Raw genomic sequence first — 113852 nt, 5'->3', positions numbered from 1 at the left:
CGAACTGCCCCTCGCGCTGCCCCTGATCATGACCGGGCTCCGGCTCGCGCTCATCCAGGTCGTCGCGACGGCCACCATCGCCGCGTACGTCTCCTTCGGCGGGCTCGGCCGGTACGTCTTCGACGGGCTCGCCCAGCGCGACCTCGTGCAGGTACTCGGCGGCGCCGTGCTCGTGGCGGTCGTCGCCGTCGTCCTCGATCTCGCGCTCTCCGCACTCCAGCGCGTCCTTTTCCGCCACCGCCCCGCCACGCAGGCCCAGGCCTAGGAGCACGCACCATGAACCGCAGAAATCTCCTCGGCGGCCTCTTCGCCGCCGCGACCGTTCCCGCGCTCGCCTCCTGCAGCGGCGGCATCACCTCGCTCGACGGCGGGGGGTCCGGCGGCGGGGGCGGCGGCTCCAGCGAGGGCGGCGTCACCATCGGCACCGCCAACTTCACCGAGAACCAGGTCCTGGGACATCTCTACGCCGCGGCCCTCGAAGCGGCCGGGGTGAAGACCACGGTCCGCCCCAACCTGGGCACCCGCGAGATCCTCATCCCCGCGCTCAAGGGCGGCGACATCGATCTGCTGCCCGAGTACCAGGGCGCGCTGCTGCACTACCTCGACGAGAAGGCCACGGCCACGGAGGAGGGCACGATGCAGAACGCGCTCGCGATGCTCCTGCCGCGCGGCCTGCAGATCCTGCCGTACGGCGAGGCGGAGAACGCCGACGCCTTCGCCGTCACCCGGGAGACCGCCGAGAAGTACGGCCTCAAGTCCCTGGCCGACCTCGCCCGGCACAACGGCAGGCTGGTCATCGGCGCGGCCCCCGAGGTCAAGAAGCGCACGGTGGGCTCGGTGGGCCTCAAGGACGTGTACGGCGTGGAGTTCAAGGAGTTCAAGTCCCTCGACTCCTCGGGCCCGTTGGTCAAGGGAGCCCTGAAGAAGGGCGATGTGGACGTGGCGAACCTCTTCACCACCGACACCGACATCGCCGCCGAGGGCTGGGTCGTCCTCACCGACCCCAAGAACCTGATCCCCGGCCAGCACGTCGTCCCGCTCATCGCCGACCGCAAGGCCGACTCGACGGTCCGCAAGGCGCTCGCCCGCCTCGGGGCCGTGCTGACGACGAAGGACCTCACCGAGCTCAACCGCCTGGTGGACAAGGACCGCGAGGACCCCGAGGACGTCGCGTACGACTGGGCGGCGAAGCACGGCATCAAGAAGTAGCCGCACCCGGACCGGGGCGACCCGGACCGGGCGGCAGCACGACCCCACCGAGAGAGGCAGGAGCCGAGTCATGGCAGCCGAGGAACTGGTGGAGCGCCGCTCCATCGACATCGTCCCGGACGACGAACGGCACGGGACGGCGTTCAGTCAGTTCACCCTCTGGCTCGGCGCCAACCTCCAGATCACCGCGGTGGTCACGGGCGCGCTCGCCGTCGTCTCCGGGGGCGACGTGGTGTGGTCGGTCGTCGGCCTGCTGCTGGGCAATCTGCTCGGCGGGGCCGTCATGGCCCTGCACTCCGCGCAGGGCCCGAAGCTGGGCCTGCCCCAGATGATCCAGTCCCGGGCCCAGTTCGGGGTGAAGGGCGCGGTCGTCCCGCTCCTGCTGGTCATCCTGATGTACGTGGGATTCTTCGCGAGCGGCAGCGTCCTGGCCGGCCAGGCGACCGCCCGGCTGATGCACACGAACGACACCGCCGGCATCGTCGTCTTCGCGGTCGTCACGGCCCTCATGGCGGCGATCGGCTACCGCGTGATCCATGTCCTGGGACGGGTGGCGAGCGTGGTCTGCGCGCTGGCCTTCGTCTATCTGGGCATCCGCCTGCTGGACCGCGTGGACCTCTCCGCGCTGCTCGGCGACGCGCACTTCGACCTGCCGATGTTCCTGCTGGCGGTGTCGCTCTCGGCGTCCTGGCAGCTCGCCTTCGGGCCGTACGTCGCGGACTACTCGCGCTATCTGCCGCGTACGACGTCGGGGCGGTCCACGTTCTGGTGGACGCTGTCCGGGTCGGCCATCGGCTCGCAGTGGTCGATGACCTTCGGGGTGCTCGTGGCGGCGACCGCCGGGGAGGCGTTCCTCGCGAACCAGGTCGGATACGTGGTCGGCCTCGGCGGCGCGGGGCTGATCGCGTCGTTCCTGTACTTCGTGATCGCGCTGGGCAAGCTGACCATCAATGTGCTCAACACCTACGGCGGCTTCATGTCGATGGTGACGAGCATCAGCGGATTCCGCGGGCAGCGGACCCTGTCGCCGCGCGGCCGGGCCGCGTACATCGGGCTCATCATGGTGGCGGGGACGGTGCTGGCGCTGCTCGGCAAGGACAGCTTCCTGACGTCGTTCAAGGACTTCCTGCTGTTCCTGCTGACGTTCTTCACCCCGTGGTCGGCGATCAACCTGGTCGACTACTACCTGATCTCGCGGGAGCGGTACGACATCCCCGCGCTCTTCGACCCCGAAGGCCGCTACGGCGCCTGGCGCTGGGATGCCCTCACCGTCTACGCCATCGGCGTCCTCGCCCAACTGCCTTTCCTCGTCACGCACTTCTACACGGGCCCGCTGGCGGATCCGCTGGGCGGCGCGGACATCTCCTGGATCGTGGGCCTCCTGGTCCCGGCGGTCCTGTACGGGCTGCTGGCCCGCCGGGACACCCGGCACATTCCCCGGGAGACGCTGTACGCCCCCGCGGCACCGCGCGAGCACTGACCCGGGCGGTCACCTCCGGGGGCCGACCGCAGCGTAGGCGGCGGTGCCGACGGCCAGCAGCACGGCGGCGGTCCAGGCCGCGGGAACGGCGTCGGGCGGGGCCAGCAGCCAGCCGCGGACGCCGCCGGGGTCGGGCGGCGCGAAGAGGGTGACGGCCGGCCAGCCGACGACCGGCGCCCAGGCGTACGCCGCACCGAGCAGGACGGCCCCGAGCGCCACGAGACCGGCCAGCCCGGCCGCGTCCCGGAGCAGGAAGGCCGCCGTCACCGGCACCCCCACGACCGACTGCACCGCCAGCAGCACGAGCGCGACGGCGGCGGCGATCAGCAGCACGTGCGCCGCCCTGAGCGGGGCCCAGCGGATCGCCGCCGTCCGGTCGAGGGAGGCGTCCTGGCCGCCGAGTCCGGGGGCCGCCGCCGCCACCGCGGAGGCTGCGGCCAGGACGGTCAGCCGCGGGTCGGCGGCGCCGTCGCCCGCCGCGGCCGCTCCGAACAGCGCCGCCGACGCGAGGAGCGCTCCGGTCGTGGCCGGAACCCGGCGCGAGCGCGCGTACAGCACGAGCCCGTTCGTCACCGCGCTCCCCCGGCCAGTTCCTCGGCCCAGGTGAACTCGCAGCCCAGGGCGGCCCTGCGCACCTCGACGGCCCGGTCCCGCTGCTGCCGCGGGGTCAGCGCGGAGAACTCCTTCCAGGCCTTCCGCATCGAGGTGCGGTAGGCCTCGGGATCGTACGAGTCGACCTCGATCGGCCGGAACGATCCGAGCGCCCAGCTCGCCAGCACGCTCTGCACCACGAGGACCCCGTCGCCGCCGAACTCCCGTGAGCTGACGGCCCGGCAGCTCGGCGCCAGTCCCTCCCCGACCAGCCGGCGCAGCAGTTGGTCGCCCGTCGCCCCGCCGATCTGCGGGTCCTCGAAGTTCACGAGCACCCGGGCGGGGGCGAGCCCGCGGTCCTCGCCGACGGCGCGGAGCTCGGTCTCCTCCCGCAGCTGCCGGGGGGCCGCCTCGCCGAGCGCGGTGCTCAGGACCTCCAGCGCCCGCTTGCCGGACGGGGCGAGGGCGTCCAGCCGGTGGCGGTGCACCTCGGTGACGCACACCGGTCCCTCGCACACCTGGGCCGCGGCCGCCGGGTCGATGCGGTAGCTGCCGCGTGCGTCGCCCGGCAGCACCAGCAGCGCCAGAGCGGCTCCGGCGAGCACGGGCGCCACGGCGATCAGCCGGCCCCGCCGGCGCCGGGCGCTCAGCAGCGCGAACCCGGTGGCCAGCAGGCCGAGGAACCACAGGGCCTGGCCCAGGTGCACAGCGCCGGTGAGGGTCAGCAGCACCTGGCGCGGCTCGGCGACCGCCGGCGAGAGCTGTGAGAACAGGTGTGATCCGACGCGTGCGGTGGGCAGTTCGCCGTCGCCGTGCTGCATCAGCAGCACGTTCGCCACGAGGAAGAGCACCGCCAGCACGGGAGGGGTCAGCGGCGAGGGCAGGGCCCGTGCCACGCCCATGCCGAATACCGCCGCGGCCACCAGGGCGAGCAGGGCGACGGCCGAGATCGGCAGCCAGCCCAGGTGGGTGTACGAGGCCGGCCCGAACGCCACCTGGACGCCGCCGCACAGCAGCAGCACCCCGAATCCGGCGACCAGGGCCAGGGCGATCGCCGCGGCCGGTGTCGCCGCGCGCTGCCATCCGGGTCGCGCGGTGGCGGCCAGCAGCTCCGGCATCCGGGAGCGGTGGTCGCGCAGCCCGTACAGGGCCCCGATCCCCACGGCCACGGGCCACAGGTAGGCGAGCAGCACCCGGGTCCACAGGGCCAGCGAGGTCCACTGGTCGGTCCAGCGCACCGTGCCGTCCCACCAGCTTCCGTCGATGCCGTAGAGGAACGCGAACCCGGCGGCCGGGACGGTGAGTCCGGCCCACAGGGCGGCGGAGCGGAGGAGTTCGGTGCGCAGGACGCGGAGGTTCACCAGCTGCCCTTTCCCTGGTCGGTGCCGGACAGCAGGGCGGAGTAGCCGCGTTCCAGTGGGCTGTCGCCCGGCTGGTCGGCGCTCCCGGCGGCGGCCAGTGCGTCGGGGGTGCCCTGGAAGAGGAGGCGGCCCCGGTCGAAGAGCACCACGTCGGTGCAGGCCGCGGCGACGTCCTCGACGAGATGGGTGGAGACCAGCACGCAGCTCTCCCGGCCGAGTTCCTGCAGGAGCGCGCGGAACTGGAGGCGTTGCGCCGGGTCGAGGCCGACGGTCGGTTCGTCGAGCAGCAGCACCGCGGGGTCGTTGACGATGGCCTGGGCGATGCCGACGCGCCGCACCATTCCGCCGGAGAGCGCCTTCATCCGGCTCTCGGCCCGGTCCGCGAGTCCCACCCGTTCCACGGCGCGCTGCACGGCGCCGGGGATGTCCCGCGCGGGCATCTCCTTGAGCCAGGCCAGGTAGGTGACGAACTCGCGGACGGTGAAGCGCTTGTAGTAGCCGAACTCCTGCGGCAGATAGCCGATACGGCGGCGCAGTTCGCGGTGGTGGCCGTGGTCGCGGACCGAGCGGCCGAACAGTTCGAGGTCTCCCCCGGTGGGCCGCAGCACGGTGGCGAGGGCCCGGATGAGGGTGGTCTTGCCCGCGCCGTTGGGGCCGAGCAGGCCATGGGTTCCGGTGCCCAGGGCGAGGTCGAGGCCGTCGACGGCGCGCCGGTCGCGGCCCACCTCGACGGTGAGGCCGGTGGCGTGGATCTCGTGGGCGTAGGTGCGTGGCGCGGTGTCGAGCGCGCCGGTCGGGACGGTCATCGGTTGCTCCTTGCGGGGGGTCATCGCAGGTTCGTGGGGGTGGCGTAGGCGCGGCGGCGTGCCAGGACGACGCCGACCGCGGCGGCGAGCGCCAGGGCCCAGAGCGGGAGGTGTTCGGGCTGGAGGAGGAAGAGGCGCCCCAGGGCCGCGGCCGGGGCGAGGACCACCACGGTCCACAGCACGCCGAGGGCTGCGGTGGCGCGGCCGACGCCGATGACGCTGCCGAGCGCCAGCGCCGTCGCGGTGAGGGCGAGGGAGGGCAGCAGCCACTGGGCGAGGGCGACGCCCGTCAGGAGCCCGGCGACCAGGTGGACCGGGAGGAGGACGGTGAGCACGGTCAGGGTGCGCCGCAGCAGCAGGGACAGGCCCGCGCGGGGGGTGACGGCGGTCAGTTCGAACGCCGGGTCCAGGCCGCGCGACCAGGCCGCGGCGACTCCGGCGAGCGGCAGCACCGGCGCCAGCAGCAGGACGGGCGGTGCGCCTCGGGTCCAGCCCGCGGTGCGGTCCAGCAGCACCGCGACGACGCTCACGCCGATGACCATGGCCAGCCAGGGACCCATCACCGGGGTGGCCCAGGCCGTCGGCCGGCGACGGCCGCGCGGGGCGGGCGTCGAACGGTTCAGGGCCGGTTCCAGTCCACTGCGGACGGCGGTCAGCAGGTCGGTGACGGCGGGCACGCCGGCCGCGGCGGCGGCCAGTCGGCCGCGGCAGCCGGCGCACCGCTCCAGGTGGGCCTCCACGGCCCACAGTTCGTCGGCGGGCAGGTCGTCGCCGCGCGCGTAGCTGCTGACCAGCGGGTCGGACGGATGCTCGGCGCTCATGCCAGTGCCCTTCTCATCGCGATACGGGCCCGGCGGGCCCGGGTCTTGACGGTGCCTTCGGGGAGGTCGAGCAGGACGGAGGTCTCCCGGACCGAGAGGCCGTCGAGCACCAGTGCCTGGAGCACCTGCCGCAGCTCCGGGGCGAGGGTCCGCAGGGCGTCCCCGACCTCCCCGCCGACGGCGGCGGCCAGCGCCTCGTCCTCGGCGGCCGGGGCGGTGGCGCGTCCGGCGGCGGCGACGGGCGGTTCGGCGTGGTGGGCGCGGCGGCGGAAGGCGTCGACGAGGCGGCGGGCCGCGATCGTCCAGAGCCACCCCGCGGCGCTCCCGCCGACGGCGCTGCCGACGAAGGCCCCGGCGGCGCGCCAGACGGCGAGATAGGTCTCCTGCATGACCTCGGCGACGATCTGCTCGTCGGCGCACCGGCGTCGCAGCCGTACCGCCAGCCAGGGCGACGTACGCCGGTACAGCTCGTCGAAGGCGGTGCGGTCTCCGTCGGCGACCAGGCGGAGGAGATGTTCTTCGGTCGGCTCCGCGGGCCGCTTCTTGCGTAGTCTCACACCGGCCAGACGCGGAGCGGGCCCCGCAGGTTCTCCCGCCGGAGTGGTCTGCGTCACACCGGCGCCGGCCGTCTTCGCGGCCCGCACTGCGCAAGGTCTGCCCGTGGTGCGGGCGTTGACAGGACCCCGGTCCGCCGAGATCCTGCTGAGAGCGCTCTTCTATCGATGTAAAGCAGCCGTGGAAGAGCGCGACGGTCAGGATCGCCCACCCCCATGGCCTCCTCAGTACCGGTCCTGACCGGACGACGCCCGGCCACCGCTGACCCTTTCGGCCGGGCGTCGTCCGAACCGAGGCACCCCACGGGAAAGAAGAGCTCATGAAACTCTTCCGCCGTTCCTCCGGCCTCGCCGCCCTGGCGCTGGCCGGTCTTCTCACCGCCGCCCTCGCGCTCCCCTCGGTCGGGGCGGACCGGGGAACGCCCCCCGAACGGGAGACCGCGCCGCTGGGCGACATCGGCCTCAAGGGGGCGGACCCCAGCGTCCTGCGGGTCGGCAGCACCTACATCGCCGTCAAATCGGCCGACGGGGGCATCGTCGTACGGCAGGCCTCGTCACCCGAGGGGCTCGGCTCGGCGCCCGCCCGGAAGGTCTGGTCGGACAGCGGGAACCTCGGCGAGGTCTGGGCGCCGGAGATCGTGATGGACGGCGGCCGGTACTACATCTACTTCAGCGCCGGACGCAGCGCCGCCCACCGGATGTACGTCATCAGCTCCGCGGCCCCGGACAGCGGGTACACCGCGGAGCAGAAGCTCGCCCTGCCGGACGACAAATGGGCCATCGACGGCACCCTGTTCACCTTCGAGGGGCAGCGCTGGTTCGTCTGGTCGGGCTGGGCGGGCGACACCAACGTCGAGCAGAACCTCTACATCGCCCGCATGAGCAGCCCCACCGCGCCGACCGGCGGGCGCCATGTCATCTCACAGCCGCGCGAGAGCTGGGAGCGGGTGGTCGGCAACCCCTTCATCAACGAGAGCCCGGAGGCCATCAAGGATCCGAACGGGCAACTGCACGTCGTGTACTCCGCCAACGGCAGTTGGAGCAGCCGGTACTGCCTGGCCGACCTGCGGCTGCGCAAGGGCGGCGACCCCACCCACGTATGGGACTGGTACAAGTCGAACGGCTGCCTCTTCGGCTCCCACCGCGACACGATGATGACCGGCTGGGACCCGACGCTGCACGTCGACGGTCCGGGCCACCACACCTTCGTCCTGCTGCACGGGGACATCAACACCAGCCCGCCGGCCGGGCAGCGGTTCCCCTCGATGTTCCACGCGGTCCCCAAGGGCACGCCGTACTCCTGGGAGAACCGCTCCTGGTACACCGGCTCGTTCGTGTGGTGGGGCGACACCACCTACCGGCGCGCCAACGTCCCCGGCCCGACCACGGACCAGGGCTGGAGCCTCAAGTTCTTCGAGTGAGGGCCGCCGCGGGCGCCGGGCCCGGCCGGTCTACCGGCCGAGCAGCGCGGCGACGGTGATCAGCACCGGGACCGAGAACAGCGTGGACAACAGGATGGACTCCCTGGCGAACCGCTCGGCGACCCCGTAGTGCGAGGCGTAGGTGAAGAGGTTCTGGGCGGCCGGAAGGGCGGCGATCACGACGACGTCCAGCAGCGCCCCGCCCCGCAGACCGAACAGCCCGGCGCCGACCGCCCAGGCGATGACCGGCTGGGCCACCGTCTTCAGCGCGGCGGACAGGTACAGCGCGCCCCGGTCCTCCCCCCGGCCCGGCCGTTCGCCGCCGCGCAGCGATATGCCGAACGCGAGGAGGACCGCGGGGACCGACATGTTGCCGATGAGGACCAGCGGTTCGAGCAGGGGCCCCGGCAGCGTCCGGCCGGACGCGGCGACCACCACCCCGGCCAGCGACCCGATCGCCATCGGGTTGCGCAGGGGGGTGGTCAGCCGCCGGACGACCGACACCGGTTCTCCGGGGCGGCTGAGGTCGAGGACGGTCAGGGCCAGCGGGGTCACCACGATCTGCTGGAGGAGCAGCACCGGGGCGACGAGGGAGGCGTCTCCCAGCACGTAGACGGCGATGGGGATGCCCAGATTCCCGGCATTGACGTAACTGGCGCACAGGGCGCCGATCGTGACCCGTCCGGCCTCCCAGCGCAGGAACAGCCCGGCCGCCACGGCGAAGACACCGGCCGTGGCGGCCATGGCTATCGCGGTGACCAGCAGGCGTTCCGACAGGACGACGGACAGGTCCGCGCCGGCGAGCATCGTGAAGAGCAGGGCCGGGGTCGCCACGTTGAAGGCCAGCCGGGTCAGCACGGCGCGGCCGTCCTGTCCCAGATAGCCGCGCCGGCCTATGACGTACCCGACGGCGATGACGGTGGCGATCACCGTGAATCCGGTGAGGACTCCCTGCATGTCTTCCTTGCGGGTGGATCAGGTGCGGTGGGCGGCCGACCGGGTGGAACGCCTGGTCAGGTGCCGGACAGCGTCTCAGACCGGTGGCCGCGCCCCTGCGGCGGGGTGGGGCGCGGCCCGGCCGTCCGCGCTCTGCCGGTTCAGCCCCGGGCGGCCTCGCCCGCGCCGTCGGCCGCCCTGCGCGCCAGCGCTCCGGCGAAGCGCGAAGTCAGGGCGGTGGGTGCGGTGATGGCGGTGCCGACCACGACGCTGTGGGCGCCGCGGGCGAGCGCGTCGGCCGCCTCCTCGGGAGTGTTGATACGGCCTTCGGCGACGACGGGTACGGAGATCGCGGCCGACAGGGACGCCACCAGGTCCAGGTCCGGGCCGGTCTGCTCCGGGGTCCCTGGCACATAGCCGGACAGGGTGGTGGAGACGAGGTCCGCGCCCTGTCCGGCGGCGGCGATCCCCTCGGCGAGCGTGGCGACGTCGGCCATGACGAGGGCGCCCGCCGCGTGCACGGCGGTGACGAGCTCGGCGAAGGTGGAGCCGTCCGGGCGCGGCCGGTCGGTGGCGTCGGCGGCGACCACGGCCGCACCCGACGCGACGAGGGCCAGCGCGTGCCGGACGGTCGGCGTGATGTACACCCCGGTGTCGCCGTCCTTCCACAGGCCGATGACCGGCAGGTCCACCGCCGCCACGATCGCGGCGACGACCTCCGGTTCGTTGGCGCGGATCGCGACGCCGCCGCCGGCGGCGGCCGAGAGCGCGAGGCGCACGAGGGTGGCGGTCTCCCGCATCGGGTCCCCGGGGGGCGCCTGGCAGGAGACGATCAGCCGGCCCCGGAGCGTGGCGGCCAGGTCCTGTGCGTTCATCGGTGAGCTCCCGGTAGGTGGAGGGGAAGGGTGGCGGTCAGGGCTGCCGCGCCCCGTACGGCGGCGTCCCCGCCGTGGAGCGGGGGTTCGGGGCGAAGTCCCCGCAGGGGCGGCATCAGTTCGGCGGCGAAGGCCGTGGCCAGCGCGGAGCGGTAGAGCGCGCCGATACGGGGGACCCCGCCGCCGACGACGACCCGGTCGGGGCCGAGCGCGTTGGCCAGGCCGCCCAGGACCCGGCCGGCGGCCGTCGCGCCGGTGGTGATGGCCCGTACGGCCGCCTGCTCGCCTCCGGCGGCGCGGGCCGCGACCGTTTCCAGCCGGTCCGGCCGAGTGCCGGTGAGCCGTTCGTAGTGGGCGGTGATGCCCGGACCGGAGGCGATGACCTCCAGGTGTCCCGTGGCGCCGCAGGTGCACGGCAGCCCGGCCGCCTCGGCGCTGGGCAGATGGCCGAGGTGGCCGGCGATACCGGCGGCGCCGTGCAGCATCCGCCCGTCGACGGCGAGGGCGCCGCCCACTCCCGTGCCGACGGCCGCGAAGAGCAGCGAACCGCGGCTGTCCGACAGCGCGGCGAGCTCCGGTCCCGCGGTGGCGCGCACGTCGTTGTCGCAGGCCACCGGCAGGCCCGTACGGTCGGCGAGGCCGGTGCCGAGCGCGGTGCCCGCCCAGCCCCGGATGGAGTCGGTGGCGCTGGTGACCATGCCGCTGCGGGGGTCGATGACCCCGGCGGCGGCGATGCCGACCAGCCGGGCCCGGCCGTCCGGGTCCACCGCGGCCGCCGCCGCGGCGAGCGCGTCGAGCACGGCGGTGGCGCCCTCCCGGGCGGGGGTGGCCCGGGTGTGCCGGGCCAGCACCGCGCCGTCGGACGCGAAGAGGGCCGCCGCGATCTTCGTGCCCCCCAGATCGAGGCCGATCACCCTGGCGTCGGCCGTCCGCCCGGTCATCGGACCGGCGGCAGACCGGCGCCGCGCAGTCGCTCCGCGACGGATGCGACGGCCGCGGCGGAGAGCGGGATCTGCGGGAACGCGGTGGCGGCGTGGTCGATGACGCCGAGCAGTCGCAGCGCCTCCTTGAAGGAGCCGAGCGCCGACGAGCTGCGGCCCATCTCCTGCTCGGGCCCGACGTCGACCATGGCGAACAGCTCGACGAGCCGCTCCTGTTCCCGGGCGGCGTGCGCCCAGTCGCCCGCTCGCGCGGCGTCGTACAGCCGCACATAGCCGGCCGGATCCACGTTGCCGAGCCCGGGGACGACCCCGTCGGCCCCGGCCAGCAGGGCCGCGTCCACGGTGAGTTCGGAGCCGGTCAGCACGCTGAAGTGCGGCACGGGGCCCCGGGCCCGGCCCTCGCGGCCGCCCAGCCCGACGACGAGCCTGCGCAGGCCGCCCTCGTCACCGCTGCTGTCCTTGAGGCCGGCCAGGGTGCCGTCCTCGGCGAGTTCGCGGACCAGGGCGGTGGAGAGCTTGGAGTGCACGGCGACCGGGATGTCGTACGCGAACAGCGGCAGGTCGACCGCGGCGCGCAGCCGGCGGAAGTGACCGGCGGTCTCCTTGGGGTGGGTGCGGGTGTAGAAGGGCGCCGTCGCGACGAGTGCGTCTGCGCCCAGCTCGGCGGCGGTCCGGGCGTGGGCGAGGACGCGGGGGGTGGTCGTGTCGATGACCCCGGCGAGCACCGGGACCCGGCCGGCGGCGGCGGTGACGACGGTCTCCAGGGCGGTGGCTCGCTGGGCGTCGGTCAGGTAGGCGACCTCGCTGGTCGAACCGAGGGCGAAGAGGCCGTGCACGCCGCCGTCGACGAGGTGTCCGACGAGCCGGGTGAGGGAGGCCGTGTCGACCTCCCCGCGGTCGTCGAGCGGGGTGCAGACCGGCGGTACGACGCCGTGCAACGGTGCGGTCAAGGACATGGTGGAAGAGCTCCAGCTCGCTCGGAACGCCGGTCTTTCGCCCGGAAGGGAAGACGGGACCAGGACATGAGACGTAAGATGTCTTACGTCTTGGCTTACCTTAAGCCGATGCCCCGGCGGCCGGTCAAGGCCGCGGCGGCCGACGACACTTCAGGAGGACGGTTGTGGCCCGCCCCACCATGGCGCAGGACATCGAGCGGAGAATCAAGGAACTGATCCTCGACCGGGCACTGGGACCGGGCGATCCACTGCCCACGGAACCGGAGTTGATGGAGCTGTTCGCCGCCGGACGGGTCTCGGTGCGCGAGGCCCTCAAGGCGTTGCAGGCCATGAACGTCGTGGAGATCAGACGCGGCTTCGGCACCTTCGTCGGCTCGCTCTCCCTGACGCCCTTCGCCGAGGGCCTGGCCTTCCGGGCCGTCGTGCGGCACGGCCGGGGCGAGCCGGGGCTGCTGGAGCTGATGAAGGTGCGCGAGGCGCTGGAGACCGGGCTGGTCGGCGCCGTCAGCGCGGGCATTCCCGCCGAGGACCTGGAGGTGCTGCGGAGTCTGGTCGCCACGATGGAGTCCGAGGCCGCCCGGGACGGCCGGGTCGCCCGAGCGACCGACCGGGCCTTTCATCTGGCGCTCTACGCCTCGCTCGACAACCACCTCCTCAGCGAGGTGCTGGACGCGTTCTGGGCGGCCATGGACCGGGTGCGCACCAGCACGGACGACGGCCACCAGGACCCCGGCGTCACCTGCGACCAGCACCGCGAAATCGTCGCGGCGGTGGCGGCGGGCGACGGGGCCCGAGCGGCGTCGGCGATGCGCGCCCACTTCGACGGCATCCGCACCCGCCTGGAGCCGCACCCGGCCGGGGGCGGCGGTTACGGGGTCACGGTCACCGACCGGCTGCCCGACGCCTGCTTGCCGTCGGCCCGGTAGGTCGCCGTCAGCCCGGCGGCGCCGGAGGCTCCCGCCGGGATCGTGACCGGGACCTCGATGTTCGCGCCCTCACCGGGCCGGAGCGCGGGGAACGCCACCTGCCGGGTCGTCCAGCCGCCGGGCACGGTCAGGTCGAGCGTGCCCGCGTTGCGGGTGACGTCCATCCGGTTCACGACCCGCACGGTCACTCCCGTGGTCGTCCCCGCCCTCAGCGTGGCCGGGGGCGTGATGGTGAGGTCCGCGCAGGTGCCGCCGAGCCACTTCAGGTCGAACGAGGCATAGGTGATGTGCCGGTAGTCCTCGCGCTCGTAGAGCAGCCCGAGCCGGCCGTCCGGCAGCCGGGTCAGCGTCGAGTACGCGGCGCTGTCGGGGTTGACGACCTTCCGGATCGGCCAGGTCTCTCCGTTGTCGCAGGACATCTTCACGGTCAGGTTCTTCCGCGAGGTGCTGTCCGTGTTGCTGAACAGCAGCCAGGACGCCTGGGGGTGGGAGGCCGGGACGTCCGGGGCGTACCGGATGATCGAGCCGTTGTTCGCCGGGTCGGGCAGGTCGGTGTCCTGGGTGAACGGCGTGTAGGTGACGCCGCCGTCGGTGGAGTGCGCGACGGTCCGGTAGGGCGCGGAGCGGTTGTTGAGCATGATCCGGCCGTCGCTGAGCTCCACGGTCTTGTTCTCGTCGCCGCCCGGTCCGACCGGGTTGCCCGTCTTCCAGGTCGCGCCGTGGTCGTCGCTGTAGGCGCTGACGGCGTAGTTGGCGCCGTTGTTCCGGATGGCGTACTGCTGGATCAGCCGCCCCTTGTACGCACCGTTGCGCACCTGGATGCCTTCGCCGGAGGCCGCGAACATGCCCGCCCACGCGGGGTTCTTGATCTGCTTCGTGATCCGGCGGTGGGTCCAGGTGACGCCGTCGTCGTCCGAGTAGCTGTAGTCGGCCTGGAGGACGTCCGGGTCGCTCTCGTCGTTGCCGGTGGCCGAGCCGAAGAAGCCCTGGTTCACGGAGCCCGCGTAGAAGACGAAGACGCGGCCGGTCGTGCGGTCCACGAGGAGGCTGGGGTCGCCGAAGCCCTTGGGGGCCGCCTCCTTGCGGACGACCTGCTGGCTCTCCCAGGTGGTGCCGCCGTCGGTGCTGCGCCGTACGACGACACCGAGGTTGCCGGGGAGGTCGCCGAGCGTGGGGCGGGTGTCGTAGGCGGCGATCAGCGTGCCCCGGACGGATGTCGTGAGCGCGGGGATGCGGTAGTGGGGGGATCCGACACCCTGGGTCGCGATGTCCTGGGAGGTCAGTTCGCCGGCGGCGGGGGCGACGGCCGGTGCGCCGTGGGCGGTGCCGGCGGTGGCGGCCACCAGGACGGCGGCGGACAACAGGGCGACGGTGACTCTGCGCTGCATGGACGATCTCTCTTCTCGTGAGGGGAGACGTACGGAGGGAGCGGAACGCACGGCACGACGAGCCGAAGCGTCAGGAGCGGCCGGCCCGCCCGGCCGGGAGGCCGGCGAACAGGTCGCGCACCCAGGCCAGTTGTTCGGCCCGGTGGTGTTCGGTGCCGCCTTCGTGCCCGTTGAACTCGTAGACGCGCACGTCCTTGGGGCCCGCGTAGCGGTGGTAGGCCGTGAAGCAGGTGGAGGGCGGGCAGACGTCGTCCGCCATCGCGATGGAGAACAGCGCGGGGGCGGTGGCCCGGGTGGCGTGGTGGGCCGCGTCGAAGTACGCCAGGGTGCCGAACACCGCCTCGACGCGGTCGCGGTGGAGCTGGAGGTAGGCGGCGATCTCGGTGTACGGGGGTGTCGCGGCGATCCGCGCGGCCCGGGGGATGTTGCAGAGGAACGGCACGTCCGGCATCACTCCGGCCAGCCCCGGCACGAGCCCGGCCACGGCCAGCGCGATGCCCCCGCCCTGGCTCACCCCGGTCACCACGATGCGGGCGGGATCCACCTCGGGGTGCTCGCGCATCGCCCGCACGCAGCGGACCGCGTCGGTGAACACCCGCCGGTAGTAGTACGTCCCGGGGCTCTCGACGCCCCGGGTCAGGAAGCCCGGCACGGTCCCGGCCGATCCGGGATCGGTGTCGGGGGTGTCGCCGCCCGCCGCCGACCAGCCCTGGCCGCGGGTGTCCATGACCAGGTGCGCGTATCCGGCACAGGCCCACATCAGCTGTTCGTGGGCCAGACCCCGGCCGCGCCCGTAGCCGAGGAACTCCACCACGCAGCCGAGCGGCCCGGTGGCCCCGGCGGGCATCCGCAGCCACCCCCGTACGGGACGGCCGTCGTATCCCGGGACGCTCACGTCGTACACCCGGACCTGGGTCAGCCCGCTGTCGACCTGTTCGAACCGGGCCCGGCCCGGGGCGCTGCCGCCGGTCTCCTCGCCCAGGGCGCCGGACCAGAAGGCGTCGAACCCCTCGGGGAGCGGCAGCTCGGGGCGGTAGGCGCGGCATTCCGCGAGCGTGAGATCGGCCGACGGCATGGCGGCGCCCTCCTGGAGGGGACAGGGAAGCGACAGGACAGAAGACGTCAGATGTCCTGATGGCAAACCAGACCGTAGGGAGCCACGGGCCGCGCGTCAAGGGCCGGGGCGCCGCGCGCTCCCCACCGCAGGACCGGCCGGGAGCCCGGCGCCGGAGGCCGGGGCCGGGGCGTCGCCCCGCGGATCGGAGCCGGACGCGCCCCGGGATCCGATCAGGCCTCCCCGCGCGCCCTGGCCTCGGCGATCCGCCGCCTGACCGGCGCGTAGTGCTCCCCCAGCGCCTTCAGGAACGCGGCGACGTCCCCCGCTCGGGCCGCGTCCACGATGTTCTGGTGGGCGGCGACGGTCTCCGCCTCGTCGGCGTGCGTGAAGCCCTGCAGATGCGGCGCGACGATGGTGTAGACGTCCCAGAAGGCCATCGAGAGCTGGCCGATCAGGTCGTTGCCGAGCGGCGCCACGAGCAGCGCGTGGAAGGCCCGGTCCGCCGCGACGAAGCCGTCCCCGTCGCCCGCCCCGGTGACCCGCATGGTCGCCACCAGGCCGTCCAGCCGGTCCAGCTCCCCGGCGCTCAGCGAGGAGATGATCCGGTCGGCCATGCCCCGCTCGAAGAGCTCACGTACGTCGACGAGGTCGGCCATCACCTGGAAGTCGTCGTCCGGCGAGAGCAGGCCGCGGAAGGTGAGGCTCTCCACCAGCGCCGACAGGCTCAGCCGGCCGACGTACGTCCCGTGCCCGTGACGCACTTCCACGATGTCGAGGGCGGCGAGAATCTTGACGGCCTCCCGGACGCTGGAACGGCTGGCGCCGAGCGCCTCGCACAGGGCCGGCTCCGTCGGCAACGGGTCCCCCGGGCGCAGCCGTTCGTCGAGAATGTACCGCTTGATGCCCTCGACGACCTCCTGCCGCAACAGGGTGCGACCGGGCTTCGCGCCGGACATAGGCGAACTCCCCACCTCTTGACCCCTCTCGATTGTCGAGCTACGTTCCCACGCTATCAAGGCATCAGACATCTGACGTCTGACGCTCACGCCGTACAGGCGTCCCGATAGCCTTCGAAAAGTCGTTCTCCACCCATTCCTCACCCAACGTCCCTTGGAGGACCCGTGCCCGAGCTGAGGCCAGCCGGCGTCGAGCGCCGCACTTTCCTGCGTTACACCAGTGCCCTCGGCGCGGCAGCCGCCATCACGGCAGGCCTCTCGGCTTGCGGTGGGCCCTCCTCGACCGCCGGCGGAGCGGCGGAGAAGGGCGACGGGAACGGCACCATCGAGGCCGGTCTGTCGTACCCCCTGTCGACCGGATTCGACCCGATGATCACGTCGGGCGCCACCCCGTACGCCGCCAATATGCACATCTTCGAGGGGCTCGTAGATCTCGATCCCGCAACACTCCTGGCACGCCCCGCGCTCGCCACCGAGATGCCGAAGAAGATCAACGCCACCACCTACCGCGCCACCCTGCGCGACGGCGCGACCTTCCACGACGGCTCGGCGGTCACCGCCGAGGACGTCGTGTTCAGCTTCGAACGCATCCTGGACGAGAAGAACGCGTCGCTGATGGCACAGTTCGTGCCCTTCATCGACACGGTCACGGCGGTCGACGCGAAGACGGTCGAGTTCAAGCTCCGATACGCCTTCGCGCTCTTCCCCTCCCGCATCGCCGTGGCACGGATCGTGCCGAAGAAGATCGTCGAGGCGGACGTCAAGGGCTTCGACGCCAAGCCCGTCGGCTCGGGGCCCTACCGGTTCGTCGAGGCGACCCGCGAGGACAAGATCGTCTTCGAGAAGTACGCGCAGTACAACGGCCCGCACCCGGCCAAGGCCAAGAAGATGGTCTGGCGCCTGATGTCGGACCAGTCGGCCCGCGTCAGCGCCATGGAGTCCGGCCGCGTCCAGGCCATCGAGGACGTCCCGTACATCGACGTCCAGAGGCTCTCCGCCACCACGAAGACCGAGTCCGTGCAGTCCTTCGGCCTCCTCTTCCTGATGTTCAACACCGCCGACAAGCGGTTCGCGGACAAGCGGGTGCGCCAGGCCCTGCACTACGCGCTGGACACCGAGAAGATCATCAAGACCGCGATGGTCGGGAACGCGACGGCCGCCACCGGCTACGTCCCCACCACCCACCCCGACTTCCACCGGGCCGCCACCGCCTACACCCACGACACGGCCAAGGCGAAGAAGCTGCTGGCCGACGCGGGCGTGGCCAAGCTCAAGTTCACCGTGCTGACCACCGACACCGGCTGGGTCAAGGACATCGCCCCGCTGCTCAAGGAGAGCTGGGCCGCGGCCGGCATCGAGGCCACCTTGAACATCGCCCAGTCCGCCGCCCAGTACGCCAAGGTCGACGGCGGCGACTTCGAGGTCATGGTGGCCCCGGGCGACCCCTCGGTCTTCGGCAACGACGTCGACCTCCTGATGCGCTGGTTCTACTACGGCTTCTGGCCGGAGAAGCGCTACGGCTGGTCCGGCTCCCCCGCGTACAAGAAGGTCAAGCAGCTCCTCGACAAGGCCGCCCAGGCCGCCGACGAGGCGACGCGCAAGCAGCTGTGGGGCGAGATCACCGACCTGGTCGCCGACGAGGCCGCGCTCTACCCGATCCTGCACCGCAAGCTGCCCACCGCCTGGAACGACAAGGCCCTGCCCGGCTTCAAGCCGCTGCCCACCACGGGCCTGTCCTTCGTGGGCGTCGGCCGCGCCTGACGTCCGTCCGGTCCGGGCCGCCACCTCCCCGGCGGCCCGGACCCGCCCTCCGCCCGATCGCAAGGAACCCGACGATGGTTGCTTTTCTCCGGCTCGCGCTGCGCCGCGTCGCGATGATGCCGGTGATGATTCTCGGCATCGCACTGCTGGTCTTCGTGGTGCTGCAGTTCTCGCCGGCCGACCCGGCCTACAACGCGCTCGGGGAGAGCGCCAGTCCTGAGGCCAGGGAAGCCTTCGCGGAGGCCAACGGGCTCAACGACCCGTTGCCTATCCGCTACTTCGACTTCCTCGGCCAACTGCTCCACTTCGACCTCGGTATGACCGTTCCACCGAGCCAGCCCGTGATCGACCGGATCACCGCGGCCTTCCCGCTCACCCTGCAACTGACGTTCCTCGGGCTGTTCCTCGCGGTGACGCTCGCCGTCATCGGCGGTGTCCTGGGCGCGATGTACCGCGACCGCTGGCCCGACCAGCTCTTCCGGGTGCTGTCCATGGCCGGGGTCGCCATCCCGTCGTTCTGGCTCGGTGTCCTGCTCATCCAGCAGTTCGCGCTGAACACCCGGATCTTCCCGACCGGCGGATACACCAACCCCGCCGACTCGTTCGGCGGCTGGCTCACCACCATGGCCCTGCCCGCTCTCTCGCTCGCCGTGCCGGTCGCGGCGTCGCTCGCCCGCCTCGTACGCACCTCGATGGTCGCCGAGCTGGACCGCGACTACGTCCGCACCGCACAGGGCAACGGCCTGCCGGTCCACCTGGTGATCCGCTCGGTGCTGCGCAACGCGCTGGTCACCCCGCTCACCGTGCTCGGCGTCAAGGTCGGCTACCTGCTCAGCGGGGCCGTCGTCATCGAAGCGATCTTCGACCTGCCCGGCATGGGCAAACTCATCCTCGAAGGCGTCACCGGCGGCGACGTCGCCCTGGTCCAGGGCACCGTACTGACCATCGCCATCGCCTTCCTGGTGGTCAACGTCATCGTCGACCTGCTCTACCTGCTGGTCAATCCGCGCATCAGGACGGTGTGACATGTTCGCCACGGGCCGTCTGGCCAAGAAGCTCTCCCGACCGGGCATCGCCTTCCGCGCCCTGCCGGTCACCTCCCGCGTCGCCCTCGGCATCCTGGTCGTCGTCATCCTCGGCGCCGTCCTCGCCCCGCTCCTCACCCAGGACCCCCTGACCACCGGCACCCCCGTCCAGGCCCCGAGCGCCGACCACTGGTTCGGCACCGACCGGGCCGGCCGCGACGTCTTCGCCCGGGTGGTCCACGGATCGCGCTACTCGCTGGTCATCGGCCTCGGCGCGACCGCCGTCGCCCTGATCGCCGGAGCCGTGCTCGGCTCGCTCGCCGCCACCTCGCGCAGACTCGGCGACGAGTCCGTCATGCGCACCCTCGACGTCGTGATGTCGTTCCCGCCGATCGCCCTCGCGGCCGTCCTGGTCGCCGTCTTCGGCACCAGCGTCCCGGTGATCATCTTCACCATCGCCTTCGTCTACACCCCCTCGCTCGCCCGCGTCGTCCGGGCCTGCGTGCTCGCGCAGTACGGCGAGGACTACGTCGCGGCCGAGAAGGTCATCGGCGCCCGGCGCGGGTACATCGTCCTGCGCCACGTCGCCGTCAACTGCATGGCGCCGGTCATGGTGTTCGCCACCGTCATGGTCGCCGAGGCGATCATCTTCGAGGCCAGCCTCTCCTTCATCGGGGCCGGCGTGCAGGACCCCGACCCCAGCTGGGGCAGCGTCCTCGCCTACGGCCGGCAGATCCTCCTGGCGGGCGGCTGGTGGGCCACCTTCTTCCCGGGCCTGGCTCTGCTGATCACCGTTCTCGCGCTCAACATCCTCTCCGAGGGCCTCACCGACGCCTCCGCCGCGCCCAGGAGCGCCCGTACCCCGGCCGCGCCCGCCGCCACCACGGCTCCCGACCCGGTCGAGGCCGCCGCCACGGTCGACATCGACGCGGCCCTCGCGAAGCTCGCCCGGCACATCAACGCCACCGAGCCCACCATCACCCCGGTGCGCGCGGACGCCGACGAACTCCTCGTCGTCAACGACCTGTCGATCCGCTTCCCCGACCGCTACGGCGACATCCCCGTCGTCGACCGGCTGAACTTCACCGTCCACGAGGGCGAGACCCTCGGCCTGGTCGGCGAGTCCGGCTGCGGCAAGTCCATCACCAGCCTCGCCGTCATGGGCCTGCTGGCCCGCAACGCCGAGGTCAGCGGCGAGATCCTCTACCGCGGCCGGGACCTGCTGAAGCTCCCGCCCAAGGAACGCCGCGCCCTGATGGGCCCCGAGATCGCGATGGTCTACCAGGACGCGCTCTCCTCCCTCAACCCCTCCGTGCTCGTCGGCACCCAGCTGAAGCAGCTGACCTCGCGCGGCTCCACGAAGACCCCCGCCGAGCTCCTCGAACTCGTGGGCCTCTCCCCCGAGCGCACCCTGCGCAGCTACCCGCACGAACTCTCCGGCGGACAGCGCCAGCGGGTCCTCATCGCCATGGCCCTCTCCCGCAGCCCGCGCCTGCTGATCGCGGACGAGCCGACCACCGCTCTCGACGTCACCGTCCAGGCCCAGGTCGTCGAACTCCTCATCCGGCTCCGCGACGAGCTCGGCTTCGCGATGGTGCTGGTCAGCCACGACCTCGCCCTGGTCGGCGACCTCTCCCACCGGGTCGCCGTCATGTACGCGGGCCGGCTCGCCGAGGTCGGCGACACCCGGTCCGTCCTCACCGGCCCCGCCCACCACTACAGCCGCGGCCTCCTCGGCTCCGTCGTCTCCCTGGAGGCCGGCGCCGACCGGCTCCACCAGATCCGCGGCGTCGTCCCGGCCCCCCAGGGCTTCGGCGAGGGGTGCCGCTTCGCCGGACGCTGCGCCGCCGCCACCGCCGTCTGCCGCACCGCGACACCCGCGCTCACCTCGCGCGACACCACGGCCGACCACGGCTTCGCCTGCCACCACCCGGCCGGAACGGCCGCCGAGAAGCTGGAAGGAAGTGCCCTGTGATCAGGCTCGACGGCGTCCACGTACGCCACAAGGCACGCAGCGGCGGGATCTTCTCCCGCGATGCCGTCCACGCGCTCACCGACGCCACGCTGAAGGTCGAACGCGGCGAGATCGTGGGCCTGGTCGGGGAGTCCGGCTGCGGCAAGTCCACCCTCGCCCGCGTGCTGACGGGACTCCAGAAGCCCACCGAGGGCGAGGTCCTCTTCCACGGGCGTGACCTGTGGAAGATGTCGGGCGCCGAACGGCGCACCGACTTCGGCTCGGCCGTCGGCGTCGTCTTCCAGGACCCCTCGACCGCGCTCAACCCCCGCCTCACGGTCCGGCAGATCCTCCGCGATCCGCTGGACGTGCACCGGCGCGGCACCCGCGAGGCGCGCGAGGCACGGGTCGAGGAGCTGCTCGACCTGGTCGGGCTGCCCGGCCACACCCTCGCCGCCCTGCCCGGACAGCTCTCGGGGGGCCAGCGCCAGCGCGTCGCCATCGCCCGCGCCCTGGCACTCGAACCGGAGCTGATCGTCGCCGACGAGCCGACCTCCGCACTCGACGTCTCGGTGCGCGCCCAGGTGCTCAACCTCCTGGTCGACCTGCGCGAACGTCTGGGCCTGGGCATGGTGTTCATCTCGCACGACATCCAGACCGTGCGCTATCTCGCCGACCGCATCGCCGTCCTCTACCTCGGCCGCATCGTCGAGGAGGGCCGCGCCGCCGACGTGGCGGGCTCTCCCGAGCACCCGTACACCGAGGCGCTGCTCTCCGCCACGCCCAGCCTGCTGGAGGCGACGGAGCGCATCGTGCTCACGGGCCCGGTGCCCTCCGCCACCAACCCGCCCACCGGCTGCCCGTTCCGCACCCGCTGCTGGAAGGCCGACGACGCGTGCGCCACCGTCTTCCCGGAGGCGGCCCTCGGACCCGGCGAGCACCGCTGGCACTGCGTCCACCCCCAGAACTCCGTGTCCCCCTCGGGGACCGGGACCTCCGCACCGCCCGCAAGGAGCACCGCATGACCGCCCCCTCCCCTCTCTACTCCGGCGTGATACCGCCCGTCGTGACCCCGCTCACCGCCGACGGCGAGCTCGACCGCGCCTCCCTGGAACGGGTCGTCGGTCATCTTCTCGACGGCGGGGTCAACGGCCTCTTCGCCCTGGGCAGTTCGGGCGAGACGGCCTACCTGACGCCCGGCCGGCAGGACGAGGTCATCAAGGTGATCACCGCGACGGCGGCCGGCCAGGTCCCGGTGCTCGTCGGGGCCATCGAGACCACCACCGACCGGGCCGCCGAGCGGGCCCGCGCCGCGGCCGCCCTGGGCGCCGACGCCGTCGTGGCCACCGCGCCCTTCTACACGCGCACCCATGTCACCGAGATCGACCGGCACTTCCGGGACCTCGCGGCCGCCGTGGACCTGCCGCTCCTGGCGTACGACGTGCCGGTCTGCGTGCACAGCAAGCTGGACCCGGAACTCCTGCTGCCGCTCGCGGCGGACGGGGTGCTCGCGGGGGTGAAGGACTCCAGCGGGGACGACGGTTCGTTCCGGCGGCTGGTCATCGGGGCCCGCGGCCTCCCGGGGTTCTCGGTGCTCACCGGCCACGAGCTGGTGGTGGACGCGATGATGCTCGGCGGCGCCGACGGTTCCGTACCCGGCCTGGGCAATGTGGACCCGCACGGCTATGTGCGGCTCCACGAGGCGGCGGTGAAGGGTGACTGGGCCACCGCCAGGGCGGAACAGGACCGGCTCGTCGGCCTGTTCGACATCGTCCGCGCGGCCCGCCCCGGCACGGCCTCGGCGACCGCCGCGGGCCTCGGCGCGTTCAAGACGGCCCTGATGCTGCGCGGCATCATCGACACCAACGTGATGAGCCCGCCGATGCGCCGCCTGGACGAGGCGGAGACGGCGTCGATCGCGGCCTGCCTGGAGCTGGCGGGGCTCTCCTAGACCCGGTCCGCCCGGGGCCCCCACCCCGGGCGGTCTGCGCCGCCCACGTGGCCCGGCGCGGACCGCCCCGATCCTCAGCGGCGTCACTCGGAAGACCAGTGGCACCCGTTTGTTTAATCCTAGGCTCACCTGACTTCTGACCATGCTTTCCATGGCTCAAGGCCGCGCACGCTCATGCATGCTCAGCGACTCGACAACCCCTGAGGGCGCTTTCGCTTGCCATTCGACGCGGCAGGGCCACCGATGGCGCGTTCGACTCGTGCAGACCTCGCACTCCGACGCCCCAAACCTCCCGATATGCCCGATCTTGTGAAACGCCTTAGCCTGCTGACACTGCTCGGATAGTCGACAGCCGACGCCGTCGGCGGAGGGCAAGCTTCCATGGCTGAACTACGTAGGAAGTCCGGACTGATCGGTGAGCTGTCCGCCGAGTTCGCGGGCACCATGATCCTCATCCTCTTCGGATGCGGTGTCGTGGCCCAGGTGGCGGCGGGCGGAGCCCTGACCGATCCCCCCGGCGGGCTCGGGGACCACGACAGCATCGCCTGGGCGTGGGGGCTGGGCGTCACGCTGGGCGTCTATGTGGCGGCCCGGCTGAGCGGGGCCCATCTCAATCCCGCGGTGACCGTCGCCCTGGCCACGTTCAAGGGGTTCCCCTGGCGCAAGGTGGCTCCCTACGCACTGGCGCAGACGGCCGGTGCGTTCGTGGCCGCGCTCCTGGTCCGCTGGAACTACAGCGAGGCACTGGCGAAGGCCGACCCCGGGCACACCATCAAGACCCAGTCGGTGTTCTCCACCCTGCCGGCCAACGGCAACCCGGCACTGCCGGTCCACGAATGGGGCGCGTTCCGCGACCAGGTCATCGGCACCGCCATCCTGCTGCTGCTGATCATGGCGATCACGGATCTGCTGAACACCCCGCCCGGCTCGAACATGGGCCCGTTCATCATCGGCCTGGTCGTGGTCGCGATCGGCATGGCCTGGGGAACCAACGCGGGTTACGCGATCAACCCGGCCCGTGACTTCGGCCCCCGGTTGGCGAGCTTCCTCACCGGCTACGGCGGTGCGTGGCGGGACCAGTACGGGAATCTCTACTTCTGGGTGCCCATCCTGGGCCCGCTGGTCGGCGGCCTGCTGGGAGCGGGCTTCTACAAGGCCTTCGTCGGACGGTTCCTGCCGTCCGCGGAACCCGAACCGCCGGGACGCATCCCGGCGCCCAAGGACTGACCACAGCAGCCAAAGAGGTGGCACATCATGGCGGACTTCATCGGCGCGGTGGACCAGGGGACCACCAGCACCCGATTCATGATCTTCGATCACGGCGGCAACGAGGTCGCCAGGCACCAGCTGGAGCACGAGCAGATCCTGCCCCGCTCCGGCTGGGTGGAGCACGATCCCGTGGAGATCTGGGAACGCACCAACTCGGTGATGCAGAACGCCCTGCGTCACGGCGGCCTGTCGCCGACGGATCTGGTGGCCATCGGGATCACCAACCAGCGCGAGACCACGGTGGTCTGGGATCCGCGCAACGGGCGGCCCTACTACAACGCCATCGTGTGGCAGGACACCCGTACCGACGCCATCGCGGCGAACCTCGAACGCTCGGGGCAGGGCGAGGTCATCCGGCGCAAGGCCGGGCTGCCGCCGGCGACGTACTTCTCCGCCGGCAAGATCCAGTGGATCCTGGAGAACGTCGACGGCGTACGGGAAGCCGCCGAGGCCGGTCACGCGATCTTCGGCAACACCGACGCCTGGGTCCTGTGGAACCTGACCGGTGGCCCGAACGGCGGCATCCACGCCACCGACGTCACCAACGCGAGCCGCACCATGCTGATGGACCTGGAGACCCTCGACTGGGACGAGGAACTCCTCGGCTTCTTCGGCATCCCCCGGGCGATGCTGCCGAAGATCAACCCCTCGTCGCATCCGGACGCCTACGGTTCCACCCGCACCTCCCGGCCGCTGAGTGCCGCCATCCCCATCGGCGGCGTACTCGGCGACCAGCAGGCGGCCACCGTCGGTCAGGTCTGCTTCGAGCCCGGGGAGGCCAAGAACACCTACGGGACCGGCAACTTCCTGGTGCTCAACACCGGCTCCGAGCTGGTCCGCTCGGAGCACGGCCTGCTCACCACGGTGGCCTACCAGTTCGGCGACAGCCCGGTGGTCTACGCGCTGGAGGGATCCATCGCCGTCACCGGCTCCGCGGTGCAGTGGCTGCGCGACCAGATGAAGATCATCAAGTCGGCGCCGGAGAGCGAGGAGCTGGCCCGGAGCGTCGAGGACAACGGCGGCATGTACTTCGTGCCCGCGTTCTCCGGCCTGTTCGCGCCGTACTGGCGTTCCGACGCCCGGGGCGCGATCGTCGGCCTGGCCCGGTACAACAGCAACGCCCATCTGGCGCGGGCCACTCTGGAAGCCATCTGCTACCAGAGCCGCGATGTGGTCGAGGCCATGGAGCGGGACTCCGGAGTCCATCTCGACGTGCTCAAGGTCGACGGCGGCGTCACCGCCAACGACCTCTGCATGCAGATCCAGTCCGACGTCCTCGGCGTCGAGGTCAGCCGCCCGGTCGTGGCGGAGACGACGGCGCTCGGCGCCGCCTACGCGGCGGGGCTCGCCACCGGCTTCTGGCAGAGCACCGACGAACTGCGCACCCAGTGGCACGAGTCGAAGCGCTGGTCGCCCCAGTGGTCCGAGGAGAAGCGCGCGGAGGGCTACGCGGGCTGGAAGAAGGCGGTGGAGCGCACCCTGGACTGGGTGAAGGTCCCCTGACCCGGCGGCCCGGGGCGGCTCGGGCGTCCTCGCGTAGGTTGGCCGTTCCCATCCGACGCACCGCGACGAGGACCGGCCCATGCCCAGCAGCACCAGGATCCGCCTGATCGAGCCCACCGACGCCGCCCCGATCGCCGCGCACCGGGTGCGGGACGCCGAGGCCTTCCGGCCGTGGGAACCGGCCCAGCCGGCCGACTACTTCACCCCGGAAGGCCAGGCGGAGCGCATCGGGGGCCTCCTGGCCGGATACCGGGCCGGCATGGTCTGGCCGGGCGTGGTGCTAGCCGGCGACCAGGTGATCGGACAGGTCACCGTCGGAGGCATCCTGCCGCAGCCGCACCTGCGCCGGGGCTCCGTCGGCTACTGGATCGCCTCCGTCGCCCAGAACCAGGGGCACGCCGGGAGCGCCGTCGGGCTCGCGCTCCGGGTGATGACGGACGAACTCGGCCTGCACCGCGCCGAGGCCTCCACCAACCTGGAGAACCTGCCGTCGCAACGGGTGCTGCGCCGCAACGGGTTCACCCCGTACGGCGTCGCGCACGCCGCGATCCTCCTCGACGGGGACTGGCGGGACGGGCTGCTGTGGGAGCGGATCCTGCAACCCTGACCGGATCCAGGCCCTAGCGTGCCCGGCGGGACTCCCGCACCAGCAGCACCAGCAGATACGCCCCGCCGACGCACACGGTGACCGCGCCGGTCGGCAGGATCACACCGTCCAGCGCGTGCTGCGCCGCGATGTCGGCGCCGAGCAGCAGGAGCGCGCCGACAAGGGCCGCACCGGCGAGGTCGACGGAGGCGCCACGGCCGGTGAGACGGCGGGCGATCTGCGGTGCGGCCAGCGCGACGAAGGCGATGGGGCCCGCCGCGGCGGTCACCGCGGCGGTCGCGGTCACACCGAGAACGACCAGCAGCAGCTTGGTGCGCTCCACGGGCACTCCCAGCATCGTCGCCGTGTCGTCGCCCAGTTCGAGCCTGCGCATCCGGCGTTGCGCCACCGGGGCCGCCGCCGCGACCCCCGCCATCAGGACGGCGGCCATCAGCACGGCGGGCAGGCCGATGCCGCTCAGTGAGCCGGCGCCCCACACCGCGGCCCTGAGCGCGGTGTCCACATCGGCCTTCACCGAGAACCACGTGTTGACCGAGGACAGCAGCGCACCGACCGCGATCCCCACGATGATGAGCCGGAAGCCCCGCACACCCCGCCGGAACGCGAGCAGATAGACGACGAGGGCGGTGACGAGTCCGCCGGCGAGCGCGCCCGCGGCGAGCGCCGGATAACTGCTCGCCCCGGCGAGCAGCGTGACGACGACACCGGTGTACGAGCCGGTGGTGAAGCCGATGACGTCGGGGCTGCCGAGAGGATTGCGGGTCAGGGACTGGAAGATCGCGCCGCCGACGGCGAGGGCGGCCCCGAACAGGACGGCCGCGGCGATGCGCGGCGCCCGCCACTCCAGGACGACCGTGCGGACGTTGTTCCCGGCCGTGCCCGACAGGACGGCGGTCAGGTCGCCGAGGCTCAGCGGATAGCTGCCGAGCGTGAACGCCCACAGCGCCAGCGCGACCAGCACGACCCCCAGCAGCCCGCACACGAGGACCGCGCGTCGCGTCGCTCGCAGGCTCAAGGGCCCCGCTCTGAGGACGAACACCCCGCTCACAGCTCCCTCACCCGGCTTCCGCGGACCAGCAGGATCAGCACGGGCGCGCCGATCAGCGGCATCATGACGCCGACCGGCAGCTCGGCGGGGATCACGATCAGACGGCCCAGGACGTCGGCGACCAGCACGATCGCCGGAGCCAGGACAGCGGAACAGACCAGGATCCAGCGCCAGTCGGGCCCCGTCACCCAGCGCACGGCGTGCGGCACCATGAGGCCGACGAACATCAACGGGCCCGCCGCGGCCGTCGCCGAACCGCACAGCAGGGCCACCGCGATCACCACGCCGCACCGGGTCGCGCCGACCCGCAGCCCGACGGCCCGCCCCGCGTCGTCGCCGAGGGCGATGGCGTTGAGCGGGCGCGCACAGCAGGCGGCGGCCAGCAGGCCGGCCAGGACGAAGGGCACGATGTCACCTGCGGTGCCCGTCGGGCGGTCGGTGATGGTGCCCGCTCCCCAGAACCTCATACGGTCGAAGGTCTCCGTGTCGATCAGGGCGAGGGTCTGGGAGATGCCGGAGAGCACCGCCGTGAAGGCGACCCCGACGAGGGTGAGCCGCACCGGCGAGGGCCCGCCCCGCCCGCCGCTCGCGGCGAGGTAGACCACCGCCGAACCGGCGACGGCTCCGACGAAGGCGAAGGGCAGGTACTGCTCGATGCGCGTGACGCCGAAGGCGGCCACGCCCAGGGTGACGGCGAAACCCGCACCGGCGTTGACGCCGAGGACACCCGGGTCGGCGAGCGGGTTGCGGGTGAGCGCCTGCATGAGCGCTCCCGCCACGCCCAGGGACACACCGACGACGATGCCGAGCAGCGTGCGGTCCACGCGGGCGCCGCTGATCGTGGCGTGCGAGGCGGATCCGTCGGGAGCGGTCAGCGCCTGCCACACCACGTCGGGCGGCAGCATCGCCGAGCCGATCGCGACGCTGAGCAGCACGGCCGACAGGAGCGTGAGGACGGCGACGGCCAGGCCGAGGAGCCGTCGCGTCCTGCGACGCGACGCCACCGACGGCGCGGTCGGTGGCGGCGCGGTCGTCGTCGCGAGCGCCTGTGGCATCGAACCTCCCTGAGCGACCAGCCACCCGGAGCGCCCGAAGTGCCGTGCGTGATCGACGTACCTGAACTGCTTGAGCTGCCCGCGTCCTTCAGCGGCCGCCGAGCGCCGCCACCGCGTCCGTGGTGAGCGCGCTCACGGGCACTCCGGACTCGCGGCTGAGCGCGCGCAGCAGTCCGGCCCGGGTCGCGTAGCCGGCCGCCCTGGCCGCCGCCGTCAGTTCACCCCCGCCGCGGAGGTGTTCGACGGCGGCGTTCATCCTGGCCCGGTTGCGCCAGCGTGTGAAGGGCAGTCCGGTCTCGTCGAGGAAGACCCGCTGCACCTGGCGGGGGCTCATCCGGTGCTGTGCGGCGAGCCTCTCCAGCGTCACGGAGGAGGTGCGCAGGGCCTCGCGGGCGAGTGCGCGCACCGCAGGATGGACGGGCAGCACGACCGGGAAGAACGGCCGGGAGATGCCCCTCAGCACCCGTCCCAACGCCTGCCGGAACGGCTGGACCTGATCCGGCGTGCTCGGCGCCGCGCCGAGTGTGGTGGTCATGACCTCGACGATCGCGGGGACTGCTCCGAGTGGCTGCACACGGCATCGTGGCTGGTCACCGGGGTTGAGGAAGGGGCCGAGCGCCATGCCGCCCGGCTCGATGCGCAGTGCGTGCGGCACGCGGGGAGCGAGCCAGAGCGCCTCGTGCCGGCCGAGCCGCCACTCCTGGCCGTCGGCGGACAGGCGGGCGTTGCCGGTCACCACGTAGACGAGGTGCGGCTCGTCGTGGACGTGTGTGTCGTGTCCGAGGAATCGGATGGCGTTCTCGGCGACCACGGTGCCGAGGGATGTCACCGGCAAGCGTGCCTCCCGTTGTGCGATGCGTCGTGTCCGTCACTGGCGATGTCGTACGCGGATCGACGCAGCGGAACCAGCGAGGTTAGCCTCACCTTACCAACAGCTCGGATCTGCGAGCGTGCCCAGTCACATGAGGTCCCATGTCTGCTCCTGCCCGCCTTCTCGCCTTCGCGCTCGTCGCCGCGCTGGCCCTCACCGGCTGCTCGGCCTCCGAGGCGTCGGACGACGGGGACCAAGCGTCCGCCGCGAAGACCCGTACCGTCACGACCGACTACGGCACGGTGAAGGTGCCGGCCGAGCCGAAGCGGGTGGTCGTGCTCAACCACGCCCTCGCCGGTTACCTCTACGACCTCGACGTGCCGGTGCGGGCCACGATCCCCGAGGACGCCGACGGCAGGGGCGCGTTCTCGCCGTACTGGGAGAAGGAGGCGAAGGAGGACGGCACCACGTTCCTGCCGTGGAGTGTCGACGGCTTCGATCTGGAGGCGATCCTCGCGCTCGATCCCGACCTCATCGTCGGCGGAGGCATCGGCTTCCCGCTGTTCCAGGCGGAGAAGGTGTACGACGACCTCTCCGACATCGCTCCCACCGTGCTCGTGGGCAAGAAGCTCGGCGACTGGCGCACCCAGTTCTCCTTCCTCGCCGACGACGTGTTCGGCAGGGCCGACGTCTACGAGCGGCACCTGGCCGCCTACGACCGGCGGATCACCGAGGTGAAGGAGGCGATCACCCCGCCGGCCGGCCCCGTGTCCTTCCTCGCCCTCACCGGCGACGGCACCGCCTACGGCCTGGTGGAGAGCGTGGGCCTGCCCAACGAGTTGAAGAAGGTCGGCATCGAACCGGCGCCGGTCTTCGCGAAGGGCGGTTTCCCGGTGTACGGGCAGGGCGGTGACATGTTCGAGCTGTCGACCGAGAAGGTCGGCCAGACGATCACCCAGCCGTCCGTGTTCGTCATGGGGTTCAACGCCGACACGACCGACGTCGCCACCCTGAAGAAGAACCCCGTCTACGGCGCGCTGCCCGCCTTCAAGGCGGACAACGCCCATGACCTGCCGTACTGGGTGCTGCGCGGCGACTACGACGAGTCGATGGCTCTGCTCGACCTCATCGAGAAGAAGTTCTCCTGATGGCCGCCCAGCGCGCGTACACGACCCACCCGCTCGTCCTGCGCCGGGTCACCGTGCGCCGCGTCGAGGAGGTGACCGCCCGGATGCGGCGCATCGTCCTCGGCGGCGACGACCTCGCCGCGTTCAGCCGCGACGGAACCGATCATCCGGCCTTCGCCGCGCCCGGGTTCGACGACCACGTCAAGCTGATCCTGGCCGCGGACGGGGACGTCCACGCGGCGCTCCCCGCCCAGTTGCCGCACGGCATCGAGTGGACGCCGGCCGAACACCGGCTGACCCGCGACTACACGCCCCGGCGGGTGGACCTGCGGGCGGGAGAGCTCCACCTCGACTTCGTGGTGCACGGCGAGGGGCCCGCGGAGGCCTGGTCCGCGTCGGCCCGGGAGGGCGACGAACTGTGGTTCGTCGGGCCCAAGTCGTCGCTGCGGCTGCCGGATCGGCTCGACTGGATCCTCCTCGTCGGGGACGAGACGGCACTGCCCGCCATCGGCCGCTTCCTCGACGAACGCCCGCTCGACGCCCCGGCGTGGGTCCTGGTGACCGTCTCGGACGACGCGGCACGCCAGGAGCTGGCGCTGCGCGACGGCGACACGGTCACCTGGGTGGTCGCGGAGCCGGGGGACGCGGCGGCACTGGACGCAGCCGTCCGCGCGGTGCCGGTGCCGGCGGGTGAGGGATACGTCTGGGCGGCGGCGGAGAGCCGGGCGCTGCTACCGGTGCGCCGGTATCTCCGGCGGGAGCGGAAGCTCCCCAAGGAGCGCCTGAACATCACGGGTTACTGGCACCGCGAGGAGGCCCCCGCGCCGGACGCGGTGGGCACGGCCGACGCCGCCCCGGGCCCTGCCGGGATCCCGTCGCCGCTGCCCTGGCTGGTCGCACGGGCCGCGTTGCGGCTCGGCGTCGTCGACGCGGTGGCCGACGCGCCGGGACTGACCCCCGGCGCACTCGCGGCCCGCCTGGGCGTCTCCGGCCCGGGGATCGACGTACTGCTTCCGCTGCTCGCCGCGTACGGCGTGGTCGTCGGCGCCGACGACGCGGCCGGGCTGCGCCTCGGCCCGGCGGGCGAGGAGCTCCTGGACGACCACGAGCGCGAGGAGTACACGGGCCACGAGGCCGAGTTGCTGCTCGCCCTGACCCATCTCGCGCCCGCGCTCCGCGACGGCATCTCCTCCCCCTGGCAGCTCGCCGCGGGCGCCACCCTGCACGAAACGGTCACCCACGACGCGGACCGCTACGGCGAACTGGTCCAGGAGTGCGAGCAGTTGGTGTTCCTGCTGACCGGTCTGACGGCCGATCCCCTCTGGGCGGACGTCGGGAGCTGCCTCCTGACCGGGCCGGGCAGCGCCTCGGTGGTCGCCGCTCTCGACGACGCCGGACGGCGGCCGCGACTGCGGATCGTGGAGGACGCCACCCCGGCCGCGGTCCTGCGCGGACACGTTCCGGCGCCGGAGCGCGTCGACTGGACGGCCGGTCCCGTCGACGTCGCGGTCGCCGCGAAGGCCCTCGCCCACCGCACCGATCAGGAGGCCGTACTGCTCCTGACGCGGCTCGCCGGGTGGACCCGGACGGCGGTCCTCGTCGAGGCCTCCCGTCCCGACGGCCTGAGCCCGCACGCGGCCGAGGCGGCCCTGCACGCGTACGCCGCGACCGGCAGCCCCCTGCGCGACTCCGCGGCCGTCGCCGCCCTCGCGCAGCGGGCGGGCTGGGACGTGGAGCGGACCATCGCGCTCGGCTGGGGCGCGGAGGCCACGGTCCTGCGCCGGGCCTGAAGCGCCCGCGCCCCGCGGGGGAGGGGGCGGGCGGGAAGCCGCCGGGGTCAGCCCGACCTCGGCGGCTTCCGCGCGTCGAAGGCGACGAGGGTGTTCTCGGCCACGGCGACGAACACCGCACGCCCCACGACGGTCACGCGCGGGCTCGCGCCCTGCTCGCCGGTCAGCGCGTCGGCCTGCGGATCCGTGGTCCACAGAGGTGTGCCATCGTACGACGACAGCGCAACCACCCGGCCGGTGGCCGAGCTGAAGTACAGCGCGTCGGCCCCCGCCACGGGACCCGACGCGCCCTCCACGCCCGTCTGCCGCGACCACTTCTTCCGGCCGGTCGCGGGGTCGAGCGCGGTGACCAGACCGGCCTGTCCGCTCACGTAGACGGTGCCGCCCGCCATGCCGGGCGTCCCCGCGTAGGTCCTGTCGAGCCGGGAGTACGCGACCTTCCGCGTCGAAGGGTCGACCCGCGCCACCCCGTCGTACCCCGTCGACGCTGTTCCCTCGAGGTGTTTCGAGAGGAGGACGAGACTGCCGTCGGCGACGCCCATCGGCACGACGGGCCCCTTGACCGCGATGGGCCCGCCCAGCGCCCCGGAGGCGACGTCGAGCGTGTGCAGGGTGGGGTGGCGCACCTCCGAGGCGTCCACCTCCGCGTCCGTCGCGCACATCGCGAAGAGCTGGGGGCCCGCCGTGACGGGAGCGCACTGTTCGCCTCCGGGGAAGGGCGTCGTCCAGTCGACCTCGCCGCCGTGCGCGTCCCGGGCCTCGAACCGGGAGTTGGCGGCGTCGACCGTCACCACGGCGGAACCGGCCACGACGGCGTCCTGGGTCCGGCCGGTGACGGCCGTCGACTGGGCTCCGGAGGGGACGGACCACAGCTCACGGCCGGTGTCCGCGTCGACGGCCACCACCTCGCTGGAAGGGCCCTGCGGGGCGTCCTGGGCCGCGAAGCGGTAACCGAGCACCGTGTCGTCGGTGGCGCCCACCAGGTGCATGCCCTGGACGGGGACGCCCGGACTCTTCACCGTCCAGACCCGCGATCCGTCCAGGGCGCTGATACGGGTCGCGACGACACCGCCGCCCCCGCAGAACAGCGCGTCGCCGCGCGCGACGCACCGCAGCTCGTCGGGGATGTCCTCGCGACCGCCCCGCACGGTCGTGCGCCACGGCTCGAAGCCGTCCGGAAGGGCCGCGGCCGGAGCCGCGACGCTGTGGCCCTTGTCGCCGCCGCCGCTCCCTCCGGAGCCGCCCGCCGTCAGGCCGGCCACTCCCCCGCCGATCGCCGCCACCGCGACGGCGGCCGCGAGCACGGGCCGCCATCGGCGACGCAGCCGGCGACCGATCGGGATGCCGGTGCTCCCCGGGCCGGGACCGTCCGGGGCGGGCCGCGCCGGGGTGGACCCCGTCGCGAGGTGATGCTGGGTGACCATGTCGCGGGTGCGGCCCGCGCCCACCCCGTCGGCGTCGGTCCCGCCGAGTTCGACCGGCAGGTCCCGCAACAGCACGAGCAGCTCGTCCGCCGAGGGGCGGCCCTCGGGCTCCTTGTCCAGGCACGACTCGACGACCGCCCGCAGCGCCGCCGGCACGGCGCCCAACGACGGCTCCTCGTGCACGACCTGATACGCCGTCATGTACGGACTGTCCGCGTCGAAGGGCCCGTGTCCCGTCGACGCGTACACCAGCAGCGTCCCGAGCGAGAAGACGTCGGACAGCGGTCCCACCCCACGCGGGGCCTGCAACTGCTCCGGCGACATGAAGGGCGGCGTGCCGATGACCCTCCCGGTCATCGTCAGCGTCTGCTGGTCCACGGCGCGCGAAATGCCGAAGTCGATGACCCGTGGGCCCTCGGGCGAGAGCACGACGTTCGAGGGCTTGAGGTCGCGGTGGACGACGCCCACCCGGTGGATGTCGCGCAGCGCCTCCGCAAGACCGATGGCCAGGCTTCTCAGCTCCGCCCCGTTCAGCGGGCCCTTCGCGGCGATGTGCTGGGCGAGGGTGTCTCCCTCGATATAGGTCGTCGCCATCCACGGCTGCTCGGCCTCGGGAGCGGCGTCGACCACGGCGGCGGTGAACGCACCGCTCACCCGCCTGGCGGCCGCCACCTCCTGCCGGAAGCGGATGCGGAACTCGTCGTCCCCCGCGAACTGCTGGTGGATCAGTTTGATCGCGACAGGTCGCCCCGAACTCGCACGGGCCAGATAGACCGTGCCCATGCCGCCCGCGCCGAGCCGCGCCTCGAGTGGATAGCCGCCGATCTCGGCTGGGTCACCTGCGCGCAGCGACACTCTTCCCGACCTCCCCGTCCCGTGCGCCTCTGTCACCACGGGCCTGCTCGTCCGTCCTGCACACAAACTAGCCGCACGGCAGTGCGACAGGGCAATGCGGGTGACGAAACGGGAGCTCAGGGCTGCTTGCGCGGGGGCCGGGAGCGGGGTGCCGGGAGCGGGGCACGGAGTGCCGGGCGGGGGTGCCGGGCGCGGAGTGCCGGGCGCTCACCACACCCCGTCGCGCCCCGCCGATCCCTCGGTGCTCTCGCGCAGGACGAGCCGGTGGGCCACGACGCGGTCCTGCGGGCGCGCCGAGCCGGGGCGGGCCGCGCCGTCCGGCCGGGGGTCCGGGCACGTCGCCTCGTCGATGCGGCGCAGCAGCAGGTCCACCGCGACGCGGGCCACCGCCTCCTTGTCGGGGGCGACCGTGCTCAGCGACGGCACGCTGAACCGGCCGCCCTCCACATCGTCGAAGCCGATGACGGCCACGTCCTCGGGGATCCGTGCCCCGTAGGCGTGCAGCGCCCGCAACGCCCCCAGCGCGAGCTGGTCGTTGAGGCACAGCAGGGCGTCCGGCCGGACGCCGTCGGCCAGGGCGCGGCGCACGGCGTCCGCCCCGTCGCTCATGTGGAACGCCTCCACCGGCGCCAGGGCGGCCGGCGCGTACGCGAGGCCCGCCCCGGCGAGCGCGGCGCGGAAACCGCGGGTGCGCGCCTGCGCGGTGCCGACGCCCTCGTCGTGCCGCCCGCCGACGGTGAGGATGTGCCGGCGCCCCTGGGCGATCAGGTGCTCGGTGGCCTCGCGGGCCGCGCGTTCGTTGTCGATCGCCACATGGTCGGCGCCGTCGGTCAGCAGCTCGCCCAGCAGGACGGTCGGCGGGGGTCCGGCGTGCGCGCGCAGGTCCTCCGGCGCGAGGGCCAGCGGGCTGAGGATGACCCCGTCCACGAAGTCCGAGCCGAAGCCGGCCAGCGCCGCCCTCTCCCGCTCCCGGTCCCCGCCGGACTGGTGGATCAGCACGGTCAGGGAGCGCGTCTCGGCCGCCCGGACGACGTGCCGGGCCAGCTCGGCGAAGTAGGGCACGTCGAGCTCCGGAACGACCAGGGCGATGATGCCCGTGCGTCCGCTGCGCAGGTGGCGGCCGGCGAGGTTGATGCGGTAGCCGAGGTGCTCGATCGACTCCTGCACCAGCTGCCGGGTCCGGTCGGAGACGTGGATGTAGTCGTTGAGCACGTTGGACACCGTCTTCTCCGACACCCCCGCGTGCCGTGCGACGTCCTTGATCCTCGGCCGTGCCATCCGCAACCTCCCCGCCCCTGAACGCACCGAGTCTATGGGTTGGCCTCCGCCGGGTCCGGGGCGGCTCCGGAGTGCCGGGTCGGGGAGCGCATCCGGCGCACAGGTGCTGACACAACTCTTTACAGCCAATGTACATCGATGTAAAAACAGGTCATCGCACGGGGAGACCCGGTGCGAATCACCCCGATGTGCACGGGCGGCCGACGGCTGTCGTGCCGATGGCGCCTGCCGTCGGCCGGGCACGTCGTCCGGCCGTCGAAAGGTCAGTGATGAACCCTGCTCCCCCTGCCCACGGGCCGCTCGGCTCCTGGGACCCCGACCCGTCGCCCGGCATCGGCCGCCGGCGACTGCTGCGTTACGGGACAGGAGCGGCGGCGCTGCTGGCCGCGGGCCCGCTCGCCGGCTGCGCCTCACCGGCCGGCGGAGCCTCCGCGCTGAAGGTGTGGGACCTGTTCCAGGGCGGCGACGGCATGCTCATGGACGAGATGATCGCGGCCGTGTCCCGGGGGCCCGACGGTTTCCGCGTGGACCGCACCATCCTGGACTGGGGCCCGTCGTACTACACGAAGCTCGCCATGTCCGCGGCCGGCGGCCGGGCCTCGGACGTGGCCGTCCTGCACCTGTCACGCCTGGCCGGATATGCCCCCGGCGGACTGCTCGACCCCTTCGACCTGGACCTGCTGGCCGAGTTCGGCGTGACGGAGAAGGACTTCGCGCCCGCCGTGTGGAAACGCGCCCAGCACCAGGGCACCGCCTACGCGATCCCGCTGGACGTCCACCCCTTCATCGTCTTCTACGACAAGGACGCGGCCGGAGCGGCAGGGCTCCTCGACGCGGACGGCGGCCTGGCCCCGATGGGCTCACCCGAAGCGTTCCTGGACGCCGGGAAGGAGCTGGCCAAGGCCACGGGCGCCTCCGGCATCCTCTTCGGGCACGTCACCGACACCGCCCAGAGCTGGCGTCAGTTCGCCGCGCTGTACGCCCAGACCGGCGCCTCCTTCACGCTGCCCGACGGCGGCCCGCCGAAGATCGACGTCGAGGCCGCGGTGCAGGTCGTGACCTTCATGAAGCAGCTCTTCGACGGCCGTACGAACCCCAACAACCTCGACTACAACGGGGCGATGGCCGCGTTCATGGACGGCCGCGGCGGCATGATCATGGCCGGGGAGTGGGAGCTGCCGACGTTCCGGAAGTCCGGCATCAAGAACCTGGGGGCGGCCCCCTTCCCGCAGGTCTTCGACCGGCCGGCCGTCTACGCCGACTCGCACAGCTTCGTCCTTCCGCACCAGAGCGACCCCGACCCGGCCCGCCGCCGCGAGGCCCACCGGTATGTGGCCGAGGTCATCAAGCAGAGCCTGACCTGGGCGAGCGCCGGGCACATCCCGGCCTACCAGCCGGTGCAGGCACGCCCCGAGTACACGAAGCTCGACCCCCAGTCCTCCTACGCGGCCGCGGGCGAGATCGCCGTTCTCGACCCGCCGAACTGGTTCGCCGGAGCCGGCGGCAACTTCCAGAACCGCATGTGCCAGCCGCTCCAGTCGGCGCTGCTGGGCAACACCTCCGCCGAGAAGGCGGTACGGCAGATGGTCCGGGAAGCGGACACCCTGCTGCGCCAGCCCAACCCGGTCGCCTGACGACAGCCGAAGGAGCCGCATCGTGACCACCACCGCACCCGCCGGAGCCACGGCGAAACCCCATCCGCACCCCTCCGAACCCGTGCCCGCCCCCCGGCGGCGCCGCTCCCTCACGGGAGGCGGCGGGCTGTTCGTCCTGCCGTTCCTGGTGTTCTTCGGGCTCTTCCTGGTCTGGCCCATCGTGCAGGGCATGTGGATGAGCCTCACCGACGCCTCGCTCACCCTGCGCGACACCGAGTTCGTCGGGCTCGCCAACTACGCCGAGGCGTTCGGCGACCCGGACGTCTGGAGCAGCCTCGGCAACACCGTCTTCTTCACCCTGATCTCCAGCGTGCCGCTCGTCCTGGTGGCCCTGGCCATGGCCCTGCTGGTGCACAGCGGGCTCGCCGGCCAATGGGCGTGGCGCCTCGCCTACTTCGCCCCGTACCTGCTGCCCGTCACGGTGGTCACGCTCATCTGGACGTGGCTCTACCAGCCCGACATCGGCTTCGGCAACCAACTGCTGACGTCCCTCGGCCTGGAACCCGTCGGCTGGCTCTCCGACGAGTCGGTGGCGATGTGGTCCGTCGCGGCCCTCACCGTCTGGTGGACGGTCGGCTTCAACTTCCTGCTCTACCTCGCGGCCCTGCAGTCCCTGCCCGTCACCTACGACGAGGCCGCCGCCCTCGACGGGGCCGGCGCGTGGCGGCGGCTCTGGTCGGTCACGCTCCCCCAGCTGCGGCAGACCACCGTCCTGGTGGCGATGCTCCAGGTGCTCGCCTCGCTCAAGGTGTTCGACCAGATCTACATCCTCACCAAGGGCGGCCCCAACGGCTCGACCCGCCCGATCCTGGAGTACGTCTACGACGTCGGGTTCACCGGATACCGGCTGGGCTACGCCTCGGCGGTCAGTTACGTCTTCTTCGCGATCATCATCCTCGTCTCCGTCGCACAGCTCCGCTTCTTCCGTCAGGAGGGCTGACCGTGTCCGCCGTCTCCACCCCCGCCCGCCGGCCGCGCCGGCCCCGCCGCGAGGAATCCGGGTCCCCTCTGCTGCTCGGCCACGGACGGCTCCCCCGCGCGCTCGCCGGGACCGCGCTGACCGTCCTCGCCGCCGTCTGGCTGCTGCCGTTCCTCTGGGCGGTCGCGACCTCGCTGCAGAGCGAGCAGGACGTGATGAAGTCGGGGCTGTCGCCGTTCAAGGGAGCCTTCACGCTCTCCGCCTACCAGCAGATCCTGGACCGTGGAAACGTTCCGACCTGGGCCTTCAACAGTCTGCTGATCGCCGCCCTGGTCACCGCGCTCACCGTGGCCGTCTCGACGCTCGCCGCCTACGGGTTCTCCCGCGGCACCTTCCGCGGACGGCGCGCCCTCCTCGCCGTCACGGTCGCCGCGATCATGGTCCCGCCGCAGTTGCTCATCGTCCCGCTCTTCGAGCAGATGACGATGTTCCATCTGGTCGACACCTACGCGGCCGTCATCCTGCCGCAGGTCGTGGCCCCGATGATGGTCTTCATCCTCAAGCGCTTCTTCGACGGGATCCCCCGCGAACTGGAGGACGCCGCCCGCATCGACGGCGCTTCCGAACTCCGGGTCTTCCGGTCGATCGTGCTTCCGCTGTCCCGCCCGATCGTCTCGGCCGTCGCGATCTTCGTCTTCATCGGGGCGTGGAACAACTTCATGTGGCCCTTCGTCGTCACCAACGACCCCGACCTCATGACCCTCCCGGTGGGTCTCGCCACGGTCAAGGACGCCTACGGGATCCAGTACGCCCAGGGCATGGCGTCCGCCCTGCTCGCGGCGCTCCCGCTGATCGTGATGTTCCTCCTCTTCCAGCGGCGCATCGTCAACTCCGTGGCCACCACCGGCCTCGGCGGCAGCTGACCCGCCCCTCCCCTGTCCGGGCCGGCGTCCCGCCGGCCACTCCCACCATCCGACTGGAGCTCTCGTGCCCACCCCCTCCGTCCCCCGTCCGGAGTACCCGCGACCGCAGTTCGTCCGTCGCGACTGGCTCAACCTCAACGGGACCTGGCAGTTCGAGACCGACCAGGGCGACAGCGGCCTCGAACGAGGACTCCTGGACCGCGACCTCACCGGCGAGATCCTCGTACCGTTCGCCCCCGAGTCCGAGCTGTCCGGCGTCGGCGACACCGACTTCCTCGAAGCCGTCTGGTACCGGCGGCGGTTCACACCGCCCACCGCGTGGGCGGGCCGCCGGGTGCTGCTGCACTTCGGGGCCGTCGACCACGACACCACCGTCTGGGTGGACGGCACCGAGGCGGTCCGTCACCGGGGCGGCTTCACCCCCTTCACCGCCGATCTCGGCGACCTCGCCGCGGCCGGCCGGGAGGTGGAGATCACCGTCCGCGCCCGCGACCCGAAGTCCGGCCCGCAGGCCCGGGGCAAGCAGGCGACCCAGTACGCCAACCACGACTGCAACTACACGCGCACGACCGGCATCTGGCAGACCGTCTGGGCCGAGCCCGTCCCCGAGGCCCATCTGCGCCGCCCCCGCATCACCCCCGACCTGGCCGGCGCGGCCTTCTCCCTCGAACTGCCCCTGTCCTCCAACCGCCCCGGCCACCGCGTGCGCGCCGTCCTGAGCGACGAGGCGGGCGAGGTCTGCCGCGCCGAGGTGCGCGCCGACCTGGACCTGGCCCCCCGGCTCCAGCTGGCCCTCCCGGAGGACCGGCGCCGCGAGTGGAGCCCGGAGGACCCCTTCCTCTACGGGCTGCGGATCGAACTCCTCGACGCGGCCGGCGAGGCGGTCGACACCGTCGAGAGCTACGCGGGCCTGCGCGCCGTCGGGATCCGGGGCAGGACCGTCCTGCTCAACGGCCGCCCCCGCTTCCAGCGCCTCGTCCTCGACCAGGGCTGGTACCCGGACGGCCTGATGACCGCCCCCTCCGACGAGGCCCTGGTCCGGGACATCGAACTGGCCCTGGAGGCCGGCTTCAACGGGGCCCGGCTGCACCAGAAGGTCTTCGAGGAGCGCTTCCTCTACCACGCGGACCGGCTCGGCTATCTGGTCTGGGGCGAGTTCGGCGACTGGGGCTGCGAGGTCGGCGGGTCCTCGGGCGACAACCAGCGCCCCGACGCCTCGTTCGTCGCACAGTGGCTCGAAGCCGTGGAGCGTGACTACTCGCACCCCTCGATCATCGGCTGGTGCCCGCTGAACGAGACCTACCAGAAGCTGCACGACCGCATCACGCAGCTCGACGACGTGACCCGGGCGATGTTCCTCGCCACCAAGGCCATGGACACCTCCCGCCCGGTGGTCGACGCCTCCGGCTACTCCCACCGGGTCCTGGAGACCGACGTCTACGACTCCCACTCCTACGAGCAGGATCCGGCCGCCTTCCGGCAGCTCGTGTCCGGACTCGCCAAGGACGAGCCCTTCGTGAACGCGTACGAGAACGGCGCCGCGTACTCCCAGCCGTACCGCGGCCAGCCGTACTTCGTCAGCGAGTTCGGCGGGATCTGGTGGGACCCGGAGGCCGCCGCCGAGCAGTCCGGCACGGACCGTACGGCCTCCTGGGGCTACGGCGACCGGGTGCGCACCGAGGAGGAGTTCCACACGCGCTTCGCCGGCCTGACCGGCGTGCTGCTGGAAGACCCGGAGATGTTCGGCTACTGCTACACGCAGCTGACCGACGTGTTCCAGGAGGAGAACGGCGTCTACCGCTTCGACCGGAGCACCAAGCTGGACATCGGCCGCATCCGGGAGGCCCAGCTGCGGCCCGCCGCGATCGAGGGGACGGACGCGGACGAAGAGCAGGCGCCCTGACCGGAGGGGACAGGGCGACGAGGGACCGGGGGACCGGGGAGGACTGACGGAAGGGCATGGTTGGTCCTTTCCTGTCCCCCTCTGGAGCTCTCCGAATATGCCGCTTCCCCGCCCGGTACTCCGGCGCCAGCGACGATCACGTCGCGTCGCACTTCCGCGCGGGGCGCCTGCACTGCCTGGAGGTGGGCGGGGACCTGGCAGGGCTGCTGATCACCGAGGGCTCCACCATCGATCTGCTGATGGTGGACGTGGACCGTCAACGCCAGGGCCTGGGAAGGGTGCTCCTGTCGCAGGCCGAGCGGCTGCTCTTCGCCGAGTACCGGGAGATCCGCCTGGAGACCTTCACCGGCAACGTCACGGCCGTCGCGTTCTACGAGGCCTGCGGCTGGACGGCGTCGGGGCCGCTGGAATCCGACGGGCCCGACAGGATCGAGTTCCGGCGGCGCCGGGAGCAGCCCGGCACCGCATAGAGCTGCCCTGTCACTCCGGATCGTTCCGGATGCCCTGCCCGGCACTCCCCCATTAGCTTGTCGACGGCGCCCGCAAGACCGACCCGTCAGGAGCCCGGGGAGCTGCGATGCCGACGACCGTCACCACCGACCGACCCCCTGCCACCGTCGACCGCCCCCCTTCGCCGGCCACCGCGCTGCGGCACCAGGAGCGCCAGGTCCTCTCGGCGGTCGGCTGCGGCCTCGGGGACGACGAGATCGCCGCCGCGCTCGCCGTCCCCGAGCACACCGTGGCCGAGCACCTCGCGCGGATTCTGGTGAAGCTCGGGCTGCGCGACCGGGCCGCCGCCATCGTCCACGCCTTCGACTGCGGTCTGGTGGCCCCCGGCCGCGGCCCCCGCGCGCGGCCGGTGCGACCGGCTTCCCGCACCGTCGCCGTACGGACGACGGGGCCGGCGTCGAAGGTGCGGATCTCCCTGCTCGGGCCGTTGCAGGCGTGGCGGGACGGGCGTCCCCTCCCGCTGGGGCATCTGCGCCAGCAGGCCGTCCTGGCGGCCCTGGCGCTGGGCCTGGACAGACCCCTCGGCCAGCGGGAACTGCTCGACGACGTATGGGGGATGGAGCCGCCGGTCGCGAACGTGGTGCCCGTCTACGTCTACCGGCTGCGCAAGGCCCTGTGCGCCGGGGGCGGTCCGTCCCCGGTCATCGAGCGCGGGCCCCGGGGGTACCGGCTGGCCCCCGGCGCGGTCGATGTGGACGTGACCCGGATGGAGGAGCTGGTCGCCGGGATCGGGGAGGCCGACCGGGCGGGCGATCCGCCGGAGGCGGTCCGCCGCTGCGCCCAGGTGCTGGAGCTGTTTCGCGGAGAGCCCCTGGCCGGGCTGCCGGGGCCGCTCGCGGAACGGGAGCGGCTGCGGCTCACCGAGCGCCGAGTCGCCCTCGTACAGCGGAAGTTGGAGTGGCAGCTGCGGCTCGGCCAGGATGCCGAGGCGATCGCCGAGCTGTTCGCCCTGTCGGCGGCGCACCCCCTCAACGAGCCGCTGGCCGCGATGCTGATGCGGGCGCTGTACCGGGACGGACGCCAGGCCGACGCACTGACGGTGTTCGAGCGCGCCCGCCGCCTTCTCGCCGACGACCTCGGGGTTCCCCCGAGCGGGATGCTGCGGCGGGCGCACCAGATGATTCTGCGCGGTGACGAGGCGGGCCTCGGGCTCAGCTCTCCGGCCGGGTCCGCCACCGTCCTTTGATCACCAGGAGGCGGGGTGCCAAGCGCCGTTGTACCACTGCTCGTTGGAGCTGTTGTTGTGGTGATCCATGTTGAAGTCGTTCGGGTAGTTGTTGATGTGGTTGTGCGGGTACGTCCAGATGCCGGCGGACTCGTCGCAGACGTAGTCCCAGTGACAGATCGTCTTGACGGGTACGTTCCCGAAGAACTTGTCGGCGCCGGCCAGCGGAGCGCCGACAATGCCGCCGAACGGCACCGCTCCCCCGTTGGCGCCGGGACCACCCTGCCGCTTGGGGTCCGAGATCAGAACGGCGTTGACCTTGTCGAAGGTCTGCCAGTTCTCGGTGACCCAGGTGTGCACGACCGCGGCGCCCAGGGAGTATCCGCCCATCTTGACGTGCTGGTTCGGACACGCGGCACGCTGGTCGCGCACCAGCCGGTTCAGCTCGTTGACGCCTGCGCGGGCGCTCGCGCCGTTGGGAATCGTGGTGGGGTACCCGACGTGCTGCTGGATGTTGCCGGTGAAGCCGTCTCTGTCCCACGAGCTTCCGGTGCCGCCGACGACGATCGTGTAGGTGCCCTCGCACGAAGCGGCTGCCCCCGCCGCCGCCGCTTGCGCCGTGGACGCCTGTGTCACCGAGAGCCCCGCCGTCAGCAGAAGCCCGGCCACGCCGGCCGCCATCTTCTTCGCTCGCATGTCGATCCTCCGTCTGTCGTCTGCCTACGCCGCACGACCCTGGCAGGCACCGATGACATGCCGATGAAACGCGCCGGGGGAAGCCCCGTTCGTTCGGTGGGCCATCGGCAGGGACGCGGCCCGCACCGCGGTCGCGGCGGGCCGGTCCTCTCGCCGCGGTGACTTACCCCACTGCACCCCGGCCAGAACGGGGCATCCATGGCATCGGTCGACGGATTCCGGCTAGGTGGCCGAAGTACACCGGTGAACTCCCCCGGGAGATGCGTATCGTTCCGCTGGTCCGACCGGCGACAAAGAGGACGGGGGGAGCGGTGAGCGGCGTAGTCGTCCATCTGCCGCGGGGAAGCGGTGGCGCCGCCGGCGGCGCACCGCACGGTGACACGGTGACGTTACGGCTGGGGCCCGGCGAGGCCGCCCGCTTCGGCCGGGGCTCCACGGCCGTCCCCGTCGAGCTGCGCCTGGACGATCCGGCGATCTCCCGGCTCGCCGGGGAGATCCGGGTCACCGACGACCACTGGCAGTTGACGAACCACAGCACCACCCACAGCTACCTCGTGGAGAACCCGGAGGGAGCGGGGGAATACCTGCGGGTGCCTCCGCGACGGGTGGGGGCGCCCATCCCGTTCGAGTTCTCGCGCGTCGTGCTGCCGACCCGCGGTGACATCACGGTCTCCTTCCAGGTGTTCGCTCCCGACCATCTCTATCTGGACCCGGACGCGCTGGGCGGTCCCTGGGGGAACAGCACGGTCACCGCGTACTCCCTGAACGAGACGGCCACGTACTTCCTCGTCCTGGTCGCGCTCTGCGAACCGCGTCTGCGCGACCAGTCGCGGGTGGCGGTCCCCACCACGCCCCAGATCGTCGACCGGCTCCGTGGGCACCTAGCCGGTGGCGAGCTGACCGCCCGTGCGGTCAGCTCGCACATCGACTACCTCGCCGAGGAGAAGCTGCGCATCGGCGGCCCGGACGCCCACGAGCCGGGCAAGGGCGACCGCCGCAACGGCAAGCGGAAGGAGGTCGTGGGGCTGGCCCTGCGGTTCGGGCTCGTACGGGAGGAGCATCTCGCACTGCTGCCGCCGCCGACCGGGGCCGGCGGGCGGGAGCGGCAGGCCGCACGATGAGACCGCCGCACGGCCCGCAGGACCTCACGGACGACGACGGCGCGGACCTGCTGCCGCCCGGCTACCGGGTCGGGGACTGGGTGGTCACCCGTCCGATCGGCTCCGGGGGCTGGTCCACGGTGTACGCGGCACGACCGGCCGGCGGCCGCCAGGACCGCACCGGCGGGGCCGCCGCGGCCCCGGGCCCGGCCGAGGTCGCGCTCAAGATCATGCCGACCGCCGGTCTCGCGCCGCGCCAGGCGCGCAGGATCGTGGAGTCCGCCCGCCGCGAGGTCGCACTCGGGCGCGGGGCCGGGCACCCGAGGCTGATCGGCCTCCTGAAGTCCTTCGTCCTCACCGCGCCCGACCGCCCTGCCCTGGAGGGCGCGATCGTCCTGGTCATGGAGCGGGCCGTCGGCAGTCTGCGGGAACTGGTCGACGCGGGGGTGCCCGAGACCGATCGGGGCCGGCTGATCGCGGGCATCTGCGAGGGGCTCGCCCATCTCCACCGGTCGGGCTGGGTCCACGCGGATCTCAAACCGGAGAACGTCCTGCTGGGCCGGGACCGGTCCGTGAAGCTCTCGGACTTCGGCCTCGCCACCGAGCTGACGGGGACCCACGGCCATGTGCCTCCCCTGGGCACCCTGGACTACTTCCCGCCCGAACGCTGGCGGGCCCCGCTGGGCGAACGGGGCGTGCGGGTCCGGCCGACCGCGGACATCTGGGCGCTGGGCATCGTCATCCACGAGGTGTTCGCGTCCGGCGGCTCGCCGTTTCCCGGGGCCACGCCCATCGCTCGCGGCGCCGCGGTCCAGGAGTACGGCCGGGGCCGTACGCCGCTGCGCATGGACCGGGCCGTGCCGCCGTTCTGGCGCGAGCTGGCCGCCGACTGCCTCGCCCCGACCCATGAGGCCCGCGCCCCCCACACCGCGGAGAGTCTGCTGGCCCGTATCGCCGCTCACCGGGAGACCGCCGAGGGGCGGGCGGGACGGCGGGGCATGCGGGCCCGCGCGGCCGTCCTGGCCACCGCCCTGTGCGGGATCGCCGGTGCGACGCTGGGTTCGGACGCGGTACGGGGGTCCTCCCCCGCGACGCCCGGCCGCGCGGGCGCCACGTCGCCCGGCACGGTCCAGGTGTACAACGCGGAGCGGGACTGCCGGGGCCGGGCCGACCGGGACCCGCGGTGCAGCCTGGGGCTGGCGATCGATCCCGTGCGGCCCTACACCGCGGAGAACGTCGTACCGACCCGGGTGTGGCACGGCGACGTCCTCACCGCCGACTGCCAGGTGCCCGACGGGGAGACCATCATCGACGAGGAGGACCGCCGCTCCACCCACTGGTTCCGCGTCCGCCTCCCGCCCGGCGCCACGGCCCGCACGGCCTGGCTCCCCGCGGTCCGTGCGAAGGAACGCCCGGGACTGCCGGAGTGCTTCTAGCTCTTCCGGTGCCTCCGGGGGTTCCGCGAGTTCCGGGGCTTTCGGGCAAGACAGTTGGGCGGCAGCCTCCCCGGAGCGGTCGCACAGTCCGAGGCTCAAGGACTTCCGTCACCGTGCTCGTCGCACCCCGGCTCTTCGGCAGGTCGTCAGACGCAGTCCGGGCACAAACCGCGGTAGGTCATCTCCACCGAGCCGACGGCGAACCCGAACCGCTCGGCCTCGGGCAGGTCGCCGAGGGCGTCGCCGTCCGGGTGGACGTCGCGGACCGTGCCGCAGCCGGAGCAGACCAGGTGCTGATGGGGGCGGCGCGCGTTCGGGTCGTACCGCCTGGCCCGGCCCACGGTGGAGACCTCCAGCACCTCGCCGAGCGCGACGAGTTCCCCCAGCGTGTTGTAGACGGTCGCGCGGGAGATCTCGGGCAGTCGCGCGGCGGCCCGCAGATGCACCTCGTCCGCCGTCAGGTGCACATGGTCGCCGTCGAGGACCTCGGCGACGACACGTCGCTGCGAGGTCAGCCGCCAGCCACGCCCCCGCAGCCGTTGAAGGAGGTCGCTCATACCGTTTCACCTGCTCCGCTTCGCGGGGGACGCGCGGCCCCGGAAGGATCCGACGACACCGCGCCCCGTTGATTATGGTTTTAGCGCACTTCTTGACTTGGACGAAGTCCATCGTAGGATCGGTCCCGGCGCCATCCAAGAGACAGGAAGACTCCGGTACGGCAGCAGAGACACGTGACGGGACACCGCCGGACGGCCGCTCAGCGCGGCCCGGCTGCCGAGCGCCGTCCTCGTCGCACCGCCCGGGACCGTCCGGTCCGGCGGCGCGTGAGATGTTCGGGCGACCCGCGGCGAGCCCCCGGCGTGCCCCTTCTGTACGGCCGAATCCTCCTCACCCGTTCAGCGCCCCCACGACCCGCCGGGTCCGGAAGGATTGCTCATGACCGAGAACCACGCGTCGCATGCCTTTGATCCCGTCACCCCGGATTCGCCGGAGACGGCCGTCCCCGAGGTGCCCGAGGCACAGGCGGCCGGCTGCCCCGTGGCCCACGGCCGCGCGGCGCACCCCGCCCAGGGCGGCGGGAACCGCCAGTGGTGGCCGGACCGCCTCAACCTGAAGATCCTTGCCAAGAACCCTGCCGTCGCGAACCCGCTCGGTGCGGACTTCGACTACGCGGCCGCGTTCCAGGGGCTCGACCTGCCCGCGGTGAAGCGGGACATCGCCGGGGTGCTCACCACGTCGCAGGACTGGTGGCCGGCCGACTTCGGCAACTACGGACCGCTGATGATCCGGATGGCCTGGCACAGCGCCGGCACGTACCGCATCAGCGACGGCCGCGGTGGCGCGGGCGCCGGTCAGCAGCGCTTCGCCCCGCTGAACAGCTGGCCGGACAACGGCAACCTGGACAAGGCCCGCCGTCTGCTGTGGCCGGTCAAGAAGAAGTACGGCCAGGCGCTGTCCTGGGCCGACCTGCTGATCCTCACCGGCAACGTCGCGCTGGAGACCATGGGCCTGAAGACCTTCGGCTTCGCCGGTGGCCGCGAGGACGTCTGGGAGTCCGAGGAGGACGTCTACTGGGGCCCGGAGACCACCTGGCTCGACGACGAGCGCTACACCGGCGACCGTGAGCTGGAGAACCCGCTCGGCGCGGTCCAGATGGGTCTGATCTACGTCAACCCCGAGGGCCCCAACGGCAACCCGGACCCGGTCGCGGCCGCCCGCGACATCCGCGAGACCTTCCGCCGGATGGCGATGAACGACGAGGAGACCGTCGCCCTCATCGCCGGCGGCCACACCTTCGGCAAGACGCACGGCGCGGGCCCGGCCGAGAGCGTCGGCCCCGACCCCGAGGGCGCCCCGCTGGAGGAGCAGGCGCTGGGCTGGCGCAGCTCCTACGGGACGGGCAAGGGCGGGGACGCCATCACCAGCGGTCTGGAGGTGACCTGGACCAGCACCCCCACTGCGTGGGGCAACGAGTTCTTCCACAACCTCTTCGCCTACGAGTACGAGCTGACCAAGTCCCCGGCCGGTGCGCACCAGTGGGTCGCCAAGGATGCGGAGGCGACCATCCCCGACGCGCACGACGCGTCGAAGAAGCACAAGCCGCAGATGCTCACCACCGACCTGTCCCTGCGCTTCGACCCGGCCTACGAGCAGATCTCGCGCCGTTTCCACGAGAACCCGGCGGAGTTCGCGGACGCCTTCGCCCGTGCCTGGTACAAGCTGACGCACCGTGACATGGGCCCGGTCCAGCGCTACCTGGGCCCCGAGGTGCCCTCCGAGGTGCTGCTGTGGCAGGACCCGCTGCCCGCGCGCACCGGTGAGGCCCTGGACGCGGCGGAGATCGCCGCGCTCAAGGAGCAGGTACGCGCCACGGACCTGACGGCGGCGCAGCTGGTCTCGGCCGCCTGGGCCTCGGCCGCGTCCTTCCGCGGCAGCGACAAGCGCGGCGGCGCGAACGGCGCCCGGGTCCGGCTGGAACCGCAGCGCGGCTGGGAGGCGAACGACCCGGACGAGCTGGCCCAGGTCCTGCGCGGCCTGGAAGGCGTCCAGGAGTCCTTCAACGCCCGGGGCGGCAAGCAGGTCTCGCTGGCCGACCTGATCGTCCTCGCGGGCAACGCGGCCGTCGAGCAGGCGGCGGCGGACGCCGGCGTCGCGGTCCAGGTCCCGTTCACCGGGGGCCGGGTCGACGCCGCGCAGGACCAGACGGACGTCGAGTCCTTCGCCGCCCTGGAGCCGGCGTACGACGGCTTCCGCAACTACGTCGGCAAGGGCGCCCGCCTGCCCGCCGAGTACCTCCTCCTCGACCGGGCCAACCTGCTGACGCTGAGCGCCCCGGAGACCACGGTCCTGGTCGGCGGACTGCGCGTGCTGGGCGCCAACACCGGCGGCTCGACGCACGGCGTCCTCACCGACCGTCCGGGCACGCTGACCAACGACTTCTTCGTGAACCTGCTCGACCTGGGCATCACCTGGAAGTCGACGTCGTCGGCGCAGGACGTCTTCGAGGCCCGCGACGCGACGGGCCGGGTCAAGTGGACCGGTACCCGGGCCGACCTGGTCTTCGGCTCCAACTCCGAGCTCCGCGCCCTCGCCGAGGTCTACGCCGGCGACGACGCGCGGCAGAAGTTCGTGACGGACTTCGTCGCCGCCTGGACCAAGGTCATGAACCTCGACCGCTTCGACCTGGTCTGACCCAGCCCGGCCGGATCCGCTCCACCATCCACCGGCGCCTTCCGGCCTCGCGGTCAACACCGCGAGGCCGGACTGCTGTTGGCGGAACGCGCCTTGCCCGGGTCAGGGGCGTGCCGCGGTCCTGGGCCGGAGGACTTCGGCCACGGACCGGTCGCGCCAGTCGGCCAGCAGTTCGTGGAAGGCGACGGCACCGTGCGGGTAGGCGATGGGCCCGTTCGGCCGGCCGCGCCCTTCGCGGTTGTAGTAGCCGGGCGTGCACTCGGCGTGGAACCACTCGTGGTCGGGCGCTTCCGCTGCCAGGAGGGCGATCCAGGCGTCCTCGGCGGCGCGGGACGGTTCGATGACCGCGTTGCCGGCTTCGGCCGCCGCGACGAGGGCTGCGGCGTGGGTGGCCTGTTCGTCGAGGATGTGGGTGAAGTTCACGCTGCTCGCGTTCTGGAAGGCTCCCATCTGGATCAGGTTCGGGAAGCCGTGGCTGGTGAACCCGTGCAGGGTTCGCGGGCCGTGCTGGGCCCAGGCGTGCAGGAGTTGGGTGCCGCCCCGGCCGTGGACGGGAAGTTTCCCGGAGTGGATTCCGGACGATCCGACGAAGAATCCCGTGGCGAAGATCAGGCAGTCGATCTCGAGGATGTCGTCGCCCACCACGACGCCGCGTTCGGTGACGCGCTCGATGCCGTGGGTGTCGGTGGTGTCGACCAGGGTGACGTTGTCGCGGTTGAACGCCGGGTAGTACAGGTCGGAGAAGGCAGGGCGCTTGCAGGCGTAGCGGTACCAGGGTTTGAGCTTCTCCGCCGTCTCCGGAGCGGTCACGCTCTGCTCGACGCGGGCGCGGAGCTCGTTCATCTTGGCCGCGTCGGCGGCCTCGTAGGCGACTTCGAAGGCTTTCCGGTCGCTCCGGCGGCGGAAGCTCGGCAGCAACTTCTCCAGCAGGCCCGCCGAGGCGGTCCACTGGTCGGCGACCAGGTCCTGCTCTTCGGGTTCGCCCGAGACGATGCGCAGGTAGTTCTCGCGGCGTTCGCGTGCCCAGCCGTCATGGTCGGCGCCGACGTCCTGTGCGGCGGTTCGGCGGTTGGCTCGCACGTCGACGGTGGAGGGGGTGCGCTGGAAGACGTAGAGGTGCGCGGCGTCCTGTGCCAGCTGCGGGATGACCTGGACCCCGGTGGCGCCGGTGCCGACGACACCGACCCTCTTGTCCGCGAGATGGGTCATGCCGCCCTCCGGGGTGCCGCCGGTGTAGGCGTAGTCCCATCGGGAGGTGTGGAAGGTGTGGCCCCCGAAGTCCTCGATCCCCGGTATCCCGGGAAGCTTGGGGTCGGTGAGGGTGCCGGTGGCGTTGATGACGTACGCGGCCCTGATCACATCGCCGCGGTCGGTGGCCACGTGCCACACCTCGGATGTCTCGTCCCAGGTCAGCGACGTCACACCGGTCGAGAAGAGGGCGTCGGTGTAGAGGTCGAATTGGTGCGCGATCCGCATGACGTGGCGGCGGATCTCGTCCCCGGGCGCGTACTTCCACTCCGGCACGTATCCGGTCTCGTCGAGCATCGGCAGGTACACGTGCGACTCGATGTCGCAGTGGACGCCCGGGTAGCGGTTCCAGTACCAGGTGCCGCCGAAGTCACCCCCCTTCTCGATGATTTGGACGCTTTGCACGCCCTGCCGGCGCAGTCGCGCCCCGGCGAGAACGCCGCCGAACCCGCCGCCGATCACGGCGACGTCGACCGCGCCGTGGTGCGCGTCGCGCTCGGCCGGTCCCTCGATGTAGGGATCGGCCGCGTAGTACCCGAACTCGGCCTCGGCGGCCCGGTACTGGCTGCTGCCGTCCGTGCGCAGGCGGCGTTCCCGTTCGATGCGGTACCGCTCCCTCAGCGCGTCGAGTTCATCGTGGGCGGGGGTTCGGGGGGATGCCATGGGGGGCCTCGATCCTGCTCGGCGAACCGCTACGGTATCCCCTACCGGACAGTGCTGTCCGGTAGGAGATGCGGGCCTACCGCGAGATCCGGCCATCGTGCTTCCGCTCGCCGAGCGGCCGCGATCCGCTCGCGCGGCGGCGCGCACAGCGAAGAGAAAGAGTGAACTCCTGTGCGACACCTCCCTGTACGACCCCTGGCAGCGTTCGTCGCGATCGGCGCTCTGGCCCTGACCGGGTGCGGGACCCAGACAGGCACACCCGGCGACCGAGCCTCCTCCTCCGGTGCGGACATGACGATCCGTGCGCACAAGGTCATGCAACTGACCCGGCCGCACGAGGAATCCGGGATGACCCTGCTGGAGGGACCGGTCTTCGACGAGGACGGCCTCCTGCTGGTCGTCGACGTCACCGCGCCCGAGGGCAAGCCCAAGGTGATCCGTGTCGACGTCGAGAACAAGACGTTCCGGACCGTGCGCTCCGAAGGTCAAGCGGCTTACACGTCAGCGCAGTTCAGTCCCTACGACGGCCGGATCTACCTCACCGACTTCGCCCACGGCGAGGTGGTGAGTCTGGCTCCGGACGGCAGTGACGCACAGACCTTCTTCTCCGGCGAGATCGACGGGGCGCGGATGAACCCCGACGACCTCGCCTTCGACAAGGAGGGCAACCTGTACGTCAGTGACTCGCGCGGCCTGACCGAGGGCGAGGCGCACGGGCGGGTGGTGCGCATCAGCCGCGACGGCGCGAAGGTCACGGTGCTGGCCGAGGAGTTGGCCGCACCGAACGGGATCTCGTTCGACGTGGACCACCAGGGGCTGTGGTTCAGTGAGCTCACCGAGAACCGGATCTCCTACTTGCGTCTGGACGAGGACGGCGAGGTGACCTCCCGGCACACCGCGATCCGCGTCGACGGCGGGATCGCCCAGACGGACTCGATCGCCGTGGACGCGGACGGCAACCTCTACCAGGGGCTGCACGGCCGTCCGGCGATGGCGGTGTACGACCGGCACGGCAGGCACCTGGGTACCGTCGAGCTGGCCGGCCGGGTCGAGGGCCTGGAGTCGGCGACGAACGTCGCCATCACACCCGGCGGGACAAAGGCGTACATGACCGTCAGCGGCCCCGCCGGCGGATACCTGTACTCCTTCAAGGCGCTCGCGAAGGGCATTCGGCAGTCCAACGGGGGCTGACCGCCGACACGTTCAGCCCTTGAAGGGACGCACCGGCCCCACCTCGACGTCGAGCAACCGCCAGGCGGCCCGCGCCCGGTGCTCGCGTTCCTTGCGCGTGGGGCCGGTGACGGTGGCGGCGACCATGGCGACGGCGAGTTCCAGGTCGTCCTCCCTCAGCCGGTGGGCTCGCGGCAGGTGCGCCCGCAGGCACTCCTGGACCCGCTCGGACAGTGCCGACGCCTGTTCCCGGAGGCCGGAGCGGCCGCCCGCCTGCTCACCGTGGAGCAGCCCGATGAAGGCGGCCGACTCCACGAGGTGCCAGGTGAGCACCCCCAGGAGGCCGCTGAAGGTCGCCGCCCCGGCCTCGGCCGCCTGCTCGACCTGCAGCACGTTCTCCTCCAGGACCGCCTCGACCAAGGCGGTCCGGTCGGGGAAGTGGCGGTACAGGACCCCCTGTCCGACCCCGGCCCGGCGGGCGACGGCGGAAAGCGGCGCATGGAGACCATGCTCCGCGAAGATCCCCCGGGCGGCGTCGATCAGCGCCGCCCGGTTGCGGGCAGCGGCCTTGGGCCCTTGGTTCGCGGGGCGGCGCACCTCCTGCCCGGTGTTCTCCGTCATCCGGGCAGGTTACCGCTCGCTCCATGCCCCGGCCGTCGGCCTGCCCGAGGGCCCGTCGGGTCACACGGCTCCGGGCCGCGGCAGCCATCGCCATACCCGTCACGCACCGGCGGCACGCCGGCGGGAGCGCCTTCCCGGGCAGTGGTCCGGATCGGCAGACCTCAGGCGCGTCGGGCCAGGAAGACGAACTCCCTGCCCGGCCGGTCGGGCGCGTCACGAAGGTCCTCCACCACGTAGCCGTGCCTGACCAGGTCCGTCTCGACCTCTTCGCGCTCCCGGAAGCGCAGGGTCGAGTCCGACGTCAGCACCTGTCCGTCCGCTGCGAAGACATACGTCCAGCGGAAGGTCACCAGAGGCGGGCTCACCTCGATCAGCTGGACCCAGCTCTCGACGGAGCCGACGCCCGGGATCTCCGTCACGTGGTGGGAGTCCTCCCGGGTCCAGGCCTCCCAGGCGCGCCCGCCCGGATCACGGGTCTCCAGGACCAGGTGCCCGCCGGGCCGCAGCGCATCGTGGGCTCCATCGAGCGTCCTGTGCCAGTCGCCCGGATCAACGATTTCCTGGGCGACGTTCGCCGTCATCGTCGCGAGGTCGACCCGCAGCGGCGGGAGGGCTGCGGTGTCACCGCAGATCCAGCGCACGCGCTCACTGCCCGGTTTGCCGCGGGCGACGTCGATGGGCGCCTGGGCGGGATCGATGCCGATGACCTCGATCCCGCGGGCGGCCAGGAGCAGGGCGAACACCCCGGTGCCGCAGCCGATGTCCAGAACCTGCTGCGCTCCCACCTCTTCCGCCAGCCGGAGGTAGGCATCGAGATCGCCGCGGTCGGGATCGAGCGGATCGTGGATCGCGGCGAGTCGTGGATGCCCGAAGCAGTCGTCAGCCATGCGGTCGACCGTAGGCAGAACCGCCCCGGAGAGCGACCGCGTTTCACCGGACCCGGACCCCCTGCCCCGGCACCGTCTTCCGCGACGCGCTTCAGAAGATGTCGACCGATCTCCACCGCGTGAGGTTCTCGAGGACGGGGCGCATCCATGGGCTGTGAACGGCCGGCAGCCGAACCAGGGTGTGCTGGAACGTCTCCCGGTCGGCCCGGAACAGGTGGGCGGGGCGCGGTGGGAGCGGGTCGTCGCGCAGGACGTCCTCGGGTATGCGGCCCGACGAGGGAACCGGAACGTACGGCTGGGGAGAGACCAGCCACCGCCACACCCTCAGCGGCAGCGGCACCGGATAGGCCGACGCGGCCGGGCCGGCGGGGGTCCAGGTCCGGCCCGTCCGGGGATGGACCGGTACGAGGAGGATGTCGGCGTCCGCGTCGGGAGAGGGTGCTCCCGGTCCGGCCAGGACGGCGCGCCGCGTGGGCAGGCCCGCGGGCAGCAGCGTGTCGAGCGCGCGTCGGAACACGTCCGCCGTCATCCCGTCCGGGACCTTCACCGGCTGCCCCCGGGAGGCCGCCAGCAGGTGGGCGAGCGCCCGGCCGGCTGCCGCCTCCCACTGCGGACTCCACGACCAGTAGTGGCCCGAGCCGAACGGTCCTCCCCAGGTGGCGATCGGCTCGAACGGGGGCGTGCTCTCCCCGCTCTCCGCCAGCTCCGACCAGGAGAGCGGCTCGGGGTGGACACCGTCGACCAGGACGCGGCGCACCGCGTCCGAGCCGAGCCGCACCGCCTGCCACAGCGAGCAGTCGTCGATCCTGGTCGCCACGGGCAGACCGCACGCCTCGCAGACCATGTTGGGCCCGTCGGCCCCGCCCAGGCCACAGCAGGCGATGCCGCGCTCCTCGGGGACGAGCCGGGTTCCGCGGATATCGCCGGGGGCGATGACCACCGCCCCGGGCGTGCGCCCGGAGAGGGACCGGACCGGCGCGTGGCCGCCGCGCGCCTCCGCCCCGTCCGGATCGATCCCGTCCCGCTGCCGCCACGGCCCGCCCCAGGGGGCCAGGTCCACGGCGAACGTCCCCGACTCCATGAGCACCGGGAGCTGGGCCCCGTTCCCGTACTTCTGACGGGCATGGGCGGGGAGGCAGACCTCGGACAGGGGGACGGTCAGCTCGGCATCGCACCGGGCGCACATGAAGACGAACAGAGGTTCCTCCCTGGGGAAACCACCGCATCGTCGCAGCTCGGCCGTGGCCCCGCCATCGTGTTTCCCGGGACGTGACGGAGCGTCAACACAGGGTCCGCGTCAGCGCCCGGACGTTCCGAGGATCTGGTCGGCCGGCGTGAAGCGGTGCTCCGTCGGCTTCAGCACGTCGTAGAAGTAGCCGAAGTACTCCGTCTCGGCCGTTCCTGTGAGTACCGCCAGCAGGAAGGCGAGGCTCCCCCGGTCGTGGGGCTCCCACAGCGGGCCCTGCCCCTCGTTGTAGAGCACGGTCCACTCGTCGGGGTGCCGGCCGGGGCGTGCCAGCCAGTACAGGAACGCCCCCGTGCCCTCCTCGAATCCCCACGGCAGGATCCGCGCCCCGGGCTCCAGCAGACCGGCCGGCTTCTCCTCGCCCACCTGCCACAGTCCGGCCAGTACCTCGTCCCGTTCCGTCGTCTGCGCGCGCAGGTCGCACTTCTCGTGGGCGGCGCCGGGGACGAGCAGCCAGATCGTCTCGTCGAAGACCCCCTCGCCGTAGGTCTCGACGAGCTGCTTGTAGTCGGCGGGCAGAGCCGCGCCGACGGCGCGCTCGGCCTGCGCCCAGTCCACCGCGGGCGGCGGATCGGCAGGCGGCGGGCAGAGGCGGACGAGGGCGTCGAGAGCAGCGAGCGCGTTCATGGAGCAGACGCTACTGAACCCCGGCCGCGGACCACCATCGGCCGAACCCGCCCCGCACCGCACCTCGTCGGCGGGCAACCGGGCGGCTATCCGCGCACGTGCAGGCCGAAACCCTTGCGGCCCGGCACTTCCAGGCCCTCCTTCAACCGCAGTGACGGAATCTCGTAGTCACCGAAGTTCTGGCGCCGGAACGCGATCGGCTCGGTCGTCTCCAGCGACAGCAGCCGCTCCTTCCACCGCTTCGCGGCGTCCTCGAAGTCACCGCCGGTGATCCTGTCCGCGCCGTGGAGCACGAACGGCGGCAGCACCTCCAGACCCGGGTAGTACAGGATCCCGTGGTGGATCGGGAACAACAGGTCCTCGATCGGGCCGTTGATCCCGCGATCGGTGTAGTGGGACTCCGGGCCCCCGACCGTCACCGACAGGATCGCCCGCCGCCCCTGCAGCGTCCCCTCACCGAACCGCTCGCCGTACCGGGTCTCGTCGTGGACTCCGACTCCGTACGCGAAGTGGAAGGAGAACACCCGGTCCACCCATCCCTTGAGGATCGCCGGCATCGTGTACCACCACAGCGGGAACTGGAAGACCACCGTGTCGGCCCACAGCAGCTTCTCCTGCTCGGCCGCCACGTCGGGCGTGAGCGCTCCGGCGTCGTACGCCCCGGCCGAACTCGGCACCACCCGCAGCGGGCTTCTGGCGTGCTCTCCGAAGTCGGCCGCGTCCACCACCGCCTTCCAGTCCATCGCGTACAGGTCGCTCACCCGCACCTCGTGCCCGGCGGTTTCGAGCGTGGACACGGCGAGGTCCTTCAGTGAGCCGTTCAGCGAACGCGGCTCGGGGTGGGCGTAGACAATGAGCGTCTTCATGACGGTTCCCTTCGACCATGCGGCAAGGTGTGCCGCCACCGATGCTCGGCCGCCGCTGCCGCGTCGTACAGGGGGCGGCTCTTCCGTCGGACGGGACTTCCTGGTACTCGCAGGGCCACCTTCACGGGCCCGTGCCGGAGCCATACTGGGGGCATGGACGATCTTGCGGGCTTCCTGCGGACCCGGCGTTCCCGGGTCCGCCCGGCGGCCGTCGGCCTTCTGGCCGACAGCCGTCGACGGGTCGAAGGGCTGCGCCGCGAGGAGGTCGCGCACCTCTCCGGAGTCAGCGTCGACTACTACGTACGCCTGGAACAGGGCCGCGCGACCCAGCCCTCCGAGCAGGTACTCGACGCGCTCGCCCGCGTCCTCGGCCTCGACGGGACCGAGCGCGGGCACCTCGGCCGACTCGCGCGGCAGCGCCGCCGACGCGCGAAGGCGCCGGGCGGGCAGGTCCGGCCGGAACTGCTGCGCGTCCTCGGGCTGGTCGCCGACGCGCCCGCGCTGATCATGGACCACCGTCTGGACGTCCTGGCCGGGAACCGTCTCGCCGGGCTCCTCTTCGGGCGGCCGCTGCCGGGACTGAACACCGCCCGGCACATCTTCCTCGATGAGGCCGAGCGCGGCCTCTACGCGGACTGGGAGTCCTGCACCCTCGATGTCGTCGGGCACCTGCGCCTGGCCGCCGGCCGATACCCCGAGGACCCCGGCCTGGCCTCGCTCATCGGCGAGCTGGCGATGGGCAGCGAGCGCTTCCGCCGCCTCTGGGCCCGCGCGGACGTGCGGGCCCGCACCCATGGCCGCAAGGCGTACCGGCATCCGCTGGTCGGACTGCTGGAACTGCATCAGGAGAACTTCGCGCTGCCGGACGCATCGGGCAGGGAGCTGCTCGTGCTGTCCGCGGCCCCCGGCAGCCCCACCGAGGACGGGCTGCGGCTGCTGGCGAGCCTGGGCGCGGACAGCGAAGAGGCACAGCCCCCGGTGAAGGCCGAGGACCGCGAGTAACGCGGCGGCGCCCGGGTGCAGCCGCGAACGAGGGGCCCTGGCCGACCCCGTCGCGACGGCCCTCAGACGACGTCGAATTCGTTGCCCTCGGGGTCCTGGAGGGCGACGGCGTAGAACCCCATGCCCGGCTCGTCCTTGATCCGCAGCACGGTGGCACCGGCTTCGACCAGCCGTTCCACCGTGGCCTTGACCCGCTGGGCGCGGACCTCCAGCGGGACGTCACGGCCCCCACCGACCTTCAGGTCGAAGTGCCACCGGTTCTTGGCGGCCTTCGGCTCCGGAACCTGCTGGAACCACACCCTCGGTCCACGGCCCGCGGGATCGATGATCGACTCCGGCACATCTCCCGCACCGGGCGGCAACTCGTCCTCGGGCACTCCCATCGCCGCCCAGTAGGCACGCCACGTGGCGTGCCCGCCCGGCGGCGGCTCGGGCACATAGCCCAGGGCCTCGGCCCAGAAGGTCACCATCCTCTGCGGATCGGAACAGTCGATCGTCAGCTGCACCGTCATCTCCATACCCGCAGCATCCCAGGCGGGTCTGACACACGGTCCGCTCCCGCGACGCGCTCAGTCGGGTGGATCCCCGCCCCGAGTGCGTCACCCACCGGCCGAGCAGCCGCACGCGGCCGGTAGCGTGATCGTCTGCCGCGGGGAGTGTCCCGGTGTCGGGCCGGCCCGTGCGGGAAGTTCCGCTGGCGAGCGAGGGGACCGAGATGAGCGAACGGACGAAGCCCGGAATCGAGGTTCCGGAGGGTGACGCGCCCACCGAGCTGACGATCCGGGACCTCGTGGTGGGGGACGGACCCGAGGCCCGGCCGGGCAGGGTCGTCCGGGTTCACTATGTAGGGGTCACGTTCGCGTCCGGAAGGGAGTTCGACTCCTCCTGGGAACGCGACCAGCCGTTCAAGTTCGCCGTGGGCGGTGGCCGGGTCATCAAGGGCTGGGACCGGGGAGTGCGGGGCATGAAGGTCGGCGGCCGGCGCGAGATCATCGTTCCGCCGCGTCTCGGCTACGGCAAGCAGTCCCCCTCTTCGCTGATCCCGGCGGGCTCGACGCTGATCTTCGTCGTGGACCTGCTCACGGTCGTGGGCGGCCCGCCCGAGCGCGGCCCGGCGTGACCGCTTGCCGGGTACGATCACCCGGCGGCCGGTGCGGAGGCCCGGCCGGGGCCCTGGTACGCGGGGTGCGGCCGGGCACGCTAGTTTGCTCGGATGAGTCTCCTTGATGATGTGGCCGAGCGCGACGGCTGGCGATGCTGGGTCTGTGACGAAGCGGTCGACCCCGACGAGTCGGTGAACGACCCGCGGGGGCCCAGCGTCGACAGCCGGACCGCCGACCGGAAGGCCAAGGTCGCCGAGCGGCTCGCGCACCGCGGATGCAACACCCGCAAGGGCGCGGTCAAGGTGGTCATCGCCTGGCCGGACCACCTGTACGTGGTCGAACCCGCGCCGCTGATCAGCGTTGCCGGAAGGCTGGAGCGCAAGGGGGGCCGCGAGATGGTGGGCCGCTGCCCGACCAGGCGGGACGCCCAGGAGGCGGCGGACTGGCTGGTGGACCGGTTCTCCCGGCTGGTACCGGGGCTGCCGGTGACCGCCGGCATCGAGCCGGGCGGCGGCCAGTTCCTCATCACCCTGGCCACCGGCCGCCGCTGACCGGGGGTCACCGGCGGCCAGGCGCGGCGGGACGGGCCCTCGGCCCGCCCCGACGTACGTCGGTCAGACGCGCGGTGACAGCCGCACCGTCATGATCTGGAACGGGCGCAGAGCAAGCGTCATGCCGTCGGCGGTGACAGGAAGGTCGGGTCCGTCTGCCGCCGGCCGTTCGAGCAGGTCGGTGATCGTGGCCGCGGCACACGGGAATCCGGCGCGCAGCACCGTCGTGGCGCGGCCGCCGAGCGACTCGTAGAGGCGCACGATCACGTCTCCCGAGCCGTCGTCCGCGAGCTTGACCGCCTCGATCACGACCCCGCTGTGATCGACCTCGGCCAGCGGGGCGACCACGGCCGTGCCGGCGACGGTACGTTCGGCGAGGTTGAACCGGTAGCCCTCGCGGACGGCGTCGCCGATGTCCGCGCCGATCACCAGGCCGTAGCGCAACCGGTGTTCGCCCTGGTCGGATTCCGGGTCCGGGAAGAGCGGGGCCCGCAGCAGCGAGAGCCTGGCGGTGGTCGTCGTGCCGCCGTCGGGGCGGACGTCGTGGGTGACGTCGTGGCCGTAGGTGGAGTCGTTGACCAGCGCCACCCCCCAGCCCGGCTCCGCGAGGTGCAGGAAGCGGTGCGCGCAGATCTCGAAACGGGCCGCGTCCCAGCTGGTGTTGGAGTGGGTGGGCCGCTGGACGTGGCCGAAGGGGATCTCGCTGGTGGAGTTGCCGGCCCGGAGGTCGAACGGGAAAGCGGCCTTGAGGATCTTCTCCCGCTCCCGCCAGTCGATGGTGGTGTCGATGTCCAGCCGGCGGGCGCCCTCCCGCAGGGTCAGCCGTTGGCGGATGCGCGACCGGTTGACGGTCCGTACGACCTCGATGGCGTCGTCGTGGGCCGTGACCTCGTCGGCCCGGGTGAGGTCCTGCACGGTGTTCCGGTAGAACGCGTCGACGTCCCAGGCGTCCCACTGGTTGGGAAAGTCCTGATGGAGCTGGAGCAGGTTGCCCACCGCCCCGGGCGCGAGCGCTTCGCGCCCGGCCGTCAGGTCGTACGCGGATGTGATCAGCCCACGCCCGTCGACCGTGATCCGCACCAGCCCGTTGTCCAGGACGAGGCCGCCCTCGTGGCCGGGGCGTACGGCTGTCGGCCGCGGGGGTGCGGTGCGAGGGGCGGCGGCGAGTGCGGGCACCTCGTCGCGGTCGTGAGGGGCGGCGTTGAAGACGACGACGCCGCCGTCGGCGTCCGCCGGCCCGGCCAGGGCGCGCTGGGCGGTGTCGATGAGGTCGGTCAGCTCCCGGGCGACCTCCCTGTGGGCCTGCTCCGTCTCCCGGTGAACCCAGGCGATGGAGGAGCCGGGCAGGATGTCGTGGAACTGGTGGAGCAGAACGGTCTTCCATACGCGGTCGAGCTGGGCGTACGGATAGGGCTCACCGGTCCGCACCGCGGCCGTGGCCGACCACAGTTCTGCCTCCCGCAGCAGATGTTCGCTGCGCCGGTTGCCCTGTTTGGTGGCGAGCTGGCTGGTGAGGGTGCCCCGGTGGAGCTCGAGGTAGAGCTCGCCGACCCAGACCGGCGCGTCGGGGTATTCCTCGTGGGCCTTGGTGAAGAAGTCGGCGGGACCCTCCAGCTCCACCTTCGCGGAGCCTTCCAGACTCGCGAGCCGGTCGGCGCGCGCCAGCATCTCGCGGGTGGGACCGCCCCCGCCGTCCCCGTAGCCGAACGGCACCAGGGAGCGGTTGGCCGCCCCCTGGTCGCGGAAGTTGCGTTCCGTGTGGCCGATGTCGGCGCCGGAGAGGTCGCCGTTGTAGGAGTCGACGGGCGGGAAGTGGCTGAAGATCCGGGAGCCGTCGATGCCCTCCCACCAGAAGGTGTGGTGCGGGAACGCGTTGGTGGTGTTCCAGGAGATCTTCTGGGTGAGGAACCAGTCGATGCCGGCGAGCTTCATCAGCTGGGGCAGGGCGGCGTTGTAGCCGAAGGTGTCCGGCAGCCACATGTCCCGCGTCTCGACGCCGAACTCCTCCAGGTAGAACCGCTTGCCGTGGACGAACTGGCGGACCAGGGACTCGCCGCCCGAGAGATTGGTGTCGGGCTCGACCCAGAGACTGCCGGTCGGCAGGAACTGCCCGGTCGCCACCTTCTGCCGGACCCGGGCGTACACCTCGGGGCGCTGTTCCTTGAGCCAGGCCAACTGCTGGGCCTGCGACATGACGAACCGGAAGTCGGGGTGGTCGTCCATCAGCGCGGTCACGTTCGCGACCGTGCGGGCCGCCTTGCGGACGGTTTCGCGCACCGGCCACAGCCAGGCGGTGTCGATGTGGGCGTGGCCGACGGCCGAGATGCGGTGGGCGCCGGTGTGCGCGGGCGCGGAGAGCGCGGGAGCCAGGAGCGTCCTGGCCCGCCCGGCGGTGCCGCCGATGTCCTGGAGGTCGATCGCGTCGAGGGCGGCGCTCACCGCGAACCTGATCTGGCTGCGGCGGTTGGAGTCCTCGGGCAGCTGATGCATCAGCCCGGACAGCACGTCGAGGTCCTGGACGAGCTCCCAGACCGTCTCGTCGAAGACGGCGAGATCCATGCGGGTCAGCCGGTACAGCGGCTCGCCGACCGGCCCGGTGGGGGCGTCGGCGCGCAGCCAGGAGGCGACGGCGCCGGCGTCGGTGGGGACGAAGGGGTCGCCGGCGGCGTCGAAGTCGAAGATCAGCGGGTTGGCGGCGGCCTCGATGTGGAACGTGAAGTCCTCGCCGCCCGCTGCCCGTTCGGATACCAGGAGCCAGGTGTTGCGCGGGTTGAGGGCCTTGGCGGGGGTGCCGTCGGCGCGGTACACGAGCCCTTCGGCGGAGAAGCCGGGCTGGGTGGCGCCGAAGCCGAGGTCGAGCACCGCTTCCACCCGCTCCCCCGCCCAGTCGGTGGGGACGGTGCCACGGATCTTGAACCAACTGGTGGACCAGGCCGGGCCCCAGGGTTCGCCCGTGCTGATCGGCCGGTGGGGTCCGGCGATTCCCTCGCTCACCGGGACCGGTTCGCCGCAGACGTGGTGGACGCTCACTTCCAGCGGGAGGGAGCGGACGTGGACTGCGGGCCTGAGCCGCTGGTCGAGTACCCGGGCGAGCCGGCGTTCGGTCAGTGTGCGGTCGTCGTGCATGGAGACTCCATCGAAAGGTTCCGCGTGAGAAGCGGCAGAACCGTCCGCCGGCCCGTCGCGTGGCAGCGGTGTCCCGGGAAAGGGCGAACGGTGCGGGGCTTACGGTCGGTTGATCCCGTACCGGATGACTTCGGTGGGGACCACGGAGCGTCGTGCGGGCAGCGGGGTGCCGGGGCCCGCGTGGATGCGGTCGATGAGCATCTGGCCGGCCCTGCGCCCGATCTCGTCGGCGTCGTAGGACGCGATCGTCAGCGGGAGACCGAGGACGTCCGCGAGGTCGAAGTCGTCGAAACCGGCCAGGGCGACCGGGACTTCGAGGGTACGGACGGCACGGATGGCGCCCTGGGTCAGACGGTTGTTGGTGCAGAAGAGGGCGGTGGGGGCGTCGGGGGTCCCGAGCAGGGCGACGGCGGCGCGCTCGGCGGTGGCCACGTCGGCCGGTCCGCGGCGGATATGGCGTTCGTCCGGCTCCAGGCCGGCCGCCTCATGGGCGGCCCAGTAGCCACGGAAGCGTTCGGCGCCGGTGTAGAGCGCGGGCGGGTTCCCCAGGAACCCGATCCGCCGGTGTCCGTCCTCGATCAGCAGGGCGGTGGCCGCCTCCGCTCCGCCGAAGTCGTCCACCAGGACGCAGTCGGCGTCCATTCCCGACGGCGGCCGGGAGGCGAGGACGATCGGCATGCCGTGCAGAGCGGCCGGTGCCAGGTGCCGGTGGCTTCCGCCCGCCGGAACCACGATCATCCCGTCGACCTGGCGGGACGCCAGATCCTCCACCAGTCCTCGCTCCCGGTCGACCAGTTCGGCGGTGTTGGCGAGCAGGACCCGCAGTCCGTGCTCGTAGGCCACCTCCTGAACACCGAGCGCCAGCCGCGAGTAGAAGGGGTTGGCCAGGTTGGTGACGACCAGGCCGATCATCCCGCTGCCCCCGACCCGCAGCCGGCGAGCGGTTTCGTTGCGACGGTAGCCGAGCGCGTCGACGGCGCTCAGCACCCGCTCCCGGGTGGCTTCGGTGACCCCTGGGTCGTCCTTGAGCACGCGGGAGACGGTCATCGCGCTGACCTGGGCACGGGCGGCGACGTCACGCATCGTCGGCGTGGCGACGTCACGCGCTCGATGCTGCGCCACAGCCGGTCCTTCCTTCGTGCCGTCAGGGGATCTGTGTCGTCGGTGGGCGGCCGGAGCCGCAGGCGCCGTCATTGTAGAGAGTGCCCGGCCACGGGCTCTGTCCGACCCGGCGGGCGGAGCCGGGCAGCGCCTCGTCGAGGGGCCGCGCCGGCTCCTCACGGCCGGGCCGCTCGGTGGGCGTCGCGGGGCACAAGCCGGGACGTCAGGGGGTCGTCCTCCGGCCGACGCCCCAGGGCCCAGTGGGCGGCGCCGATCAGGGGCGCGTCCTCCGGCCGCAGGGCGGTACGCAGGTCCATCGCCGCAACGAGGGCATCCGCTCCCGGCCCGGCGGCCCCGGCCCCGGTGGCGAGTCCGGCGCGCAGCGCGGGGCCGATGAGGTCGAAGGACGCGGCCATGGAGCCGCCGACGACCATGACGTCCGGCCGGAACACGGCGCACCAGGGCGCCAGGGCACGCCCCAGCGTGGTGAAGCACCCGCTGATCGCCGCGGCGGCGTGCGGGTCCTCTCCGCGGGCCAGTGCGGCGATGGCGCTGACGTCCGGGCCCTCGGCTCCCCCGGGGAGACCTGCCGCCCGGACATACCGGCTGCGGATCGCCCGCCGCGAGACCACCTCCTCCAGCGGCAGTCCGTCGACGACGATGCGGTGGGCCCGGCCTTCTGGCGGCACGGTGGAGCCCTCGGTGACGGGGCGCCCGTCGACCAGGAAGGAGGATCCGACGCCGGTGCCGAGCGTGACGCACACGGACCGGTTCCGCCGTGCCGCGGCCCCGCTGTGGTGCTCCCCGATGGCGAAGGCGTCCGCGTCGTTGAGGAAGCTGACGGCGCGCGGGTGCGGCAGCCGCTCGCGCAGTTCCGCCCCGACGTCGATACCGTGCAGCGCCTCGAACTTGCCGATGCCCCGGAATCTCCCGACGCCGGCCGCGTAGTCGAACGGTCCCGGTACGGCGACGCCCCAGTGCGCGTGATCGGGCGCCGCGACGAGCCTGGCCGCCTCGGTGAAGGAGTCGAGGATCTCCCTCGCGCCGGCGTCGGCGGACACCGGTCGGCGGACGACGGAATCGGCGACCGGCAGGCCGGTCTCCATGTCCACCAGGGCGGCGGTGACATGGGTGCCGCCGATCTCCAGCACGGGCACCCGGGTCATGACGGTGTCACCAGGGACTTGACGACCTGCACGGGTCGTCCGCCGACGGGGTGGAGGCGGTAGCCGCCCACGGCCGCCGGCACGGTGAGGGTCTCGGCGAAGGCCAGGTCGTGGCGCAGGCCGTCGGCGGTCTCCACCACCACGCCGTCGCCGGCGGCGACGTTGAGGATGTGGAAACGGCCCTCGGTGTCGTCGTGAGCCGGCCCCGTTCCGTCGAGGACGAAGCGGTGGACCGCGTAGAACATCTCGGGCAGCGCGCCGAGGACCTCCTCACGCCACCCCGCCCCCTCGCGCAGGGTGCGCGGCCGCTGGACGAGATCCTCGGCGACGTCGCCGCCGCGCCGCACGGTGTCGAGGTTGGCGAAGGCGTGCCGGTGGGACAGCGGCCTGGGGGCCCCGGAGGTGGAGCGGCGCAGCCAGTCGTAGAAGCGCAGCGAGTAGAGGTAGGGGGTGGCGCTGATCTCCAGCACGAGGTTGCCCGCGCCGGAGGAGTGCGGGGTGCCGGCCGGGATCATGAACAGCTGGCCGGGGTCCGCGGGGAACGTCTGGACGTGGTCCTCGACGCGCAGCGGTGTGGCGTGCGCCGCCGACGCCTCCACCTCCTTGCGCAGGATGTCCACGTCCGCATTCTGCCGAAGCCCGAGGAAGACCCGGGACCCGGGCTCGCTCGCCGTGACGTAGTAGGTCTCGTGCTGGGTGTAGGGCAGGCCGAAGGTCTCCCGCATGTACTGCTCCCGCGGGTGGCAGTGCAGCGAGAGGTTGCCGCCCCCGACGGTGTCGAGGTAGTCGAAGCGGATGGGGAACGAGGTTCCGTAGCGCCGGTGCACGTCCACGCCGAGGAACTGTTCGGGGTGCAGGACGCACAGGAGCTGGAAGGGCAGTTCCACCAGCGCCCCGGCCTCCTGGCCGACGAGGACGCCCGCTTCGGGGGCGATCAGCTCGTAGCCGAGGGCGGTGTTGCCGTTATCGGGTGCGAAGCCGAGCTTCTCCGAGGCCCACCGGCCGCCCCAGGGGGTGGAGTTGAAGTAGGGACGGGTACGCACGGGCTGCCGGGCGAGGGTGGCGAGGGTGGCGCGGACCTCCTCGCCGTCCAGGGACGCGGGGGCCTGCGGGTCCTGTACGTCGATCCACCGGTCGATCCTGGGCGCGAGCGCATCACGGTGACGGTCGGTGACGGGCCAGTCCGTGTAGAAGAGGCTGCGCAGTTCGCCCGGCGTGTGCGGGCGCCCGAGGTTGACGCCCACCGGCAGCGTTCCGGCGGCGACAGCGGCCTCGGCGTACCGCTTGGGCAGGTCCACCCACCAGAGGAGATCGGGTGAGCAGAGGGCGGCACCGGGGCCGAAGACCAGCAGGACGCCGTTCGTGGGACGTTCGAGGGACAGTCCGCCGTCGAAGAGGTCGGCCATCTCGAACTCGGCGAGCGGCAGGAAGAACGCGTCGGCCTCGGCTTCGGGGACGCAGAACCGCTCCACGGCCGCCGGTGACCAGCGCTCGCGCACATCGAGGACGGCGACCTCCCTGGACCGGTCGCGCAGAGCCGTGGCGATCCCTCGGGCGGCTTCGTCCCAGTCCAGGGCCGCCGGCCCGTCCAGGGCGAGCACGACCGGCCGGGCGGGCAGGGTAGCGACTGCTTCGCTCCACCCGGTGAGCACAGCTGCGGTGGCCGGATAGCGCGGGTCGGGGTCGTAGGGGCGGGGCGTTGAGTGCACAGGTACTCCTGACGGGTGAGCGGGCGACCGAACGGATGGTATCGATAACAATCAAGGGGGACAAGACCGCTGCCCAGTCGCCCGGCATAACTACAGCTAGACATGGGCTTCCATCGAAATCTCGTCACGGAGTCTTGTTTCGTCCTCATGGTGTCGTTAACATCCTGGCAATCCGGACCGCCGCTGCCGTGCGGTGCGGCGAGATCTCTCAGAGGGCCACACCCCTCACCCACCACACCCCAGAGCCAGGGATCCCAGCCGGGATCCCGAGGGAAGGGAACCCATGAGATCAATCGGCGGGGCGGCACAGTGGCCGTCCCACCCCCTGGGCCGCCGCGGCGTCCTGGCGGCCATCGGAGCGGGCGGCGCGGCCGTGCTGGCCGGCTGCGCCCGAGGCGACAGCACCGCCGTGCGGCCCGGCACCACCTCGCTCGCCAACGACAACGCCACCTGGGACCAGGGGTATGTCGCGGCCGGGCGGGAACTGAAGAAGCTCACCGGCTACGCGCTGCGCCCGCTGTCCAACCCGAACCCCACCTCGTACCGGCAGGTCACGCAGATCTCGCTGCAGACGACCAAGGCCACCGACATGATCAAGTGGGCCTCGGGCTACTTCCTCAAGTCACTGGCCCGCACCGGGGAGCTCAGCGACCTCTCCGCCCTGTGGGCCGACTACGAACGCAGGGGCTGGGTCACCTCCCAGACGCGTGAGGCGATGTCCTACCGCGGCTCCGTGTACGGGATCCCCCTCTACGAGTCGTACTACGTGCTCTTCTACAACACGGCCCTCTTCCGCAAGCACCGCCTGCGGGCGCCCGGCACCTGGGAGGAGCTGCTGCACAACGCCGAGGTGCTGAAGAAGGCGGGCGTCGTCCCGTTCGTGGCCACGCAGAGCGGCAACTGGCCGGCCTACGAGTGGTTCCAGGAGCTCGTCAGCAAGGTGGACCCCGCGTTCTACGCGAAGCTCATCAGCGGGAAGGCGCGTTACACCGACCCGCAGGCGAAGAAGGCCCTGCAGATCTGGCAGGACTTCATGCGCAAGGGCTGGATGACGCCGGCGGACTTCGACCAGAACAACGGTCCGGCCGCGCTGAAGGCCGGGCGGGTCGGTATGTTCCTGCACGGCTCCTGGCAGTCGCAGGGGATCGCCGCCACCGGGATGAAGCCGGGTGTCGACTTCGACGCCTTCGTCATGCCTCCCGTCGACTCCGCCACCCGCCGCTCCGTCATCACCGAGTCCGGGGTGCTCGCCGTCCCGCGCAAAGCCGTCTCGCACGAGGCGGCGATGGCCAACGCCGCGAACTGGCTCGACCCTTCGGTCCAGAAGGTGTGGACCGACTTCCTCCAGGACGCCTCGGCCAATCCGCGCTCCCGGCCCGGCAACCCGGTGATGGCCGGCCTCAAGGACCGGGCGCTGCGGGAGCGCTGGACGCTCCTGCCACGCTACGGCGAGTCGGGCCCGCCCAATCTGATCCAGGGAAACACCGACGACCTGGGGGGCTTCATGACCGGGGCCTCCTCCCTCGACGGCACGCTGCGGAGCATGGCGGGCCGGGCAGCCGAGGAGTGGTCCGCGTGGGAGAGGGACGAGGCATGAGTTCATCTCTTGACCAGCGCCGGCCGCCGCTCCCCGGGCCGCACACCCCGGCGTCGCCGAGCCCCGCGGGCTCCGCCGCCACGCGGCGGCCCGCCCGCCGGATACGGGACAGGCTGGCCGGGGCCGGATTCCTGGCTCCCGCCGTGCTCCTGGTGAGCGCGCTGCTACTGCTCCCGTTCGCCACGACCGTCCACCGGAGCTTCTTCGACGACCGGCGCGTCTCGGGCTTCGCCGGCCTGGACAACTACGCTCTCTTCCTCAACGACCCGGTGCTGACCCGGTCGATCCAGAACACCCTGATGTGGGTGGTCGGCACGGTCGCGCTGCCGCTCGTCCTGGGCCTGGCCATCGCCGTGCTGACGCACGGCGGCGGATGGTCACGGGCGGCACGGCTGGTCGTCGTGCTCCCCTACGCCCTGTCCGGCTCGGCCGTCGCGGTGGTGTGGAACTTCGTCCTCAACACCGACGGCGCGGCGAACCAGGTGCTCAAGGCGTTCGGCATGGATGGGCTCGCCCAGGGCTGGCTGCTGGAGTGGCCGGGCAACACACTGGTCATGATCATCGCCAATACCTGGCAGTCGGCCGGCGTCGCAGTGATCCTCTTCCTGGTCGGCCTCCAGACCATCCCGCCCGAGACGCTCGAGGCCGCTTCGCTGGACGGAGCGGCGGGCTGGCGGAGGTTCTGGTACGTCGTGCTGCCCCAGCTGCGGACCGTCTCCGTGATCGTCGTCGGCAGCAGTCTGGTCAACGGCCTCAAGTCCTTCGACCTGATCTGGGTGCTCACCCAGGGCGGGCCCGGCCGGCAGTCCGAGACGCTCGCGGTCTCGATGTACCAGGAGACCTTCCTCGCCCTGCATCCCGGAGCGGGCGCGGCGGTCGCGGTCGTCCTCACCACGATCGTGCTGTTCGCCTCGTGGCTGTACCTGCGGCGTCAGCTGACCCCGAAAGGCAACTGATCATGCCTACCCCCCGCAGCACGCCACCGCGTGCCCCGCGAACCCGGCCCACACCGGGCAGGATCCTGCGCAACACGACCCTGGTGGTCATCTCCCTGGCCTGGGCGCTGCCCACCTGGCTGCTGCTGGTCAACGCCCTGGTGCCGGCCGCCGACTACGGCGGTACGCCCCACTGGTGGCCGCAGGGCTTCGGCCTCCTCGACAACATGTCGCAGGCCTGGACGAAGGCGGATCTCGGCCCCTCCATGGGCAACAGCCTGCTCTACGCCGTCACCAGCGCCGCCACGGCCATCGTGGTGGCCACCACCGCCGCGTTCGCGACCGTCATCATGCCGGTCCGGCACAAGACGCTCTGGTTCTGGCTGATCTACTCGGGGACCCTGCTGCCGCTCCAGGTCTTCCTGCGCCCGCTGTTCCTCGCCTACGCCGACACCGGGCTCTACGACGCCCAGCTCGGGCTGTACCTGGTGTACGTGGCGATCGCCATCCCGTTCGCCTACTTCATCATGCGCAACTTCGCGCTGACGCTGGCACCGGAGATCATCGAGGCCGCCCGGATGGACGGTGCGTCCTGGTGGCGGATCTTCTGGCAGATCCACGTGCCGCTGTCCAGGTCCGCCATGGTGGCCACCTTCGTCTTCCAGTTCGTCGCCGTCTGGAACGACCTGCTCTTCGGGATCACGCTGGCCACCAGCAAGAACATCCGCCCCGTCATGGCCGCGCTGGCCGAACTCCAGGGCAACTACTCCAACGTGGGACCGCCGGTCGTCCTCGGCGGCGCCCTGCTGGTCTCGCTGCCGACCGTCGTCCTGTTCTTCTCCGCACAGCGCTTCTTCGTCAGCAGCCTCAAGCTGCACGGCTGAGCCCGCGTACAGCCGTCGCCCATCGCCGTTCCCCCTTTCCTGAAAGGCAGACCATGCGGAAGACACCGGTACGCGCCCTGGCCCTCGCCATCCTCTCCGGGGCCCTGTGGGCGAGTCCCGCCACCGCGGCCGACCGCGAGGAGACCCCGCTCTCTACCTGGGTCCACCGCGCCGAGGTCACCTACGACTCGTTGCAGCGGCACCTCTACCAGGGCCCGCAGGAACACGGCCTGTACCTGGAGAAGACGCCGCGCCAGGAGGGGGAGAACCCCCACTCCTACCTCTGGCCGCTGCGTGAGGCGGCCGCCGCCACCGTCGACATGTCCGAACTGCCGCGCGTCGGCGCCCGCTACCGGCACGATGCCGCCGAGCGCTTCACGGCGCTGCGGCTGTACTTCAACCCCCGCGACGGCAGGTCCGGATACGACTCCTACCTCCCCGCCCCTCTCGGCCAGGGCGGAGACGTCTTCTACGACGACAACGCCGTCGTCGGGCTCTCCTTCCTCGACCAGTACCGGACGACCGGAAAGAAGCTCTACCTCGACCGGGCGCTGGAGACCTACCGGGTCGTCGGCCGGGGCTGGGACGAGGACCCCGCCAAGCCGTGCGCCGGAGGCATGCACTGGGTCGACTCCCCCGCCAACTACATGCGCGCCGCCAACGTGACGGGGCTGTCCGCCCAGCTGGCCGCCGAGCTCTACGCCATCGAGCGCGACGACCGGTACCTCGCGAGCGCGAAGCAGTGGTACGAGTGGAACTGGTCGTGCCTGCGCCGGTCCCCCGGCCTGTACGACAACAGCCGCGACGACGACGGCACCGTGAACACCACCCTGTGGACGTACAACTCCGGCGCGATGATCGGCACCGCGACGACGCTCTACCGCGCGACCGGAGAGCGGAGCTACCTCGACCGCGCTGTCGAGGACGCGCAGGGCTCGCTCACGTACTGGAAGCAGGGCGACCGGCTGCACGACCAGCCGGCGATCTTCAACGCCTTCTACTTCGACAACCTTCGCCTTCTGAACGAGGTGCGCCCCGACCCCGCCTACCGCACGACCGCCGCCGCCTATGCCGAGCAGACCTGGGAGGCGAACCGGACGCCGTCCGACGGCCTGTTCCGCTTCCAGCCCTCCGGCGGCGGTGACCACGCCCCGGCCGCGCCGGCCGAGACGCTCGGGCAGTCCGCGATGGTCCAGATCTTCGCCGGTCTGGCCTCCGACCCCTCCTGAGCCTCCGCCCCGTACCTGAGCCCCACCACCACGCCCGGCGCAGCACGTCCCGGCACCCCACACGAGTGGAGACCTCTCCCATGCCCCGCCCCGAACTCGCCCGTCCCTCCTGGTGGGACTCGAACATGGCCCGAGACATCCTGCGCCGGCGCGCGGTGTCCGCCGAGGGGGACCTCGGCGGACACCGGGTCGGGTTCTCCTGCGAACCGCTCCTGCGCCACGACGGCGCGGGGGGCCTCCTCCAGTCCGTCCGCGTCACGGCGGACCGGCCGCTCACCCGCGCCCGCGTCACCACCACCGCCGGCACCGCCCTGCGCTGCGACGTCGTTCCGGGGCCGGGGACCGACACCCGGCTGCTGGTCCCGGAGGTGCAAGCGCCCACGCCGGTCCTGGTCGAGCTGCCCGAGCTCGCCGACGGGGCGTCCGTCGAGGTGCTGCTGACCCCGCAACGTCACTGGACGCTGCACCTGGTCCAGCACGCCCACCTGGACATCGGCTACACCGACCCGCAGAGCACCGTGCTCGCCGAGGGACGCAGGTACCTCGACTCCCTGCTCGAACTGTGCCGCACCACCGACGACTGGCCCGACGAGGCGAAGTTCCGCTGGGCCGTCGAGGGCTACTTCAGTTACGAGAACTGGTCGCGGAACCGGCCGCGTCGGATGGTCACGGAATTCCTGGACCGGGTGCGCGAGGGACGCATCGAACTGACCGCGATGCCCTTCAACCTGCATACCGAGACCTGCTCGACCGACGAACTCCACGAACTGCTGCGACCCATCAGGGAGTTGCGGGAACGGGAGGGCATCGACATCACCACGGCCATGCAGACGGACGTGCCCGGCCAGGTCGTCGGGCTGCCCGACGTCCTCGCCGACAGCGGGATCCGCTATCTGTCGGTCGCCCACAACTGGGCGGGGCGCGCGGTGCCGCACCACGTCGGCGGCCAGGACCTGCCCCGCCTGTTCCGCTGGCGGGCGCCGAGCGGGCGCGAGGTGCTGGTGTGGCGTACCGACACCCCCCACGGCCTCGCCTACATGGAGGGCTCGATCATCGGCTTCGACGAGTCCTTCGACCGCGTCGACGACCTGCTGCCGAACTACCTCTCGGCGATGACGAACCACCAGTACCCGCACGAGGGCCGGGGCATCCCGGGCTTCCCCGTCCTGGACGAGGAGTTCACCGGCGACCCCTATCCGTGGGACATCCTGCACCTTCGAGTCCTGGGCAAGTTCGCGGACAACGGGCCGCCGCGCCGCATCATCGCGGACACGGTGCGCCGGTGGAACGAGGAGTGGGCCTTCCCCGTCCTGCGCACCTCGCGCAACGAGGACTTCTTCACCGACGCCGAGGAGCGGCTCGGCGACCGGATCGAGACGTACGAGGGCGACTGGACGGACTGGTGGGTCGACGGCGTCGGCGCGGGGGCCGTGCCCCTGGCCGCCACCCGCGACGGGCAGGCGGCGCTGGCCGACGCCCAGACGCTGGCGGGTCACGCGGAGATCCTGGGGGCAGCGGACGGGGCCGGGATCACGAGGGCGGCACCCGAGGTGTACCGCGCCGCCTCCCTGTTCAACGAGCACACCTGGGGCGCCGGCGACCCGTGGACGCACGGCGACCACGGCCACGCCTCGGGCGAGCGGCAGTGGCACTGGAAGTACGCCCAGGCCCTGCGCGCCGACGACGGGGCGCACACCCTGCTGGATGCGGCGGGTGCGGCCCTGGGAGAGCGGCTGGCTCCGCGCGAAGGGACGCTCGCCGGCTACTACGTCGTCAACACGTGCAGCTGGGAGCGGTCCGAGACGGTCCGGCTGTTCCTCCCCGAGAGCACGGTGCCCCTCGCCGACGCGGTACGGGTCGTGGACTCCCGCGACGGGACACCCCTGGAGGTGACGGAGGAAGAACAGAGCAACGAACTCCACCGGGCGGCGGGCCGTTTCCTGCTCTTCCGCCTGGCGGACGTACCGGCCCACGGGGCGGTGCGCGTGGACATCGAGCCCGCTTCCTCCCGCGCGGACGGGCCCCCGGCGGACGTCCACTCCCCCGCCGACGCCGCTACCGTCCTGGAGAACGAGTTCCTGCGCGTCCACGTCGATCTGACGTCCGCGTGCATCGACTCGATCGTGGACAAGCGGACAGGGAAGGAACTGGTCCGCCAGGACGCCACGGTCGGCTTCAACGGGTACCTGTACGACGAGTACGCCACGGCCGGCGGGTTCAACCACCAGTCGAGCAAGACCACCGCCGATGACTCGATGCACCTGCTGGCCACGCGGAGGACCGCGCCGCCGGCGGCTCTGGTGGAACGGACCTCGGACGCGACCGGCGAAACGCTGATCTACGCATGCGCCCCGGCCGGCGCCCGAGGGCTGCGGGTCACGGTCCATCTGCCGCGCGGGAGTGCCCGGATCGACCTGGAGAACCGGATCGACAAAGTCGCGACCCTGACCAAGGAGAGCGCGTTCTTCGCCTTCCCGTTCGCGATGGACTCCCCGGTCGTACGGATGGAGGCGACCGGCGGAGTCACGGGAACGGGACTGCCCACGGTGCCGGGCTCCGCCCGGCACATGCGGGCGATACGCCGCTGGGTCAGCCTCCAGGAGAACACCACGACCGCGGCGCTGGCCACCCAGGACGCACCGCTGATCCAGCTGGGCGGGGTGGCCATCCCCTACGTCCCGTATCCGCAGTCGCTGGCACAGGAGGAGCCGGGGACGGTGTTCTCCTGGGTGCACAACAACATCTGGGACACCAACTTCCCCTCGGAGCAGGCCTTCGACCATGTCTTCCGCTACAGCATCGGATGGCAGGACACACCGGCCCTCGCCGGTGCGGTGCTCGGCATGCGCACCGCCGCCGTCGGCAGCCGCCCCCTGGTGGCGGTACGAGCGGGCCGCCCGGCCGAACCGAGCCCCGGCACCTCCTACGCACTGCTGACCCTCGACGACCCACGCGTACGGATCGTCGGTCTGACCGTGCCGGAACCGGGGCGTCTGCTCGTACGGCTCCAGTCCTTCGCCGAAGAACCCGTCACCTGCCGGCTCACCCCGGGCTTCCCCGTCACCGGAGCCGTGTCCGCGGACTACCTCGCCGCCGCGGGAGCCCCCCTGCCCGCCGGGGCGGACGGCTCCCTGCCCGTTCCGGTGCCCCGGCTCGGCACGACGGCGGTGCTGCTGACGACGGGAGAAGTGCCGGACCCCTCATGACGGACCGCACCGGCGACGGCAGGTCCCGGGGCGTGTCCGACCTGCTCTGAGCAAACGTCACCCAGTGCGCGGTGGGCCTCGTCGGGAACATCCCGGCGAGGCCCACTGCGCGCACAGCCCCCTCCGGGTCGGCCCGGCTCCCCTCCGGAGTCCCGCCGAACGACGCGGCGCACCAAGCCGGTCGCCCACCTCGAAGCCGTCCGAGGAACGCCAACCGCACCCGACGGTCCGCCGCCCGGAGGGTCACCGCGGGAGGCGCTGCCCGAGGTTCAGCACGACAGGGCGACGCACATCGTCATGACATTCATTTTCATGTATCGTCTGCACCACTCACCGATCGCACCCGGAGGTCACCATGGCCGTGCCCAAACGCAAAATGTCACGCAGCAACACCAGGCACCGCCGCGCGCAGTGGAAGGCGACGACACCTCGATTGGTGACGGTCACGGTGGACGGCACTCCGCATCTCGTCCCCCAGCGGCTCGCTAAGGCGTACGAGCGCGGCCTGCTCCGCCCCGAAAGCTGACGCCCCATGCCTGACGCACCCCCGCTGCGCCTGCCCGTCACCGTCCTGTCGGGGTTCCTCGGCGCCGGAAAGACCACTCTGCTCAACCACGTCCTCGGAAACCGCGAGGGCATGCGTGTCGCCGTCATCGTCAACGACATGAGCGAGGTGAACATCGACGCCGCCCTCGTACGCGGTGGTGAGTCCGCCCTGTCGCGCACCGAGGAACGCCTGGTCGAGATGACGAACGGGTGCATCTGCTGCACCCTGCGCGACGATCTGCTGGAGGAAGTCGACCGTTTGGCGCGCGAAGGACGATTCGACTACCTCCTCATCGAGTCCTCCGGTATCTCCGAGCCGATGCCGGTGGCGGCCACCTTCGCCTTCGCCCGCGACGACGGCGCCACCCTCGGCGACCTGGCCCGCCTGGACACCATGGTCACGGTCGTGGACGCCGCCAACTTCCTGCCCGAACTGGTCAGAGGGGACGAGCTGACCCGACGCGGCCTGGACCAGTACGAGAACGACGAACGTACCGTCAGTGATCTGCTGATGGATCAGATCGAGTTCGCCGATGTCATCGTTCTCAACAAGCTCGACCTCGTCGACACCGCCTCCGCCGCCCTGCTCCGAGCCACCCTCGCGCGGCTCAACCCCGCCGCCCGCGTCGTGTCCGCCGAGCGGGGCCGCGTACCGGTCGGCGAAGTCCTGGGCACCGCGAGGTTCGATCTGGAGCGGGCGCAACAGGCTCCGGGCTGGGTGAGGGAACTCAACGGTGACCACGTTCCCGAGACGGAGGAGTACGGCATCTCCTCGACCGTCTTCCGATCAGCCTCTCTCTTCCACCCCGGGCGACTGTGGTCGTTCGTGACAGAGGCACTGGACAGCGGCATGTACGGACAGGTCCTCAGGTCGAAGGGCTTCTTCACCCTCGCCAGTCGCTCCCATGTGACGGGACTATGGTCCCAGGCGGGTTCAGTGGTGCGCTTCGAGCCCTACTCCGCCCGCGACACCGACAGCCGCCACGTACAGGAACTCGTCTTCATCGGAACCCGGCTCAGGGCAGAGCGGCTGCGGGCAGCGCTGACCGACTGCCTCATGCGGGATGACGAGGCCCAGCCGGCGGCCGACCCCTTCCCGGCCTGGGACACCTACGGCTTCGACGAGCTGTGCGCGCATGAGCACGACCCCCTCACCACCGTGGCGGGGCACTGAAACTCCGGGCCGGACGGTGGTCGCAGCCACGGCACCGTCCGGCCCGGTGCCTACCTGCCCAGGAGATGCCCACCTTCCGAATCCCACCGCGGGTCACGCCCCCCTCGATGCCGATGCCGCCGACGGTCTTGTCGCCTTCGCGCTGAGCGCCGGCCGGACTTGCCGACGCCCACAGGGGAGCCAATAACGCTCGCGCTGGGCGTGGGAAGTATGCGCTCACCGGCGCGGTCGGCGCAGAAGCGGCGATCGCGCGGCAGTAGTCGCCCGCACGAAGAACTGGAAAGTCCTCCGCGGCTGCCGCCAGAAAGGAGACGGCCTCCACCAGGCCAAACACCACTTTGGCCTGCCCACGCCCACCCTTCTGCAACAACCCTTAAGGCGTGTCCCGCCGATCATGCTCTGCGACAGACGGCGGTCTGGATAATGCGGTGCGTCTTCACGTACAACTGTGCACACTGACGGGCATGTTGATCGACATCTGGCCCCTCAAGGCGCTGCGTGTGCAGTCTCCCCGTCTTGAGCTGCGGTTTCCCTCCGAGGAGGAGCTCGCGGCGGTGGCCGAAGTGGCAGCACGAGGCATACATGCCCCTGGCAGCCGACCGTTTCTGACACCGTGGACGGATCGCCCGCCGGCCGAGCGCGCTCGACACGTTGTGCAGCAGCATTGGAGCCGCCTGGGCGCATGGTCACCCGACGACTGGGCCCTGGAGCTCGTCGTGTTTTTCGAGGGGCAGCCCGTGGGCATCCAGGAAATGCGGGCTGAGAGCTTCGGCATCCGGCGCGAAATCGTCTCGGGTTCATGGCTTGGGGTTGATCACCAGGGCCAGGGGCTCGGTACCGAGATGCGGATCGCCTTGCTGCACCTGGCGTTCGTCGAACTCGGCGCAGAGTTCGCCAGGTCGGTGTCCTTCACCGACAATCACGCATCGCTGTCCGTTTCCCGAAAGCTCGGCTACGAGCCCGACGGCCTGTCCCGGGACGTCCTCGATGGAGATGTCGTCGAGTCTCAGTGCTTGCGCCTCTCCCAGCAGGGTTGGAACTCTCAGCAGCATCCGCCCGTGACCGTGAGCGGACTGGCAGACTGCGCCGCCCTCTTCGGCATCGGCCATCACGCCACAGCCTCGGGTCCCGCCAGGGCGTTGTGATCACGAGCGAAGCCGGACGAGGAGTGCGGCGGCGGTGACGGTGCCGAGGTGGACGTACTGGCGCTTGTCGTAGCGGGCCAGACTTCGCCACGTTGTACAAGTCCTCCGGACACCGGTCGGCAGACAGACGCTGCGCCGACCGCTGCCGGGGCTGTTTGTCAGTTCCGGGGGGGGAAGCGTGTGCCCTCGGCGTCGAGCCGGGGCGGCGAGGGCACACGCGCCGTCGGGGTGGTCAGTGTCCGGCTACGACGCCCGACAGCTCGTTGGTGCTCTTCGGCAGGGTGACCGAGGTGATCTTCTTCCCCGTCTCCACGTCGATGGCGTGCAGCGCCTTCTTGCCGGGCTCGGAGACATACGCAACGTGACCGCGCACGAACAAGGTGGGCCGGGCCTGCTGCCAGTCCAGCGGCTCCTGCCATGCGCCCACGACGGGGATCTTCTTCTCGATCTTGCCGGTGCCCGGATCGATGACGTGGATGGCCCCGTCGGTGCCGAGGACCAGGGCCTCGCCGTGCGGCCCGCGGGCCAGCGAGCGGAAGGAGTAGCTGGTGCCGAGGTCCACCAGGCGCAGCTTCTTCTTCTCGGTGTCGATGAGGGAGACGCGGGTGGGGCGTTCCAACTCGGCCTCGGGGTCGGTCTTGTAGTCGCCCAGCAGGACGGGCGAGGCGTCGCTGCCGGCCTGGTTGCCGATGCGGCCGTAGTCGTCGGGCGAGGCGATCTTCGTGAACTTGCCGTCCTTGTAGATCAGGATGCCGTCCTCGCAGCCGACACCGACGGCTTCGTTCTCGGCGGCAGCCTCGCCGTGGACACCGGGGCAGTCCTCGCTGCGCGCGATCTCCTTGTTGTTCCGGTCCAACACCAGGGCGCCGGTGCGCTTCTCCTCAGTGCCCAGGGTGCTCACGAGTTTGCCGTCGGCCAGTTCGATGGCGACGCCGTGGTGCGGCTCGGCGGAGGTGTAGGCGCGCCCTGCCGGCTTCTTGCCGCCGCTCAGTGCCGTGGGGTCGAAGACGTTGACCTCTCCGGTGCCGTCGGTGAAGAGCACGGTCTTCGCGGCGTGACGAACTACGTGGCCGGGCTTGGCACCCTTGTACTCGATATCGGTGAGGGCCTGCCCGGCGGCGTCCAGGACGCGGAATCCGCTGTCGGTGGAGACCATGACATGGTCCTTGTCACCTGCGGGATTGACTCGGTTGAAGCCAGGCAGGTCAAGGGTTCGGGCGAGCTTCAAGCTCTCGCCGTCGAGGATGTAGAGGCCGCCGTCGAAGGTGGCGACCAGCGGCTCCTTGACCGCCACCGCGGGCGTGGCGCTCGCGGTTCCTTCGGACTTGCTGTCGGTGGCGGAGGAGCTCTCTCCGCCGCAGGCGGTCAGGACGGTGGCCGTGGCCAGGGCCAGTGCGGTGCCGGTGAGGGCTCTGCCGCGTATCGACTTGTTCATCGGTCTGTTCCTTTCTGCACCGCGCGGTGGCGGCGTGGGGGTACGACGAGCCAGCGCCCGATGGGCGGGTGTGCCGGGAGGATCGGGGGGGGTCAGGCGCCGGTCAGGCCGTTGACCATGGCGGTGGTGTTGGCGCGCATCATCCGCAGGTAGGTGTCGGCGCCCGCACCCTTGGCGGTGAGGGACTCCGAGTGGAGTTCGACGACGCGCACCCCGCCGCCCATCTCCGTTCGCAGCACCTCGGCAAGCCGTTTGGGCTGGGAGGAGTCGGCGAAGACCGTGCGTACTCCTGCCCCCTCCATCGCCTCGGTGAGGGAGCGCAGGTCCGAGGAACTGGGTGAGGCGAGGGTGGTGCCGCTGGGGATGACCGCACCGATCACCTCGAAGTCGAAGCGGTCGGCGAGGTAGCCGAAGACATGGTGGTTGGTGACCAGAGCCCGCTGGTCCACGGGGACTCGGCCGAAGGACGTCTGCATCCAGCTGGTGAGGTCGGTGAGTTGCTTCGCGTAGCGGTCGGCGTTGGCCCGTATCGTGCCGGGATCCACGCTGTTGACGTGCTCGACGACCTGGTCGGCTATCAGTCCGGTGACCTTGTGCATCCGGTCGGGGTCTGTCCAGAAGTGCGGGTCGGGCTGCCCTTCCTCGCCCTCGGGGCCGCCGTCGTCGGCGGTGTGGAAGGTGAGCGGGTCGGCCGCCTCGCCGACCGCGAAGGTGGCGACACCGGACTCGCGGGCGGCATCCACGTGCCGCAGGACGTTCTCCTCCAGACCCAGGCCGTTGTAGACGACCAGATCGGCCTGTTCCAGCTCGGCGGCCTGCACCGCGGACAGACCGAAGGAGTGCGGGTCGGCGTTGGGCTTCATCAGGACGGTGACGTCGGCCTCGTCGCCGACGATCTCGCTGGTGACGTCGCCGAGGATGTTGGTCGTGACCACGATGCTGGGCCGGTCGTCGTCAGTGGTGCAGGCGGTGGCGGCCGCGGCTGTCACGAAGGCGAGCAGACCCGCGACCAGGTGTCGCGGGCGAGCGGTGCCCGCCCCCGCTCGACGCTTCACCGCGGTTCGGCTCATCGTCCGGTCTCCACCATGAGGACCGGCTCGACGTCCAGGTCGAAGGAGCGCGCGATGCGCAGGCCGTCGTTGTAGTCGATCTCGAACACCTTCCTGCCCTCGGGATCGTTGACGTAGGCCCGGCTGCGGTCGACCTCGATGACCGGGGCGCTGGCGCCGGAGTCGTCCCGTTTCCCTGCTGTCAGCAGTGGCTCGGTCCGTGCGGTCTGCTTTCCGGTCGCGATGTCATAGCCGTGCACCGATCCGTCGGTCTCCAGAACGAGCAACGGGGATCCCTCGCCGGCCGTGTTGACCGCGACGACGGGTCCGGTGTCCACCCGCTTCCAGGTCCGCTCGGTGACGTCGAGGACCCAGACGGCGTCGCCCCCGGCCGGGGCGGTAAGGGTGTCGCTGCCGGGTCGATGGCGGAAGGCGGTGGCTCGTTCCTGCGCCGGAACGTGCTTTCCGTACGGAATCTCCTCGGCGGTGAACGCACTGCCCTGCGCCTGCACGAGCAGGGCACCGTCGGCACAGCCGAGGATCACACCGCGCCGGGTGACCGCGTCTCCCTGGGGTGCTTCGCACGCCACGTCCGGGGAAGCCACGCGCTCGCCTTTGCGGTCGAGGACGACGAGTTCCGTGGTGTCACCCCTGTTCGCGAAGGCGAGCAGGTGTTCCCCGTACGGCACGACAGCACCGGTGTAAGTGCCGCGCAGCATCCGAGAAGTGGCGATCTGCCCTTTCTCCAGTTTGCTGCGGTCGTAGAGAACGGTGCGGCCGTTCTCGTCGGTCACCGCGGTCACGGCGACATCACTGCGTATCTGCGCCTGGCTGCCCGCAGGAAGCTCACCCACGTCCCGCACCGCCGCGCTGTAGTAGTGGACGTGGTCTCGGTGGTCCACCATCCAGGCGCCGCTGTCGAGCACATGGGCGCCGTCCGGGGCGTGGAGGTAGCCGAACCTGCCGTCCATGCCCAGCCGAACGGCGCCCTTGACCTCGGCCGTCCTGTGCACCTTGCCGGTGACGAGGTCGAGAACTCTGGTCTTCCCGCTGTCGGGATCGTTCAGGAGAAGCCGGGACTGCTGCTCGGCGGCCTCCTGGGCCCCCTCGACGTACCCGTGTGGAGTGGCGGACGAGGGGCTCGCGGCGGATCGCGCGGCGTTGGGCTCTTCCCCCGCGCAACTCGTGGCGAGCAGCGCGGTGAGCAGCAGCGCGGCCGATGCCCACGGAGTGACGTTTCTGCGGACGGTCATGTTGATCGCCTCTGGCTTCTTTCAGTTGACTTCGAGTGGGGGCGGCGTCGATGGGGCCCGACGCGTACGACGGTCACGCAGACCGGACAGCACGTGGGAGAGGAAGAACAGGCTCACCGCGAGGGCCGCGACAGTCGCACCGGCGGCGGTACCCAGATGCCACGACAGCAGCAGCCCGCCGAACGTGGCCAGGCTGCCGAGCAGCGCGGCGAGCACCATGACCCCGCTCACGGAGCGGGCCCAGGGCAGAGCGGCCGCCGGCGGCGCGATGAGCAGTCCGAGGACGAGCAGCGTTCCCACGATGTGGAACGAGGCGACGATCGCCAGGCCCAGCAGGCCCAGAAGCACAGCGTGGGCCAGGCGCGGCCGCAGTCCCAGGGTGTGGGCCTTGCGCGAGTCGAACGCCAGGGCCAGGAAAGCGCGGTGACCGAAGACCGACACCGCCAGCGCCGCGAGCAACGCCGCCGCGAGCACGAGAAGATCCTGCTGCCTGACGGCGAGGACGTCCCCGAAGAGGAAGCCGGTCAGGTCGACCGCGAAGGACTGCGAGCGCGACACGATGATCACGCCGAGCGAGAGCATTCCGACGAACAGCAGCCCGATGCCGGTGTCCTGCGACAGCCTGCGTGTACGGCCCAGCACGGTGACGCCTGCCGTCATGACGGCGGCGCTGACCACCGCGCCCACCATCAGATTGCCCCCGAGGAGCGCGGCGACCGCGACACCCGGCAGCAGCCCGTGGGACATGGCGTCACCGAGGAAGGCCATCCCCCTCAGCACCACCCAGGTGCCCGCCGACGCACAGATGGCGGATACCAGCATTCCGCCCCACAGGGCACGCTGCACGAAGGTCACCTCGAACGGGACCGTCAACCAATCCATGCCCCGGAGACTACAATGAAAATCATGTTCAATACACCGCGCCTCTCCTCCGCCTCGCCCCTCGACCGGACCGCCGCACTCCGCTTCTCGGGGCTGTGCGCCGGCTATCCAGGACGCCCAGTGCTCCATCAAGTCAGCGGAGAGATAGTCGAGTTGACGACGACGGCACTCGTCGGACCGAACGGCAGCGGCAAGTCGACCCTGCTCGGCGTACTCGCCGGTGTGATCAAGCCGACATCCGGCGACCTCCTCCGCACCAGTGACCGGCCGCCCGCCTTCGTACCGCAGCGCGGAGCGGTCGGCGACGCTCTTCCGCTCACCGTTCGGCAGACCGTGGAGATGGGGCGCTGGGGCGAGCGCGGTCCGTGGCGGCGGCTGACTGCACGGGACCACTCGACCGTGGACGCGATGCTCGACCGGCTCGGCATCGGCGACCTCGCCTCACGCCAACTGGGCGAGCTCTCGGGCGGGCAGCGGCAACGCGCGCTCATCGCCCAGGGGCTGGCGCAGGAATCGGACCTGGTGCTCCTCGACGAGCCGACCACCGGCCTGGACCCGGAGGCGAGGGACCGGATCGGGGCGCTGCTGACGGCGCTCGTCGCCGACGGGGTGACGATCGTCCAGGCCACACACGACCTCGACGTGGCGCGCGCGGCGGACGCCTGCCTCCTGCTCCAGGACGGCCGCCTCGCCGGACAGGGACGTCCGGACCAGGTCCTCACCACGTCCTCGCTGACGCGGATCTGGCAGACGCTCTGAGGAGCCCGGCACCCGCCACCCGCGACGGCGTGGACGCGGTGCACCGGCGGGTCGTCGCGGCTGGGGGCGGCTTCACACTCGACCTCCTTCACCCGGCAGCGCACGAGCGCGAGTTGGGTCGTGAGCGCTGGGGAGGAGGGTGGCCGGAGCTCAGGGCGTGTCCCACTGTCCGCCCCGGTTTACCGTCCGCCATGAGCCCGGTGGCTGCCCACGACGCCGTCGGGCGTCGCGGGCAGCCACTTCGTACCTGTGAGGGCCGGTCATGCTCAGTTCTGGCTGAGCATGCTCCTGCGGAGCTCGGCCAGCAGGCGGGTCAGGAGTCGGGAGACGTGCATCTGGGAGATGCCGAGATGCTCACCGATCTGGGCCTGGGTCATCTCCTGACCGAAGCGCATGGCTACGATCTCGCGGTCCCGGTCCTCGAGATCCTCCAGCAGCGGCGCCAGCGCGTGGAGGTTCTCGACCAGTTCCATGGCCGGATCGACGCAGCCCTTCACTTCTCCGTAGGTGACGGTCTCGGATCCGTTGCGTTCGGCGCCGATGGGCAGGTCCAGGGAGCCGGCGGTGTAGCCGTTGGAGGCGATGAGTCCCTCGATGACCTCGTCCGCGGTGAGGTCCAGGTGCTGGGCGAGTTCGGCGACGCTGGGGTCGCGATCGAGCCGACCGGCGAGTTCTTCACGGGTCCTGGCCAGGGTGACGCGAAGCTCCTGCAGACGGCGCGGCACGTGGACGGCCCAGGTGGAGTCGCGGAAGAACCTCTTGATCTCCCCGACGATGTAGGGGATGGCGAAGGAGGTGAACTCCACTTCACGGCTGAGCTCGAAGCGGTCGATCGCCTTGATCAGCCCGATCGTGCCGACCTGGACGATGTCCTCCATCTCACCGTTGCCACGGTTGCGAAATCGCCTCGCCGAGAAATGCACCAGGGACAGATTCATCTCGATCAGCGTGTTCCGGGCGTACTGGTGCTCCGGTGTGCCCTCTTCGAGCACCTGCAACTGCTCGAAGAACAGGGACCCCAGCACCCGTGCGTCCTTCGGCGCGATCTTCGCGGGATCCGCGATCTGCGGAAGTGTCGCCGGAGCGATGCCGGCGATCGCGGCCGGAGCCTCTGCGGATATCGGCATGGTCGGATCCCCGGCCGTGGACGCTGACGTGAAGACCCCGCGCGCACACAGTTGTGCGCCTGCCGTGCCGGACAGCGCCCGAAGTCCTTGTTCCGGTGCGTCGGCGGAAATCCGAGGGTGTTGCGATGTGCTGCGCATTCGCATCTCCCGATGGCTGCTGATCGTCTACAGCACGGGAGGGGCCATGACAAGGGACACCTCAGGATGGTCGGAGAGACCGCTCCCGTGAGTGTGTGCCTGTCTGCCTAAGCACTCCGAACCAAGCATCTGCCCCCGATCGCCGAGCCCAAACACCTTCGCGGTCATAGCGGTTGGCGCACCGCCGAAGCTACGTCCGGGCCGCAAGGGACGGTGCACGTCCGCAGGATGCTAGACGTGCGGGATCTCGTCGGTGTCGAGGGTCTGCTCGATGATGTGGCGGGCGCAGTCGGAGATGCGTAGTCGGCGTGCTCGGGCATAGGTGCGCAGAGCGTCGTACGCCGCGTCGGGAGTGACGTTCCAGCGTTCGGCGAGAATCCCCTTGGCCTGCTCGATGACGATGCGGCTGGACAGGGCGCGTTGCAGTTGTGTCTTCTCCAACTGCTCCTGTCCCAGGTCGCGCTGTTGGAGTATGGCGATCGTCGCGATGTCCGCGAGTGCCTGGGCGAGTGAGGCGTCCTGGTGGGTCAGCGACTGCCGGCCGGTGTGGAAGAGGTTCATCCCCCCACGGCACGGTCACGCAGGCGAAGAGGGAAGACGTGGCTCGTCTGGAAGCCGCTGCGCCGGGCCTGGTCGGCGAACGCGGGCCAGTTCTCGTTGGCCACGGGATCGTGCAGGTCGATGTTGATACGTGCGTCGTGGGTGCGGTAGCAGTCGAGGCAGGGGCCCTGGTCGTGCTGTATGGCGAAGAGTTCCAGCAGGTGCGTGTTCTGGTCCGACGCGGCGATCGTATGCAGGAGCCCCTTTTCGTTGGCGAGGAGAATGCCGACCGCGGAGACGTCGAGCAGGCTGACGCAGTGGGCGCACAGCTCCTCAAGGAATTCGATGAGGTCGAAGTCATCGATGAGGGAGTCCGCGACCTGCACGAACACTGTTGACACTTGTTGCTCGCGGGACATGGATGTCATCCCCTCGTCTCCTTGGATGATTCGGGTTCCGGACGGTCGTCGTCGAGTCGAAGCCGCCGGGAGACGACGTCTTCAGCGGCTTCGATGATGGAACGGTCGTGGCTGTACGTGTACGCGCGCAGGCGGAGCAGTGCCTCGCCCAGCGGAACGGCGAGCTGGACACTGAGCATGCCGGTGGCCTGGTGGACGACTGCCCGGTGCAATTCTCCGTCCGGCTGCTCGTCGAACCAGGTCTCGCCTCGCGTTCCTGCCCCGCCGAGGAGCTGGAGGGTGAGGGCTGCTGCGAGACCGAGGGCGTCGTCCATCTCCTGGCCGCTCATGGGCCCGGGGGACGCGCGGAGCGCGGTGAGAACGCCGACGGAGATGCCGCCGAGGGCCAGCGGGAGGCAGAACATGGCCCCGATCGGCAGATGGGCCATCGCCGGGACGAGGGTGGGCCATCGTGCCACTCCCAGCGCTGTCACATCGTGCTCCACGGCGGTCTGACCGGTGCGCAGGGCATCCGGGCCGGGGCCCTGGCCCAAGGTGAACTGGAGGTCCTCGAACGAGGCGCCCACGGAGTCGGAGGACCACATCTGTTCGGTGATGTGGCCTTCGACCACCAAGGACACCACGAGATGGTCCATGCCGAGAACCGTTACACAGCCGACGTCCAGCCCCGACCCGACGCTCGTGTGGAGGGCCCGAAGGATCCGGGTCATCTCGGGGCTGAGCACAGGCGGCCACCTTTCGGACTTCCCATCATACCGGCGAGGCAGGGGATCGATCTTCGAAGCGCTTCGCGGAGGTCTCGTCCGGACCGGAGGTGCGGGACCCCGAGCCGAGAAGAAAGCCGACGGTACCGGTCAGGGTGGGGGGAATCTGCATCAGCCATCCTCCCTTCGAGCCTGCCGGTCGGGAGGGGGGCCTGGTGGAACGGCCCGGGGCGAACGCTCGGTCGGCTATATGCGGCAGCGCCGTGGCGAGGAGGCCTGTCGTGGCCACGGCGCTGCCGACTCCGGTTGCCTTCTGCGGCCCCCCAAGGCCACGGTGGGCAACCCGGTATGGGGCCCCGTCCCTCTTACGTCCGGCGGCGGGGCCGAGCACTGCTCGGGCTGGTCCCGGCTGTGGCTGTTACGTGGACGTCACCTGCCAGGGCGCTGCTCCCCCATCCGCCCGGAGGGTACGGAGGAGCGACGCTCAGGAGGCGGCGACCCGGGTGCGGCGCAGCGGGGCGCCCGCCTCGTGGAGGCTGCGGAGCGCCTGCCGGTACGAGGTGATCAGGCCCGTCTCCAGATAGGAGACGCTCAGCTCTTCGCAGTACCGCCGCACGATGATCTGTGCCCTGCGCAGGTTGGGGCTGGGCATGCTCGGGAAGAGGTGGTGTTCGATCTGGTAGTTCAGTCCCCCCAGCGCGATGTCGGTGAACCAATTGCCCCGGACGTTGCGTGAGGTGAGGACCTGGCGGCGCAGGAAGTCCGGGCGATCCTTTCCTGTCAGGATCGGCATGCCCTTGTGGTTGGGGGCGAAGACCGAGCCGAGATACACACCGAAGAGGCACTGCTGAACGGCGAGGAAGGCGATCGCCATGCCGGGCGGCAGCACCAGGAACAGTGCGGTCAGGTAGACCGCGAAGTGACCGATGAGCAGCGCTCCCTCCAGTGGCCGATGCTTGAGCGAGCGGTCTGCCAGCGCCCGTACACCCGCCACGTGCAGGTTGAACGCCTCCAGAGTGAGGAGGGGGAAGAACAGATAGGCCTGCGAGCGGCCGATCAGGCGGGGCAGCCCCTGGGCCGAGCGGGCCTGGCCCTGGGACCAGACGATCAGGTCGGGTTCGATGTCCGGGTCGAGCTCGTCGTGGTTGGGATTGGCGTGGTGGCGGGTGTGCTTCTCCTGCCACCAGCCGTATCCCATGCCGATGCCGATGTTCGCGGCGATCCTTCCCCCCATCTCGCTGGCCTTGCGCAGCCGGAACACCTGACGGTGGGCGATGTCATGGGCCAGTAGGGCTACTTGGCCGAAGGTCGCGGCCAGGAAGGCGGCGACGGCCAGGGTCCACCAACTGGCGCCGACGAGGACGAAGGCGGTCCAGCCTCCTGCGTAGAGTGCGGTCACCGCCGCGATGCGGGCCACGTAGTAGCCGGGGCGCCGGGTCATCAGACCATGGTCGGCGATCTTCTTCGACAGCCGGGCGAAGTCACTCCCGGTCGTCCGCTCGGGGCGCTCGGGGCGCTCGGAACGGACGAAGACTTGTGCAGTCATGAGCGCGAACCTCTCTGGCCAACACCCGGGCATGCCGCTTGCACCGGAGTCATGTCGCCACTGAGTTGATGTGTTCCGGCGGCGCCGCGTCTTCGCTACGGGACGGGGCAGGCGGCGCGCCGTACTGAATCCCGGGCGATATCGGGCTCGCGGAACTTTCCGTGAGGCGCAGTGCGAGCGTGTGGAGCTTGGTGTTGGTTCGCTGGGAGGAATTCACCATGATCAGCCAGGCCCTCGTCCAACGAGCACCCCTCGGTCGCCATCACCATGCCGAGCGCCACGTCGATCATGGGACGGGTCTGGAGTGCTCGTCTCAGCCCGTCCACCTCGCGGCGGAGATGGAGTACTTCCTGCTCGGCACCTTGCGGCTCTCGGGAGATTACAGCGTCCCGCTCGTAGTCTTCCCTGGAGTTCGTAGACGGTCGCACGGGCGTGGCCCCCAAAAAAATGATCGGGCGGCGCGCACCGGGGGCTGGGGTGCTGGCGCGGCTGCATGCGAGATTTCGAGAGCTCGCACGCGCTGATGTCTGTTCGGCCGACCATGGACAGCAGGAAAAACTGCTGCCCATGGTCCGGGTCCTTCTTTTACCGTCTCACATGACTGCCGTGCCGACCAGGGGACGGCGGTGGCCGAGCTGGATTCGTCGGCTCTCTCGGACGCCTCCTGAGCCTGTCACCACTGCGTCCCGTCCGACTGTCCCGGTCGGCCCTTCTTCGAGTCGTGGGAACCACCGGCCCCATCGTCCTGCTCGTACTGCGTACGGTCGGAACCCTCGCGCCCTCGATCGACGCCGCCCGAGTCCCTTGCCGGGACCGGCCGACCGCGCGGTGCCGACGCCTGCTGCTCCGGCCGCCGGACCACGCGCTGTGGTGGACCGCCCATGCCCGACGCCGTCCGGCGGGTGGAACCGGCGTCGGCCACGTCCCCTGTCTCCTGGTCCCGGGCGGCCATGCCGTACGGGCGCTCGGCCTCGGCGCCGCGACTGTCCCGGTCCTCGTGGTCCAACGCGTTCCGGTCCTGCTGGTCCCGCTCGTGGCGCGCCTTGCGCACGGCCACGCGCTCCCGGCCACCCATCACGGCCGCGCCGATCAGCATGAGGAGACCACCGAGCAGGGCGAGCCCCACTCCGCTGCCGAGCCCGTTGCTGTCGCCCGTGACCGTCAGACTGCCTTCAGCCTGCCCTTGTCGCACCATCCAAAGGACAGCGAACCCGAGGGTGATGATTCCGGCGGTGAGTACCAGCAGTCGCGATCGGAACACCACTCCGAGAACCGCAAGGACCGCGCCGACCAGGAGGGGCAGGAACATGGACGCGAACAGTCCCGCGCCCGAGTCCGTCACGCCGGCTCCGGTGAAGAGTTCCCAGACACGGAAATCGTGTCCGACCCGACCGTTGTACCAACTGCGAAATGGCGCCCAGAGGGCCGCCGCAGCGCCGACGACCGCCAGGATGATTCCTATGGTGTTGCGGATACCCCGTACCATGCCGCTACCTCCCGGCAAGTCGGAATGACGCATGCAAACTCCCGCATGCCGTATCTCGCCCCCGGTTCACGTTACGCCCGCCCCACACTCCATGCCATGCGGCTCCGTACGAGACAGCGGGGTCGGCCACGCCCTGACTCAACGCCGTGAGGGAGACCGCGGCCGGCCGGGTAAGGGCTTCCGCGGACGTCATGCTCGGCCGGCAGACCTCCGGTCCGGGTACCACGCAGGGCCCATTTCCTGGGAGTCCCGTTAAGAGCCCGCCCTCCCCCGATGACGGTCCTGGCCACGGGTTCGGCCGGGATCCCGCCCTGTCCGGAGAGACGACCGCACCCTGCCGTCACGTCGGCTGCCGCCGGTGCGTGCACCGGCGGCGCTTGTCAGGGAGCACCTGGGTGATGCCCTGACCGTCGCAGTGCTCCAGCAGGGGAACGGTGACGCGTCGGGTGGCGCCCAGGGCGCGGCTCGCCGTTCCCACGGTGAACGGCTGGTCGAGTTCGCTCAGCCGACCGGCCGCCAGTCGCGGGGCGTCCGGCAGCAGCACCACGTGCTCCGCGAGCCGCAGTATCGCTCCGTGGCGCACCGCCGCGGCGAGCTCTCGGCGGCCGAAGCCGAGTTCCGCGAGCCGCTGCGCGAGGGGGGCGGCGAAGGGCCGCCCGTCGAGTTCAGCGGTGAGCCGGCGCACCGCGTCCGCCACCGAGGCGGGCTGTGCCGCGGGCCCGGCGGTCACGCGTCCGTGGCTCATCCGCAGGGGCGGCGTGACCAGTGCCTCCACGAGGGAGACCGCCGGCAGCCCCAGACGATGTCGGGCGGCCTCCACCGGTATGCCGCCCTCGGTGGGACGCTCGGAGAGGTACGCCGCCACCAGCTCGGCCAGCCGGGCGCGCAAGGAGACCCAGTGTGCAGGGTCGGCCAGCCAGTCCCCCACGACGGGTGCGGTGTGGACTGCCACCCCCATCGCAGTCAACTCCCCCCGTCTGACCAGCAGTCGGCGCCGCAGCTCGGCGGCCTCGGCCGGTGCGCCGTGGGCGTCGCCCAGCTCGGCGGCCCGCCGTGCCGCCGCGCCTCGGCGCCGCAGTTCCGGTGGCTGGGGGTCGAGCACCGTCAGACCGGCGAGCACCCGTCGCAGGCCGGGATCGCGCAGCACCGCGCGGTCGCCGATGCGCAGCGGAAGTGGCTCCGGCAGGGTCAGGCGGACGAGGTCCGGACCGAGCGGCCGTACGCGTACGGGCACGGCCGCCGAGCCGATGTGGGCGACAGCAGCGCGGGGCAGTTCCGAGGCAGGCGTTCCGCCGGGGTGTACGCGCACGTCGCAGCTCAGGCAGGGCAGGAAGCTCTCGGGTGTGAGCAGGGCGTCACCACGGCCCGTCGACTCCTTGTCGAGGCCCCGGAGGTTGACCGCCACGCGGGCGGTGGCCCGCACCAGGCCGGTCTCCTCGCCGAGCGCCTGCAGCCCCCTGACGCGCACAGGGCGGCCGGAGCGGGCGGTCACCAGGACGTCGCCCCTGCGGATCCGCCCCGCCCCGAGGGTGCCGGTGACCACCAACCCGCTGCCGCGCACGGTGAAGGACCGGTCGATCCACAGCCGCACCGGGGATTCGGCGTCCCCTTCCGGCAGTCGCGCGACCAGCCTGTCGAGGGCGGCACGCAGCTCGGCGAGTCCCGCGCCGGTGCGGGCGCTGACCGTCACGGTGTCGACGCCGCCGAGGGTGCTGGACCGGATCCGGTCCTGTGCCTGCGCCGTGGCGGGACCGGGGTCGGCCAGGTCGCAGCGGGTGACGACGAGCAGGCCGTGCCGTACGCCGAGGGCGTCCACCGCGGCAAGGTGTTCTGCGGACTGGGGCTTCCAGCCCTCGTCGGCGGCGACCACGAACAGCACGGCGGGCACGGGCCCCGCGCCGGCCAGCATAGTGGGCACGAACCTCTCGTGTCCCGGTACGTCGACGAATGCCAGCCGCTCGCCCGATGGCAGATCCGTCCATGCGAAGCCCAGGTCGATGGTCAGGCCACGACGCCGCTCCTCCGCCAGCCGGTCGGGGTGGGTGCCGGTCAGCGCGTGGATCAGTGTGCTCTTGCCGTGGTCGACATGCCCGGCCGTCGCGATGACCCGCATGATCAGCGCCCCGCCGCACGCAGCAGAGCTGCGAGGACGGCGCTGTCGCACTCCTCCGGTACGCACCGGAGGTCCAGGAGCAGCCGGCCGCGCACCACCCGCCCGAGCACGGCCGGTTCACCGGTGCGCAGGGGTTCTGCCAGGCCTTCGGGGATGCTGAGCGCGCAGGACCGCAGAACGGTCCCGGGCGCGCCTCCTCCTCCGACCACCGCCTCGTGGGGTACGACGCGCGCGTCCAGACCTCGGCAGGCAGCGTCCTCGGCCATGCGCAGCGTGCGGATGCGCAGCTGTGGCAGCGGCAGGTGCACGGCTGTGTGCACGGGGGGCTCGGGACCGCGCAGTGTCGCTTCCAGCGCGGCCAGGGTGAACTTGTCCACGCGCAGGGCTCGGGCCAGCGGATGGCGGCGCATCCGTTCCACGACGGCGGCCGCACCGAGGACCAGCCCGGCCTGCGGCCCGCCGAGCAACTTGTCCCCGCTCGCGGTGACCAGGGTGGCTCCGGCGCGCAGGGCCGTGGCCGCGTCGGGCTCGTCCCGCAGCACCGGGTCGGGAGCGAGGAGGCCCGAGCCGATGTCGACGACGACGGGAAGGCCGAGGGACGCCAGTTCCCCGGCCTCCACTCCCCCGGTGAAGCCGCTCACCGTGAAGTTCGACGGGTGGACCTTGAGGATGAATCCGGTGTCCGGGCCGGCGGCGTCCGCGTAGTCGCCGAGACGGGTCCGGTTGGTGGTGCCGACCTCGCGTATCCGTGCCCCGCAGGAGACCAGCAGTTCGGGTATCCGGAAGCCGTCGCCGATCTCCACGAACTCGCCCCGGCTGAGCAGGATGTCGCGCCCCGGGGCCAGCGTCACCGCCGCCAGTGCCAGGGCGGCGGCTCCGTTGTTGACCACGTGCACCGCCTCCGCGTCCGGCACCGCTTCCCGCAGGGCGGCCATGGCTCCGCGGCCACGTGGCGCCCGTCTGCCGGTGCCGAGGTCCAGCTCGACGTCCGTGTATCCGCCGGCCGCCGCCATCGCCTCCAGTGCGGACCTGGACAGCGGGGCCCGTCCCAGATTGGTGTGCAGTACGACGCCGGTGGCGTTGTGCACGGGGCTCAGTCCGCCGGTGTGCGCGGGGAGCGCGGCCAGTACGGCATGGACCGCGTCGGCCGGTCCGATCCGCCCTTCGCGTACGAGCTGTTGGGCGGTGCCGACCGCGGCCTTGACGATGGGCCTGCCCAGCCGTGCGGACGCCTCGCTCAGCCGGGGGTCTCCGAGGAGCACCGTGGTGCTCGGCACCTGCCTCCGGATGTCCGCAGGCGGCTCCTCCGTCCTGTCCGCCACCCGTGCCACCCCGATCGAAGTCAGCGGAGGCGGACGGGAATCGAACCCGCCTGGCCCGGTTCCCGGACCACACCGATTTTGAAGATCGGGAGGGGCACCAGCCCACCCAACGCCTCCGGAGCAAGATTGTGGTCCCCGCACACTCCTGGGGCAAGAGGTGAAATGATCGCCGTATGAAGCCAGTTGGCCCTGCCTCCGTACCTGTCGCGCCTGTGCGGCTGACCCAGTTCGCACACGGCGGCGGCTGCGCCTGCAAGATCCCTCCGGGGGAACTGGAGGCGATGGTCGCGGGACTGCTGCCGCCCCTGAATCCCGGACAGTCCCTCGGCGGGAACGAGGACCGGCTGCTGGTCGGACTCGACGACGGTGACGACGCCGCGGTGGTGCTCACCGGTGACGGCACCGCCCTGGTGTCGACGGCTGACTTCTTCACACCCGTCGTCGACGACGCCCGCGACTGGGGCCGGATCGCCGCGGCCAACGCTCTCTCCGACGTCTACGCGATGGGCGGCCGGCCCGTCGTCGGGCTCAATCTGCTGGGCTGGCCCCGTGACGTACTGCCCGCGGAGCTGGCCCGGGAGGTCCTGGCGGGCGCACTCGAAACAGCCCGCGAAGCCGGCTGCTTCGTCGGCGGCGGCCACAGCGTCGACAGCCCGGAACCGCTCTACGGAATGGCCGTGACGGGCCTGGTGGATCCGGACCGGTTGCTGCGCAACGACGCCGGCCGGCCGGGCGTGCCGCTGACCCTGACCAAACCGCTGGGTGTCGGCATACTCAACAACCGCCACAAGCGGACCGGGGAGGTCTTCGCGCACGCCGTCGCCAGCATGACGGCGCTCAACGACAGGGCAGCCGCGGGTGCCCTGGAGGCCGGCGCCGTGTGCGCCACCGATGTGACCGGATTCGGGCTGCTCGGCCATCTGCACAAGCTGGCCAGGGCAAGCGGCGTCACGGCCGTGGTGGACGCCGCCGTCGTCCCCGTGCTCGACGGTGCCCGGGAGTCCCTTCGGGCCGGGTACGTCAGCGGCGGCACCCTGCGCAACCTCGACTGGGTGCGCCCGCACCTCGACGCGGGCCGGGCGAGCCAGGACGAGTTGCACCTGCTTGCCGACGCGCAGACCTCCGGCGGGCTGCTGATCGCCGGGGAGGTACCCGGACATCCGGTCATCGGGGAACTGGTGCCCGCCGTGGCAGGCACCACGCTGATGATCCGCTGAGCGCTGCGGACGGCCGCGGGTCCGTGGGCCGAGCCCCGGGCCCGCGGCCGGCCCGCTACCGGTAGCGGATGTGCAGGTGGTTGTCGTGGTTCGGGTAGCTCGTGGTCAGCCCTTCCGAGATCAGCTGCGGATCGTTGAAGTAGATCAGCTGGACGTGGCCGGGGGCCTTCGCCCGGATCTCCTGCACGAGTCGGCGGGTGGCAGCCCGGTCGTAGGTGCTCGACTGCCAGGTGATACGCCCCGCGGTGCACTGGGCCGAGTCGATGCGGGCCGGCCACACATCGATGTCCATCCCGACTTCGTGGCTCGCGTGGCCGGGTATGTCCCCGCCGTGCTCGAAGCCCGCGTCACCGACGGGGAGTCTGCCGTTCCCGGTCGAGGCGAAGGTGGCGGCGGCGGCCTCCAGTTGGCCGACGGCGCCGGCTGTCGCCCAGTGGGCACCCGCGTTGCCGTCGGGGCTCTGTGCGCACATCGTGCTGCCGCCGAAGTCGATGTTCTCGTAGTGCCACAGCAGGTTCTGCCAGGTGGCCGGCCCGACGACGCCGTCCGCGCCGATTCCCGCATGGGACTGGAAGGTGCGGACGGCGGTGCCGGTGGCGGGTCCGAAGGCACCGTCGGCCGAGAGGCCGGTGCCCCGCTTGGCGTTGAGCAGCGACTGGAGGGCCTTCACGGCCGGCCCGTTGTCGCCCTGTCGGACGGTGACGGCGAGGGCGCCCCAGGTGGCGGGCCCGACGACGCCGTCCGCGGTCAGACCTTTGGACTGCTGGAAGCCCACCACGGCGCTCCGCGTGCCCGAGCCGAAGGCGCCGTCCACCGCCACGGGGCGGCCGTGCGCGGCGAGCAGGTGCTGCAGCGCGACGACGTCGGAACCCCGGCTGCCGTTGCTGGTCAGCGGGAATACCGCCTGCGGGAAGGCCTGCGCGGGAACACCGGGCCCGAGGAACAGCGCCAGAGCGGTGAACAGCGTGATGATGCGTACGAGTCGTCTCACGGTGTCTGCCTCACATTCCTGTTCATTCGTCTGCTCACTTTCCGGACTGGAGGGCGCCCCAGGTGGCCGGGCCGACGATGCCGTCGGCGCCCAGCCCGCGCGAGGACTGGTAGTCACGTGCGGCCTGACCGGTGCCCGAGCCGAAGACGCCGTCGATGGCCACCGTCCGGCCGAGCGCGGCGGTCAGGGCGCGCTGCAGCCGGGTGACGGCCTCTCCCGTCGAGCCGTTCTGGACGGTCGGGGTGGATCCGCGGGACAGCAGGGCCGTCCAGGTCTTCGTGCCGACCGCACCGTCCGCCGTGAGCCCCTTACTGGACTGGAAGTTGCGTGCGGCGGCGGTCGTGTCGGGCCCGAAGATCCCGTCGGGGGTACCCGGGTCGAAGCCGGCGGCCTTGAGCAGGCACTGGGCCGCCTTGACCCGGTCTCCGGTCGAGCCGCTCCGGACGGTGGTGTACGCGGTGAAGTCGAGGTTCGCCCCGGAACAGGTGGGCGTGGGCGTGGAGCCGTTGCCGACGTCCAGGTAGTCGCGGTCGATGTTGATCGAGTAGCCGCCGTAGGACTCGGTGACCTCGCCCGCGTACTGGTGGATCCGCTGGTGGCCGGACCAGTAGGAAGACGGCACGTAGGTACCGGTGTTGGTGTCGGCGGCGCCGTTCCACCACGCGTAGAAGAGATGGTCGACGCGTGTGTAGGCACCGTTGTTGTACTCGGCGGCGGCGTCCTTGATGCCGGAGGCGGCGCTGGAGTAGAAGCCCGACAGGTAGCCGCTGCTGTGCAGCCGTTCGGTCCAGCCGGACAGGTACGACAGCACGGACGCCTTGCAGGAGGCCGTGGAGGTGTACGCCTCGATGTCGCTGTAGATGGCACTGCCCGCCGGGATACCGAGGTTCGATGCGGCGGTGATGGCACCGGCGGCCGCGGTGACGCCCTGGGACTTGGCCGTGGCCGGGTCGGTGGACATCTTCAGCGAGTAACTGGTGCAGGGCGCCTGGCGGCCGACGTCGATGGGGAACAGACGCCATCCGTTGCCGGTCTGGCTGGTCACCCAGCTCGCCGTCAGATTCGGCTGGGCGCAGCCGCGGAAGGATCCGCTGATGTAGACGCCGACCGCGCTGTACGGCGAACCGGCCTGCCAGGCGTTCATCGCGGCCTGCGAGGGCGCGGTGCAGGCGTCGAAGCCCTTGCCCTGGTAACTGCCGGGTTGCGGTCCGGCCGCGGCCAGGGGGGTGGCGTCGGAGCGCTGGGCCGCGCGGGGCAGCGCGGTGCGCTCGGCGCCCCCGGTGAGCTCGGCGGAGGCGAGAACGCCGCGTACGAGGTTCTCCGTCTCCGCTGTGTGGGCGGCGGTCACGAGGACGCCGGCGTCCTCGACCGCGATCTGGATGGTGTCGTTGCTGGACGCGGCGGACGGGGCGACGGCCTTGCCGCGCTGGGTCCGCGCGGTCGCCGCCGTCGCCTGGCCGGCGGAGCGGGCGGTGATGGGCTCCACGACGATGCCCGCCGAACGGCCGACGACTCCGGCGGGGCAGTCGTTCTGTTCGGCGGGCTCACCCAGGTAGACGGCGGGTCTGTCGAACCGGAGGCAGGCACGCGGGTTCTCGGCCAGATCGACCACCTGCCAGTCGGCGGGCACCTCGATGCGGTAGCCGTGGTAGGTGACGCTCTGCAGGCTCGCGGGCCGGGAATCTGCCTGGGCCTGGACGGGGGCGGCGAACGCGCCGATACCGGCGACGACCGCCAGCAGGGCGATGCCGGCGCGGGCGCGCCAGGGGATCCGGGAGGACATCGGTTCACTCCTATACGAATGCGAGGGGGAGAGCGACGCGGCAGGTCTGCTCAGGCCCGGACACGGGCGGCGTCTGCCCGTGTCCGGAGTCGGAGCCTGATCGGCCGCGCACGCTGCGGAGGGTGCGCGTGCGGTGGCGATGTGCCGGTCGGACCCCGCAGTCGGGGGCTGACCAGGAGCGGCTGGTGCTTCCGTCCATGTGGGTGCGGTCGTTTTGGTTGCCGTGGATGCCGCCCGACGGAGAGGACCTCGCCGTGGACGGCATGCCCTGCCACCCGGATCTACAGCTGGGTCACGTCGTCTCCCGACATGCCTTCGTACAGGGTGCGGCCCCAGCGGTAGCACGCGTCGGCCTGGGCAGGGGCAGCGATGGCCGGCACTCCCCCCACCGATGAAGTCATGCACATGACAACAACTGGAGGGAGTTGGATCGTACGCCTCAGCATGGCGCCTCCGCTGTGAGTCCTTCCCGGTTCCCCGCAAGAGGGTTGAGGCGAGTCTGACGCCCCTCACCGTGACGTGTCCACACCATCACCATCTGCCACAGGACCAGACCTACGGCGCAACCCGCCTGCAGACGTCACCCGGTACGAGGAGGTGCCCGGATCCTGTCCGAGGCAGGGCGAAGCCACTACTGCCGGACCGCGCAGGCTGCGGCAGCGACCAGCACGGAGCACACGACGGTCATGCCGCTCAGCCACCCCGCGAGCCGGTCGTCCCAGCGCTCCCCGCCCCCGGAGAGCCTGCGCAGGGCGGGGGTGAGTGCCCGGCCGGCTCCGAAGCCGAGTCCGGCGGCCAGAGCGGGCGCGAAGGAGCCCCCGGACAGGAGCACCGCTACCGCCATCGCGTACGGCGCACTCGCCGAGACGTAGGTGCGCACGCCCGTGCCGAGCTCGAAGCCGAACTGCAGGGCTCCGCGCGCAAGATGACGCCGCAGGACGTCCTGCGGTATCTGCCGGGCGTTCTGCGGCAGCCGCAGCGACAGCTTGCCCGCGTCGCGCAGCGCGGCGAGCAGCGCGACGGCCACGATGATCCCTTGCCGCACGCCGACCGGAACCGGCGTGAAGAGACCGGACACGAGCCACAGCACCCCGGCCGAAAGCACCCCGCCGGCCAGCAGACCGCAGGTGAACACGCCGAGGACCAGCGCCTGTCTGTACGTTGCCCGCCAACCTGGCGAGGCCAGCGCGAAAGCGCTGTTACGCGTTCAAACGGAGCCGGAGAGCGAGTAGCCGGCCAGACCACCGGTGATCGCCCAGGTCAGCACGGGGACATGGAGGACGGCAGCGATCACCGCGATCCCCAGGGCCGCCACGGGCAGAGCGGGGTGGGTGAGCAGCGCCCGTACGGCACGGGCGCCGCTCGGCCGGTCCGCAGGACGGACGGGCTCGCCCACCTAGACCGTCCCGGTCAGTGTGAGCCAGGTGTTCGGGCCGACCACTCCGTCGGCGGTCAGGCCGTGCAGGGACTGGAACGCGATGACGGCCTGCCGGGTGAGCGAACCGAAGTTGCCGTCGGCGGTCAGCGCGGAACCGTGCTTGTTGAGCTGCCGCTGCGCGGCCCGTACGGCATCGTTCACGTCTCCTTGGCGCACGGTGACCACCAGGACCGGCCAGGTCGCCGCGCTGACGCTGCCCGTCGGGCTGAGTCCGTTCGCCGACTGGAACGCGTCGACCTGCGCCTCGGTGTCCGTACCGAAGATGCCGTCGACATCCGTGGGGTGGCCGTGGTGGGTGAGCAGATGCTGGACGGTGAAGACGTCGGGCCCCGTGGCACCGCGGCCGATGGTCGGCCAGGTGACGGAGCCGGGGCAGTCACAGTCGGTGGTCCAGCGGCAGATGGACTTCACCCAGCCGGAGCCGGTGTTGCGGTACCCGTCGTGACACCGCCGCTCGATACCGCAGCCGCAACTGCCGCAAGCCGCGCTGTAGCGCCACAGCCAGCCGTCGTAGGTACCGGCGTAGCACTGGTTGGGCCGCAGGGTCCAGGTGACTCCGTCCGTCCGGTGGAAGCCGGTGTTCGTCCCCGAGGTCACGCACGCGTCGGCATAGATGGTGCTGGGCCCGCAGCCCGGGGAGCAGTTGTGGTCCTCGGCGTAACTGGGGCAGGCACCGGTCCAGATCTCGTATCCGTCGGCGTACGCCTCCCGGGCCGCGGAGAACACTCCCAGCGCGGCGAAGCCCGCGGCGGTCGCCGCCTGCAGCACGGTGCGCCTGGACGGCGCGAAGGAGGGAAGGACCCCGCGTCCGGTCCGGGGGCGCCGGCCACCGCCCCCTGAGCGGCGCAGCGTGGGCACGTCGTCCAGTGAGGTCACGACTGGCTCCTCGGCGTTGCGGGTGCGATGTCGTCGAGCAGCCGCAGCAGCGCGGTGGGTGAACCGAGCGGCTCGGAACGCACGATCCGGAGTTCCGGATCAATGGCCACCGCGTAGGGGGTGGCGGGGATGTCGTAGGCCGTGAACAGCTCCGGACGGTGGTCCCTGACCGGGACGGCGCCCTCCTCGGCCTGCGGCCCGGCGCCCGCGTACAGCCCGAGCACCTGCGGGGCGGCCGCGTCGCCCTGGCGGACCGTCCAGGCGCCGGCTTCGGCGAGCACCTGGACGCAGGTGCGGCAGTCCGCGTCGAGGAAGAGCAGCAGCGCGGCGCGGCCCGGTGTCAGGAGGCCGTCGAGCCCTGCCGGATCGGGCCGGGCCGCATCGAGGCCGGGAGCCGGTGCGCCGGGGGCGATGCCCACTCGCCCAGGGCGGTGCGGCTGCGTTCGTGACAGCTGGTGCACCTGCCTGATCAGTCCCGAGACGACCAGCGCGAGCAGCGCGATCGCCGCCCACGAGGCAATCAGGGCGCTGGTGGTGAAATCCATCGCGTTGGCCCTCCTTCGGCGGTCCGGTGCACGGTGGTCTTGTCCTGCTGGTGAACAGTGGCTCTGGTCGGCCGGTTGACGGACGCTGCGGTCGGCTCGTGCATGGCAACGGGCAGGTACCACAGCAGCGTTGTGCAGGCGGGAGCCGCGAGCACCAGCGTGATCAGCTCCGCCGTGGAGAGCCGCACGGGGCCGGCCCCGACGACGATGGCGCCGGTCACCGCGAGCACGGCGAGGGCCACGGCCCGCCGGGTCACCCAGCGGCTCAGCGGCACATCCCGGCCGGAACACCCGCACGGCCCCCCTCGGCCGAGGGCGAGGACATACCGCGTGTAGGCGGCGTAGAGCCCGAAGAGGGCGGCCCCCGCGGCGAGTACGGTCTGCAGCCCCCGCTGGTGACCCGTCAGGAGGGCGGCCGCGCCGGCCGCCCCCAGGACCCCCTCCGCGACCGGCAGCATGACGGCCGCCAACCGGCGGAGCCGCGGGCCCAGTACGCCGTGCGCCCACAGCGCGTCGCCCAGCGCGGCCGGACTGGCGGCGTGGGAGCCCGCGCCCACGAGCAGGGTCAGGATGACGAGGGAGGCGGTCAGCCCGCCGTAGAAACCGATCACCGGCGGATCACCCGATGTGCCGGAGCGTGAGCCGCCCGACGAGTTCGGGTACCCGCTCGACAGGAGTCGAGGCCAGTGGCACCACCGTGGCCCAGATCGCGGTGGAGGCGAGCACGAAGAACGGGCTGCCGTCGGAGAGCGTGTCGCGGAACAGCTCGCCGGACGCGACCGCCACCCCCTTCCAGGGCGGGAGCTGGGCGGTGTGCTCCTTCGTGCGCCGCGACAGCTCCAGCAGCCCGAGGCCGGACACCTCCTTGATCAGCGTCGCGGGCCGCGCGAAGGAGCTTCCGGCCGAGGGATCCGGCTGGAGGGTGAGCCCGTGCTCGCTCTCCCCGATACGCACCGACCGGAGCAGCCCGAGCACCTCGGCCACGCCCATGCCGTACAGCCGGGTCACGAGTGAGTGGCGCTCGCCACGCCACACGACGAGCGACGGCCGCTCCACGAGCCCCGAGCGCGGCTCGCGCTCGACCGACCGGAAAATGCGCAGGGTGCCCTTCTGGAAGGTGAGCTCGGATTCGGGTGACTCGATGCCCAGGGAGGCGGCGACATCGTCCCCCAGAGAGGCCGGACCGGCGGTGAATTCGACCAGCCGGCCACCGGCCACCACCTCGACGGCCGACGTGCACGGGGACCGGAGGTCGACGTCGCCCTCCAGGTGGTACGTCCCGCCATCGAGTGCGCGATGAGTGACGAACGATGTGGCCATGTGCGTCCTCCCGAGGGCGGGGGGTCTGATGTGACACCGCAGCCGCTGAGGAAACTAGACACTAGTCATGCCCCTGTCAATCTTTTGGGAACCAGGCTGCTCGTAGGCTCGGCGCTGCTCAGCGTTGCCGGGGCGGTCATCGCCATCGCCGCCGCTGTCCAGCACAACTTCGCCGTCTGCAGCGTCGCTCTGTTCGCCGTAGCGGCCGGTGGCATCGGCGCTTACCTCGTCAGCCGGTACCAGGATGCCGCGAACGACCGCGCCGTCCTCCGCCGACTACGAGAATCTCCCCACCAGCCCGCCGACGCTCTCGCAAGCGAACTGGGGCTTCGCCCAGCGGCAGTCCGGCTCAGCATCTACCGCCTGACCAGTTCCGGCGAGCTTCTGGGAGAAAAGGACGTACTCCTGTGTGGTCTAGACGCGTGCGCCTCAGACGTACTTTCCTCATGCTCTGCGTGGCCATCACCCTCCTAGCCGCCGCGCAGAGCCCAGCACTCTCAGCCCCCGGCAACTCCGGTAGACCGCCTGACCCTTCCGCCGGAAATGCCGGACAGAGCAGTTCGCGCAGGCAAGAAGCCCCTACGGAAACCACCGAGCCCCTCCCCGAAGCTGCGAAGCAGAGCTTCAAGAGCCAGAAGGAGGCAGATCAGAAGCCTCAGGAGGTCAAGGAAAGACCTCCAAGCATCGAGCGCGGCTACAGCTGCGATGAGTTTGTCTGGTGCGAGGGGGGCACAAACATCGTCCAGGTAACCCGATTCAGCATCTGCTCCGTCCGGTACTGGTACGTCATCGTCTACAAGACGGACGGCAGCAAGTTCGGCACTGCGGACATCACCACCTCACAAGAGATCAACACCGCGCCGCGAGCCACGGAACTCACGGAGGACTTCTCCATGCGGATCGACCGGATGGACCCCTTCATGGCTTCGGTGCTCGTCTCCGTCGACACGGAATGCAACTACCTCACCGGCTGCCATGACGATGGCCAGGATCCGTGGACCGGCGCCCTAACGCTGCCGCCCGTCGGTACCTCAGCCGGTACAACCAGGTCGAGGTGTACAGGATGCCGGAGGGGGGACCATGGGGCACATACGGAGACGAGAATGTCTATGCCTACAACGCCCCACATTCACTCACAGCTGAACTCCGACGGAACGCACTTCGCGTTCAGCTATAACGTCAATTCATTCGACAGCGGGACTTCTGAGCAATCCACACATTACCGGTATCCCAGCATCTACAAACCCCGCTGGGTACCCTTCACGGCCAGACCAAATACGTGCCCACCACGATGCTGACAGGACACTGAAATGACGGACGGACTCCGCTGGGTGTGTGAGGCTTACCCTCTCGGATACAGCTTCATCTTCTGCGAAAATCTCACACCAGAAGAGGTACTCGAACGACTCGGCGCCCGGCGCGAGTCCGTCTTCCCGCTCACCAGGGTTGAAGCCCAGGAAATCGAGGTCCGCAACGCGGCGGACGAACCTTACGACCTCGACTACTTGGACAACCTAGACGTCGACGCCGTGGAAGAGCTCGGGTTCCTGCGGCGTGAGACCGACGCGGTCGTCCGGGCCGGGTCTATCGATCGGTGGTCTTTCGCGATCCAGGCCTCTACGTCGTACACCTCGGCCAGGAACTACCTCCCTACGGTTTCCCAGGGCACCCGCGTCATCGCAGTCAGCCGGGACGTGAACGCCGTGGAGCGAGTGGAATACGCGGTCGACGGCCGTGTTCTGTCATCCTTCGACCCCGGAATTCCAAAGTACAACGACGGTGACGAGCCAACAGCCTTCGCCTGGCCGTCGGACGACGAGGCGATGAGGTCAGCGCAGGTTATGGACCATCTGGAGCGCCAGTTCGGGCTGTGGGTGCCACGAGACTCCGAGGAGCAACGGCTGCCTGCGGCGGCACTGTCGACCTCCAGAAAGTGACGTGCGTCGCTACAGCCGTACGCTCTGGCGCTCACAGATCCAGATGATCCGGTTGGTACTGTCGGCGGTTGGGCCGCGGGCCCGGCCCCGGAGGGCGGGCGAGAATCACCACCGTCGCCGACTCCACCGAACTCAGCGAAAGTGCTGTCGTGCGGTGTCCTTCCTTCAGGGCAGGATGTGACTTGTGTGCAAGACCTGGCGAGGATTTGCTCGGTGGTCGTCGGCTGGCAGGTGAGGAGCTGTGCCAGCCGCCTGCCAGCGGGCGCGTCGAGGTGGGCCGTCGCCCAGAACCACTCGGACGCCGGTCCACAACGCTTCGACATGCTCCTGCCCGGGTGACTGGGGCGGGCAACCTGCGGGCCCCGCCGTCTAGTACAGGTACGTACCGGCGAAGGCCCCGTCGAACCCCAAGGCGGCCAGTCCCTGCTCGACGCTGGGGTAGATCGTTCCGTCCGGGATCGCGATCAGGGCGTCGAAGTCGGCGCGGCTGATCTCGGGTTCGAGCCACTGATTGCTGCAGCGGCAACAGACCCAGACGTTGCGGCCGTGGTTGATGAGCAGCCAGTCCCGCCGGGCACGGCAGGCCGTGCACGTCACAGGGATCCCGCGAAGGGCGAGTTCGCGAGGGTGGCTGAGGCAGCGCGTCGCGCCGGGGCCGCTGGGCGGCTGCGTCTCGTACGCGAGTTGCAGCAAGGGATCGGTGCCGGCGGGGAGGACAGGCTGCGCGGGTGTCGACTTCGCGGGGCGGTCGGTGGTTCTGAGCACGAGCGTCATCTCCCGGTCGAGGTCCTTCTGTTTCCATCCGTAACAGCCGGTGGAACCGGTTGTCCAGGGACTTCTCGGAGTCCGGCGAACCGATGGCCAGCGCGCCGGACCGCCGTCAGCGGCGTGGTGGGCGGTTTCGTGGAGTGGAGGCGACGGGGCGAACTCCGGTCGCGGGTGTCGTTCGGCTGGTGGTGCGGTTGGCCGAGGCTTTCGGGTTGCTGGTGCCGTCCTTCGGGCGGCGGGAAGCTGCACCCGGGTGGGCGGGGAGCTGGGCAATGCGGCGCAAGCGCCAGACCAGGACGTCATCTACGTCGGCGGCGGTGCCGAGTTCGCGCATGTCGATGGTCTGTCCCAGGAGGGCTTCGGGGTCGTGGCATGCCTGCTCGGCCTGGGCGAGGGTGGCAGCCAGGGCGTCGGTCTTCGCCGGGACACCGTCTTCTCGCACTCCGTGGTTCGGTAGGGCGGCGCGGATGGTCGGCTCTTACGCCCGGCGTTGCGCCTCGGGAAGGGCGCGGCCTTGCTCGTGCAGCGTTCGCATCGAGGTGGCGGCGGGACCGGCCGTCACCGTCACGGCCGACCGGTCTCCGGTCTGCAGGAGCGGGCGGCAGCGAAGCTCGCCGAGGTCGACGCGAAGATCGCGGACCTGACCACGATCCGCACCACGCCGGCCGCAGCCGTCGCGGCCGGGTGCGACGACCTGACCGTCTGCGCGTCCAGCGCGTGCTGCCCCGTACCCTTCACCGATCTTGCCGAGAAAGTCGCCGACGCCCCCAGTGACTGCCCACCAGGACAGAAGCATCAGGGGTCGGCATCACCGCGTTGGCTCCGGCGCGCAGGAAGAAGCGGCGCAGACGAGGACCCGGGTGGCCCGTGCTGGCGGGTTCGATCAAGAGGTCCCTGCCGGCACAAGGAGTCAGGCTGCGAGAAGGGATTCCGACTCGCTCCTGAAGCCGGCGTGGACAGTGCGTCGAGGTAGCGCTTGGTGTCGAGGACTGTTGAGGCGCCGGTTCCGGTGGCCCTGACGGCCTGGCGGTAGGTGTGGCCGACCACGTCGCCAGCGGCAAGACCCCGGGGAGGTTCGTACGGTCGAGGGGGACTCCGCTGTGATGTAGCCCTCGTCGTCCAGGTAGAGCCGGCCGGCAAAAAGGCGCGGTGCGGGGGTCGTATCCGATGGCCATGAAGAGGCCGGTCGCCGCCGGTTCACGGATCTTCCGGTCGGCGTGTTGCACAGGGCCACTGCGCCGAGCATGCCGTTCTCCTCCTTGATCTCGACGATCTCACTGTCGAACGCGAAGGAGATCTCGTCGATTGCGAAGGCAGGGCTCCGCATGAACTGGGAGGCGCGCAGGGTCGATCGGCGGTGGACGACGGTGACAGAGCGGGCGAAGCGGAGCAGGACGGTGGCCTCCTCCATGGCGGTGTCGCTGTCGCGGAGGAAGAGCCCCTCACACGTGGCGCACCAGGAAACGTCTCGTCCGGATAGCTTCTCCTCGTTCGAAAGGCCGAGCTCGCGGTAGCCGGATCCGGTCGCGATGATCACGGCCTTGGCGCGGTGGACGACGCTTTCGGAGTCGGTGAATTCCTTGATCTCTCCGGGGAGGTGGACGAAGACGATGTCGTCGTCGTCGACCATCTCGGCGCCGAACGTCTCGGCCTGGACTCGCATGTTCTCCATGAGGACCGGACCGTCGACACCATCCGGGAAGCCGGGGAAGTTCTCGACCTCGGTCGTCGCGGTCAGCGAGCCGCCCACAAAGATCGAGCTGCCGAACAGCAGGGGCTCGAGCTGAGTGCGGGCCGCGTAGAGAGCGGCGGTGTGTCCGGCGGGACCGGAATGGCTGATTACGCAGAAGTCCGAGCTGGTAGCGCAGGAGGCGCCCGCCACCGTGACCGGGAGTCTCTGCGGCAGTAGGTGCCCTCCCGATGAGCTCGGTGCGCCGGAAGAGTGAATTCCCCCGCCACCCTTATTGCGAGTGGCTTGCAATAGGGCGGGCGTGCCCCGTTCGGCCCAGTGGCCGGGGACTGTGTCGTCGCCGATTTTCCTGGGGTGTTCGCTTGGCTGAATTGCCGCTCCCACCGGCCTGTTCACCCTTCGTGGGCCGCTCGGCCGCCCTGCGGAGTCGGCCGGGGTGTGCACGGGACGTGGTTTCGGCGTGCTTGTCTACGGCTGCGCAGTTTTTGGGTGCAGGCGGGCCCGCGTTTCGAGCCGCCCCGTCGATCGGCCCCTTGCCTGCCAGACCGCTCGGTGCGCAAATCTCCCGCTGCGGCGCCGAACGCTATCCCCATCAGCCCACCTCTCGCTTCCGCATGCCCCGACGCATGCCTGGCGGGGGGTCAGCAGACAGAAGGAATGCCGTGAAGCTTTCCCAGGCCAGGCCCCGTTCGCGACGCGTCCTGGACCAGTCCCTGCTCGTGCTCGGTGCCACCACCCTGGCCGCAGGACTCGGAGCGATGACCCTCGCCCCGGGTCTGAGCGCGGCCTCCAGCCACCGCGAGGCGCCCCTCATCGCCGGGGACCCGCGGGCGGACAACACCGACGTGTACGCGTTCACCAGCCCGGACAAGGCCGACACCGTCACGATGGTGGCGAACTGGATCCCGATGGAGGAGCCCAACGGCGGTCCGAACTTCTACGCGTTCGGCGACGACCTGCGCTACAACATCAAGATCGACAACAACGGTGACGGCGTCGCCGACGTCACCTACAGCTGGCGCTTCCGCGGCAGCTACCGCGATGACGCGAACCAGTTCCTCTACAACACCGGCCAGGTCACCTCGCTGAACGACCCGGACCTGAACTTCCGCCAGGTCTACGACCTGGTCGTCACGACCGGAGGAAAGAGCCGGACGCTCCTGTCGGGCGTGCCGGCCGCCCCGTCCCGCACGGGCAAGGCGTCGATGCCCGACTACGCGGCATTGCGCAAGCAGGCGACCTTCGGCCTGCCGGGCGGCGGCAAGACGTACACGGGCCAGGCCGAGGACCCGTTCTTCGCCGACCTGCGCGTCTTCGACCTCCTCTACGGCGGCGACCTGAGCGAGCGGGGGCAGGACACCCTGGCCGGCTACAACGTCAACACCATCGCCATCCAGGTCCCCAAGAAGCAGCTCGCCCTCAAGGGCAACGCCTCCCGCAACCCGGTCGTCGGAGTGTGGTCGACCACCGACCGCGCGGGCGTCACCGTCACCGACTCCCGCGACCAGAAGGGCAAGGGCGGCGCAAAGCAGTGGAAGCAGGTCTCCCGCCTCGGCAACCCGCTGGTCAACGAGGTCGTCGTCCCACTGAAGTTCAAGGACGCCTTCAACACCCTCAACCCGAGCCAGGACCGTACGGTCCAGCCCGTCGTCGACAAGGTGTACGACCCGATCCTGCCCAAGCTCATCCAGCAGGTCTACGGCATCCCCGCCCCCGCGACGCCCCGTAACGACCTCGCCGAGATCTATCTGACGGGCATCTGCAAGGTCTGCGGTCCGATCAAGGCAGATCTGAACGCACACCGCCTCAACAAGGACGCGACGCTCAGGAAGATCGTCCCGGCCGAGGAGCTCCGCCTGAACATGGCGGTGCCGCCCACCGCCAAGCCCCAGCGCCTCGGTGTCCTGGCGGGTGACCTGGCCGGCTTCCCGAACGGACGCCGCCTCGCCGACGACGTCGTCGACATCTCGCTCCAGGCCGTCGAGGGCGCCGCCCAGACCGGCGTTCTCGTCCCCGAGCTCGCGGACGGCGACAAGGTCGACGCCAACGAGGTCCCGTTCGGCGCCTCGTTCCCCTACGTCGCGCTGCCGCACACCAAGAACGTGAACCGCGGCCCCGACGCGGCCGGCCGCAACGCCGAGCAGGCCTCGACGGAGAACACCACGGCGAGCCCGGTGACCAAGACCACCCAGGCCGCGGCGCTCGCCGGAGTCGGCGCGCTCCTTCTCGGCGTCGGCGGCTTCCGCCTCCGCCGTCGCGGCAAGGACAGCTGAACCGGCCGCCGGCCGGCGACTGACGTCGAACACGGTGCCCGGGGCCGGGCCGAGAAGCCGCCCCGGGCACCGCGGCATCGAACATTCGGGAGGATCTCTTCGTGCACCCGGACCACACCGCACCCACGTCCACGCCACCGCCATCCCCCTCACGCGGCCGTCGGCGGCTGCGGAACATCGCGGTCACCCTGGCCTTGGGCGCGGCGATGTTCGCCGCCGGCGCGATCATGCTGACGCCCGATCAGACCACCGTTTCCCGCCCGTCGGGTCAGGGCCGATCAGCGGGTTCTCCATCACGTGGGTCGATCGAGGCCCTCCAGGCCCGAGTGACCCGCCTGCCGAAGGATCCGGGGGGCTGGGCCGCCCTGGGCATGGCTTACGTCCAGCAGGCCCGTTCCACCGCGGACCCCGCCACCTACGACCGCGCCGAGAAGGCGCTGCGTTCCTCGCTCAGGGTGCAGGCCAAAGACAACACGGACGCCGAGATCGGCATGGGTGCCCTGGCCGCGGCACGCCACGACTTCCCCGCCGCGTTGCGCTGGGCCCGCAAGGCCACGACCAGCAGCCCCTACAGCTCCACCGCGCACGGAGTCCTGGCCGACGCGTACACCCAGTTGGGCCGCTACGAGGAAGCCGACGAGGCCGTCCAGAAGATGACGGACCTGCGCCCGGACGCCGCATCCCTCGCCCGCGCCTCCTACGCCTTCGAGCTGAAGGGGGACACCGACCGGGCCCGCGCCCTCATGCGCCGGTCCCTGGCGGCAGCGGCCACCCGGGCCGACACCGCGTTCGCCCACAACGTCCTGGCAACCCTGGACCTCCAGGACGCCGACCCGCGAGCCGCCCTGGCCCGGACGCAGACCGGGCTCAGGGCCGCCCCGGGCGATTCGGCGCTTCTGGAGACCAGCGCCCGCGCTCATACGGCCCTGGGCGACACCACCAAGGCCCTCGCCGATTACCGGGCGGCCATCGCCGTCGCTCCTCTGCCGCACTACCTGCTGGGCCTGGGCGAACTCGAACAGTCCCTGGGCCACCGGGAACAGGCCGAGGAGCAGTACACCCTCCTGCGAGCCCAGGACCGGATCCGGGAAGCCGCGGGCGACCCGGCGGACACGGACGCGATTCTCTTCGAAGCCGATCACGGCAACCCGGAGCGCGCCGTCACCATGGCCGAACAGACCCTGCGCACCCGCCCCTTCGTCGCCGTCCACGACGCCTACGCCTGGGCCCTGCACCTGGCCGGCCGGGATGCCGAAGCACTCATCCAGGCCGACAAGGCCCTGGTCCTGGGAACGCGCAGCGCACTGTTCCGCTACCACCGGGCCGCCGTACACAACGCGCTGGGCGATCCCGAAGCTGCCCGCCGCGACCTGACCGAAGCGCTCCGCGAGCCGGGCTTCCACCCCCTGCACGCCGACGCCGCCCGCGACCTGCTCCAGCGAATCGACACCACACCGTGAACCACACCCTGCGCCGAGCCCTCACCACCCTGGCCGCCACCGCCCTGACCGCCGTCGCGAGCGGGGCCACAGCCCCAGCCGCCGCAGCGCACCCCCTCGGCAACTTCAGCGTCAACTACCACACGGGCCTCGTCCTTCGGCCCGACCGGATCGACGCCCGGATCGTCGTCGACCGCGCGGAGATCTCAGCCCTCCAGGAACGACCCGCCGTCGACTCCGACCACGACGGCACGGTCAGCGACAGAGAGTCGAGCGACTACGCAGAGAAGAGCTGTTCCGGCCTGAGCGGGCAGCTCCGCCTGAGCATGGGCAGCACACGAGCGCAGTGGAAGCAGTCCTCGGCAACTCTGGTGTATGAGAACGGGGAAGCGGGGCTGAAGACCAGCCGTCTCACCTGCCGGCTGAGCACCCCGGCCGACCTCTCCGAGCCTGCCGACATCCGAGCCACAACGGATTACGACACCACGCGCATCGGCTGGCACGAGATGACCGCCAGCGGCCAAAAGGTCAGGCTCACCCAGACCGACGTACCGGCGACCTCCACCACCCGCGAGCTGCGCCAGTACCCGCAGGACCCCCTCGCCTCCCCGCTCGACCAGCGCTCGGCAGCACTGCGCAGCGAGCCCGGTCAGGGCACGGCCGCCGTCCCTGCGGTGGTGGCGGACCTGCCCGGCGCGGATGCGATCAGCGGAGTGCTCGCAAAAGTCACCGGGGTCTTCGACTCGCTCGTCGGGGCCCGCGAGATCACCCTGCCTGTGGGCCTGCTCGCGCTGTTCCTGGCGCTCGTCCTCGGGGCATCCCACGCGGCGATGCCCGGCCACGGCAAGACCATCATGGCCGCCTACCTCGCGGGCCGCCGCGGCACCAGGCGGGACGCTCTCACCGTGGGGGCCACCGTGACCCTGACGCACACGGCCGGCGTCCTCGTCCTCGGACTCGCCCTGCCCGTCTCCACCCACCTGGCCGGAGAGACTGTCCTGATCTGGCTCGGAGCCGCCAGCGGGCTCCTCGTCACCGGCATCGGCCTCTGGCTTCTCCTCGGAGCCGTCCGGGGCAGGCCGCAACACAACCACCATCACCACGGACCGAGCCACAGCCACCACCACGGACACGGCCACGGCCACGGTGACGTCGGCCACGACCATGACCACCCTCACGACCACGACCACGGGCCCGGCCGTCCGCATCGCCACGGGCCGGTCCCACCGGTCCCGGTGCCCGACAGCGCGTCGGCCGGGGAACTCGGGGCGACCCCCGGGGTCGCGACACTCGCTCCACCGGATCACGAACACCACCCGTCAGCCATGTCAACAGCCCCCGGGAAGACCCGGAGTACGAGCAGGTCCGGCCTCATCGGCATGGGCATCGCCGGCGGCCTCGTCCCCAGCCCCTCCGCCCTCGTCGTGCTCCTCGGCGCCGTCGCCCTCGGGCGGACCGCCTTCGGCGTGCTCCTCGTCATCGGCTACGGACTCGGCATGGCCGCCACCCTCACCCTCGCCGGACTCCTCCTCGTACGCCTGCGCGAACGCATCGAGAGCCATGACCGGGCCCGGACCCTCCGCCACAACCCCCTGCTCCGCAAGCTGGCGCGGACCGGGCCCGTCGTCACCTCGCTCCTCGTCGTCGCTGTCGGCCTCGGCCTGACCCTGCGGGCGGCGACCGGGAACGGCTAACGGGTCCGGAAGCCCTCCTCCTCGCACGCGGCAATCGACGGCCGTCCCCGAACTGGGCGGCGGTATGGAGCGGATGGGCCCCGGGTACGCATAGGAGGTCTGCTCACCCTGAGCGGAGGCGGCGGGGTGAGCGTGAACGCTGGACACGGACTTCTGGTTCTGATGGGCTCCGGCGAGACCAGCCCGACCATGGTCACGCTGCACCGGGAGGTCACCGCCCACCTCGACCGCGACGCCGATGCGGTGATCCTGGAGACGCCGTACGGTTTTCAGGTCAACCGCGACGACATCTCGGCCCGTGCCCGGGAGTACTTCCGACGCTCGGTGGGCCTTGCGACCATCGTCGCTCCGGACGCGCACGACGACGGACTCTCCGGCAACAGCGACGCGGACAAGGTACGCGACCAGGTGCGCAGGGCAAACTGGGTGTTCTCCGGGCCCGGCAGCCCGTCGTACGCACTGGGCCGCTGGCACGCCCTGCACCTCGGCCGGATTCTGCGCGAGCGGGTGAGCCGCGGGTACGGCGTGACGGTCATGGCCTCCGCGGCGGCATGCACGGTGGGGTTCGCGGCGCTGCCCGTCTACGAGGTCTACAAGGCCGGGCATCCCCCCGAGTGGCTCACCGGGCTGGACCTGATGGGCGCGCTCGGACTGCCGGTCGCGGTGATCCCGCACTACGACAACACCGAGGGCGGCACGCACGACACCCGCTTCTGCTACCTGGGCGAACCCCGCCTCGCCGCCCTGGAGCACGAACTGCCGGACGAGAGCGCCGTCCTGGGCATCGATGAGCACACGGCTGTCATCGTCGATCTCGACACGTCCCTGGTACGTGTGTGGGGGCGGGGTGTCATGACGATCCGACGGCGGGAAGTCAGCATCCCGGTGCCCGGCGGCACCACGCTGCCCCTGGAGCAGCTGCGTGACCTGGTGCGAGGCACGCGGTCCGCAGCGGTCCCCTCGCCTCGTCGCCTTGCTGATGACGCAGCCGACGCCACGCACCGTGCCACGGGCGATGCGGCCACGCTCCAAGAGGCGGTCGCCTCCGCGGAGTTGCACTTCAACGCCGCCCAAGAGGCACGGGACGCCGTAGCCATGGCCGATGTCGCGGTGGGGCTGGAGTCGGTGATCGCGGCGTGGAGCGCCGATATGGAGGAGGACCAGGGCGGGGAATGGGCCCGTACGGTCCTGCACGGCATGATCCGCCGTCTGGCACGAGCCGCCGGACGCGGCCTGAGCGAACCGGAGCACACCCTCGGGCGGATCCTGGTACCTCTGCTGGATCTGCGCATGAGGCTTCGCGCGGAGGGCGCCTACGACCTGGCCGACGCGGTGCGCGAGGCCGTGGCAGCCGGCGGTGTCCGGCTGCGCGACGCAGCGGAGGGCAGCCAATGGCGGTGGGAAGAAGAGGCCGACGACCAGCAGACCGGCTTTCGCCCGGAGGCGTAGAGGTTACCGGTGAGCCCTTTTCAGTCGATTTGCGCACTTGCACGGCATGCGCAATAAGATCGACGGAGGGATTCTTCCTCTCCGGGCCCGCCCGCCGACGTTGGAGCCGTGCATGATGCCGCTCACCCCGCCCGAAGCACCTGAAGCGCCGCCTGTCGCCGTCGAAGTGGTGCTGCTGCGGCACGATCCGAGCGGGGGCTTCGCCTATCGTCGGCTGATCACGGCGCTTGGCAGGGGGGTGAGCCCGGACCGTGCCGCAAGGGGTCTCGCACTCCTTGGCGAACACGACGAGACACACATGGTGCACTCGACCAGCTGGCATGCCACACGCGAGGGCGGCATCACCCTGACCTACCTCGTCCACCCGGACCCCGCCCCGGACCAGCCCGGCATCCCGCTCCCCGAGCCGCACGTGATCGCCCGCTCGCTTGAGCCGGGCCACCCGACCCCTCCGGGCCTGGAGATCGGCCACGTGGTGGCGCACGCCGTGCGGCACCTCGCTTTCCTCGAAGGCGCCGATCCCGTCGTCGCCGCGCACCTCGCCCCGTGTCCCGACCTCGTGCGCGCCCTGCGTTCCCTGCCCGTCGCGACCGCCGGAGAAGTCCTCTACGCCTAGCTTGCGCCCCACCGCGTCCCTCCCTGCTGCGAAGCGCCTGACGGGCTGCGCTCCCGTTCGGCTCAGCCGCCGTTGCGGTGCCCCCTGCCTCGTGGTGACCTGAGAGCAACCCAGCGTCACATTATGGGAGTTTTGCCGCACCGATCGTCGCTCAGAGCGACCACCTGCGGGCCTATGTGGCACTGCCAGCTCCCAGCCGCCCCGCCTGAACTTTCCGGAGGGCAAGCGGCTCTACCCGGAAACGGATCCCCCATGCCTTCACCCCGCATGCTCCGACGGCGCCCAAGTTCCCGCCGGGCCGAACGCACCCTCGCCGCCACCGGCGCACTCGCCCTACTGACCGCCGCGGCGGTCACCGGCCTCGCCCCCGCCTCCAGCACGGCCTCCAGCCACCGTGAGGCGCCGATGACCGCCGGAGACCCGAGGGCCGACAACACCGACGTCTACGCCTTCACCAGTCCCGACAAGCCCGACACCGTCACCCTGGTGGCGAACTGGCTTCCGTTCCAGGAGCCCAACGGCGGCCCGAACTTCTACCCGTTCGCCGAGGACGCCCGCTACAACATCAAGATCGACGCGGACGGCAACGGCAAGCCGGACACGACGTACACGTGGGAGTTCACCGATCACGTCCGCGACGACGCCGACCAGTTCCTCTACAACACCGGTGTCGTGAAGTCGGTGAACGACGAGACCCTGAACTTCCGGCAGACCTACAGCCTGAAGGTCACCGACAGCAGCGGGAACACCAAGACGCTCCTGAAGGACTCCCCGGTCGCCCCCTCGAACGTCGGTAAAGCGTCGATGCCCGACTACGCCTCACTGCGCAAGGAGGCCGTGGTTCCGCTGCCGGGCGGCGGGACGACCTTCGCCGGCCAGGCGTCCGACCCGTTCTTCCTGGACCTGCGGATCTTCGACCTCCTGTACGGGGGCGACCTCTCGGAGACCGGCCACAACACGCTGGCCGGGTACAACATCAACACCCTCGCCGTCCAGGTCCCCAAGTCGACGCTGGCGCTCAAGGGCGACGCCAAGCGCAACCCCGTCATCGGAGTGTGGTCCACCACCGACCGCCGAGGCGCGAACGTCACGGGCGCAGCCGGCAAGGGCAGCGAGGACGCGAAGGCGAAGGACGCGCAGGGGGCACCCGCCAAGGACGGAAACGCCGACGACTGGCGGCAGGTCTCCCGCCTCGGCCACCCGCTCATCAACGAGGTCGTCGTGCCGCTGAAGTTCAAGGACGCCTTCAACGCGCTCAGCCCGGAGAAGGACGCCACGATCACCCCGGTCGTCGACAAGGTCAAGGCCCCCATCGTCCCCAAGCTCATCGAGAACATCTACGGAGTGCCGGCCCCCGCCACCCCGCGCAACGACCTGGTCGAGATCTTCCTCACCGGGATCTGCAAGGAGTGCGGCCCCATCAAGGCGGACCTCAACTCGCAGCGCCTCAACCAGGATGTCGACAAGGCCGCGGTCGTTCCCGCGGAGATGCTGCGCCTGAACATGTCCGTCCCGCCCGCCGCCAAGCCCAACCGCCTCGGCGTGCTCGGCGAGGACCTGGCCGGCTTCCCCAACGGCCGCCGGCTCAACGACGACGTCGTCGACATCGAGCTCCAGGCACTCGAAGGCGCCGCACAGACCGGGAAGATCGTGCCCGCCCTGGCAGCCGGCGACGCCGTCGACACCCCCTACCGCGAGCCCGGCGACACCTTCCCCTACGTGGCGCTCCCCAACACCGCGGCCGTCAACCAGGCCGACTCGCTCCACCCCGACGGCGGCGTCGGCGCCGGCCTCGGCGGCCTCGCCTCCGGCGACGGTTTCCCCGTCGTGCCCGTCACCGCCCTGGGCGGCGGAGCGCTCCTGGCGATGGCCGGAGTGCTGGCCCTACGCCGACGACACGGCGCCGGCCAGGCATGAGCAACCCCTTGCTTCCTGGTCGCCCGACCCGCCGATGGCGGGTCGGGCGACCAGGCCGTGACCGGGCCACCCGCAGCCCGCGACCACGG

The 113852-nt window shown here is 71.3% G+C and carries 98 protein-coding genes, 1 tRNA gene and 1 pseudogene (1 of these 100 only partly in view); 46 read left to right on the top strand and 54 right to left on the bottom strand.

Features of this window, described 5'->3' with window-relative positions; all coding sequences use genetic code 11:
- The 3 genes from ACH4UK_RS31360 to ACH4UK_RS31350 all read left to right on the top strand — a co-directional run.
- Positions 1 to 265, top strand: the 3' end of a protein-coding gene (locus tag ACH4UK_RS31360) for an ABC transporter permease (protein ID WP_398361740.1). Its footprint begins 413 nt before the window's first position; only the last 265 of its 678 coding nucleotides appear in the window; the start codon falls outside the window, past its left edge; it ends in the stop codon at positions 263 to 265.
- A gap of 11 nt (positions 266 to 276) precedes the next feature.
- Positions 277 to 1209 carry an ABC transporter substrate-binding protein gene (locus tag ACH4UK_RS31355; RefSeq protein WP_398361739.1) on the top strand — a complete coding sequence of 311 codons (933 nt, stop codon included), beginning with the start codon at positions 277 to 279 and terminating at the stop codon, positions 1207 to 1209.
- 70 nt (positions 1210 to 1279) lie between these two features.
- Entirely contained in the window at positions 1280 to 2689 is a 1410-nt protein-coding gene (locus tag ACH4UK_RS31350) for a purine-cytosine permease family protein (RefSeq protein WP_398361737.1), read from the top strand.
- A gap of 9 nt (positions 2690 to 2698) precedes the next feature.
- Here the strand turns inward: ACH4UK_RS31350 and ACH4UK_RS31345 are convergent, their stop codons facing one another.
- The 5 genes from ACH4UK_RS31345 to ACH4UK_RS31325 are packed head-to-tail and all read right to left on the bottom strand — an operon-like array spanning position 2699 to position 6825.
- Positions 2699 to 3262 carry a hypothetical protein gene (locus tag ACH4UK_RS31345; RefSeq protein WP_398361736.1) on the bottom strand — a complete coding sequence of 188 codons (564 nt, stop codon included), beginning with the start codon at positions 3260 to 3262 and terminating at the stop codon, positions 2699 to 2701.
- Positions 3259 to 4641: a hypothetical protein gene (locus ACH4UK_RS31340; RefSeq protein ID WP_398361735.1), complete on the bottom strand. Its 1383-nt coding sequence runs from the start codon at positions 4639 to 4641 to the stop codon at positions 3259 to 3261. The genes ACH4UK_RS31345 and ACH4UK_RS31340 overlap by 4 nt, the downstream gene beginning before the upstream one ends.
- The gene (locus tag ACH4UK_RS31335) at positions 4638 to 5471 is read right to left on the bottom strand and encodes an ABC transporter ATP-binding protein (RefSeq protein WP_398361733.1); all 834 of its coding nucleotides are present in this window, start codon (positions 5469 to 5471) and stop codon (positions 4638 to 4640) included. The genes ACH4UK_RS31340 and ACH4UK_RS31335 overlap by 4 nt, the downstream gene beginning before the upstream one ends.
- Complete coding sequence (locus ACH4UK_RS31330) at positions 5468 to 6268, bottom strand: zf-HC2 domain-containing protein (protein WP_398361732.1); 801 nt, start codon at positions 6266 to 6268, stop codon at positions 5468 to 5470. Before ACH4UK_RS31330 ends, ACH4UK_RS31335 begins: the two co-directional genes overlap by 4 nt.
- A complete protein-coding gene (locus ACH4UK_RS31325) occupies positions 6265 to 6825 on the bottom strand; it encodes an RNA polymerase sigma factor (RefSeq protein ID WP_398361730.1) in 561 nt (186 codons plus the stop codon). Before ACH4UK_RS31325 ends, ACH4UK_RS31330 begins: the two co-directional genes overlap by 4 nt.
- A 317-nt stretch (positions 6826 to 7142) precedes the next feature.
- Here ACH4UK_RS31325 and ACH4UK_RS31320 point away from each other — a divergent pair, with 317 nt between their 5' ends.
- Complete coding sequence (locus ACH4UK_RS31320; protein WP_398361728.1) at positions 7143 to 8243, top strand: glycoside hydrolase family 43 protein; 1101 nt, start codon at positions 7143 to 7145, stop codon at positions 8241 to 8243.
- 30 nt (positions 8244 to 8273) lie between these two features.
- Here the strand turns inward: ACH4UK_RS31320 and ACH4UK_RS31315 are convergent, their stop codons facing one another.
- The 4 genes from ACH4UK_RS31315 to ACH4UK_RS31300 all read right to left on the bottom strand — a co-directional run bounded on the left by ACH4UK_RS31315 (position 8274) and on the right by ACH4UK_RS31300 (position 11951).
- Entirely contained in the window at positions 8274 to 9200 is a 927-nt protein-coding gene (locus ACH4UK_RS31315; RefSeq protein WP_398361726.1) for an AEC family transporter, read from the bottom strand.
- Positions 9201 to 9340: 140 nt separating this feature from the next.
- Positions 9341 to 10054: an N-acetylmannosamine-6-phosphate 2-epimerase gene (locus ACH4UK_RS31310; RefSeq protein WP_398361724.1), complete on the bottom strand. Its 714-nt coding sequence runs from the start codon at positions 10052 to 10054 to the stop codon at positions 9341 to 9343.
- On the bottom strand, positions 10051 to 10995 hold the full coding sequence (locus tag ACH4UK_RS31305) for an ROK family protein (protein WP_398361722.1): 945 nt from the start codon (positions 10993 to 10995) through the stop codon (positions 10051 to 10053). Before ACH4UK_RS31305 ends, ACH4UK_RS31310 begins: the two co-directional genes overlap by 4 nt.
- Entirely contained in the window at positions 10992 to 11951 is a 960-nt protein-coding gene (locus ACH4UK_RS31300) for a dihydrodipicolinate synthase family protein (protein ID WP_398361720.1), read from the bottom strand. The genes ACH4UK_RS31305 and ACH4UK_RS31300 overlap by 4 nt, the downstream gene beginning before the upstream one ends.
- 164 nt (positions 11952 to 12115) lie before the next feature.
- Between ACH4UK_RS31300 and ACH4UK_RS31295 the strand changes: the two genes are divergently transcribed.
- Complete coding sequence (locus tag ACH4UK_RS31295) at positions 12116 to 12877, top strand: FadR/GntR family transcriptional regulator (RefSeq protein ID WP_398361718.1); 762 nt, start codon at positions 12116 to 12118, stop codon at positions 12875 to 12877.
- Here ACH4UK_RS31295 and ACH4UK_RS31290 read toward each other — a convergent pair.
- The 3 genes from ACH4UK_RS31290 to ACH4UK_RS31280 form a co-directional block, all read right to left on the bottom strand.
- The gene (locus ACH4UK_RS31290) at positions 12820 to 14265 is read right to left on the bottom strand and encodes an exo-alpha-sialidase (RefSeq protein ID WP_398361716.1); all 1446 of its coding nucleotides are present in this window, start codon (positions 14263 to 14265) and stop codon (positions 12820 to 12822) included. The two genes, ACH4UK_RS31295 and ACH4UK_RS31290, sit on opposite strands and share 58 nt — an antisense overlap.
- Positions 14266 to 14335: 70 nt before the next feature.
- Complete coding sequence (locus ACH4UK_RS31285; RefSeq protein ID WP_398361714.1) at positions 14336 to 15340, bottom strand: acetylxylan esterase; 1005 nt, start codon at positions 15338 to 15340, stop codon at positions 14336 to 14338.
- A 212-nt stretch (positions 15341 to 15552) separates the two neighbouring features.
- Positions 15553 to 16278, bottom strand: a complete 726-nt coding sequence (locus tag ACH4UK_RS31280) for a FadR/GntR family transcriptional regulator (protein ID WP_398361712.1) — start codon at positions 16276 to 16278, stop codon at positions 15553 to 15555.
- Between the two features lie 165 nt (positions 16279 to 16443).
- Here ACH4UK_RS31280 and ACH4UK_RS31275 point away from each other — a divergent pair, with 165 nt between their 5' ends.
- From ACH4UK_RS31275 to ACH4UK_RS31240, 8 genes are all read left to right on the top strand, one after another.
- On the top strand, positions 16444 to 18039 hold the full coding sequence (locus ACH4UK_RS31275) for an ABC transporter substrate-binding protein (protein WP_398361710.1): 1596 nt from the start codon (positions 16444 to 16446) through the stop codon (positions 18037 to 18039).
- 74 nt (positions 18040 to 18113) lie between these two features.
- Entirely contained in the window at positions 18114 to 19064 is a 951-nt protein-coding gene (locus tag ACH4UK_RS31270) for an ABC transporter permease (RefSeq protein WP_398361709.1), read from the top strand.
- 1 nt (position 19065) lies between these two features.
- Positions 19066 to 21039, top strand: coding sequence for a dipeptide/oligopeptide/nickel ABC transporter permease/ATP-binding protein (locus tag ACH4UK_RS31265; protein ID WP_398361707.1), 1974 nt, complete (start codon positions 19066 to 19068; stop codon positions 21037 to 21039).
- Positions 21036 to 22043 (top strand): ABC transporter ATP-binding protein, encoded by a 1008-nt coding sequence (locus ACH4UK_RS31260; RefSeq protein WP_398361705.1) that lies wholly within the window; start codon positions 21036 to 21038, stop codon positions 22041 to 22043. The genes ACH4UK_RS31265 and ACH4UK_RS31260 overlap by 4 nt, the downstream gene beginning before the upstream one ends.
- Positions 22040 to 22969 (top strand): dihydrodipicolinate synthase family protein, encoded by a 930-nt coding sequence (locus ACH4UK_RS31255; protein ID WP_398361703.1) that lies wholly within the window; start codon positions 22040 to 22042, stop codon positions 22967 to 22969. Before ACH4UK_RS31260 ends, ACH4UK_RS31255 begins: the two co-directional genes overlap by 4 nt.
- A gap of 381 nt (positions 22970 to 23350) precedes the next feature.
- Entirely contained in the window at positions 23351 to 24196 is an 846-nt protein-coding gene (locus tag ACH4UK_RS31250) for an MIP/aquaporin family protein (RefSeq protein ID WP_398361701.1), read from the top strand.
- Positions 24197 to 24223: 27 nt separating this feature from the next.
- The gene (gene glpK / locus ACH4UK_RS31245; RefSeq protein ID WP_398361699.1) at positions 24224 to 25741 is read left to right on the top strand and encodes a glycerol kinase GlpK; all 1518 of its coding nucleotides are present in this window, start codon (positions 24224 to 24226) and stop codon (positions 25739 to 25741) included.
- Between the two features lie 79 nt (positions 25742 to 25820).
- Positions 25821 to 26348: a GNAT family N-acetyltransferase gene (locus tag ACH4UK_RS31240; RefSeq protein ID WP_398361698.1), complete on the top strand. Its 528-nt coding sequence runs from the start codon at positions 25821 to 25823 to the stop codon at positions 26346 to 26348.
- Between the two features lie 13 nt (positions 26349 to 26361).
- On the opposite strand, the gene ACH4UK_RS31235 is transcribed toward ACH4UK_RS31240, so the two are convergent.
- From ACH4UK_RS31235 to ACH4UK_RS31225, 3 genes are all read right to left on the bottom strand, one after another.
- Positions 26362 to 27396, bottom strand: coding sequence for a FecCD family ABC transporter permease (locus tag ACH4UK_RS31235; protein ID WP_398361696.1), 1035 nt, complete (start codon positions 27394 to 27396; stop codon positions 26362 to 26364).
- Complete coding sequence (locus ACH4UK_RS31230; RefSeq protein WP_398361695.1) at positions 27393 to 28451, bottom strand: iron chelate uptake ABC transporter family permease subunit; 1059 nt, start codon at positions 28449 to 28451, stop codon at positions 27393 to 27395. The genes ACH4UK_RS31235 and ACH4UK_RS31230 overlap by 4 nt, the downstream gene beginning before the upstream one ends.
- Before the next feature lie 88 nt (positions 28452 to 28539).
- Positions 28540 to 29286, bottom strand: a complete 747-nt coding sequence (locus ACH4UK_RS31225; protein ID WP_398361693.1) for a helix-turn-helix domain-containing protein — start codon at positions 29284 to 29286, stop codon at positions 28540 to 28542.
- Between the two features lie 137 nt (positions 29287 to 29423).
- On the opposite strand from ACH4UK_RS31225, the gene ACH4UK_RS31220 reads away from it, so the two are divergent.
- Together ACH4UK_RS31220 and ACH4UK_RS31215 are read left to right on the top strand one after the other, a co-directional pair.
- Positions 29424 to 30410, top strand: coding sequence for an ABC transporter substrate-binding protein (locus ACH4UK_RS31220; protein WP_398361691.1), 987 nt, complete (start codon positions 29424 to 29426; stop codon positions 30408 to 30410).
- Positions 30410 to 32179, top strand: a complete 1770-nt coding sequence (locus ACH4UK_RS31215; RefSeq protein ID WP_398361689.1) for a siderophore-interacting protein — start codon at positions 30410 to 30412, stop codon at positions 32177 to 32179. Before ACH4UK_RS31220 ends, ACH4UK_RS31215 begins: the two co-directional genes overlap by 1 nt.
- 47 nt (positions 32180 to 32226) lie before the next feature.
- On the opposite strand, the gene ACH4UK_RS31210 is transcribed toward ACH4UK_RS31215, so the two are convergent.
- Entirely contained in the window at positions 32227 to 34458 is a 2232-nt protein-coding gene (locus ACH4UK_RS31210) for a PQQ-binding-like beta-propeller repeat protein (RefSeq protein ID WP_398361687.1), read from the bottom strand.
- 207 nt (positions 34459 to 34665) lie between these two features.
- Positions 34666 to 35736, bottom strand: a complete 1071-nt coding sequence (locus ACH4UK_RS31205; RefSeq protein WP_398361685.1) for a LacI family DNA-binding transcriptional regulator — start codon at positions 35734 to 35736, stop codon at positions 34666 to 34668.
- A 269-nt stretch (positions 35737 to 36005) separates the two neighbouring features.
- Here ACH4UK_RS31205 and ACH4UK_RS31200 point away from each other — a divergent pair, with 269 nt between their 5' ends.
- The 6 genes from ACH4UK_RS31200 to ACH4UK_RS31175 all read left to right on the top strand — a co-directional run bounded on the left by ACH4UK_RS31200 (position 36006) and on the right by ACH4UK_RS31175 (position 42832).
- Positions 36006 to 37370 carry an extracellular solute-binding protein gene (locus ACH4UK_RS31200; RefSeq protein WP_398361683.1) on the top strand — a complete coding sequence of 455 codons (1365 nt, stop codon included), beginning with the start codon at positions 36006 to 36008 and terminating at the stop codon, positions 37368 to 37370.
- A 22-nt stretch (positions 37371 to 37392) separates the two neighbouring features.
- Complete coding sequence (locus ACH4UK_RS31195; RefSeq protein ID WP_398361681.1) at positions 37393 to 38331, top strand: carbohydrate ABC transporter permease; 939 nt, start codon at positions 37393 to 37395, stop codon at positions 38329 to 38331.
- A 2-nt stretch (positions 38332 to 38333) separates the two neighbouring features.
- On the top strand, positions 38334 to 39233 hold the full coding sequence (locus ACH4UK_RS31190) for a carbohydrate ABC transporter permease (RefSeq protein WP_398361679.1): 900 nt from the start codon (positions 38334 to 38336) through the stop codon (positions 39231 to 39233).
- Between the two features lie 64 nt (positions 39234 to 39297).
- On the top strand, positions 39298 to 41136 hold the full coding sequence (locus ACH4UK_RS31185; RefSeq protein ID WP_398361678.1) for a glycoside hydrolase family 2 protein: 1839 nt from the start codon (positions 39298 to 39300) through the stop codon (positions 41134 to 41136).
- Positions 41137 to 41192: 56 nt separating this feature from the next.
- On the top strand, positions 41193 to 41606 hold the full coding sequence (locus tag ACH4UK_RS31180; RefSeq protein ID WP_398361676.1) for a GNAT family N-acetyltransferase: 414 nt from the start codon (positions 41193 to 41195) through the stop codon (positions 41604 to 41606).
- A 107-nt stretch (positions 41607 to 41713) separates the two neighbouring features.
- On the top strand, positions 41714 to 42832 hold the full coding sequence (locus ACH4UK_RS31175; RefSeq protein WP_398361674.1) for a BTAD domain-containing putative transcriptional regulator: 1119 nt from the start codon (positions 41714 to 41716) through the stop codon (positions 42830 to 42832).
- Here ACH4UK_RS31175 and ACH4UK_RS31170 read toward each other — a convergent pair whose 3' ends face one another.
- Positions 42833 to 43507: a cutinase family protein gene (locus tag ACH4UK_RS31170; RefSeq protein WP_398361672.1), complete on the bottom strand. Its 675-nt coding sequence runs from the start codon at positions 43505 to 43507 to the stop codon at positions 42833 to 42835.
- Between the two features lie 311 nt (positions 43508 to 43818).
- Here ACH4UK_RS31170 and ACH4UK_RS31165 point away from each other — a divergent pair, with 311 nt between their 5' ends.
- The gene (locus ACH4UK_RS31165) at positions 43819 to 44628 is read left to right on the top strand and encodes a serine/threonine protein kinase (RefSeq protein ID WP_398361670.1); all 810 of its coding nucleotides are present in this window, start codon (positions 43819 to 43821) and stop codon (positions 44626 to 44628) included.
- A complete protein-coding gene (locus ACH4UK_RS31160; protein ID WP_398361668.1) occupies positions 44625 to 46043 on the top strand; it encodes a serine/threonine-protein kinase in 1419 nt (472 codons plus the stop codon). Before ACH4UK_RS31165 ends, ACH4UK_RS31160 begins: the two co-directional genes overlap by 4 nt.
- Positions 46044 to 46189: 146 nt before the next feature.
- Here ACH4UK_RS31160 and ACH4UK_RS31155 read toward each other — a convergent pair whose 3' ends face one another.
- Positions 46190 to 46600 (bottom strand): Fur family transcriptional regulator, encoded by a 411-nt coding sequence (locus ACH4UK_RS31155; RefSeq protein ID WP_398361666.1) that lies wholly within the window; start codon positions 46598 to 46600, stop codon positions 46190 to 46192.
- 379 nt (positions 46601 to 46979) lie between these two features.
- On the opposite strand from ACH4UK_RS31155, the gene katG reads away from it, so the two are divergent.
- A complete protein-coding gene (katG, locus tag ACH4UK_RS31150; RefSeq protein ID WP_398361664.1) occupies positions 46980 to 49235 on the top strand; it encodes a catalase/peroxidase HPI in 2256 nt (751 codons plus the stop codon).
- Between the two features lie 102 nt (positions 49236 to 49337).
- Here katG and ACH4UK_RS31145 read toward each other — a convergent pair whose 3' ends face one another.
- The gene (locus ACH4UK_RS31145) at positions 49338 to 51146 is read right to left on the bottom strand and encodes a flavin-containing monooxygenase (RefSeq protein ID WP_398361662.1); all 1809 of its coding nucleotides are present in this window, start codon (positions 51144 to 51146) and stop codon (positions 49338 to 49340) included.
- A 171-nt stretch (positions 51147 to 51317) separates the two neighbouring features.
- Between ACH4UK_RS31145 and ACH4UK_RS31140 the strand changes: the two genes are divergently transcribed.
- Entirely contained in the window at positions 51318 to 52337 is a 1020-nt protein-coding gene (locus ACH4UK_RS31140; protein WP_398361660.1) for an SMP-30/gluconolactonase/LRE family protein, read from the top strand.
- Between the two features lie 12 nt (positions 52338 to 52349).
- Here the strand turns inward: ACH4UK_RS31140 and ACH4UK_RS31135 are convergent, their stop codons facing one another.
- The 5 genes from ACH4UK_RS31135 to ACH4UK_RS31115 form a co-directional block, all read right to left on the bottom strand.
- The gene (locus ACH4UK_RS31135) at positions 52350 to 52937 is read right to left on the bottom strand and encodes a TetR/AcrR family transcriptional regulator (protein WP_398361658.1); all 588 of its coding nucleotides are present in this window, start codon (positions 52935 to 52937) and stop codon (positions 52350 to 52352) included.
- 161 nt (positions 52938 to 53098) lie between these two features.
- The gene (locus ACH4UK_RS31130; RefSeq protein WP_398361656.1) at positions 53099 to 53824 is read right to left on the bottom strand and encodes a class I SAM-dependent methyltransferase; all 726 of its coding nucleotides are present in this window, start codon (positions 53822 to 53824) and stop codon (positions 53099 to 53101) included.
- Between the two features lie 91 nt (positions 53825 to 53915).
- Positions 53916 to 55010, bottom strand: a complete 1095-nt coding sequence (locus tag ACH4UK_RS31125; protein WP_398361655.1) for a hypothetical protein — start codon at positions 55008 to 55010, stop codon at positions 53916 to 53918.
- 111 nt (positions 55011 to 55121) lie between these two features.
- Positions 55122 to 55697 carry a hypothetical protein gene (locus ACH4UK_RS31120; protein WP_398361653.1) on the bottom strand — a complete coding sequence of 192 codons (576 nt, stop codon included), beginning with the start codon at positions 55695 to 55697 and terminating at the stop codon, positions 55122 to 55124.
- Positions 55698 to 55783: 86 nt separating this feature from the next.
- Positions 55784 to 56563 (bottom strand): NAD(P)H-dependent oxidoreductase, encoded by a 780-nt coding sequence (locus ACH4UK_RS31115; RefSeq protein ID WP_398361651.1) that lies wholly within the window; start codon positions 56561 to 56563, stop codon positions 55784 to 55786.
- 153 nt (positions 56564 to 56716) lie between these two features.
- On the opposite strand from ACH4UK_RS31115, the gene ACH4UK_RS31110 reads away from it, so the two are divergent.
- Positions 56717 to 57565, top strand: a complete 849-nt coding sequence (locus ACH4UK_RS31110; protein WP_398361649.1) for a helix-turn-helix transcriptional regulator — start codon at positions 56717 to 56719, stop codon at positions 57563 to 57565.
- Positions 57566 to 57627: 62 nt separating this feature from the next.
- On the opposite strand, the gene ACH4UK_RS31105 is transcribed toward ACH4UK_RS31110, so the two are convergent.
- The gene (locus tag ACH4UK_RS31105; RefSeq protein WP_398361647.1) at positions 57628 to 58083 is read right to left on the bottom strand and encodes a VOC family protein; all 456 of its coding nucleotides are present in this window, start codon (positions 58081 to 58083) and stop codon (positions 57628 to 57630) included.
- A 197-nt stretch (positions 58084 to 58280) separates the two neighbouring features.
- Between ACH4UK_RS31105 and ACH4UK_RS31100 the strand changes: the two genes are divergently transcribed.
- Complete coding sequence (locus ACH4UK_RS31100; RefSeq protein WP_398361646.1) at positions 58281 to 58685, top strand: FKBP-type peptidyl-prolyl cis-trans isomerase; 405 nt, start codon at positions 58281 to 58283, stop codon at positions 58683 to 58685.
- Between the two features lie 93 nt (positions 58686 to 58778).
- Positions 58779 to 59219, top strand: a complete 441-nt coding sequence (locus tag ACH4UK_RS31095) for a hypothetical protein (protein WP_398361644.1) — start codon at positions 58779 to 58781, stop codon at positions 59217 to 59219.
- Between the two features lie 63 nt (positions 59220 to 59282).
- Here ACH4UK_RS31095 and ACH4UK_RS31090 read toward each other — a convergent pair whose 3' ends face one another.
- From ACH4UK_RS31090 to ACH4UK_RS31075, 4 genes are all read right to left on the bottom strand, one after another.
- On the bottom strand, positions 59283 to 62345 hold the full coding sequence (locus ACH4UK_RS31090; protein ID WP_398361643.1) for an alpha-mannosidase: 3063 nt from the start codon (positions 62343 to 62345) through the stop codon (positions 59283 to 59285).
- A 99-nt stretch (positions 62346 to 62444) separates the two neighbouring features.
- Positions 62445 to 63428 (bottom strand): LacI family DNA-binding transcriptional regulator, encoded by a 984-nt coding sequence (locus ACH4UK_RS31085; RefSeq protein WP_398361869.1) that lies wholly within the window; start codon positions 63426 to 63428, stop codon positions 62445 to 62447.
- A gap of 194 nt (positions 63429 to 63622) precedes the next feature.
- A complete protein-coding gene (locus ACH4UK_RS31080) occupies positions 63623 to 64612 on the bottom strand; it encodes an ROK family protein (RefSeq protein WP_398361641.1) in 990 nt (329 codons plus the stop codon).
- Positions 64609 to 66321, bottom strand: coding sequence for a hypothetical protein (locus ACH4UK_RS31075; RefSeq protein WP_398361639.1), 1713 nt, complete (start codon positions 66319 to 66321; stop codon positions 64609 to 64611). Before ACH4UK_RS31075 ends, ACH4UK_RS31080 begins: the two co-directional genes overlap by 4 nt.
- A gap of 283 nt (positions 66322 to 66604) precedes the next feature.
- On the opposite strand from ACH4UK_RS31075, the gene ACH4UK_RS31070 reads away from it, so the two are divergent.
- From ACH4UK_RS31070 to ACH4UK_RS31035, 8 genes are all read left to right on the top strand, one after another.
- Entirely contained in the window at positions 66605 to 67918 is a 1314-nt protein-coding gene (locus ACH4UK_RS31070; RefSeq protein ID WP_398361638.1) for an ABC transporter substrate-binding protein, read from the top strand.
- Positions 67915 to 68874: a carbohydrate ABC transporter permease gene (locus ACH4UK_RS31065; protein WP_398361636.1), complete on the top strand. Its 960-nt coding sequence runs from the start codon at positions 67915 to 67917 to the stop codon at positions 68872 to 68874. Before ACH4UK_RS31070 ends, ACH4UK_RS31065 begins: the two co-directional genes overlap by 4 nt.
- 2 nt (positions 68875 to 68876) lie before the next feature.
- On the top strand, positions 68877 to 69737 hold the full coding sequence (locus ACH4UK_RS31060; protein WP_398361634.1) for a carbohydrate ABC transporter permease: 861 nt from the start codon (positions 68877 to 68879) through the stop codon (positions 69735 to 69737).
- Positions 69738 to 69790: 53 nt separating this feature from the next.
- Positions 69791 to 70966: a glycoside hydrolase family 76 protein gene (locus ACH4UK_RS31055; protein ID WP_398361632.1), complete on the top strand. Its 1176-nt coding sequence runs from the start codon at positions 69791 to 69793 to the stop codon at positions 70964 to 70966.
- 80 nt (positions 70967 to 71046) lie between these two features.
- Positions 71047 to 74172 (top strand): alpha-mannosidase, encoded by a 3126-nt coding sequence (locus ACH4UK_RS31050; RefSeq protein WP_398361630.1) that lies wholly within the window; start codon positions 71047 to 71049, stop codon positions 74170 to 74172.
- A 355-nt stretch (positions 74173 to 74527) separates the two neighbouring features.
- Positions 74528 to 74698: a 50S ribosomal protein L32 gene (rpmF, locus tag ACH4UK_RS31045; RefSeq protein WP_398361628.1), complete on the top strand. Its 171-nt coding sequence runs from the start codon at positions 74528 to 74530 to the stop codon at positions 74696 to 74698.
- A gap of 6 nt (positions 74699 to 74704) precedes the next feature.
- Positions 74705 to 75892: a GTP-binding protein gene (locus ACH4UK_RS31040; RefSeq protein ID WP_398361627.1), complete on the top strand. Its 1188-nt coding sequence runs from the start codon at positions 74705 to 74707 to the stop codon at positions 75890 to 75892.
- A gap of 464 nt (positions 75893 to 76356) precedes the next feature.
- Complete coding sequence (locus ACH4UK_RS31035; RefSeq protein WP_398361626.1) at positions 76357 to 77037, top strand: GNAT family N-acetyltransferase; 681 nt, start codon at positions 76357 to 76359, stop codon at positions 77035 to 77037.
- Between the two features lie 232 nt (positions 77038 to 77269).
- On the opposite strand, the gene aztD is transcribed toward ACH4UK_RS31035, so the two are convergent.
- The 4 genes from aztD to aztB all read right to left on the bottom strand — a co-directional run bounded on the left by aztD (position 77270) and on the right by aztB (position 81656).
- A complete protein-coding gene (gene aztD / locus ACH4UK_RS31030) occupies positions 77270 to 78472 on the bottom strand; it encodes a zinc metallochaperone AztD (RefSeq protein ID WP_398361625.1) in 1203 nt (400 codons plus the stop codon).
- A gap of 92 nt (positions 78473 to 78564) precedes the next feature.
- Positions 78565 to 79542, bottom strand: coding sequence for a zinc ABC transporter substrate-binding protein AztC (gene aztC / locus ACH4UK_RS31025; RefSeq protein ID WP_398361624.1), 978 nt, complete (start codon positions 79540 to 79542; stop codon positions 78565 to 78567).
- Positions 79539 to 80774 (bottom strand): hypothetical protein, encoded by a 1236-nt coding sequence (locus tag ACH4UK_RS31020; RefSeq protein ID WP_398361623.1) that lies wholly within the window; start codon positions 80772 to 80774, stop codon positions 79539 to 79541. The genes aztC and ACH4UK_RS31020 overlap by 4 nt, the downstream gene beginning before the upstream one ends.
- Positions 80775 to 80795: 21 nt before the next feature.
- Positions 80796 to 81656, bottom strand: coding sequence for a zinc ABC transporter permease AztB (gene aztB / locus ACH4UK_RS31015; protein ID WP_398361622.1), 861 nt, complete (start codon positions 81654 to 81656; stop codon positions 80796 to 80798).
- Between the two features lie 15 nt (positions 81657 to 81671).
- Here aztB and aztA point away from each other — a divergent pair, with 15 nt between their 5' ends.
- Entirely contained in the window at positions 81672 to 82415 is a 744-nt protein-coding gene (gene aztA / locus ACH4UK_RS31010) for a zinc ABC transporter ATP-binding protein AztA (protein ID WP_398361620.1), read from the top strand.
- A 266-nt stretch (positions 82416 to 82681) separates the two neighbouring features.
- Here the strand turns inward: aztA and ACH4UK_RS31005 are convergent, their stop codons facing one another.
- From ACH4UK_RS31005 to ACH4UK_RS30965, 9 genes are all read right to left on the bottom strand, one after another.
- A complete protein-coding gene (locus ACH4UK_RS31005) occupies positions 82682 to 83542 on the bottom strand; it encodes a SigB/SigF/SigG family RNA polymerase sigma factor (protein WP_398361618.1) in 861 nt (286 codons plus the stop codon).
- Positions 83543 to 83911: 369 nt separating this feature from the next.
- Positions 83912 to 84241 carry an ANTAR domain-containing protein gene (locus ACH4UK_RS31000; protein WP_398361616.1) on the bottom strand — a complete coding sequence of 110 codons (330 nt, stop codon included), beginning with the start codon at positions 84239 to 84241 and terminating at the stop codon, positions 83912 to 83914.
- Entirely contained in the window at positions 84238 to 84648 is a 411-nt protein-coding gene (locus ACH4UK_RS30995) for a GAF domain-containing protein (protein WP_398361614.1), read from the bottom strand. Before ACH4UK_RS30995 ends, ACH4UK_RS31000 begins: the two co-directional genes overlap by 4 nt.
- Positions 84645 to 85364: a GAF and ANTAR domain-containing protein gene (locus ACH4UK_RS30990; RefSeq protein ID WP_398361612.1), complete on the bottom strand. Its 720-nt coding sequence runs from the start codon at positions 85362 to 85364 to the stop codon at positions 84645 to 84647. The genes ACH4UK_RS30995 and ACH4UK_RS30990 overlap by 4 nt, the downstream gene beginning before the upstream one ends.
- A 463-nt stretch (positions 85365 to 85827) precedes the next feature.
- Positions 85828 to 86889, bottom strand: a complete 1062-nt coding sequence (locus ACH4UK_RS30985) for a fatty acid desaturase family protein (protein ID WP_398361610.1) — start codon at positions 86887 to 86889, stop codon at positions 85828 to 85830.
- Between the two features lie 673 nt (positions 86890 to 87562).
- Positions 87563 to 88231 (bottom strand): hypothetical protein, encoded by a 669-nt coding sequence (locus ACH4UK_RS30980; RefSeq protein WP_398361608.1) that lies wholly within the window; start codon positions 88229 to 88231, stop codon positions 87563 to 87565.
- A gap of 484 nt (positions 88232 to 88715) precedes the next feature.
- The gene (gene selB / locus ACH4UK_RS30975; RefSeq protein ID WP_398361607.1) at positions 88716 to 90488 is read right to left on the bottom strand and encodes a selenocysteine-specific translation elongation factor; all 1773 of its coding nucleotides are present in this window, start codon (positions 90486 to 90488) and stop codon (positions 88716 to 88718) included.
- Between the two features lie 2 nt (positions 90489 to 90490).
- Positions 90491 to 91765, bottom strand: a complete 1275-nt coding sequence (gene selA / locus ACH4UK_RS30970; protein ID WP_398361605.1) for an L-seryl-tRNA(Sec) selenium transferase — start codon at positions 91763 to 91765, stop codon at positions 90491 to 90493.
- A gap of 68 nt (positions 91766 to 91833) precedes the next feature.
- Positions 91834 to 91927, bottom strand: a tRNA-Sec gene (locus tag ACH4UK_RS30965).
- Positions 91928 to 91983: 56 nt separating this feature from the next.
- On the opposite strand from ACH4UK_RS30965, the gene selD reads away from it, so the two are divergent.
- Positions 91984 to 93027: a selenide, water dikinase SelD gene (gene selD, locus ACH4UK_RS30960; protein ID WP_398361603.1), complete on the top strand. Its 1044-nt coding sequence runs from the start codon at positions 91984 to 91986 to the stop codon at positions 93025 to 93027.
- A gap of 55 nt (positions 93028 to 93082) precedes the next feature.
- On the opposite strand, the gene ACH4UK_RS30955 is transcribed toward selD, so the two are convergent.
- From ACH4UK_RS30955 to ACH4UK_RS30920, 8 genes are all read right to left on the bottom strand, one after another.
- On the bottom strand, positions 93083 to 94018 hold the full coding sequence (locus ACH4UK_RS30955; RefSeq protein WP_398361601.1) for a penicillin-insensitive murein endopeptidase: 936 nt from the start codon (positions 94016 to 94018) through the stop codon (positions 93083 to 93085).
- A gap of 34 nt (positions 94019 to 94052) precedes the next feature.
- A complete protein-coding gene (locus ACH4UK_RS30950) occupies positions 94053 to 95801 on the bottom strand; it encodes a glycoside hydrolase domain-containing protein (RefSeq protein ID WP_398361599.1) in 1749 nt (582 codons plus the stop codon).
- A gap of 631 nt (positions 95802 to 96432) precedes the next feature.
- Complete coding sequence (locus ACH4UK_RS30945) at positions 96433 to 96936, bottom strand: hypothetical protein (protein WP_398361597.1); 504 nt, start codon at positions 96934 to 96936, stop codon at positions 96433 to 96435.
- A 72-nt stretch (positions 96937 to 97008) separates the two neighbouring features.
- Positions 97009 to 97197 (bottom strand): hypothetical protein, encoded by a 189-nt coding sequence (locus ACH4UK_RS30940; protein WP_398361596.1) that lies wholly within the window; start codon positions 97195 to 97197, stop codon positions 97009 to 97011.
- On the bottom strand, positions 97198 to 98115 hold the full coding sequence (locus tag ACH4UK_RS30935; RefSeq protein ID WP_398361594.1) for a peptidoglycan-binding protein: 918 nt from the start codon (positions 98113 to 98115) through the stop codon (positions 97198 to 97200). It abuts the gene before it with no gap.
- Complete coding sequence (locus tag ACH4UK_RS30930) at positions 98112 to 98660, bottom strand: hypothetical protein (RefSeq protein WP_398361592.1); 549 nt, start codon at positions 98658 to 98660, stop codon at positions 98112 to 98114. The genes ACH4UK_RS30935 and ACH4UK_RS30930 overlap by 4 nt, the downstream gene beginning before the upstream one ends.
- Complete coding sequence (locus tag ACH4UK_RS30925; protein WP_398361591.1) at positions 98636 to 99271, bottom strand: MauE/DoxX family redox-associated membrane protein; 636 nt, start codon at positions 99269 to 99271, stop codon at positions 98636 to 98638. Before ACH4UK_RS30925 ends, ACH4UK_RS30930 begins: the two co-directional genes overlap by 25 nt.
- Before the next feature lie 7 nt (positions 99272 to 99278).
- The gene (locus tag ACH4UK_RS30920; protein WP_398361588.1) at positions 99279 to 99980 is read right to left on the bottom strand and encodes a hypothetical protein; all 702 of its coding nucleotides are present in this window, start codon (positions 99978 to 99980) and stop codon (positions 99279 to 99281) included.
- A gap of 455 nt (positions 99981 to 100435) precedes the next feature.
- Here ACH4UK_RS30920 and ACH4UK_RS30915 point away from each other — a divergent pair, with 455 nt between their 5' ends.
- Both ACH4UK_RS30915 and ACH4UK_RS30910 read left to right on the top strand, forming a co-directional pair.
- Positions 100436 to 101278 (top strand): hypothetical protein, encoded by an 843-nt coding sequence (locus ACH4UK_RS30915; protein WP_398361587.1) that lies wholly within the window; start codon positions 100436 to 100438, stop codon positions 101276 to 101278.
- A gap of 12 nt (positions 101279 to 101290) precedes the next feature.
- On the top strand, positions 101291 to 101917 hold the full coding sequence (locus ACH4UK_RS30910) for a DUF6461 domain-containing protein (protein ID WP_398361585.1): 627 nt from the start codon (positions 101291 to 101293) through the stop codon (positions 101915 to 101917).
- Between the two features lie 369 nt (positions 101918 to 102286).
- On the opposite strand, the gene ACH4UK_RS30905 is transcribed toward ACH4UK_RS30910, so the two are convergent.
- The 3 genes and pseudogenes from ACH4UK_RS30905 to ACH4UK_RS30895 all read right to left on the bottom strand — a co-directional run.
- Positions 102287 to 102691, bottom strand: coding sequence for a hypothetical protein (locus ACH4UK_RS30905; RefSeq protein ID WP_398361583.1), 405 nt, complete (start codon positions 102689 to 102691; stop codon positions 102287 to 102289).
- A 106-nt stretch (positions 102692 to 102797) separates the two neighbouring features.
- The gene (locus ACH4UK_RS30900; RefSeq protein ID WP_398361581.1) at positions 102798 to 103127 is read right to left on the bottom strand and encodes a hypothetical protein; all 330 of its coding nucleotides are present in this window, start codon (positions 103125 to 103127) and stop codon (positions 102798 to 102800) included.
- 497 nt (positions 103128 to 103624) lie between these two features.
- Positions 103625 to 104567, bottom strand: a pseudogene (locus tag ACH4UK_RS30895) (NAD(P)/FAD-dependent oxidoreductase); the annotation flags it as partial.
- A gap of 470 nt (positions 104568 to 105037) precedes the next feature.
- On the opposite strand from ACH4UK_RS30895, the gene ACH4UK_RS30890 reads away from it, so the two are divergent.
- From ACH4UK_RS30890 to ACH4UK_RS30865, 6 genes are all read left to right on the top strand, one after another.
- Positions 105038 to 106648, top strand: coding sequence for a DUF4331 domain-containing protein (locus ACH4UK_RS30890; RefSeq protein WP_398361580.1), 1611 nt, complete (start codon positions 105038 to 105040; stop codon positions 106646 to 106648).
- Between the two features lie 101 nt (positions 106649 to 106749).
- Complete coding sequence (locus tag ACH4UK_RS30885) at positions 106750 to 108108, top strand: tetratricopeptide repeat protein (RefSeq protein ID WP_398361578.1); 1359 nt, start codon at positions 106750 to 106752, stop codon at positions 108106 to 108108.
- Positions 108105 to 109781 carry a nickel/cobalt transporter gene (locus ACH4UK_RS30880; protein WP_398361576.1) on the top strand — a complete coding sequence of 559 codons (1677 nt, stop codon included), beginning with the start codon at positions 108105 to 108107 and terminating at the stop codon, positions 109779 to 109781. The genes ACH4UK_RS30885 and ACH4UK_RS30880 overlap by 4 nt, the downstream gene beginning before the upstream one ends.
- Before the next feature lie 126 nt (positions 109782 to 109907).
- On the top strand, positions 109908 to 111230 hold the full coding sequence (locus ACH4UK_RS30875; protein WP_398361574.1) for a hypothetical protein: 1323 nt from the start codon (positions 109908 to 109910) through the stop codon (positions 111228 to 111230).
- A gap of 298 nt (positions 111231 to 111528) precedes the next feature.
- Entirely contained in the window at positions 111529 to 111846 is a 318-nt protein-coding gene (locus tag ACH4UK_RS30870) for a hypothetical protein (RefSeq protein WP_398361573.1), read from the top strand.
- Positions 111847 to 112098: 252 nt separating this feature from the next.
- On the top strand, positions 112099 to 113763 hold the full coding sequence (locus ACH4UK_RS30865; RefSeq protein WP_398361571.1) for a DUF4331 domain-containing protein: 1665 nt from the start codon (positions 112099 to 112101) through the stop codon (positions 113761 to 113763).
- Positions 113764 to 113852: the final 89 nt, after the last annotated feature.

This window comes from Streptomyces sp. NPDC020884 (genome assembly GCF_044333935.1).
Lineage (GTDB): Bacteria > Actinomycetota > Actinomycetes > Streptomycetales > Streptomycetaceae > Streptomyces.
The sequence above is the reverse complement of the archived record's forward strand: the minus strand, read 5'-3'. Positions and strand labels throughout refer to the sequence as shown.

Bases quoted from the DNA above. Each gene is read 5' to 3' on its own strand.
- ACH4UK_RS31265 (WP_398361707.1), top strand. From the start codon at position 19,066: ATGTTCGCCACGGGCCGTCTGGCCAAGAAGCTCTCCCGACCGGGCATC.
- ACH4UK_RS31080 (WP_398361641.1), bottom strand. From the start codon at position 64,612: ATGACCCGGGTGCCCGTGCTGGAGATCGGCGGCACCCATGTCACCGCC.
- ACH4UK_RS31095 (WP_398361644.1), top strand. From the start codon at position 58,779: ATGAGTCTCCTTGATGATGTGGCCGAGCGCGACGGCTGGCGATGCTGG.
- aztD (WP_398361625.1), bottom strand. From the start codon at position 78,472: ATGAACAAGTCGATACGCGGCAGAGCCCTCACCGGCACCGCACTGGCC.
- ACH4UK_RS31100 (WP_398361646.1), top strand. From the start codon at position 58,281: ATGAGCGAACGGACGAAGCCCGGAATCGAGGTTCCGGAGGGTGACGCG.
- ACH4UK_RS30950 (WP_398361599.1), bottom strand. From the start codon at position 95,801: ATGTCCTCCCGGATCCCCTGGCGCGCCCGCGCCGGCATCGCCCTGCTG.
- aztB (WP_398361622.1), bottom strand. From the start codon at position 81,656: ATGGATTGGTTGACGGTCCCGTTCGAGGTGACCTTCGTGCAGCGTGCC.
- ACH4UK_RS31285 (WP_398361714.1), bottom strand. From the start codon at position 15,340: ATGCCGTCGGCCGATCTCACGCTCGCGGAATGCCGCGCCTACCGCCCC.
- ACH4UK_RS31355 (WP_398361739.1), top strand. From the start codon at position 277: ATGAACCGCAGAAATCTCCTCGGCGGCCTCTTCGCCGCCGCGACCGTT.
- ACH4UK_RS31130 (WP_398361656.1), bottom strand. From the start codon at position 53,824: ATGGCTGACGACTGCTTCGGGCATCCACGACTCGCCGCGATCCACGAT.
- aztC (WP_398361624.1), bottom strand. From the start codon at position 79,542: ATGAGCCGAACCGCGGTGAAGCGTCGAGCGGGGGCGGGCACCGCTCGC.
- ACH4UK_RS31000 (WP_398361616.1), bottom strand. From the start codon at position 84,241: ATGAACCTCTTCCACACCGGCCGGCAGTCGCTGACCCACCAGGACGCC.
- ACH4UK_RS31125 (WP_398361655.1), bottom strand. From the start codon at position 55,010: ATGTGCGCCCGGTGCGATGCCGAGCTGACCGTCCCCCTGTCCGAGGTC.
- ACH4UK_RS31055 (WP_398361632.1), top strand. From the start codon at position 69,791: ATGCGGAAGACACCGGTACGCGCCCTGGCCCTCGCCATCCTCTCCGGG.
- ACH4UK_RS31085 (WP_398361869.1), bottom strand. From the start codon at position 63,428: ATGCGTGACGTCGCCGCCCGTGCCCAGGTCAGCGCGATGACCGTCTCC.
- ACH4UK_RS31335 (WP_398361733.1), bottom strand. From the start codon at position 5,471: ATGACCCCCCGCAAGGAGCAACCGATGACCGTCCCGACCGGCGCGCTC.
- ACH4UK_RS31310 (WP_398361724.1), bottom strand. From the start codon at position 10,054: ATGAACGCACAGGACCTGGCCGCCACGCTCCGGGGCCGGCTGATCGTC.
- ACH4UK_RS30930 (WP_398361592.1), bottom strand. From the start codon at position 98,660: ATGGATTTCACCACCAGCGCCCTGATTGCCTCGTGGGCGGCGATCGCG.
- selD (WP_398361603.1), top strand. From the start codon at position 91,984: ATGAAGCCAGTTGGCCCTGCCTCCGTACCTGTCGCGCCTGTGCGGCTG.
- ACH4UK_RS31035 (WP_398361626.1), top strand. From the start codon at position 76,357: ATGTTGATCGACATCTGGCCCCTCAAGGCGCTGCGTGTGCAGTCTCCC.
- ACH4UK_RS30920 (WP_398361588.1), bottom strand. From the start codon at position 99,980: ATGGCCACATCGTTCGTCACTCATCGCGCACTCGATGGCGGGACGTAC.
- ACH4UK_RS31070 (WP_398361638.1), top strand. From the start codon at position 66,605: ATGAGATCAATCGGCGGGGCGGCACAGTGGCCGTCCCACCCCCTGGGC.
- ACH4UK_RS30995 (WP_398361614.1), bottom strand. From the start codon at position 84,648: ATGACATCCATGTCCCGCGAGCAACAAGTGTCAACAGTGTTCGTGCAG.
- ACH4UK_RS31090 (WP_398361643.1), bottom strand. From the start codon at position 62,345: ATGCACGACGACCGCACACTGACCGAACGCCGGCTCGCCCGGGTACTC.
- ACH4UK_RS30985 (WP_398361610.1), bottom strand. From the start codon at position 86,889: ATGACTGCACAAGTCTTCGTCCGTTCCGAGCGCCCCGAGCGCCCCGAG.
- ACH4UK_RS31160 (WP_398361668.1), top strand. From the start codon at position 44,625: ATGAGACCGCCGCACGGCCCGCAGGACCTCACGGACGACGACGGCGCG.
- ACH4UK_RS31280 (WP_398361712.1), bottom strand. From the start codon at position 16,278: ATGTCCGGCGCGAAGCCCGGTCGCACCCTGTTGCGGCAGGAGGTCGTC.
- ACH4UK_RS31040 (WP_398361627.1), top strand. From the start codon at position 74,705: ATGCCTGACGCACCCCCGCTGCGCCTGCCCGTCACCGTCCTGTCGGGG.
- ACH4UK_RS31220 (WP_398361691.1), top strand. From the start codon at position 29,424: ATGTCTGCTCCTGCCCGCCTTCTCGCCTTCGCGCTCGTCGCCGCGCTG.
- ACH4UK_RS31105 (WP_398361647.1), bottom strand. From the start codon at position 58,083: ATGGAGATGACGGTGCAGCTGACGATCGACTGTTCCGATCCGCAGAGG.
- ACH4UK_RS31180 (WP_398361676.1), top strand. From the start codon at position 41,193: ATGGTTGGTCCTTTCCTGTCCCCCTCTGGAGCTCTCCGAATATGCCGC.
- ACH4UK_RS31205 (WP_398361685.1), bottom strand. From the start codon at position 35,736: ATGGCACGGCCGAGGATCAAGGACGTCGCACGGCACGCGGGGGTGTCG.
- ACH4UK_RS31005 (WP_398361618.1), bottom strand. From the start codon at position 83,542: ATGCCGATATCCGCAGAGGCTCCGGCCGCGATCGCCGGCATCGCTCCG.
- ACH4UK_RS31270 (WP_398361709.1), top strand. From the start codon at position 18,114: ATGGTTGCTTTTCTCCGGCTCGCGCTGCGCCGCGTCGCGATGATGCCG.
- ACH4UK_RS31170 (WP_398361672.1), bottom strand. From the start codon at position 43,507: ATGCGAGCGAAGAAGATGGCGGCCGGCGTGGCCGGGCTTCTGCTGACG.
- ACH4UK_RS31200 (WP_398361683.1), top strand. From the start codon at position 36,006: ATGAACCCTGCTCCCCCTGCCCACGGGCCGCTCGGCTCCTGGGACCCC.
- ACH4UK_RS30905 (WP_398361583.1), bottom strand. From the start codon at position 102,691: ATGACGCTCGTGCTCAGAACCACCGACCGCCCCGCGAAGTCGACACCC.
- katG (WP_398361664.1), top strand. From the start codon at position 46,980: ATGACCGAGAACCACGCGTCGCATGCCTTTGATCCCGTCACCCCGGAT.
- ACH4UK_RS31320 (WP_398361728.1), top strand. From the start codon at position 7,143: ATGAAACTCTTCCGCCGTTCCTCCGGCCTCGCCGCCCTGGCGCTGGCC.
- ACH4UK_RS31115 (WP_398361651.1), bottom strand. From the start codon at position 56,563: ATGAAGACGCTCATTGTCTACGCCCACCCCGAGCCGCGTTCGCTGAAC.
- ACH4UK_RS31250 (WP_398361701.1), top strand. From the start codon at position 23,351: ATGGCTGAACTACGTAGGAAGTCCGGACTGATCGGTGAGCTGTCCGCC.
- ACH4UK_RS30865 (WP_398361571.1), top strand. From the start codon at position 112,099: ATGCCTTCACCCCGCATGCTCCGACGGCGCCCAAGTTCCCGCCGGGCC.
- ACH4UK_RS31120 (WP_398361653.1), bottom strand. From the start codon at position 55,697: ATGAACGCGCTCGCTGCTCTCGACGCCCTCGTCCGCCTCTGCCCGCCG.
- selB (WP_398361607.1), bottom strand. From the start codon at position 90,488: ATGCGGGTCATCGCGACGGCCGGGCATGTCGACCACGGCAAGAGCACA.
- ACH4UK_RS31060 (WP_398361634.1), top strand. From the start codon at position 68,877: ATGCCTACCCCCCGCAGCACGCCACCGCGTGCCCCGCGAACCCGGCCC.
- ACH4UK_RS31350 (WP_398361737.1), top strand. From the start codon at position 1,280: ATGGCAGCCGAGGAACTGGTGGAGCGCCGCTCCATCGACATCGTCCCG.
- ACH4UK_RS31240 (WP_398361698.1), top strand. From the start codon at position 25,821: ATGCCCAGCAGCACCAGGATCCGCCTGATCGAGCCCACCGACGCCGCC.
- ACH4UK_RS30910 (WP_398361585.1), top strand. From the start codon at position 101,291: ATGACGGACGGACTCCGCTGGGTGTGTGAGGCTTACCCTCTCGGATAC.
- ACH4UK_RS31215 (WP_398361689.1), top strand. From the start codon at position 30,410: ATGGCCGCCCAGCGCGCGTACACGACCCACCCGCTCGTCCTGCGCCGG.
- ACH4UK_RS31305 (WP_398361722.1), bottom strand. From the start codon at position 10,995: ATGACCGGGCGGACGGCCGACGCCAGGGTGATCGGCCTCGATCTGGGG.
- ACH4UK_RS30870 (WP_398361573.1), top strand. From the start codon at position 111,529: ATGGTGCACTCGACCAGCTGGCATGCCACACGCGAGGGCGGCATCACC.
- ACH4UK_RS31020 (WP_398361623.1), bottom strand. From the start codon at position 80,774: ATGACCGTCCGCAGAAACGTCACTCCGTGGGCATCGGCCGCGCTGCTG.
- ACH4UK_RS31155 (WP_398361666.1), bottom strand. From the start codon at position 46,600: ATGAGCGACCTCCTTCAACGGCTGCGGGGGCGTGGCTGGCGGCTGACC.
- ACH4UK_RS31175 (WP_398361674.1), top strand. From the start codon at position 41,714: ATGCCGACGACCGTCACCACCGACCGACCCCCTGCCACCGTCGACCGC.
- ACH4UK_RS31050 (WP_398361630.1), top strand. From the start codon at position 71,047: ATGCCCCGCCCCGAACTCGCCCGTCCCTCCTGGTGGGACTCGAACATG.
- ACH4UK_RS31290 (WP_398361716.1), bottom strand. From the start codon at position 14,265: ATGCAGCGCAGAGTCACCGTCGCCCTGTTGTCCGCCGCCGTCCTGGTG.
- ACH4UK_RS31330 (WP_398361732.1), bottom strand. From the start codon at position 6,268: ATGAGCGCCGAGCATCCGTCCGACCCGCTGGTCAGCAGCTACGCGCGC.
- ACH4UK_RS31255 (WP_398361703.1), top strand. From the start codon at position 22,040: ATGACCGCCCCCTCCCCTCTCTACTCCGGCGTGATACCGCCCGTCGTG.
- rpmF (WP_398361628.1), top strand. From the start codon at position 74,528: ATGGCCGTGCCCAAACGCAAAATGTCACGCAGCAACACCAGGCACCGC.
- ACH4UK_RS31145 (WP_398361662.1), bottom strand. From the start codon at position 51,146: ATGGCATCCCCCCGAACCCCCGCCCACGATGAACTCGACGCGCTGAGG.
- ACH4UK_RS31135 (WP_398361658.1), bottom strand. From the start codon at position 52,937: ATGACGGAGAACACCGGGCAGGAGGTGCGCCGCCCCGCGAACCAAGGG.
- ACH4UK_RS31110 (WP_398361649.1), top strand. From the start codon at position 56,717: ATGGACGATCTTGCGGGCTTCCTGCGGACCCGGCGTTCCCGGGTCCGC.
- ACH4UK_RS31230 (WP_398361695.1), bottom strand. From the start codon at position 28,451: ATGCCACAGGCGCTCGCGACGACGACCGCGCCGCCACCGACCGCGCCG.
- aztA (WP_398361620.1), top strand. From the start codon at position 81,672: ATGAAAATCATGTTCAATACACCGCGCCTCTCCTCCGCCTCGCCCCTC.
- ACH4UK_RS31300 (WP_398361720.1), bottom strand. From the start codon at position 11,951: ATGTCCTTGACCGCACCGTTGCACGGCGTCGTACCGCCGGTCTGCACC.
- ACH4UK_RS31315 (WP_398361726.1), bottom strand. From the start codon at position 9,200: ATGCAGGGAGTCCTCACCGGATTCACGGTGATCGCCACCGTCATCGCC.
- glpK (WP_398361699.1), top strand. From the start codon at position 24,224: ATGGCGGACTTCATCGGCGCGGTGGACCAGGGGACCACCAGCACCCGA.
- ACH4UK_RS31065 (WP_398361636.1), top strand. From the start codon at position 67,915: ATGAGTTCATCTCTTGACCAGCGCCGGCCGCCGCTCCCCGGGCCGCAC.